This is a genomic window from Streptomyces sp. NPDC044033 (assembly GCF_056434425.1).
In genome coordinates this window covers 116,711-230,387 of record NZ_JBWKFF010000015.1, presented here as the reverse complement: position 1 = coordinate 230,387, position 113,677 = coordinate 116,711, and the positions used below count along the sequence as shown (strand labels likewise).

General features: G+C 71.9%; 96 protein-coding genes, 2 tRNA genes and 3 pseudogenes (1 of these 101 only partly in view). 50 read left to right on the top strand and 51 right to left on the bottom strand.

Annotation, left to right across the window (positions count from 1 at the left end; translation table 11 throughout):
* Window positions 1–580 carry the final stretch of a FadD7 family fatty acid--CoA ligase gene (locus AC07AB_RS25775; protein WP_478571058.1) on the top strand. The gene continues 1,013 nt to the left of window position 1, outside the view, so the window shows 580 of its 1,593 coding nt (coding positions 1,014–1,593); the start codon falls outside the window, past its left edge; it ends in the stop codon at window positions 578–580.
* 55 nt (window positions 581–635) lie between these two features.
* Here the strand turns inward: AC07AB_RS25775 and AC07AB_RS25770 are convergent, their stop codons facing one another.
* From AC07AB_RS25770 to AC07AB_RS25760, 3 genes are all read right to left on the bottom strand, one after another.
* The gene (locus AC07AB_RS25770; RefSeq protein ID WP_478571056.1) at window positions 636–1,568 is read right to left on the bottom strand and encodes a LysR family transcriptional regulator; all 933 of its coding nucleotides are present in this window, start codon (window positions 1,566–1,568) and stop codon (window positions 636–638) included.
* A gap of 148 nt (window positions 1,569–1,716) precedes the next feature.
* On the bottom strand, window positions 1,717–2,229 hold the full coding sequence (locus AC07AB_RS25765; RefSeq protein WP_478571054.1) for a MarR family winged helix-turn-helix transcriptional regulator: 513 nt from the start codon (window positions 2,227–2,229) through the stop codon (window positions 1,717–1,719).
* Window positions 2,230–2,307: 78 nt separating this feature from the next.
* Window positions 2,308–2,463 (bottom strand): hypothetical protein, encoded by a 156-nt coding sequence (locus AC07AB_RS25760; RefSeq protein WP_478571051.1) that lies wholly within the window; start codon window positions 2,461–2,463, stop codon window positions 2,308–2,310.
* Window positions 2,464–2,724: 261 nt separating this feature from the next.
* Here AC07AB_RS25760 and AC07AB_RS25755 point away from each other — a divergent pair, with 261 nt between their 5' ends.
* On the top strand, window positions 2,725–3,243 hold the full coding sequence (locus tag AC07AB_RS25755; RefSeq protein WP_478571049.1) for a tetratricopeptide repeat protein: 519 nt from the start codon (window positions 2,725–2,727) through the stop codon (window positions 3,241–3,243).
* Between the two features lie 258 nt (window positions 3,244–3,501).
* Here the strand turns inward: AC07AB_RS25755 and AC07AB_RS25750 are convergent.
* The 7 genes from AC07AB_RS25750 to galU all read right to left on the bottom strand — a co-directional run bounded on the left by AC07AB_RS25750 (window position 3,502) and on the right by galU (window position 8,914).
* Window positions 3,502–3,575 (bottom strand) — tRNA-Ala (locus AC07AB_RS25750).
* Window positions 3,576–3,664: 89 nt separating this feature from the next.
* A complete protein-coding gene (gene sepX, locus AC07AB_RS25745) occupies window positions 3,665–4,729 on the bottom strand; it encodes a divisome protein SepX/GlpR (RefSeq protein WP_478571046.1) in 1,065 nt (354 codons plus the stop codon).
* Window positions 4,730–4,880: 151 nt separating this feature from the next.
* A complete protein-coding gene (locus AC07AB_RS25740) occupies window positions 4,881–5,477 on the bottom strand; it encodes a GNAT family N-acetyltransferase (protein ID WP_478571044.1) in 597 nt (198 codons plus the stop codon).
* A 23-nt stretch (window positions 5,478–5,500) separates the two neighbouring features.
* A complete protein-coding gene (locus AC07AB_RS25735; RefSeq protein ID WP_478571041.1) occupies window positions 5,501–6,013 on the bottom strand; it encodes a MogA/MoaB family molybdenum cofactor biosynthesis protein in 513 nt (170 codons plus the stop codon).
* Window positions 6,010–6,537: a cyclic pyranopterin monophosphate synthase MoaC gene (moaC, locus tag AC07AB_RS25730; RefSeq protein WP_478571104.1), complete on the bottom strand. Its 528-nt coding sequence runs from the start codon at window positions 6,535–6,537 to the stop codon at window positions 6,010–6,012. The genes AC07AB_RS25735 and moaC overlap by 4 nt, the downstream gene beginning before the upstream one ends.
* Before the next feature lie 75 nt (window positions 6,538–6,612).
* On the bottom strand, window positions 6,613–8,007 hold the full coding sequence (glp, locus tag AC07AB_RS25725) for a molybdotransferase-like divisome protein Glp (protein WP_478571039.1): 1,395 nt from the start codon (window positions 8,005–8,007) through the stop codon (window positions 6,613–6,615).
* Between the two features lie 4 nt (window positions 8,008–8,011).
* Window positions 8,012–8,914, bottom strand: a complete 903-nt coding sequence (galU, locus tag AC07AB_RS25720) for a UTP--glucose-1-phosphate uridylyltransferase GalU (RefSeq protein WP_478571037.1) — start codon at window positions 8,912–8,914, stop codon at window positions 8,012–8,014.
* A 111-nt stretch (window positions 8,915–9,025) separates the two neighbouring features.
* Here galU and AC07AB_RS25715 point away from each other — a divergent pair, with 111 nt between their 5' ends.
* Complete coding sequence (locus AC07AB_RS25715) at window positions 9,026–9,595, top strand: 5-formyltetrahydrofolate cyclo-ligase (protein WP_478571035.1); 570 nt, start codon at window positions 9,026–9,028, stop codon at window positions 9,593–9,595.
* Window positions 9,596–9,655: 60 nt separating this feature from the next.
* Here the strand turns inward: AC07AB_RS25715 and AC07AB_RS25710 are convergent, their stop codons facing one another.
* Window positions 9,656–12,436, bottom strand: a complete 2,781-nt coding sequence (locus AC07AB_RS25710) for a penicillin acylase family protein (RefSeq protein ID WP_478571033.1) — start codon at window positions 12,434–12,436, stop codon at window positions 9,656–9,658.
* A gap of 353 nt (window positions 12,437–12,789) precedes the next feature.
* On the opposite strand from AC07AB_RS25710, the gene AC07AB_RS25705 reads away from it, so the two are divergent.
* The 6 genes from AC07AB_RS25705 (at window position 12,790) to mscL (ending at window position 18,431) form a co-directional block, all read left to right on the top strand.
* The gene (locus AC07AB_RS25705) at window positions 12,790–14,493 is read left to right on the top strand and encodes a potassium/proton antiporter (RefSeq protein ID WP_478571102.1); all 1,704 of its coding nucleotides are present in this window, start codon (window positions 12,790–12,792) and stop codon (window positions 14,491–14,493) included.
* Window positions 14,494–14,672: 179 nt separating this feature from the next.
* Entirely contained in the window at window positions 14,673–15,986 is a 1,314-nt protein-coding gene (locus AC07AB_RS25700; RefSeq protein ID WP_478571031.1) for an MFS transporter, read from the top strand.
* A gap of 66 nt (window positions 15,987–16,052) precedes the next feature.
* Complete coding sequence (locus AC07AB_RS25695; protein ID WP_478571029.1) at window positions 16,053–16,433, top strand: FmdB family zinc ribbon protein; 381 nt, start codon at window positions 16,053–16,055, stop codon at window positions 16,431–16,433.
* An 85-nt stretch (window positions 16,434–16,518) separates the two neighbouring features.
* Window positions 16,519–17,352, top strand: coding sequence for an S-methyl-5'-thioadenosine phosphorylase (locus AC07AB_RS25690; RefSeq protein WP_478571026.1), 834 nt, complete (start codon window positions 16,519–16,521; stop codon window positions 17,350–17,352).
* Window positions 17,353–17,478: 126 nt separating this feature from the next.
* Window positions 17,479–17,718, top strand: coding sequence for a hypothetical protein (locus AC07AB_RS25685; protein ID WP_478571024.1), 240 nt, complete (start codon window positions 17,479–17,481; stop codon window positions 17,716–17,718).
* A 167-nt stretch (window positions 17,719–17,885) separates the two neighbouring features.
* Window positions 17,886–18,431 (top strand): large conductance mechanosensitive channel protein MscL, encoded by a 546-nt coding sequence (gene mscL / locus AC07AB_RS25680; protein WP_478571021.1) that lies wholly within the window; start codon window positions 17,886–17,888, stop codon window positions 18,429–18,431.
* Between the two features lie 104 nt (window positions 18,432–18,535).
* On the opposite strand, the gene AC07AB_RS25675 is transcribed toward mscL, so the two are convergent.
* The gene (locus tag AC07AB_RS25675; RefSeq protein WP_478571019.1) at window positions 18,536–18,721 is read right to left on the bottom strand and encodes a hypothetical protein; all 186 of its coding nucleotides are present in this window, start codon (window positions 18,719–18,721) and stop codon (window positions 18,536–18,538) included.
* 169 nt (window positions 18,722–18,890) lie between these two features.
* Here AC07AB_RS25675 and AC07AB_RS25670 point away from each other — a divergent pair, with 169 nt between their 5' ends.
* Window positions 18,891–20,117 carry a low temperature requirement protein A gene (locus tag AC07AB_RS25670; RefSeq protein WP_478571016.1) on the top strand — a complete coding sequence of 409 codons (1,227 nt, stop codon included), beginning with the start codon at window positions 18,891–18,893 and terminating at the stop codon, window positions 20,115–20,117.
* A 58-nt stretch (window positions 20,118–20,175) separates the two neighbouring features.
* On the top strand, window positions 20,176–21,261 hold the full coding sequence (locus AC07AB_RS25665; protein WP_478571014.1) for a P1 family peptidase: 1,086 nt from the start codon (window positions 20,176–20,178) through the stop codon (window positions 21,259–21,261).
* A gap of 537 nt (window positions 21,262–21,798) precedes the next feature.
* Here AC07AB_RS25665 and AC07AB_RS25660 read toward each other — a convergent pair.
* The 5 genes from AC07AB_RS25660 to AC07AB_RS25640 all read right to left on the bottom strand — a co-directional run bounded on the left by AC07AB_RS25660 (window position 21,799) and on the right by AC07AB_RS25640 (window position 25,524).
* Window positions 21,799–22,560: a class I SAM-dependent methyltransferase gene (locus AC07AB_RS25660; protein ID WP_478571099.1), complete on the bottom strand. Its 762-nt coding sequence runs from the start codon at window positions 22,558–22,560 to the stop codon at window positions 21,799–21,801.
* A gap of 83 nt (window positions 22,561–22,643) precedes the next feature.
* Complete coding sequence (locus AC07AB_RS25655; protein ID WP_478571012.1) at window positions 22,644–23,594, bottom strand: transporter; 951 nt, start codon at window positions 23,592–23,594, stop codon at window positions 22,644–22,646.
* Window positions 23,591–24,517, bottom strand: coding sequence for an ATP-binding cassette domain-containing protein (locus AC07AB_RS25650; RefSeq protein WP_478571009.1), 927 nt, complete (start codon window positions 24,515–24,517; stop codon window positions 23,591–23,593). Before AC07AB_RS25650 ends, AC07AB_RS25655 begins: the two co-directional genes overlap by 4 nt.
* Window positions 24,514–24,981, bottom strand: a complete 468-nt coding sequence (locus AC07AB_RS25645; protein WP_478571007.1) for a GntR family transcriptional regulator — start codon at window positions 24,979–24,981, stop codon at window positions 24,514–24,516. The genes AC07AB_RS25650 and AC07AB_RS25645 overlap by 4 nt, the downstream gene beginning before the upstream one ends.
* Before the next feature lie 270 nt (window positions 24,982–25,251).
* Entirely contained in the window at window positions 25,252–25,524 is a 273-nt protein-coding gene (locus AC07AB_RS25640; protein WP_478571005.1) for a hypothetical protein, read from the bottom strand.
* Window positions 25,525–25,813: 289 nt separating this feature from the next.
* Between AC07AB_RS25640 and AC07AB_RS25635 the strand changes: the two genes are divergently transcribed.
* Both AC07AB_RS25635 and AC07AB_RS25630 read left to right on the top strand, forming a co-directional pair.
* Window positions 25,814–26,614 (top strand): vWA domain-containing protein, encoded by an 801-nt coding sequence (locus AC07AB_RS25635; protein ID WP_478571002.1) that lies wholly within the window; start codon window positions 25,814–25,816, stop codon window positions 26,612–26,614.
* 165 nt (window positions 26,615–26,779) lie between these two features.
* Window positions 26,780–27,796: pseudogene (locus AC07AB_RS25630) on the top strand (helix-turn-helix transcriptional regulator); the annotation flags it as partial.
* Between the two features lie 199 nt (window positions 27,797–27,995).
* On the opposite strand, the gene AC07AB_RS25625 reads toward AC07AB_RS25630, so the two are convergent.
* Window positions 27,996–28,997: a sigma-70 family RNA polymerase sigma factor gene (locus AC07AB_RS25625; protein ID WP_478571000.1), complete on the bottom strand. Its 1,002-nt coding sequence runs from the start codon at window positions 28,995–28,997 to the stop codon at window positions 27,996–27,998.
* A 162-nt stretch (window positions 28,998–29,159) separates the two neighbouring features.
* Here AC07AB_RS25625 and AC07AB_RS25620 point away from each other — a divergent pair, with 162 nt between their 5' ends.
* From AC07AB_RS25620 to AC07AB_RS25610, 3 genes are all read left to right on the top strand, one after another.
* The gene (locus AC07AB_RS25620; protein WP_478570998.1) at window positions 29,160–29,693 is read left to right on the top strand and encodes an N-acetyltransferase family protein; all 534 of its coding nucleotides are present in this window, start codon (window positions 29,160–29,162) and stop codon (window positions 29,691–29,693) included.
* Window positions 29,694–29,874: 181 nt separating this feature from the next.
* The gene (locus AC07AB_RS25615; protein ID WP_478570996.1) at window positions 29,875–30,288 is read left to right on the top strand and encodes a hypothetical protein; all 414 of its coding nucleotides are present in this window, start codon (window positions 29,875–29,877) and stop codon (window positions 30,286–30,288) included.
* 92 nt (window positions 30,289–30,380) lie between these two features.
* Window positions 30,381–31,439 carry a questin oxidase family protein gene (locus AC07AB_RS25610; protein ID WP_478570993.1) on the top strand — a complete coding sequence of 353 codons (1,059 nt, stop codon included), beginning with the start codon at window positions 30,381–30,383 and terminating at the stop codon, window positions 31,437–31,439.
* A gap of 106 nt (window positions 31,440–31,545) precedes the next feature.
* Here the strand turns inward: AC07AB_RS25610 and AC07AB_RS25605 are convergent, their stop codons facing one another.
* Window positions 31,546–32,313, bottom strand: a complete 768-nt coding sequence (locus AC07AB_RS25605) for a dioxygenase family protein (RefSeq protein ID WP_478571096.1) — start codon at window positions 32,311–32,313, stop codon at window positions 31,546–31,548.
* A gap of 171 nt (window positions 32,314–32,484) precedes the next feature.
* Here AC07AB_RS25605 and AC07AB_RS25600 point away from each other — a divergent pair, with 171 nt between their 5' ends.
* A complete protein-coding gene (locus AC07AB_RS25600; protein ID WP_478570991.1) occupies window positions 32,485–32,982 on the top strand; it encodes a MarR family winged helix-turn-helix transcriptional regulator in 498 nt (165 codons plus the stop codon).
* A gap of 303 nt (window positions 32,983–33,285) precedes the next feature.
* Here the strand turns inward: AC07AB_RS25600 and AC07AB_RS25595 are convergent, their stop codons facing one another.
* The 3 genes from AC07AB_RS25595 to AC07AB_RS25585 all read right to left on the bottom strand — a co-directional run bounded on the left by AC07AB_RS25595 (window position 33,286) and on the right by AC07AB_RS25585 (window position 35,781).
* On the bottom strand, window positions 33,286–34,803 hold the full coding sequence (locus tag AC07AB_RS25595) for an MFS transporter (protein ID WP_478570989.1): 1,518 nt from the start codon (window positions 34,801–34,803) through the stop codon (window positions 33,286–33,288).
* Window positions 34,804–34,973: 170 nt separating this feature from the next.
* Window positions 34,974–35,627: a TetR/AcrR family transcriptional regulator gene (locus tag AC07AB_RS25590; protein WP_478570986.1), complete on the bottom strand. Its 654-nt coding sequence runs from the start codon at window positions 35,625–35,627 to the stop codon at window positions 34,974–34,976.
* A gap of 13 nt (window positions 35,628–35,640) precedes the next feature.
* The gene (locus AC07AB_RS25585; protein WP_478570983.1) at window positions 35,641–35,781 is read right to left on the bottom strand and encodes a hypothetical protein; all 141 of its coding nucleotides are present in this window, start codon (window positions 35,779–35,781) and stop codon (window positions 35,641–35,643) included.
* Between the two features lie 363 nt (window positions 35,782–36,144).
* On the opposite strand from AC07AB_RS25585, the gene AC07AB_RS25580 reads away from it, so the two are divergent.
* From AC07AB_RS25580 to AC07AB_RS25570, 3 genes are all read left to right on the top strand, one after another.
* Entirely contained in the window at window positions 36,145–37,428 is a 1,284-nt protein-coding gene (locus tag AC07AB_RS25580) for a M6 family metalloprotease domain-containing protein (RefSeq protein ID WP_478570980.1), read from the top strand.
* A 132-nt stretch (window positions 37,429–37,560) separates the two neighbouring features.
* Window positions 37,561–38,871 carry a M6 family metalloprotease domain-containing protein gene (locus tag AC07AB_RS25575; RefSeq protein WP_478570978.1) on the top strand — a complete coding sequence of 437 codons (1,311 nt, stop codon included), beginning with the start codon at window positions 37,561–37,563 and terminating at the stop codon, window positions 38,869–38,871.
* Between the two features lie 182 nt (window positions 38,872–39,053).
* Window positions 39,054–39,968, top strand: a complete 915-nt coding sequence (locus AC07AB_RS25570; RefSeq protein ID WP_478570975.1) for a universal stress protein — start codon at window positions 39,054–39,056, stop codon at window positions 39,966–39,968.
* Between the two features lie 128 nt (window positions 39,969–40,096).
* Here AC07AB_RS25570 and AC07AB_RS25565 read toward each other — a convergent pair whose 3' ends face one another.
* Entirely contained in the window at window positions 40,097–40,717 is a 621-nt protein-coding gene (locus tag AC07AB_RS25565) for a TetR family transcriptional regulator (RefSeq protein ID WP_478570972.1), read from the bottom strand.
* Window positions 40,718–40,840: 123 nt separating this feature from the next.
* Between AC07AB_RS25565 and AC07AB_RS25560 the strand changes: the two genes are divergently transcribed.
* Together AC07AB_RS25560 and AC07AB_RS25555 are read left to right on the top strand one after the other, a co-directional pair.
* The gene (locus tag AC07AB_RS25560; RefSeq protein WP_478570970.1) at window positions 40,841–40,990 is read left to right on the top strand and encodes a hypothetical protein; all 150 of its coding nucleotides are present in this window, start codon (window positions 40,841–40,843) and stop codon (window positions 40,988–40,990) included.
* Window positions 40,991–40,993: 3 nt separating this feature from the next.
* The gene (locus AC07AB_RS25555) at window positions 40,994–41,338 is read left to right on the top strand and encodes a hypothetical protein (RefSeq protein WP_478570967.1); all 345 of its coding nucleotides are present in this window, start codon (window positions 40,994–40,996) and stop codon (window positions 41,336–41,338) included.
* Window positions 41,339–41,347: 9 nt separating this feature from the next.
* On the opposite strand, the gene lhpI is transcribed toward AC07AB_RS25555, so the two are convergent.
* Both lhpI and AC07AB_RS25545 read right to left on the bottom strand, forming a co-directional pair.
* Window positions 41,348–42,298: a bifunctional Delta(1)-pyrroline-2-carboxylate/Delta(1)-piperideine-2-carboxylate reductase gene (lhpI, locus tag AC07AB_RS25550; protein WP_478570965.1), complete on the bottom strand. Its 951-nt coding sequence runs from the start codon at window positions 42,296–42,298 to the stop codon at window positions 41,348–41,350.
* A gap of 20 nt (window positions 42,299–42,318) precedes the next feature.
* The gene (locus tag AC07AB_RS25545) at window positions 42,319–45,726 is read right to left on the bottom strand and encodes a molybdopterin-dependent oxidoreductase (RefSeq protein ID WP_478570963.1); all 3,408 of its coding nucleotides are present in this window, start codon (window positions 45,724–45,726) and stop codon (window positions 42,319–42,321) included.
* 92 nt (window positions 45,727–45,818) lie between these two features.
* On the opposite strand from AC07AB_RS25545, the gene AC07AB_RS25540 reads away from it, so the two are divergent.
* On the top strand, window positions 45,819–46,532 hold the full coding sequence (locus AC07AB_RS25540) for a GntR family transcriptional regulator (RefSeq protein ID WP_478570960.1): 714 nt from the start codon (window positions 45,819–45,821) through the stop codon (window positions 46,530–46,532).
* A gap of 204 nt (window positions 46,533–46,736) precedes the next feature.
* On the opposite strand, the gene hpaD is transcribed toward AC07AB_RS25540, so the two are convergent.
* From hpaD to AC07AB_RS25520, 4 genes are all read right to left on the bottom strand, one after another.
* Entirely contained in the window at window positions 46,737–47,750 is a 1,014-nt protein-coding gene (gene hpaD, locus AC07AB_RS25535) for a 3,4-dihydroxyphenylacetate 2,3-dioxygenase (protein ID WP_478570957.1), read from the bottom strand.
* A complete protein-coding gene (hpaE, locus tag AC07AB_RS25530) occupies window positions 47,743–49,248 on the bottom strand; it encodes a 5-carboxymethyl-2-hydroxymuconate semialdehyde dehydrogenase (protein WP_478570954.1) in 1,506 nt (501 codons plus the stop codon). Before hpaE ends, hpaD begins: the two co-directional genes overlap by 8 nt.
* A 147-nt stretch (window positions 49,249–49,395) precedes the next feature.
* Window positions 49,396–50,313 carry a 4-hydroxy-tetrahydrodipicolinate synthase gene (dapA, locus tag AC07AB_RS25525; RefSeq protein ID WP_478570952.1) on the bottom strand — a complete coding sequence of 306 codons (918 nt, stop codon included), beginning with the start codon at window positions 50,311–50,313 and terminating at the stop codon, window positions 49,396–49,398.
* Window positions 50,310–51,917, bottom strand: a complete 1,608-nt coding sequence (locus tag AC07AB_RS25520; protein WP_478570949.1) for a fumarylacetoacetate hydrolase family protein — start codon at window positions 51,915–51,917, stop codon at window positions 50,310–50,312. Before AC07AB_RS25520 ends, dapA begins: the two co-directional genes overlap by 4 nt.
* 213 nt (window positions 51,918–52,130) lie before the next feature.
* Between AC07AB_RS25520 and AC07AB_RS25515 the strand changes: the two genes are divergently transcribed.
* The 3 genes from AC07AB_RS25515 (at window position 52,131) to AC07AB_RS25505 (ending at window position 55,229) form a co-directional block, all read left to right on the top strand.
* Window positions 52,131–53,108, top strand: a complete 978-nt coding sequence (locus AC07AB_RS25515) for an AraC-like ligand-binding domain-containing protein (protein WP_478570946.1) — start codon at window positions 52,131–52,133, stop codon at window positions 53,106–53,108.
* Between the two features lie 125 nt (window positions 53,109–53,233).
* Window positions 53,234–54,709, top strand: coding sequence for an aldehyde dehydrogenase family protein (locus tag AC07AB_RS25510; protein WP_478570943.1), 1,476 nt, complete (start codon window positions 53,234–53,236; stop codon window positions 54,707–54,709).
* Window positions 54,710–55,153: 444 nt separating this feature from the next.
* A tRNA-Arg gene (locus AC07AB_RS25505) sits at window positions 55,154–55,229 on the top strand.
* A gap of 44 nt (window positions 55,230–55,273) precedes the next feature.
* On the opposite strand, the gene AC07AB_RS25500 is transcribed toward AC07AB_RS25505, so the two are convergent.
* Complete coding sequence (locus AC07AB_RS25500; RefSeq protein ID WP_478570940.1) at window positions 55,274–55,723, bottom strand: tyrosine-type recombinase/integrase; 450 nt, start codon at window positions 55,721–55,723, stop codon at window positions 55,274–55,276.
* Between the two features lie 199 nt (window positions 55,724–55,922).
* Complete coding sequence (locus AC07AB_RS25495) at window positions 55,923–56,261, bottom strand: MerR family transcriptional regulator (protein ID WP_478570937.1); 339 nt, start codon at window positions 56,259–56,261, stop codon at window positions 55,923–55,925.
* 838 nt (window positions 56,262–57,099) lie between these two features.
* On the opposite strand from AC07AB_RS25495, the gene AC07AB_RS25490 reads away from it, so the two are divergent.
* Window positions 57,100–57,489 (top strand): ATP-binding protein, encoded by a 390-nt coding sequence (locus tag AC07AB_RS25490; protein ID WP_478570934.1) that lies wholly within the window; start codon window positions 57,100–57,102, stop codon window positions 57,487–57,489.
* A 385-nt stretch (window positions 57,490–57,874) separates the two neighbouring features.
* Here AC07AB_RS25490 and AC07AB_RS25485 read toward each other — a convergent pair whose 3' ends face one another.
* On the bottom strand, window positions 57,875–58,837 hold the full coding sequence (locus AC07AB_RS25485) for an Lrp/AsnC family transcriptional regulator (protein WP_478570931.1): 963 nt from the start codon (window positions 58,835–58,837) through the stop codon (window positions 57,875–57,877).
* 129 nt (window positions 58,838–58,966) lie between these two features.
* Here AC07AB_RS25485 and AC07AB_RS25480 point away from each other — a divergent pair.
* From AC07AB_RS25480 to AC07AB_RS25465, 4 genes and pseudogenes are all read left to right on the top strand, one after another.
* A pseudogene (locus AC07AB_RS25480) lies at window positions 58,967–59,866 on the top strand (MFS transporter); the annotation flags it as partial.
* Between the two features lie 99 nt (window positions 59,867–59,965).
* Window positions 59,966–60,457 (top strand): glutathione peroxidase, encoded by a 492-nt coding sequence (locus AC07AB_RS25475; RefSeq protein ID WP_478571093.1) that lies wholly within the window; start codon window positions 59,966–59,968, stop codon window positions 60,455–60,457.
* Between the two features lie 1,037 nt (window positions 60,458–61,494).
* Window positions 61,495–62,973, top strand: a complete 1,479-nt coding sequence (locus AC07AB_RS25470) for an MFS transporter (RefSeq protein WP_478570928.1) — start codon at window positions 61,495–61,497, stop codon at window positions 62,971–62,973.
* A gap of 251 nt (window positions 62,974–63,224) precedes the next feature.
* Window positions 63,225–63,437, top strand: coding sequence for a hypothetical protein (locus AC07AB_RS25465; RefSeq protein WP_478570925.1), 213 nt, complete (start codon window positions 63,225–63,227; stop codon window positions 63,435–63,437).
* Window positions 63,438–64,308: 871 nt separating this feature from the next.
* Here AC07AB_RS25465 and AC07AB_RS25460 read toward each other — a convergent pair.
* From AC07AB_RS25460 to AC07AB_RS25445, 4 genes are read right to left on the bottom strand one after another with little or no spacing between them, the layout of a single operon-like run.
* Window positions 64,309–64,869 (bottom strand): hypothetical protein, encoded by a 561-nt coding sequence (locus AC07AB_RS25460; RefSeq protein WP_478570922.1) that lies wholly within the window; start codon window positions 64,867–64,869, stop codon window positions 64,309–64,311.
* Entirely contained in the window at window positions 64,866–65,378 is a 513-nt protein-coding gene (locus tag AC07AB_RS25455) for a hypothetical protein (protein WP_478570919.1), read from the bottom strand. The genes AC07AB_RS25460 and AC07AB_RS25455 overlap by 4 nt, the downstream gene beginning before the upstream one ends.
* Complete coding sequence (locus AC07AB_RS25450) at window positions 65,375–65,632, bottom strand: hypothetical protein (protein ID WP_478570916.1); 258 nt, start codon at window positions 65,630–65,632, stop codon at window positions 65,375–65,377. Before AC07AB_RS25450 ends, AC07AB_RS25455 begins: the two co-directional genes overlap by 4 nt.
* On the bottom strand, window positions 65,629–66,072 hold the full coding sequence (locus AC07AB_RS25445) for a hypothetical protein (RefSeq protein WP_478570913.1): 444 nt from the start codon (window positions 66,070–66,072) through the stop codon (window positions 65,629–65,631). Before AC07AB_RS25445 ends, AC07AB_RS25450 begins: the two co-directional genes overlap by 4 nt.
* 724 nt (window positions 66,073–66,796) lie before the next feature.
* Between AC07AB_RS25445 and AC07AB_RS25440 the strand changes: the two genes are divergently transcribed.
* The 3 genes from AC07AB_RS25440 to AC07AB_RS25430 all read left to right on the top strand — a co-directional run bounded on the left by AC07AB_RS25440 (window position 66,797) and on the right by AC07AB_RS25430 (window position 68,619).
* Window positions 66,797–67,630 (top strand): Twin-arginine translocation pathway signal, encoded by an 834-nt coding sequence (locus AC07AB_RS25440; protein ID WP_478570910.1) that lies wholly within the window; start codon window positions 66,797–66,799, stop codon window positions 67,628–67,630.
* A 1-nt stretch (window position 67,631) separates the two neighbouring features.
* Window positions 67,632–67,946, top strand: coding sequence for a 4a-hydroxytetrahydrobiopterin dehydratase (locus AC07AB_RS25435; RefSeq protein WP_478570907.1), 315 nt, complete (start codon window positions 67,632–67,634; stop codon window positions 67,944–67,946).
* Window positions 67,947–68,076: 130 nt separating this feature from the next.
* The gene (locus AC07AB_RS25430; protein WP_478570904.1) at window positions 68,077–68,619 is read left to right on the top strand and encodes a hypothetical protein; all 543 of its coding nucleotides are present in this window, start codon (window positions 68,077–68,079) and stop codon (window positions 68,617–68,619) included.
* Between the two features lie 366 nt (window positions 68,620–68,985).
* Here AC07AB_RS25430 and AC07AB_RS25425 read toward each other — a convergent pair whose 3' ends face one another.
* The 7 genes and pseudogenes from AC07AB_RS25425 to AC07AB_RS25395 all read right to left on the bottom strand — a co-directional run bounded on the left by AC07AB_RS25425 (window position 68,986) and on the right by AC07AB_RS25395 (window position 80,644).
* Window positions 68,986–69,195: a hypothetical protein gene (locus AC07AB_RS25425; RefSeq protein ID WP_478570901.1), complete on the bottom strand. Its 210-nt coding sequence runs from the start codon at window positions 69,193–69,195 to the stop codon at window positions 68,986–68,988.
* A gap of 62 nt (window positions 69,196–69,257) precedes the next feature.
* The gene (locus tag AC07AB_RS25420; protein ID WP_478570898.1) at window positions 69,258–70,385 is read right to left on the bottom strand and encodes an SDR family oxidoreductase; all 1,128 of its coding nucleotides are present in this window, start codon (window positions 70,383–70,385) and stop codon (window positions 69,258–69,260) included.
* Between the two features lie 8 nt (window positions 70,386–70,393).
* Window positions 70,394–77,536, bottom strand: a complete 7,143-nt coding sequence (locus AC07AB_RS25415) for a beta-ketoacyl synthase N-terminal-like domain-containing protein (protein ID WP_478570895.1) — start codon at window positions 77,534–77,536, stop codon at window positions 70,394–70,396.
* A gap of 33 nt (window positions 77,537–77,569) precedes the next feature.
* A complete protein-coding gene (locus AC07AB_RS25410) occupies window positions 77,570–77,788 on the bottom strand; it encodes a DUF5988 family protein (RefSeq protein WP_478570892.1) in 219 nt (72 codons plus the stop codon).
* Window positions 77,789–78,530: 742 nt separating this feature from the next.
* A pseudogene (locus AC07AB_RS25405) lies at window positions 78,531–78,687 on the bottom strand (site-specific integrase); the annotation flags it as partial.
* A gap of 53 nt (window positions 78,688–78,740) precedes the next feature.
* Entirely contained in the window at window positions 78,741–79,466 is a 726-nt protein-coding gene (locus tag AC07AB_RS25400; RefSeq protein ID WP_478570889.1) for a 5-formyltetrahydrofolate cyclo-ligase, read from the bottom strand.
* 11 nt (window positions 79,467–79,477) lie between these two features.
* Entirely contained in the window at window positions 79,478–80,644 is a 1,167-nt protein-coding gene (locus tag AC07AB_RS25395) for a helix-turn-helix domain-containing protein (RefSeq protein ID WP_478570888.1), read from the bottom strand.
* Between the two features lie 396 nt (window positions 80,645–81,040).
* Between AC07AB_RS25395 and AC07AB_RS25390 the strand changes: the two genes are divergently transcribed.
* From AC07AB_RS25390 to AC07AB_RS25370, 5 genes are all read left to right on the top strand, one after another.
* Window positions 81,041–81,196, top strand: coding sequence for a hypothetical protein (locus AC07AB_RS25390; RefSeq protein ID WP_478570885.1), 156 nt, complete (start codon window positions 81,041–81,043; stop codon window positions 81,194–81,196).
* A 182-nt stretch (window positions 81,197–81,378) separates the two neighbouring features.
* Complete coding sequence (locus AC07AB_RS25385) at window positions 81,379–83,064, top strand: albusnodin/ikarugamycin family macrolactam cyclase (RefSeq protein WP_478570882.1); 1,686 nt, start codon at window positions 81,379–81,381, stop codon at window positions 83,062–83,064.
* A complete protein-coding gene (locus AC07AB_RS25380) occupies window positions 83,057–83,344 on the top strand; it encodes a PqqD family protein (RefSeq protein ID WP_478570880.1) in 288 nt (95 codons plus the stop codon). Before AC07AB_RS25385 ends, AC07AB_RS25380 begins: the two co-directional genes overlap by 8 nt.
* Complete coding sequence (locus AC07AB_RS25375) at window positions 83,341–83,760, top strand: lasso peptide biosynthesis B2 protein (protein WP_478570877.1); 420 nt, start codon at window positions 83,341–83,343, stop codon at window positions 83,758–83,760. Before AC07AB_RS25380 ends, AC07AB_RS25375 begins: the two co-directional genes overlap by 4 nt.
* 15 nt (window positions 83,761–83,775) lie before the next feature.
* On the top strand, window positions 83,776–84,789 hold the full coding sequence (locus AC07AB_RS25370) for a protein-L-isoaspartate O-methyltransferase family protein (protein WP_478570874.1): 1,014 nt from the start codon (window positions 83,776–83,778) through the stop codon (window positions 84,787–84,789).
* A gap of 97 nt (window positions 84,790–84,886) precedes the next feature.
* On the opposite strand, the gene AC07AB_RS25365 is transcribed toward AC07AB_RS25370, so the two are convergent.
* The 3 genes from AC07AB_RS25365 to AC07AB_RS25355 all read right to left on the bottom strand — a co-directional run bounded on the left by AC07AB_RS25365 (window position 84,887) and on the right by AC07AB_RS25355 (window position 89,343).
* A complete protein-coding gene (locus AC07AB_RS25365; protein WP_478571090.1) occupies window positions 84,887–86,092 on the bottom strand; it encodes a vWA domain-containing protein in 1,206 nt (401 codons plus the stop codon).
* Window positions 86,093–86,223: 131 nt separating this feature from the next.
* Window positions 86,224–87,417 (bottom strand): AAA family ATPase, encoded by a 1,194-nt coding sequence (locus AC07AB_RS25360; RefSeq protein ID WP_478571088.1) that lies wholly within the window; start codon window positions 87,415–87,417, stop codon window positions 86,224–86,226.
* Window positions 87,418–87,798: 381 nt separating this feature from the next.
* Window positions 87,799–89,343, bottom strand: a complete 1,545-nt coding sequence (locus AC07AB_RS25355; protein ID WP_478570871.1) for a hypothetical protein — start codon at window positions 89,341–89,343, stop codon at window positions 87,799–87,801.
* A gap of 488 nt (window positions 89,344–89,831) precedes the next feature.
* Here AC07AB_RS25355 and AC07AB_RS25350 point away from each other — a divergent pair, with 488 nt between their 5' ends.
* Window positions 89,832–92,021: a restriction endonuclease gene (locus AC07AB_RS25350; RefSeq protein WP_478570868.1), complete on the top strand. Its 2,190-nt coding sequence runs from the start codon at window positions 89,832–89,834 to the stop codon at window positions 92,019–92,021.
* Between the two features lie 42 nt (window positions 92,022–92,063).
* On the opposite strand, the gene AC07AB_RS25345 is transcribed toward AC07AB_RS25350, so the two are convergent.
* Together AC07AB_RS25345 and AC07AB_RS25340 are read right to left on the bottom strand one after the other, a co-directional pair.
* Window positions 92,064–92,666 carry a GNAT family N-acetyltransferase gene (locus AC07AB_RS25345; protein WP_478570866.1) on the bottom strand — a complete coding sequence of 201 codons (603 nt, stop codon included), beginning with the start codon at window positions 92,664–92,666 and terminating at the stop codon, window positions 92,064–92,066.
* A 125-nt stretch (window positions 92,667–92,791) separates the two neighbouring features.
* Window positions 92,792–93,172, bottom strand: a complete 381-nt coding sequence (locus tag AC07AB_RS25340) for a hypothetical protein (RefSeq protein ID WP_478570864.1) — start codon at window positions 93,170–93,172, stop codon at window positions 92,792–92,794.
* A gap of 161 nt (window positions 93,173–93,333) precedes the next feature.
* On the opposite strand from AC07AB_RS25340, the gene recQ reads away from it, so the two are divergent.
* Window positions 93,334–95,583 (top strand): DNA helicase RecQ, encoded by a 2,250-nt coding sequence (recQ, locus tag AC07AB_RS25335; RefSeq protein WP_478570861.1) that lies wholly within the window; start codon window positions 93,334–93,336, stop codon window positions 95,581–95,583.
* Between the two features lie 70 nt (window positions 95,584–95,653).
* Here recQ and AC07AB_RS25330 read toward each other — a convergent pair whose 3' ends face one another.
* Window positions 95,654–96,793 (bottom strand): methyltransferase, encoded by a 1,140-nt coding sequence (locus AC07AB_RS25330; protein ID WP_478570859.1) that lies wholly within the window; start codon window positions 96,791–96,793, stop codon window positions 95,654–95,656.
* Window positions 96,794–97,108: 315 nt separating this feature from the next.
* Here AC07AB_RS25330 and AC07AB_RS25325 point away from each other — a divergent pair, with 315 nt between their 5' ends.
* The 6 genes from AC07AB_RS25325 to AC07AB_RS25300 all read left to right on the top strand — a co-directional run bounded on the left by AC07AB_RS25325 (window position 97,109) and on the right by AC07AB_RS25300 (window position 106,016).
* Window positions 97,109–97,747: a C39 family peptidase gene (locus AC07AB_RS25325; protein ID WP_478570856.1), complete on the top strand. Its 639-nt coding sequence runs from the start codon at window positions 97,109–97,111 to the stop codon at window positions 97,745–97,747.
* A 224-nt stretch (window positions 97,748–97,971) separates the two neighbouring features.
* A complete protein-coding gene (locus AC07AB_RS25320) occupies window positions 97,972–99,927 on the top strand; it encodes a S1 family peptidase (RefSeq protein WP_478570854.1) in 1,956 nt (651 codons plus the stop codon).
* Complete coding sequence (locus tag AC07AB_RS25315; protein ID WP_478570851.1) at window positions 99,924–102,377, top strand: serine/threonine-protein kinase; 2,454 nt, start codon at window positions 99,924–99,926, stop codon at window positions 102,375–102,377. Before AC07AB_RS25320 ends, AC07AB_RS25315 begins: the two co-directional genes overlap by 4 nt.
* A 20-nt stretch (window positions 102,378–102,397) precedes the next feature.
* Window positions 102,398–103,816: a VWA domain-containing protein gene (locus AC07AB_RS25310; protein WP_478570848.1), complete on the top strand. Its 1,419-nt coding sequence runs from the start codon at window positions 102,398–102,400 to the stop codon at window positions 103,814–103,816.
* Window positions 103,813–104,745, top strand: coding sequence for a hypothetical protein (locus tag AC07AB_RS25305; protein ID WP_478570845.1), 933 nt, complete (start codon window positions 103,813–103,815; stop codon window positions 104,743–104,745). The genes AC07AB_RS25310 and AC07AB_RS25305 overlap by 4 nt, the downstream gene beginning before the upstream one ends.
* A complete protein-coding gene (locus AC07AB_RS25300) occupies window positions 104,742–106,016 on the top strand; it encodes an ABC transporter substrate-binding protein (RefSeq protein ID WP_478570842.1) in 1,275 nt (424 codons plus the stop codon). Before AC07AB_RS25305 ends, AC07AB_RS25300 begins: the two co-directional genes overlap by 4 nt.
* Before the next feature lie 3 nt (window positions 106,017–106,019).
* On the opposite strand, the gene AC07AB_RS25295 is transcribed toward AC07AB_RS25300, so the two are convergent.
* The gene (locus tag AC07AB_RS25295) at window positions 106,020–107,915 is read right to left on the bottom strand and encodes an MFS transporter (RefSeq protein ID WP_478570839.1); all 1,896 of its coding nucleotides are present in this window, start codon (window positions 107,913–107,915) and stop codon (window positions 106,020–106,022) included.
* A gap of 172 nt (window positions 107,916–108,087) precedes the next feature.
* Window positions 108,088–110,685 carry a D-alanyl-D-alanine carboxypeptidase family protein gene (locus AC07AB_RS25290; RefSeq protein ID WP_478570836.1) on the bottom strand — a complete coding sequence of 866 codons (2,598 nt, stop codon included), beginning with the start codon at window positions 110,683–110,685 and terminating at the stop codon, window positions 108,088–108,090.
* A 267-nt stretch (window positions 110,686–110,952) separates the two neighbouring features.
* On the opposite strand from AC07AB_RS25290, the gene AC07AB_RS25285 reads away from it, so the two are divergent.
* From AC07AB_RS25285 to AC07AB_RS25275, 3 genes are all read left to right on the top strand, one after another.
* Window positions 110,953–111,729 (top strand): GOLPH3/VPS74 family protein, encoded by a 777-nt coding sequence (locus tag AC07AB_RS25285; protein WP_478570833.1) that lies wholly within the window; start codon window positions 110,953–110,955, stop codon window positions 111,727–111,729.
* A 369-nt stretch (window positions 111,730–112,098) separates the two neighbouring features.
* Window positions 112,099–112,962: a helix-turn-helix domain-containing protein gene (locus AC07AB_RS25280; protein ID WP_478570831.1), complete on the top strand. Its 864-nt coding sequence runs from the start codon at window positions 112,099–112,101 to the stop codon at window positions 112,960–112,962.
* Between the two features lie 194 nt (window positions 112,963–113,156).
* The gene (locus tag AC07AB_RS25275) at window positions 113,157–113,363 is read left to right on the top strand and encodes a DUF397 domain-containing protein (RefSeq protein WP_478570828.1); all 207 of its coding nucleotides are present in this window, start codon (window positions 113,157–113,159) and stop codon (window positions 113,361–113,363) included.
* Window positions 113,364–113,677: the final 314 nt, after the last annotated feature.

The window sequence follows — 113,677 nt, the reverse complement described above, 5'->3', positions numbered from 1 at the left end:
GGCGGCCAGCGAACCGCTGCCGGGGCGGGGCCCCTTGAAGCACGGCTCCGTCGGCCGGCCGACCGGGGTGGCCCTTCGGGTCCTCGGCCGCGGCGGGCAGCCGTGTCCGGCGGGCGTCCAGGGCGAGGTCTGGGTGCAAGGCCCCACCGTGGCCCGCGGCTACCTCGCCGATCCGGCCGAGACGGCGCACGGCTTCGCCGACGGGTGGCTGCGCACCGGGGACCTGGGCTCGCTGGACGAGGACGGGTATCTGTTCCTCACCGGCCGCATCAAGAACCTCATCAACCGCGGGGGCGAGAAGATCTCGCCCGAGCACGTCGAGGACGTCCTCGCCGGGTGCCCCGGCGTCGCCGAGGCGGCCGTGTTCGCCGTGCCCGACGCGCATTACGGGCAGCGGGTCGGCGCCGCCGTGGTCGTACGCGGGGGCGAGAGCACCGGCTCCGAGCAGATCCTGCGGTACTGCCGCGACCGGCTGTCCGCCTTCGAGGTGCCGGACCGGCTCGACATCGTCACGGCGCTGCCGCATACGGCGAAGGGCGGTCTCGACCGGTCGGCGGTGGAGTCGCGGTACGCGCGTTGAGGGGAGTTGAGAGGCGGGAGCGGGGCCGTAGAAGGCGTCGGCCCCGCCCCCGCCGTCACCTGACCCGGTGCTCCGTGGGCAGCGGCTGCTCGAAGACCTCGTCCAGGGACAGGCCCGTGGCCGCGTTCATGAACGCCCGGGCGACCACCGACCCGGGGGTCGCGGCGTGTATCGCGACGGAGACCTGCGCGCTGGCGTCCGGGTCGACCAGGCGTACGGCCCTCGTCCGGCCGCTCACCGGCATCGCGCGCATCCACGTGTGCGGCACGATGCTCGCCCACTCGCCGACGCCGACGGTCGCGTAGAGAGAGGCGACGGAGTCCGTCTCCAGCTGCGGGGTCACCACGACCCCGCTGTCCGCGAACACGCCGTCGATGAGCTGCCGGACCCTCATGTCGGGGGTCAGCAGGGCGAGCGGCAGCTGGGCCGCCTCGGCCCACGTCATGGTGTGGGTCTGCGGCGTCAGCTGCTCCTCGGACGCCAGCAGCACGTACCGCTCCTGGTAGAGCGGCAGCACCTGAAGGCCCTCCTGGTCCTCGGGCCCGAAGTGCGCGATGGCGGCGTCCAGCTCGAACTCGCGCAGCTGCCGGTGCAGCTCCTTCGCCGACAGCCGGGAGCTGACCTGCACCTTGGCCAGCGGGTGCGCCGCCCGGAACGCGGCCACGGGCAGCGCCAGGGTCGTCGACGCGGTGGGGTCCGTACCCAGCCGCAGCGTCCCGGTGATGCCCGACTGGACGGCGGCCACCTCGGCCTTGAACGCGTCCTGCTCGGCGAGGATCCGCTTGGCCCACACGACGAGTCGCTCGCCCTCGGGGGTGAGGCCCTCGTAGTTGTGCCCCCGGTTGATCAGGGTGACGTTCAGCTCGCGCTCCAGCTTGGCGATGGCCGCCGACAGCGCGGGCTGCGAGACGAAACAGGCGTCGGCCGCCCGGGCGAAGTGCCGCTCCTTGGCCACCGCCACGAAATACTCCAGCTGCCGGAACAGCATCAGCGGCTCCTTCCTCGTCGGGCACAGAGAATCATCGCCGAATTATCCCCGGAAACGACAAAGGTCCCGTACGCCGATACCCGTACGCCGAACCCGTAGGGCGATCCTCGTCCGGCCGCCGGGCCGACGTGGGGCGAACGGTAAACAGCTATCGGCACTGCCCGCCGTCACCGCCATCGCCGCCATCGCCGCCGTCCGCGTCGAGGAGGCGGGTGAAGAGCCGGGTGAGCTGGTCGAGTTCGTCGCCGGAAAGGGTGCCGACCGCCGGAGGCGGACGCATCAGGATGGCGTCGATGGTCGCGATGGCTTCGTGCCCGGCGGCCGTGAGCGTGACCAGCTTGCGCCGCCGGTCTTCGGGGTGCGGCCGGCGCTCGACCAGATCGTGAGCTTCCAGCTTGTCGACGATGAGCGTCGTGTACGGGGCGTCGAGGCCGTTCACCTGCGCGAGCCGGCTGAGCGTCACCGGCCCGTCGCGGAGCTGGAGAAGGATCTTGCCCCGGCCGCCGCCGAGGCGGAACCCGAGCGCCTCGGCCAGCTCGCCCCGGCGGCTGTGCGCCTCGACGAACCGCTGCATGAGCGCCCACGCCTGCTGGACCGGCTCGGCCGGCCGTCCCGGCGGTGGTCCCGACGATCCCGACGATCCCGACGAGGTGGCTGCCATCGGTCGTCTCCCGTGTCCCTCAGTGCCGCGGCGGCCCAAGGCGCCATGTCGTGTGCCCGGCGCTCCGAAGCGCCGCGCTCACCACGCTACCGTGCGGCCGAGCAAGTCGACGTCGTGCAGTCCGGGCTTGCCCCGCAGGTCGTCGAGGGTCCTGACCACGTTCGGGATGCTGCCGCCGATGCCGTACCGGGCGTCCGGGCCGCCCATGCCGGTACGCACCCAGCCGGGGGCCATGAGGACCAGGGTCCGGCGGCCGCGGGTGTCGGCGAGCCTTGCGGAGCGGTCCGCGCGGATCCCCGAACGGCGGCCACGACGACAAGGCGCGAAACCGCCCCAAAGCTCCGCCCCAACGGGCCCCGGAACGACGAAGATCCCGGCGATCGCCATGCTCGCCATGATCGCCGGGAGTGACGTTTCGCCCCGCTGCTGACGGCGGAGCGACAGAGGCCACATAGGGCCATTCCGGCGGTCGGCTCTACCTGCGAAGCTACGACCATGACCATAAAGATCACGGCGGAGTGGGAACAGCGGTGCGCCGCCCTGTGGGCCGCGTTCGAGGACCACGACGCGGCGGAGTTCCGCTCGAAGATCAAGGAGTTGGCCGGCGAACTGCCGGAGGGCCACGCCGTCGCCGCGTTCGAACTCGCCTCCGCCCACGACGCGACCGACCTGGCCGAGCAGGCCGTTCCCCTCTACCGGAAGGCTCTGGACGACGGCCTGGACGGTGATCGTCGACGGCAGGCGGTCATCCAGCTGGCGAGTACGTTGCGCACCCTCGGCCACCCGGAGACCAGCGCCGACCTGTTGCTCGCGGAGCGCGAGAGGACCTCGGACGGACTCGACGACGCGGTCACCGCGTTCCTCGCCCTTGCGTTCGTCGACCTCGGACGCGAACGGGAAGCAGCAGCGCTCGCGCTCGGCGCGCTCGCCGGCCATCTGCCGTCCTACAACCTCTCACTCACCCGTTACGCCGCGGCCGTGGCCGACCCGATCCCGGACACCCCGAACGGCTGAGACGGGCCGGGCCCGGGTATCCCCTACGGCTCCTCTCCCTGGGCCACGCTGTACGCCGCGTCCCCGGGCCCGGCCGGCGCGGCGCCCCCGACCGTCAACCGCCTCCGCCGCGACCTGCCACACCCCCGTGACGCCGACCACGACGTGCGCACCCAGACTTCCCAACGAGCCCGGAAACGACGAAATCCCGTCCGATCGAAATGATCGGACGGGATTTCGTGAACCGCCTACGAGCTAACCCGTGAACGGCCCTTGCGGTGGACCTGTGGGGATTTGAACCCCAGACCCCCTCGATGCGAACGAGGTGCGCTACCAGACTGCGCCACAGGCCCTTGCAACGAGTGAAACTCTAGCATCCCTATCGGGGTGCTCGGAAATCCGCTCCCCTCCTGGTCAGCGACGGGGCGCCAGGAGGTGGGGCTCACTCGTTGGCGGCGCGGGGGCGGTCCTCGTCGGCGTACTGGTCGAAGAGGGGGGTGCGGCCCCGGTCGCGGGTGCGGCGGCGGGAGCGGGGCTGGCGCTGCGGTTCGGGGGCCGGCTGCTCCTCGGGCTGTTCCGGGGCGGGTTCGGCCGGACTGGAACGGGCCGAGCTCCAGGTGTCCGGGGCGCCGAGGTCCACGCTGCCGCCGGCGCGCGGGGCGACCGGCGCGGTGACGTACGTGGGCAGCGGTACGGGCACGGGCTCCCAGCTCTCGCCCGCTCCGCCCCGGCCGCGCTCGCGCTGCTGGTCCACCCACTCGGCGTGGTCGGTCTGCTCCACGAGGGCGCGCCGCCCCGCCGCGTGCACGGAAGGCGCGGGCGTCGCGGGGGCGTCGGGTTCGGTCCGGGGCTGGGCGGCGGGGTCAGCCGGGGCGTCGGCGATGGTGGGCGACTCCGCCGCCGGCCGAGGGTGTGGGCGGCCCTCTCGGAGCCGCTGGGCGGCGAGTTCGGCGCGGCGCTGGTCCATGGTGAAGGCGAAGCGCCGCTTCTCCTGGACCCGCAGATAGACGATGTACGCGCTGAGCAGCAGGGCCGGGGCGGCCGGGGCCCACAGGAAGGCGAGTCCGCCGACGCCCGCGACGACCGCGCCGACCGTGAAGCAGAGGAAGAGGACCACGGTGGTGCGCCGGCGGCGCGCGAGCACCTTCGAGCGCCGGGCGCGCTCCGCGGCCGTGGGGGTCGGGACGGACGCGGACGCGCCGAAGGACCGGACGTCGACCTTGTCGGTCGCGGCGTCCGGTACGGGCGCGCTCCGCTCGGCGGCGGGAGGCCCGGTCGGGTCCCCCGCGTCGTCGGAGTCGCTTCCCTCCAGGTCCGTCAGGTCCTTCTGGTCCTTGGCGTAACGGCGCTCCATCCCCGCCCGGCCGGACAGCAGCCGGATGGCGGTGGAGAAGCGTTCCGTCGGACGGGCTTCATTCAGCTCGTCCTGCCTACGGAGCCACATCGGCACCAAGTAGGCGGCCCAGGCCCCGACGATGACTGCGTAGATGAGGCCGCTGCTGCTCACGCTTCACACCGTAGAGGGGCATGCGCAAGTGCATCCGCCAATTGGCGCGGTGTGTCGCATGATCTGGCCGATATCTCGAACTTTTTTTGTGATTGTTTGGTTCAGCACCTCACGAATGCGGTCATTTGGCGACTGAATTCGAACATTCATTTTATTTCTGCGAAGCGTTGGGCCGCACGCGATGCCACCGGGTCAGCAGCCCCTCCGGGACCTCCTCGGCCGTCAGCACATAGACCAGATGGTCCCGCCAGCCGCCGTCGATGTGGAGGTAGCGCGGCCGCAGCCCCTCCTCCCGGAAACCGAGCTTCTCCACGACCCGGCGGCTGGGTCCGTTCTCCGGCCGGATGCACACCTCGACGCGGTGCAGCCCGACCGTCCGGAAGCAGTGGTCGACCGCGAGGGCGACGGCCGTCGGCATGACGCCGCGGCCGGCCACGGCCTCGTCCACCCAGTAGCCGACGTGCCCGGAGCACATCGACCCCCAGGTGATCCCCGCCACAGTCAACTGCCCGACCAGCCGCCCCTGGTACTCGATGACGAATGGCAGCATCCGCCCCGCGTGCGCCTCGGCGCGCAGATGGCGCACCATCTGCCGGTACGTCGGCCGGTGGATCAGCGGCCCGCCGGGCGGGGGCGGCGGGATGGTGGCCTCCCAGGGGCGCAGCCACTCGCGGTTGCGCCGGTTGACCTCCCGCCACGCCCGCTGGTCCCGCAGCCTTATGGGCCGCAGGGACGTGTCCCCGTCCACCAGCTCGGCGGGCCAGGGGGCGTTCAGTTGGTGCTCCCCGATGGTCTCGGATGGTCCCCGCCCCGGATCTGGTCGACGGCGTGGACCAGCAGCCGCCCCAGCACGGCCAGGCCGTCCCGGACCCCGCCCGTGGAACCGGGGAGGTTGATGACGAGCGTCGTCCCGGCGACCCCGGCCAGCCCCCGCGAGAGAGCGGCCGTGGGGACCTTCGCGAGCCCTTCCGCCCGGATGGCCTCGGGGATGCCGGGGATCTCGTAGTCCAGGACGCGGCGGGTCGCGTCGGGCGTGCGGTCGGAGGGCGAGATGCCCGTACCGCCGGTGGTCACCACCACGTCGTACGCGGCGGCCACCGCCTCCCGGAGCGCCTCCTCGACGGGGTCCCCGTCGGGCACCACCCGCACCCCGCCGACCTCGAAGCCGAGCGCGGCCAGCCCCTCGGCGAGCAGCGGGCCGCCCCGGTCCGGGTACACGCCGGCGGCCGCCCGGTTCGAGGCGGTGACGACCAGCGCGCGGTACGCCGCCGGGTCCGCGCTCACGCGGCGCCGCCTTCCCCGTCGGCGCGGGTCCAGGTGCCGGACTTGCCGCCGCTCTTCTCCTCGACCCGTACGTCCGTGATGACCGCGCCCTTGTCGACCGCCTTCACCATGTCGATCACGGTCAGCGCGGCGACGGTGACGGCGGTCAGCGCCTCCATCTCGACGCCCGTACGGTCGGTGGTCTTGACGGTGGCGGCGATCTCGACGGCGTCGTCGGCGACCGTCAGGTCGACCCGCACCCCCGAGACCGCCAGCGGGTGGCAGAGGGGGATCAGTTCGGGGGTGCGCTTGGCACCCATGATGCCCGCGATACGGGCCGTGGCGAGGGCGTCGCCCTTGGGGACCCCGGCGCCGCGCAGCAGCTCCACGACGCGTGGTGCGACCAGCACGCGGCCGGTGGCGCGGGCCGTACGGGCGGTGACGTCCTTCGCGGAGACATCGACCATCCGGGCCGCGCCGGCCGCGTCGAGGTGGGTGAGGCGGGGCGGGGTGCCGGGGGCACCGCCGCCCTCGGGGGTGGCCATCGGGTCCTGCGCGCTGCTCATCGTTCTCCCGGTCCGGTCCTTTTGGGCAGATACCGTACCGGCCGGAGCCGTCGGTCAGTCGAGGAGTACCACGTCGACCTCCGCGCCCGGCTCGACGGCGGTGGCGTCCTCGGGGACGACGATCAGGGCGTCGGCGTCGGCCAGCGCCTTGACGAGGTGGGAACTGGAGCCGCCGACGGCGGTCACCGCGCCCGCTTCGGCGTTGTAGCGGCCGCGCAGGAACTGGCGCCTCCCCTTCGGAGAGGATTCCACGCCGTCCACGCACACGGCCCGCACGGTCCGGCGGTCCACCGGTTCGAGGCCCATCAGGGCACGGATCGCGGGTCGCACGAAGAGCTCGAAGGAGACGTACGAGCTGACCGGGTTGCCCGGCAGGGCGAGCAGCGGGGTACGGGCGGACCTTCCGTGGCCGTCGCCGATGAAACCGAAGCCCTGGGGCTTTCCGGGCTGCATGGCGAGCTTGCGGAAGTCGACGCTGCCCTCGGCGCCGCCGAACCCGGAGAGGGTCTCCTTGACGACGTCGTACGCGCCGACGCTGACGCCGCCGCTGGTGACGATGGCGTCGGCGCGGATCAGCTGGTCCTCGATGGTGGAACGGAGGGTCTCGGCGTCGTCGGCCACGGCGCCGACCCGGTAGGCGATGGCCCCGGCGTCGCGGGCGCAGGCGGTGAGCATGAAGCTGTTGGAGTCGTGGATCTGGCCGGGGGCCAACTGCTCGCCCGGCTGGACCAGTTCGCTGCCGGTCGACATGACGACCACCCGGGGGCACGGGCGGACCTTCACGGTGGCCCGGCCGATCGCGGCGAGCAGGCCGATCTGGGCGGGTCCGAGGACCGTGCCGGTCCGCAGGGCGAGGTCGCCCGCCGTGACGTCGCTGCCGCGGGCGCGGACATGGGCGCGGGCCCCGGCCGGGCGGTGCACCCGGACCTCGCCCCACGCGCCGTCGGGGGCGGCGCTGTGCGCGGCCATCGCGTCGGCCGGGCCGCCGCCCGTACCGCCGTCGGTCCACTCGACGGGGACGACGGCCTCGGCGCCGGACGGCAGCGGGGCTCCGGTCATGATGCGGGCGGCCTCGCCGGGGCCGATCTCCGGGAGGTCGCCGCTGCCCGCCGCGATGTCGCCGACCACGGTCAGCACCGCCGGGAACTCCTCGCTCGCCCCCGCGACATCGGCGACCCGCACGGCATAGCCGTCCATCGAGCTGTTGTCGAAGGGCGGCAGGGCGGCGGGGACGGTGACGTCCTCGACGAGCACGCACCCCAGGGCGTCCAGCAGTTGCAGCTCGATCGGCTCCAGCGGGCGGATCCTGGCGAGGATGTCCGCGAGGTGCTCGTCCACCGACCAGACCCGGTCCGAGGCGGCCGGGGCGTCGGCCCCCGCGCGGCCCCCGCCCTGCTCGCTGCCCCGGTCACTGCCCTGCTCGGCGGCCTTGTCGGCGGTGCTGGTCAAAGTGCTACATCTCCTCGGTGACATAACTGCGGAGCCAGGCCCGGAAGTCCGGCCCCAGGTCTTCACGTTCGCATGCCAGTCTGACAATGGCACGCAGATAGTCACCACGGTCCCCGGTGTCATAGCGGCGGCCCTTGAAGACCACGCCGTGCACCGGGCCGCCGAGATCGGGGTAGGCGGCGAGGTCCTGGAGGGCGTCGGTGAGCTGGATCTCGCCGCCGCGGCCCGGCTCGGTCCTGCGGAGCACGTCGAAGACGGCCGGGTCGAGGACGTAGCGGCCGATGACGGCGTAGTTGCTGGGGGCGTCGGCGGCGGTGGGCTTCTCCACCAGGCCGGTGACCTGGACGACGTCCTCTTCGCCGCCCGGCTTCACGGCGGCGCAGCCGTAGAGGTGGATCTGGGCGGGGTCGACCTCCATGAGGGCGATGACGCTGCCGCCGTGCTGTTCGCGCACCTCGATCATCCGGGCGAGCAGCGGGTCGCGGGCGTCGATGAGGTCGTCGCCGAGGAGCACGGCGAAGGGTTCGCTGCCGACGTGCGGCGCGGCGCACAGCACGGCGTGTCCGAGGCCGCGGGGGTCGCCCTGGCGGACGTAGTGCATGGTCGCCAGGTCGCTGGATTCCTGCACCCGGGCGAGCCGCGACTCGTCCCCCTTGCGCCGAAGAGCCTCTTCCAGCTCGTAATTGCGGTCGAAGTGGTCTTCCAGGGGGCGCTTATTGCGCCCGGTCACCATGAGGACATCGGACAGACCGGCGGCGACCGCTTCCTCCACCACGTACTGGATCGCCGGCTTGTCCACGACCGGCAGCATTTCCTTGGGGGTGGCTTTGGTGGCCGGAAGAAAGCGGGTTCCGAGGCCGGCGGCCGGGATGACAGCCTTGGTGATCCTTGAGTGCGAGGAAGTCATGGGCCGAACCATATCGGCTGGCATTGCGGGGAAGATGATGGTCCGGTGAATATGAACTGAGAGAGCGGAATTGTGTGCACAGTGACCAAATATGAAGGTAACAAAGGCGAGTTGCGACAGGCCCTCCTGGCGGTGAGGGCCGGGTTGACGGCCGGTGACGTCGCGGGGGCGGGCGAGGCGCTGGCGCGGCGCGCCCTGGAGCTGCCGGAGCTCGCGGAGGCGCGCACCGTCGCCGCGTATGTGTCGGTGGGACGCGAGCCGGGGACCCGCCCGCTGCTGGACGCGCTGCGCGCGCGGGGCGTACGGGTGCTGCTGCCCGTACTGCTTGCGGACAACGACCTGGACTGGGGGGACTACGCGGGCGCGGAGCGGCTCGTACGGGCCGGCCGGGGGCTACTGGAGCCGTCCGGCGTGCGGCTGGGGCCCGGCGCGGTCGCCGGGGCCGACGCGGTGCTGCTGCCGGGCCTCGCGGTGGACGGGCGCGGCATGCGGCTCGGGCGCGGCGGCGGGTCGTACGACCGGGTGCTCGCCCGGCTGGCGCGGGCGGGCGCCGATCCGGCGCTGGTGGTGCTCCTCTACGACGACGAGGTGGTCGCGCGGGTCCCGGAGGAACCCCACGACCACCTCGTGCACGCGGCGGTGACGCCGTCGGCCGTCCGCCGTTTCACAGCCGCCCTTTAGGGCCGTCCCGGAGGTTTGCGCCCCCGCGGGCCGCTAAAGGCGCGCTGCCGAGCGGCGCCGCTAAGGCTTGAGGACCAGTTCGTCCTTGGTGGCCTTCTTGACGGCGTCGGGGCTGTAGGCCCAGGGGAGCAGTTCGCCCCTGGCCCACATGTCCGTCTGGTCGTAGTAGTGAGCGTTGTAGGCGTGTCCGGAGGCGCCGGTGAGGTTGATCCAGCGGGACTTGTCGAGGTCCGCGAGGTTGACGACCATCCGCATCGACGGCACCCATACGACGTCGTAGCCGCCCGCCGCGTTCCAGCCGCTGGCGTCGACCGCCGCCTCGCCGCCGCCGAGGTTCCAGGGGCCGCGGTTCAGCAGGAACTGGACGAAGCCGGGGCCCTCCTTGCCGAGCGTCTGGTTCTTCAGCGTCAGCTGGTGCAGCCGGCCCCAGCTCCAGGAGTTGACGTCCTTGCCGAGCTTGGAGGTCAGCTCCCAGCGGGCGTCCTTCATGGCGTGGGCCAGCAGGTCGTCGCGGTCGTGGGCGCCCGGGTTGGTGCGGGTGCCGCTGGTCTTCCACCACTCGCTGTCGGGCTTCTTGAGGATGTTGCGGACCACCTCGAACCAGCGGTCGCCGCCGTCGGGCTGCGCCTGGTCGGGGGAGCGCTGGCCGCACTCGGTGACGAGCCGGGCGTTGCCGTTGAGGTCCTCGGCCGGACCGGAGTCGCTGGTGGGCTTCACACGCAGGCACTGGCCCTCGACCCGCAGCTCCTTGGGCAGCTTGTTGCCGAAGGCGAGCTTGAGGGTGTTGCGCCAGACGGCGTTGAAGTACGCGGCGGCCGCCGAGTCGGGCTCCTGGGTGTAGTCCCAGCCCTCAAGGAGCTTCTGCGCGTCGCGGATGTACTGCGTCTCCTTGGCCTTCAGGTGCAGGGAGCCGAGGTCGATGTTGAGCAGATAGGGCGTCAGCAGCTTGGCGATCTCGCTGCTGCTGTCCATCTGCATCTTCTGCATGTCGTCCGTCGAGATCTTCCCGCCGTCCTTGACCTTCGACTGGATGAGGTCGTTGATGCGCTGGCTGCGCGCGCCGTAACCCCAGTCGTCGGTCAGCAGGTACGGGTACTTGTCCTTGTCGACGACCGCCTGGTTGGCGGTGACGATGTAGCCGGACTTGGGGTTCTTCTCCCAGGGCAGCGCGGACTGCGGAATGAACTTCTTCCACTGGTAGGCGGGGTCCCAGCCGGGGGCCGGGTAGCGGCCGTCGCCCTTGTCGCGGTCCGGGATCCGCCCCGGGGCCTGGTAGCCGATGTTGCCCTTGGTGTCGGCGTAGATGAGGTTCTGCGACGGCACCTCGAAGTCGCGGGCGGCCTTGCGGAACGAGTCGAAGTCCTTGGCCCGGTTCAGCTCGAAGACCGCGTCCATGGACTTGCCGGCGTCCAGCGCGGTCCAGCGCAGCGCCACGGCGTAGCCGTCGGCGCGGTCGGGCGCGGGGTCCTTGACGGGCGCGTTCTGGCCGACCTTGCCGAGCTCGGAGTCGCGGTCGGAGACGATCGGCCCGTTGTTGGTCGTACGGACCGTGATGACGCGGTCCGTGCCGCCCGCGACCTTGATGGTCTCCTTGCGGGTGGTGAAGGGCTTCTGCTTGCCGTCGAAGAGGTACGTGTCGGCGGTGACCTTCTCCAGGTAGAGGTCGGAGACGTCCGCGCCCAGGTTGGTCATGCCCCAGGCGATGTCCTGGTTGTGGCCGATGACGACGCCGGGCATGCCGGAGAAGGTGTACCCGGCCACGTCGTACGGGCAGGCCGCGCTGACCTTGTTGCAGTGCAGGCCCATCTGGTACCAGAGCGACGGCATCTGCGGCGCGAGGTGCGGGTCGTTGGCGAGCAGCGGCTTGCCGGTGGTCGTGTACTGGCCGGAGACGACCCAGGAGTTGGAGCCGATGCCGTTGCCGCTGGGGCCGAGCAGCGCCGGGACGGAGCTGATCTTCTGGGAGAGCGTGGAGAGGCTGTTGTGCAGCCCCTGCGTGGCGCCCTTGCCGCTGCCCTGCGCGCCGCCGTTCGTGGAGGTGGGCGTCGCCTTGGGGTCGAACTGCTTGGTGAGGCTGTTGACCGCGCCGCCCTCGACGATCGGCTTGTTGCGCCCGTACGGATACGACGGGTAGAGCTGCTCGATCTGCTTGGCCGAGAGCCGCGTCGAGGCGAGCGAACGGTCGATCTCGTCCTGCATGTTGCCGCGCAGGTCCCAGGCCATGGCCTTGAGCCAGGCCACGGAGTCGACCGGGTCCCACTTCTGGGGCTTGTAGTCGTTCTCGAAGCCCAGAGCGGCGTACTCGGCGGACAGCGCCTTGCCCTGATGGTCCTTGAGGTAGGCGTTGACTCCGTCGGAGTACGCCTGGAGGTTCTTCTTGGCGCTCGCCGAGAGCTTGGTGTCGTACTCCTTCTGCGCCACCTGCCGCCAGCCCATGGTCCGCAGGAAGGTGTCCGTCTTCACCTGACTGGCGCCGAACATCTCCGAGAGCCGGCCGGCCGTCATATGGCGCCGGACGTCCATCTCCCAGAACCGGTCCTGGGCCTGTACGAAGCCCTGCGCCCGGAAGAGGTCGTCGGCGTTGTCGGCGTAGATCTGCGGGATTCCCTTGTCGTCCCGCTTGACCTGTACCTGCCCGGACAGTCCCTTGAGCTGAAGGGTGCCGGAGGTCTTCGGGAAGGAGGCTCGCACCGTGTCGACGCCCCAGTACGCGCCATAGCCGACGCCCGCCACGAGCAGCAGCACGAGGGTGATCACGAGCAGACGGGCGCGGCGGCCCTTTTTCTTGCCGGACTTCGGGCCGGTCTTCTCGGCGGAAGCGCCGGTCTTGTTGGCGGGCATCGCTGTCCTTCGAGGGGCAGGGTGGTCCTGGAGTGCTGGAGCAACCATAGGCGCACCCCCTGTCACGTCCCTACGCGGAGTCGCCGCCAGGCCCCTTCTTCGCTTCTCCGGCGCCCCCGTTTTACCGCGCGCGACGGCCCCCTTTACCGCCCGCGGCACCCCTCTTCCCGCCGCCGCAGCGACAAGCAGGCGTTAAGAACCCGTAAAATGTTAGGTAAGGCAATGAAGTTACCGGTCGTCCGGGGAGAAGTTCCGGCCGATATGGCGTGAAATGCACGAGAAAGGTCCGGCCCCTGACTGTCAACCACCTCAACGAACTCCTGCTGATCTGTTCCCTCGTGCTGCTCTCAGCCGTGGCAGCGGTCCGGGTCTCATCCCGCAGCGGGCTCCCCAGCCTGCTCATATATCTGGGCATCGGCGTCGCGATAGGCCAGGACGGCATCGGTGTCGTCTTCAACGACGTCGGTCTGACCCAGGTCATCGGCTACGCGGCCCTCGTGGTGATCCTCGCCGAGGGCGGCCTCGGCACGAAGTGGAAGCAGATCAAGCCCGCGCTGCCGGCCGCCGCCGTGCTCTCCACCTTCGGCGTCGCGGTCAGCGTGGGCGTCACGGCGACCGCGGCCCACTACCTGGCCGGCATGGAGTGGCGGCAGGCGCTGATCATCGGCGCGGTCGTGTCCTCCACCGATGCGGCGGCCGTCTTCTCCGTCCTGCGCAACGTTCCGCTTCCCTCCCGCCTCACCGGCGTGCTGGAGGCCGAGTCCGGCTTCAATGACGCACCCGTGGTGATCCTGGTCGTGGCGTTCTCCGCCGCGGGGCCGGTCGACCACTGGTATCTGCTGATCGGCGATATCGCCCTGGAGCTGGCCATCGGCGCGGCCATCGGCCTCGCGGTCGGCTGGCTCGGCGCGTACGGGCTACGGCATGTGGCGCTGCCCGCCTCAGGTCTCTATCCGATCGCGGTCATGGCCATCGCGTTCACCGCCTACGCAGGCGGCGCGCTCGCGCACGGCTCCGGCTTCCTCGCCGTCTATCTCGCGGCGCTGGTACTCGGCAACGCCAAACTGCCGCACTCCCCCGCCACCCGCGGCTTCGCCGAGGGGCTCGGGTGGATAGCGCAGATCGGCATGTTCGTCCTGCTCGGCCTGCTGATCACCCCGCACGAACTGGCCGACGACATCCTGCCCGCGGTGGTGGTGGGGCTGGTGCTGACGGTGGTGGCCCGGCCGGTGTCGGTGTTCCTCAGCACGGCGCCGTTCCGTACACCCTGGCAGGAGAAAACACTGCTCTCCTGGGCCGGGCTGCGCGGTGCGGTGCCCATTGTGCTCGCCACCATCCCCATGGTGGCGTCGGTGCCCGACAGCCGCCGGATGTTCAACATCGTCTTCATCCTGGTGATCATCTACACCCTGGTGCAGGGGCCGACGCTGCCCTGGCTCGCCCGGCACCTCAAGCTCCGCGACGACGAGGCCAAGGACCTGGGCATCGAGTCCGCGCCGCTGGAGCGGCTGCGCGGCCATCTGCTGTCGATGACCATCCCGGAGAACTCGCGGATGCACGGCGTCGAGGTCGCCGAGCTGCGGCTGCCCGCCGGGGCCGCGGTCACCCTGGTCGTACGGGACGGCACCAGCTTCGTGCCGCTGCCCTCGACGGTGCTGCGGCGCGCCGACGAACTGCTGGTCGTCGCCACCGACCCGGTGCGCGACAAGGCCGAGCAGCGGCTACGGGCCGTCGGCGAGGGCGGCAAACTGGCGGGCTGGCTCGGCACGACGGGCGGGCCGGACCGGAAACCCGCGGGGAACGCGGCGCGGAAGCCGGCGGGAGCGGTGGGGAAACCGACCGGGACGGCCGGGAAACCGCCGGGGCCGGGAGGCAGGCCGAAGGAACAGGGAGGCAAGCTGCCGGGTTCGGGCGGCAAGGCGACAGCATCAGGAGGCAAGCCGACGGGGTCGGGGGACAAACCGACTGGTTCAGGAGGCAAAGGGGCGGCGGAACCGGGCGTGAAGCCGTCCGGAAAGCCACCGGGGAAAGCCATGGGTAACATGAAACGGCAATAACCAACCCAACTCTGCCTGAAGCAGGGCTGGCGCGACCGCACGGCGGCCGCGGCCGCGCACCACAAGGTGGCCGAACCGGCATCTACCACGGTCCCGCGCGAGAGGACAGCTCTCGGCGCGCTCCGTGGAGGCTCCCTCCGTGCGGCGGCGCGCTACCAGGCGGCAGAAAGGCCCGGACCGTGGCATCCACGGTCACCGACCGCTCCCCGGAGCCGTCTGACGCAGTTCCACCGCCCCGTCCCGGATACGGACAGCTGCTGCGCACCCGCGGCGCCTGGACGTTCCTGCTGCCCGGGTTCCTGGCCCGGCAGCCGTTCGCGATGCTCACCATCGGCATCCTGCTGCTGGTCGAGCACACCAACGGCTCGTACTTCCTCGCGGGCACCGTGTCCGCCACCGCGGGCGTCGCCATGGCCCTGTTCGCCCCGCAGAGCGGCAAACTCGCGGACCGCTTCGGGCAGCGGGCGGTCCTGCTGCCCGGAGTGGTCGTACACACCTCGGCGATCGCCGTGCTGACGGCGCTGGCGCTGCTCGGCGCGCCGCTGTGGGCGCTGTACATCGCCGCCGTGCCGGCCGGTGCGTCCGTACCGCAGATAGGCCCCATGGTGCGGGCCCGGTGGGCGGCGAAGCTGGACGGCTCGCCCCTGATGCCGACGGCCGCGGCCTTCGAGTCGGTCACCGACGAGTTCACATTCGTGATCGGTCCGGTGCTGGCGACGGCGCTGTGCACCGGGCTGCACCCGGCCGCCGGGCTCGTCGTGGAGGCGTCGCTGACGCTGGTCGGCGGGTTGCTCTTCGCCTTCCAGCGGCGCACCCAGCCCACACCGAACCGGCGCGGCTCCGGCGACGCGGAGCACCGCACATCGGCGCTCTCCGTGCCGGGCGTGCGGGTGCTCGTGATCATCTTCCTCGGCATCGGGTCGGTCTTCGGCGGTATGCAGGTCTCGCTGACCGCGTTCACGCAGGAGATCGGGCAGCCGGGCATCAACGGTCTGCTGTACGGGACGTTCGCGGCCGGCAACATGATCGCGGGCGTGGTCTGCGGCGCCATCGCCTGGCGGGTCACCCCGCAGCGGCGGCTGCTGACGGCCTACCCGCTGCTGGTGCTGGCCACCTCCCCGCTGTGGGCGCTGCACTCCGCGCCGCTGCTCGGCGGTTTCGGGCTGCTGGCCGGGCTGTGCATCGCGCCCGCCCTGATCACCGGCTACACCCTGGTGGAATCCCTGGTTCCGGCGACCGCCCGTACCGAGGCGTTCACCTGGCTGACCGGCGCCGTGGCGCTGGGGCAGGCGCTGGCGGCGACGGTCGGCGGCCAGCTCGTGGACGCGGGCGGTTCCAGCGCCGGATTCCTGGTGCCTCTGGGGGGTACGGGACTGGCGGTTCTGGTGTTGTTCGCACTGCGCCGGCACCTCGTACCGAAGGACGGCGGATCGCGCGTGGTCGCCGAGTCGGAACGTGGGGTCGGTCACCGCGAGGCCGTCTCGGTGGACTGAACGGCCGGAATACTGCACTATGGAGCGTCGTTAGCACTCATCGAGTGAGAGTGCCAGGAGGAGCAAGTGCCGACCTATCAGTACCAGTGCACCAAGTGCGGCGAGGGCCTTGAGGCGGTGCAGAAATTCACCGACGACGCCCTTACCGTGTGCCCGAGCTGCGAGGGGCGCCTGAAGAAGGTGTTCTCGGCGGTCGGCATCGTCTTCAAGGGATCCGGCTTCTACCGGAACGACAGCCGCGGCTCGTCGTCCAGCAGCACTCCGGCCAAGGCGGGCTCGTCGTCCGGCTCGGCGGACTCCTCGGGCAAGAGTGACAGCGGTTCCTCCGCTTCGTCTTCTTCGTCCTCGGACTCGTCCTCTTCGTCTTCCTCCTCGTCCTCCTCGTCGGGGGCCTCCACGTCCGCGTCGAAGTCGTCGAGCGGCTCGACGAACAGCTCCGCGGCCTGACGCCCGCGTTCGACTCTCTCCAGGGCCCCGTCGGTTTCCTCCGACGGGGCCCTCGGCGTGCCCCGCTCGGGCTACTGTGATCGCCATGGCGAACGCAGAAATCGGGGTCATCGGCGGGTCGGGCTTCTACTCCTTCCTGGACGACGTGACCGAGATCACGGTCGAAACCCCCTACGGACCGCCGAGCGACTCGCTCTTCCTCGGCGACATCGCGGGCCGCAAGGTCGCCTTCCTGCCACGGCACGGACGCGCGCACCATTTGCCACCGCACCGCATCAACTACCGCGCCAACCTGTGGGCCCTGCGCTCCGTCGGCGCGCGCCAGGTGCTCGGGCCGTGCGCGGTGGGCGGGCTGCGCCCGGAGTACGGGCCGGGGACACTGCTCATACCGGACCAGCTGGTGGACCGTACGCAGGCGCGCTCCCAGACCTTCTACGACGGTGAGCCGCTGGCCGACGGCAGCACGCCGAACGTCGTGCACCTCTCCTTCGCCGACCCGTACTGCCCCGCCGGGCGTCAGGCGGCGATCGGGGCGGCGCGCGGGCGGGGCTGGGAGCCGGTGGACGGCGGGACGCTCTGCGTGATCGAGGGGCCGCGCTTCTCCACCCGGGCCGAGTCGCGCTGGTACGCGGGCCAGGGCTGGTCGGTGGTCGGCATGACCGGGCACCCCGAGGCCGTGCTGGCTCGGGAACTGGAGCTCTGCTACACCTCGCTGACGCTGGTCACCGACCTGGACGCGGGGGCCGAGACCGGCGAGGGCGTCTCGCACGAGGAGGTGCTGCGGGTCTTCGGGAAGAACGTGGGGCGGCTGCGCGAGGTGCTCTTCGACGCGGTGAGCGCGCTGCCCGAGACCAAGGAGCGCGGGTGCCCGTGCGGGGCGGCGCTGGACGGCCTGGAGCCCGGAATTCGGCTGCCGTGACACCCACGCGAGTGGTGAGGTTTTCCACAACCGGTCAGTAGTCCACAGGCCCGAGCGGGATTCGGCGGAACACGTCATCGTGATGTGTGTTCAGGCCAAGCTCCCCCAGGTCAGGCGGTGGTTGCCGTGTCGTTCACCTCGTCGCTCACTTTTCCCTCCACTCCCCCGCCGTGCGCGGTGCCCGCCTTCGCCCCGGTGCGGATGGGGCGCGGCGGCCACCGGCTGCGGCGGGCGATGCGGCGCCGACGGCGGACCGTGGCCGCCGGGCTGGCGGTGGCGGCCGCCGCCGCGCTGGCGGTCACCGGGCTCGACCCGGGCGCCGGGGCGGCGGTCTCCTGCGCGCCGTCCGACGCGGCGGGGCGGTGACGCCATGCCCAGCCATGGCACCGCGCCCGGCGCCGCATACGGCACCGCGTATAGCAGGAACGCCGCGCATATCCGTACGCGCGCGCTGCCGGGTAACCACTTCGAGTTGCCCGACTGGACAGCCCTCCCTCACCCTGGCCTATGTTGCGGAGCGGATTGTTCCGGGAATGACGCGTGCAAAGAGAGGCTGCTCGGTGAGCGAGAACAAGACAGGGGTCCTCGGCGGCTTCAGGGAATTCCTGATGCGCGGCAACGTGATCGAGCTCGCGGTTGCCGTCGTTGTCGGTGCCGCGTTCACCAACATCGTCAATGCCGTGGTCAAGGGCGTTATCAACCCGATCATCGGCGCTTTCGGCACCCAGAATCTGGATCAGTACTCGACCTGCCTCACCACCTGCGTGAAGAAGGGCGGCGAGTACACGGACGGCGTCTACATCCTGTGGGGCTCGGTGATCAGCGCCGCGATCACTTTCCTGATCACGGCGGGCGTCGTCTACTTCCTCATGATCCTTCCGATGAACAAGTGGAAGGCGCGGCAGGACGCCAAGAAGCCGCTGGACGACGCGCCGCTCCCGGCGACCGAGGTCGAACTGCTGACGGAGATCCGGGACGCGCTCGTCGCGCAGCGCAATGGCTCCGCCGCGGATCACATCGCGCTGCAGAAGACGCAGGCGTCGCAGAATTCACAGACGTCGCAGACGTCGCAGAACTAGCGCCGACGCCCGACGGGGCGGGCGCCACGACCTCAGAGGCGGTAACGGCCTCGCGGGCGGCTGCGGGCTCAGAGGCGGTTACGGCCTCGCGGGCGGCTGCGGCCTCAGAGGTGATGAGGCGGCTTCTCGTCGAGGAAGCGGGCCAGGTCGGCGGCGCTGTCGCCGCTGTCGGCCGGAGTCCGCTCGCCCCACCCTTGGTCCGTATCGTCCGAGGACTGCTGCGCCAGCGGGTCGTCGAAGACCAGGGCGGGGCGCGGATCGCGCGGTTCGGGGGCGGGGGCGGTGCTCATGCCTCCAGGGTACGGCGGGGCCTCGGGTACGGCAGCGGGCGTCCGGCGCGAGAAGCGCGCCATGCGCCTGGCCCGGCCGGGTCACGGGATACAGCCGATGTGCATGACAAGCTGACTCCGCGGTACGAGCCGCCCGCCCCCTCCGTACGACCCAAGAGGCCCGCGTCCGATGAACGAACACTCCTCCACGCCCGACGGCCCGCGCACCCCTCCGGCGTCGCCCGTCGGCCGCGTTTCCGGCCTTGTCCGCAGCATGACGGCGCGCAGCCGCGACGAGGAGCACCGCGCCGCCACCAACCTGGAGCTGCTCTTCGACCTCTGCTTCGTGGTCGCGGTGGCCCAGGCGGGGACCCGGCTGGTGCACGCCCTCGCCGAGGGGCACACCGGGACGGGGGTCACGGGGTACCTCTTCGTCTTCTTCGGTATCTGGTGGGCCTGGATGAATTTCTCCTGGTTCGCCTCCGCCTACGACTGCGACGACGTCCCGTACCGGGTGCTGACCCTGGTGCAGATGGCGGGCGTGCAGGTCTATGCCGCCGGGGTGCCGCGCGCCTTCGACGACAACGACTGGACGGTCGCCGTCATCGGCTACATCGCGATGCGGCTCGCGCTCACCTCGCAGTGGCTGCGGGCGGCGCACTCCGAGACCGGAGAGGCGCGGCGCACCGCGCAGCTCTACGCAACGGGGCTGACGATCTGTCAAGTCGGCTGGGTGGCGCTGCTGTTCGCCCCCGACGACGCGAAGAAGTGGCTGTTCCTGGTGCTGGTCGTGGCGGAGCTGGCGGTGCCGGTCGTCGCCGAGCGGCGCCAGCGGACGGCCTGGCACCCGCACCACATCGCCGAGCGGTACGGCCTCTTCACCATCATCGTCCTCGGCGAGACGATCTCGGCCGGGACGGTCGCCGTGCAGTCCGCCGTGGACGAGAACGAAGCGCTCGGGGAACTACTGCCCATCGCGGTCGGTGGACTGCTCATCGTCTTCGCGGCCTGGTGGATCTACTTCGCCGTCCCCATCCACAGCCATCTGAAGTCCAACCGGGACGCGCTCCCCTGGGGCTACGGCCACTACTTCGTCTTCGGGTCGGCGGCGGCGATCGGCGCGGGCATCGAGGTAGCGGTGGAGGAGGCGGTGGGCAAGGCGCACATCTCGACGGCCGCCGCGTCCGCCGCGGTGACGGTGCCCGCCGCGATCTTCATGATCACGGTCTGGCTGCTGCACTCCCGCCACTACAAGGTCACCCTCACCCAGCAGCTCGTGCTGCCCGTAGCGGCGCTGCTGGTCCTCCTGTGCACGTTCGCGGGGGCGGCGGCCGTGCTGCTGGCCGGGGTGGTGTGCGCGCTGACGGTAGCTGTCGGGCTGCTGCTCAACGAGCGGGATCCGGCTCTGGCCGAGTAAGGACGCCCGGCCCTTCGCCCACTACGGCGGGCGGGGCCCGCGTGATACGGATGCTGTCATGACTGACGCTCTGACGGATGCCCTCACCGATGTGCGCGGCCTGCGGGTCGGGCACGCACAGCGGATCGGCGACGGATGGCTGACCGGCAGCACGGTGGTGCTCGCCCCGGAGGGCGGGGCGGTGGCCGCCGTGGATGTGCGCGGCGGCGGGCCGGGGACGCGGGAGACCGACGCGCTCGATCCGCGCAACCTCGTGCAGCGCGTCGAGGCCGTGGTGCTGAGCGGCGGCAGCGCCTTCGGTCTGGACGCCGCGTCCGGAGTGGCCGCCTGGCTGGAGGAGCAGGGTCGCGGCTTCCGGGTCGGCCCGGATCCGGCGCAGGTGGTGCCGGTCGTACCCGCCGCCGCCCTCTTCGACCTGGGGCGCGGCGGCGACTGGCGGGCCCGGCCGGATGCCGGGTTCGGGCGGGAGGCCGTCGTGGCGGCGGCCCGTACGGAGCTGGGCGCGCCCGTCGCCCAGGGCTGCGTCGGCGCGGGCGCGGGCGCGGTGGCCGGCGGGCTCAAGGGCGGTGTCGGGTCGGCGAGCACCGTGCTGCCCTCGGGGGTGACGGTGGCCGCCCTGGCGGTGGTCAACGCGGCCGGTTCGCTGGTCGATCCGCTGACGGGGGTGTTGTACGCGCAGCTCTACGACGGTCATGTCGCCTACCCGCCCGAGGATCGGCTGGCCGCCGCGCACCGGGCGCTGGCCGAGGCGAAGGAGGAGTCCGCGCGACGCTCGGCGGCATCCGTGCACCCGCCGCTCAACACCACCCTCGCCGTCGTCGCCACCGACGCCGCCCTGACCCGCCCCCAGGCCCAGAAGCTCGCGGGCACGGCCCACGACGGGCTGGCGCGCGCGGTGCGGCCCGTACATCTGCTGTCCGACGGGGACACGGTCTTCGCCCTGGCGACGGGCGAGCGGCCGTTGCTGCCGGAGGGCACGGACCCTGCGTTCGGCATCCATCTGGAGGCGGGCGCGGTCAACGACATCCTCGCGGCGGGCGCGGACGTCCTGACACGGTCGGTGGTGAAGGCAGCGCTCTCGGCGGAGGGCGTGGACGGGCCGGGCGGGCTCTTCCCCTCCTACCGGGAGCTGTACGGTCCCTGATCCGGGGTCTTTACAGACCGTGATGGGGAGACTGCACAGGCCGGGGCCCAGGGCTGTATGGGCCCTGCCCGAGGGCTGTATGGGCCCTGCCCGAGGGGCTGCGCGGGGCCTGGCTCGGGGGCTATGCGGGGCCTGGTCCAGGGTCTGTGCAGCGCCTGTCACGGGGTCTGTGTCGTGCATGGCCCCGGGGTCTGTGTCGTGCATGGCCCCGGGCCTGTGCAGCGCCTGCACCGGAGCCTGTGTCGTGCATGTCCCGGGGTCTGTACGGTCCTGACCTGCGGCTTGTACGGTCCTGGCCTGCGGCCGAGCCCGCGGGGAGGTGGTCGGGCCGGTGTGGGCCAGGCCCGACACAGGCCCCGGGCCAGTCCGTACCGGGCAGCGGTCGTCGGCCGGAACGGCGGCTGCCGTTCGCCGGCCGGCAACGGCCGGCCGTCGCGGGCCATCCGCCGCCCGCTCTTCGCCGAGCGTTCGCCACCGTCCGTCAGCCGCCGCCCGTCGACTACCGCCCGTCAATCACCGCTCGTCAATCACCGCCCGTCACTCCGGCTGGTCGACCCGGATCTTCGACTGGCCGTGCTTGCGGGTTTCCCAGTCGTCCATGAAGCGGCCGCGCAGCCCGTGCTTCTCGGCGAGTGCGATGAGCGTTTCGGTGCGGTAGTAGAAGTCCTCGCGCAGTACCTGGTGCTCGGCGCCCTCGGTGCGGTCGAAGGTGAAGTCGAAGAAGCCGCCGGGGGCGAGGATGCGGCCGACGTGGGCGAAGCACTCGTCGATGACGGAGATCGGCGAGTGGGAGAAGACGCTGTGCGCGTGGACGACGTCGAAGTGGCGATCCGGGAGGAAGTCCAGCGTCAGGTTCTGAGTGATGGTCAGATGCGGGAGCTTGTTCTGGAGCCCGTACTGGGTGAGGGTCTGCTTGGCGGATATGAGGATGTCGGGGGAGATGTCGATGCCGTAGTAGTGGCCCGAGTCGAGGAAGTCGATGAAGCGCCAGCCCGCGCGGAGGTTGCCGCAGCCGATGTCGAGCATGCGGTGGCCCGGGGTCAGCCCGTGCTCGCCGAGGTAGTCGAACTGCATCTTGCCGAGCGCCAGCCACCGGTCGTGGGTCTGGCTGCCGACGGCCGCCTCCGGGTTGCGGCCGGTGTCGGAGGCCATGACCGCGCGGTAGTAGTCGACGTGGTCGGGGTGCTTGACGCGGAGCCAGCTGTCGCGGGCGGTGCGCTTGAGGTAGGGGGCGATACGGGCCGGGTTGCTCACCGCGTAACGCACCTTGTGCGTCAGGCTCGTACGGTTTTTGAGCATGGCTTTGGACGACGCCACGGGAGGACCTCCGTAGGGGGACGGTGAAGAACGGGGCAAGGTTCGTTCGGGAGGAGTTCGGCGGGTTACGCGTGCCGGGCGCGGAGCCAGTGGACGGTGAGCGCGGTCAGCGCCACCGCCAGGCTCAGCAGGACGGCCGTCTCGATCCACTGGAGGGGCCAGAAGTCGCTGCTGGGGTGCACCTTGTGGAAGCGGGCCACGTAGCCGTGTTCGGCCATGCACTGCTTCAGTTCGGCTCCGGAGAAGGGGCAGTTCATGACCCCTTCCTCCGCTCCGGAGGGCTTGATGTAGCCGAACTGCCCCGTGGACCAGGCGCTGCCGACCGGAATCTTCGGGACGATGCCCGGGGTGACCCGGGCCGTGGGCGGCAGCCAGTCGGAGCGGACGAAGGTCAGTGCGAGGCGCACCACGGCGACCGAGGCCAGGGCGATCCCCATGGCGGGCAGCATGCGACGCGTCAGCAGCCCGGCCGCGGTGCCGGCGGCGAGGCCGAAGAGGGCGCAGGCGATGGCGGCGGGGCCGGTGGCGTTGAAGATGAAGCCGTCATACCAGTACGGACCGTCGAGCATGTTGGAGATCGGCGACCACCACCATGCGACGAGGGCCGCGAGAACCGTGGAGCCGGTGATCGCGAACAGGACGGCGAGTCCGAAGCGGGCGGCGAACCAGCGGAGGGGGCCGACGCCCTGGGTGAGCGCCAGTCTGAAGGTGCCGTTCTCCAGTTCGCGGCCGATCAGAGGCGCGCCCCAGAAGACGCCGAGGAGCGCCGGAAAGGCGATGCTCAGCGTGGCGAGCGCGCGGATGGGGTCGGTGTTGTCGCGCAGCAGCTGCTCGGTGAACGAGCTGTCGCAGCCACCGTTCCAGCCCTTGCAGAGGGTTATGTGGTGGTCGTCGATGAACGACAGCATCTCCGCGCGCCGGAACCAGACGTACACCGCGCAGGCGAGCAGGGTGAGGAAGCCGACCAGGAGCAGGGTGCGCTGCTGACGCCAGGCGAGCCAGTGGGCTCCCCTCATGCCGCCTCCTCATCCGTTTCGCCGGGGGCGGCCGGGGGCTCGGGCCAGACGGGGGCGCGGAGGTAGCCGAGCAACAGGTCTTCCAGGGAGGGGGTTTCGGTGACCCACCGCCGGTCGACGAGGTCGGGCTGCCGGACCAGGGCCGTCACCTGCCGGCCGGTGAGGGCGCTCTCGACGACCGTGGCCCGGTCCAGTTCGGGCGGCAGCCCGTCGTCCGCGCTGTCGTAGGCCCGCCCGGTGAGCAGGGCGTGCGAGTCGCGCAGATCCTGGGCGTCGCCCGTGAGCCGGACGCCACCGTACTTGAGGACGAGCACGTGGTCGCAGACGTTCTCCAGTTCGGAGAGCACGTGCGAGGACATGACGACGGTGATGCCGCGCTCGGCGGCCTCGGCCATCAGCAGGCCCATGACCTCGTGCCGTACGAGCGGGTCGAGGTCGGCGAGCGGCTCGTCGAGCAGCAGCAGTTCGGGCCTCTTGCCGAGGGCGAGGGCCAGGGCGATGCGGGTGCACTGGCCCTGCGAGAGGGTGCCGACCTGGGTGGGGAGGGCGATGTCCCCGGCGCGCACGATGCGCTCGGCGGTGGCCTGGTCCCAGGTGCGGTTGAACTCGCGGCCGAAGCGGAGCGTGTCGGCGACGGTGAAGCGCGGGTAGAGCGGCTTGTCCTGGGCGAGGAAGGCCGTACGGTCACGGGCCTCGGCGGTGCCGGGGGCCGCGCCGAAGATCCGCAGTTCGCCGGTGGTGGGCCGGAGCAGGTCGGTCGCCAGGTGGAGCAGGGTGCTCTTGCCTGCCCCGTTGGGGCCGACCAGGGCGGTGATCCGCCCTGCGGGCAGCTCGAATTCGCAGTCGCGCAGCGCCCAGCCGCTCCGGAACCTCCGGCCGAGCCGTGTCGCCCGTAGCGCTGTGGGGGCGGTCGGATCGGTCACGTGTCTTCCTCCAGAGACGCCGGGCGCGGGGCGGTTCGCGCGCCGGCCATGAGTAGGGATACGGGCGGGAGCGGGCGCGGGCCGTAGCTCTCGTTCAGGGCGGCCTCGGTCATCGCGGCGATGTCGTCGCGGTCGAGTCCGGCAGCGCGGGCCCGGGAGGCCCAGTCGGTGAGTTCCGTGCGGAGCGGGGCGTCGGCCGCGGCCTCGGGGCGGGAGAGCGAGCGCCTGACGAACGTGCCCCGGCCGGGCCGGGGTTCGACGAGGCCCTCGCGCTCCAGTTCGCGGTACGCCTTGAGCACGGTGTTGGGGTTGATCGCGAGGGCGGCGACCACGTCCTTGGTCGTCGGCAGCCGGTCCCCGGGCTCCAGCACACCCAGCCGCAGCGCCTGCTGTACCTGGTGGACCAGTTGCTGATAAGCGGCGACGCCGCTGTGCCGGTCGATACGGAACGCGATCGTCTGCATATGTCCCTTTCGCCTCTCGTGCCACACCAGGTCAACACCGTTCCACTAACCTGTTAGTGGAATGATGCTGATCTGCTTCGACCTCGTCAAATCCCTCGATCGGCGAGGGCGGCGCGGGGAAACGCGACGAGCCCCGGACCGCCTGTCTGGCAGGCGGTCCGGGACTCGGGGATGGGTGAGCGCCGCGATCAGCGGCGGAAAGCAGTCAACGGCGGACAGCGGTCAGCAGCGGACAGCGGTCAGCAGCGGAAAGCCGTCAGCGGAGAAAGCTCAGCGGCGGAAAGGGGCCTTCCACTGGCGTACGAGCCCGGCGAACGCCTCGCGTTCGGCGGGCGTCAGCTCCACGCTCTCCATCGGATGCGGCGTCGCGGGCGTCGCCGGCTCGGCCGGAGGCGCCTCGGCGGACTGCGGCGGCCCCGCCCAGGGCAGCGGCGACGCGGCGCCCCGCCGCGCGGTACGGACCAGCCCCACCGCCAGGAAGACGATGGCGGCGAGCAGCACGGCCAGGCCGATCTGCTGGGGAAGCGCGGCAGCGGCGAACATATCGTCAGTTAACACCAGCCCCAGGACTTTCGGGAGGGGCCAAGGGGAACGGAATTCACCCTGCCAGGTCCGCCCCCGCGACACGGGCCGCACCGACCGGCCCCGCCCCCACAGCAGGGGACCGCACCGATCGGCCCCGCCCCCCGCGACAGGGGGCCGCAGCGGCCGTACGCGCCCCGCGCCTTGGGATCGCGCCGACCGTACGTACCACCGCGCCCGAACCCCCCGCGAGTTGGACGTACCGTGCCCGAAGCGGTGATTCGTCCGCAGCATGCCCAAGGGGAGTCTCATGACCATCGACTACACCAAGCGCCCCGCCGCGCCCACGATCGACTACACCAGGCGCCGCGCCGCCCCCGCCCCCGCCCCCGCCCCGGCGATCGACCTGACGAAGGTTCAGTCCGCGGCGCCCCGGCTGGTCGACCTGTACAAGTCCGCCCGCGTCTCCCTGGAGAAGGCCGGGATGGCGGGCCGGCGGGCCGCGGTCTATCTGGTCCTGGACCGCTCCGGCAGCATGCGCGGCTACTACAAGGACGGCAGCGTCCAGCACCTCGCCGAACGGGCGCTGGGCCTGTCCGCGAACCTCGACGACGACGGCACCGTGCCGGTGGTGTTCTTCTCCACCGAGGTCGACGGCATCGCCGACCTCGGCCTGAGCGACTACGAAGGGCGCGTCAACGCGCTGCACGACGGTTACGGGCACATGGGCCGCACCAACTACCACCTGGCCATGCAGGCCGTCATCGACCACTACGCCGAATCCGGCGCCACGGACCCCGCCTTCGTCATCTTCCAGACCGACGGCGGCCCCACCTCCCGCGCCGCCGCCGAACACGTCCTGTGCACGGCCGCCCGGCTGCCGATCTTCTGGCAGTTCGTCGCGTTCGGGAACCCCGAGGACAAGCAGTTCGACTTCCTGCGCCGCCTGGACGACCTGCCCGTGCCCGCCAAGCGCGTCATCGACAACGCCGGCTTCTTCCCCGCCGGCGCCGATCCGCGCTCGCTGTCGGACGCCGAGCTGTACCACCGGCTCACGTGGGAGTTCTCTTCCTGGATATCCGCCGCGACAGAAGCCGGCATCATCTCCTGAGCCTGCCGGCCTGAGTCTGCTGGCCTGAGTCTGCTGGCCCGAGCCTGCCGGTCTGAGTCTGCCGACCCGGGGCCTGACGACCCGAGTCCGCCGCCCCCGACTACGGCACCGCTCGTACGGCATCAAGGTCACGCCCTGTCCGCATTGCCGGGCATGCTGGGCGGCATGACCGACACCCCCGGGCGCCTGCTGAACCTGCTCTCGCTGCTCCAGACGCCGCGGGAGTGGCCGGGCAGCGAGCTCGCCGAGCGGCTCCGGGTCAGCGTGCGCACCATCCGCCGCGACATCGACCGGCTGCGTGAGCTGGGCTACCCGGTCCGGGCCACGCTGGGCTCGGTCGGCGGCTACCGCCTGGTCGCCGGGGCCGCCATGCCGCCCCTCGTCCTCGACGACGAGGAGGCGGTGGCCATCGCGGTGGGGCTGCGTACGGGCGCGAACCATGCCGTCGAGGGCGTCGAGGAGGCGTCCGTACGGGCCCTGGCCAAGCTGGAACAGGTGCTGCCCGCCCGGCTGCGTCACCGGGTCGGCACCCTCCAGGCGGCGACCGTCGCGCTCTCCCTCGACAGCGGCACGGCGGTCGATCCGCACGCGCTGACCGTCATGGCCGCCGCCGCGATCAGCCACGAGCGGCTGCGGTTCGGCTACCGGGCGGGCGACGGGGCCGAGACGCGGCGGCACGTCGAGCCGTACCGGCTGGTGTGCACCGGGCACCGCTGGTACCTCGTCGCGTATGACATCGACCGTACGGACTGGCGCACCTTCCGTGTCGACCGGCTGCGGGAGCCGCTGGCGACGGGCGCCCGGTTCGCGCCGCGCGAGTTGCCCGCCGCCGACGCCGCCGCGTTCGTCGCCCGCTCACTGGCCGGTGTGCGCCAGGGCCCCGAGGCCGTGGTGACGCTGCACGAGTCCGCCGAAGCGCTGGCAGGGCGGCTGCCGGAGTCGTTCCGCCTGTCCCCGCTCGACGAGCGCAGCTGTCTGCTGCGGACCGATGACGCCCGTCTCGACTGGCTGGCGGTGCGTCTGACGCTGCTCGGCTGCGATTTCGAGGTGCACGCGCCACAAGAACTGACCGAGCTGCTGCGAGAACTGGGGGGCGCGCATCAACCGCGCGGTGGGCCCGCGCGGCGCCGACCCCGCAACGGCCTGAGCCGGGCCCGGACGGAACCACCGCCGACCCGGGCGGAACCGCAACGGCCTGAGTCGGCCCGGACGGAAACCCGCGCCTCCGACCCGGACAGAACCGCACCATCTGGCCCGGGCCCGGACAGAGCCCGGGAAAGGGAGAGCCCCGGCGCAGGGGGGGTAGCGCCGGGGCTCGTTCGTGGGGCCGGCCCCATGAGGGCCGGCCGGTGGTGGGCTCGCCCGGCAAGCGGGCGGCCGCTCACGCCGCCGCGTCGAAGCCGGTGTCGTGGGCCATCTTCTTCAGCTCCAGCAGCGCGTGCTTCTCGATCTGCCGGATGCGCTCGCGCGTCAGGCCGTGCTGCTTGCCGACCTCGGTCAGCGTACGCTCGCGCCCGTCCTCGATGCCGTACCGCGCCTTGATGATGGAGGCGGTGCGGTGGTCGAGCCGGCCGATGAGGTCTTCCAGCTCCTCGCTGCGCAGCAGCGTCAGCACGGACTGCTCCGGCGAGACCGCGGAGGTGTCCTCCAGCAGATCACCGAACTGCGTCTCGCCCTCGTCGTCCACCGACATGTTCAGGCTGACCGGGTCGCGGGCCCAGTCGAGCACGTCCGAGACGCGCTCCGGCTTGGTGTCGAGCTCCGCGGCGATCTCCGCGTGCTCGGGGTCGCGGCCGTTCTCCCGGTTGAACTCGCGCTGCACGCGACGGATCCGGCCCAGCTCCTCGACGAGGTGCACGGGCAGCCGGATCGTGCGGGACTGATCGGCGATGGACCGCGTGATGGCCTGCCGGATCCACCACGTCGCGTACGTGGAGAACTTGAAGCCCTTCGCGTAGTCGAACTTCTCGACGGCGCGGACCAGGCCGGCGTTGCCCTCCTGGATCAGGTCCAGCAGGGGCAGCCCGCTGCGCGGGTACCGGCGGGCGACGGCGACGACGAGGCGCAGGTTGGACTTGATGAAGACGTCCTTCGCGCGGGCGCCCTCGGCCGCGAGGGCCTCAAGCTCCCCGCGCTTCGCCTTGACGGCGCTGTTCTCTTCGATCTGGCCGTCCAGAATCTGCTGGGCGTAGACGCCCGCCTCGATGGTCTGGGACAGCTCGACTTCCTTGGCGGCGTCGAGCAGGGGCGTACGCGCTATCTCGTCGAGGTACATGCCGACCAGGTCGCGGTCGGCGATCTCCCCGCCTACAGCGCGAACACTGCTTACCCCGTCAGTACCCTTGGCAGCGGTCTGACGACGGGCGACGGCACGGGTTGCCATGCGTGCTCCCTTGCGATGAGTCGGTCGCGGGATGGGGTGCGGAACTCCCTGCCGGGTGCCCCGTCCGTTGGAAAGAACGACTGGAATCCGGACAGAATTCCCAAGCCGCGCTCATATTTTTGTGATCATGCAGTACCCTGTGCCGCCACAGAGGGGAGTCCCGTGGTGTCGGAACTGCAGGAAGTGCAGGTCAGGCCGGGCGTCGCCGGAGACCTCAGCGCTCTCACCGACCTCTACAACCACTACGTCCGTGAGACGCCGATCACGTTCGACACCACTCCGTTCACACCGGAGGGGCGCCGTCCTTGGCTGCTCTCCTACCCAGAAGACGGCCCACATCGCCTTCTGGTTGCGCAGGAGTCGCAGAGCGGCCGGATTCTGGGTTACGCCACCAGCGGTCCGTTCCGCGCGAAGGCCGCCTACGCCACCTCCGTCGAGACCACCGTCTACTGCGCGGCCGAGGCGGGCGGCCACGGCGTCGGGACGCTTCTCTACAAGGCGCTCTTCGAGGCTCTGGCCGAGGAGGACGTGCACCGCGCCTACGCGGGGATCTCCCAGCCGAACGAGCCCTCGCACCGGCTGCACCGGCGCTTCGGCTTCGAGCCGATCGGCACGTACCGCGAGGTGGGCCGGAAATTCGGCCGCTACTGGGACGTGACCTGGTACGAGAAGGACCTGTCCGCGGCCGCACGCTGAACCGGCGCGGAGCCGCTCCCGCCCCGCCTGCGACTGCCCCGCCTGCGACTACCCCGCCTGCGACTGCCCCTCCCCGCCCGGGGCCGGGCCGCTGATCCAGTTGACGGGCTCCCCGGGCAGGTGTGCTCTGGAGATGAGGACACGAGAGAGCACGAGGAGGGGCCTGCGAAAGGAGCCCGCCATGCAGACACCCGCTCACCACCACGGAGCCACCGCGGCCCGCCCGCACCACCACCCGCACGTCTCGGCCGGCGCGGCCCTGCCGGTCACCGCGGCCCTGGTCTACGGCCTGTACGTCCTCTTCCTCGACCACAGCAACGGCGGCTCCTGGGGCCGGGCCGCGCTCCTCGCGCTGGTGGCGGCCGCGGTCACCGGCGCCCTCGGGCTGCTGCTGGTCCGCCGCCGGTCGGCCATGAGGACCGAGGTACGGGCGCTCGCCTTCGGCGCGCTCTTCGGCTGTGCCATGGGGTTCCTCTACAGCCTGACGGGCCCGTCCGTGCTGCGGTCCGTCACGATGGGGCTGGTACTCGGCGGCGCGCTGGCCCTGGTGTCGCTGTACGTCTTCCGCGCCCACGAGCCGGGCGTGACGCGCTGAGCGCGGGACCACGGACCCACCGCCCCGTCCGACCAGGGGTGTAGGGCCTCGGACCGTTACGGGCCCGGTGCCCGCCGACCTAGCCTCGGCGCATGGAGACCACGAACGGGAACGGCACACTCGACGAGGCCCTTGAGCGGCTGCACGCCTCGGGGCCGGAGTTCAACGGACACCTCAGCAACCACGGCCCGATGGCCGTCGAGGCGATGGCCCGGCACGGCCGGTCCGCCGCCGTGCACGGCTGGCTCGACGCGTACGAGACGAAGCTGGACGAGGTTCCGAGCGCCCGGGTCCGGATCACCGACACCGACTGGCGCGAGGCGCTGGGCGACATCGGCCGGGTCGCCGACTGGAGCGCGTACATCGGCGAGCAGCTCGCCGAGCGGCCCTGGCGCGAGGTGCTGGCCGAGTGGTGGCCGCGGCTGCTGCCCGGCATCGCGGGCGCCGCGACCCACCCGGTCATCCGGGTGGGGCACGCGGTACGCACCCTGCTGGAGGAGGGCGAGGACGCGCCGCGCCGCGCGGAGCTGGCGCACGCCATCGGTTACTGGGCCGCCCGCCATCTGACGCTGCCCGTCGCCGTACGCCCCTCGGGCGGCGCGTCGCCCACCGCGGCCCTGGCCGCCCTCCCCCGCGTCGCCGACCAGAAGGCAGGCGTCGCGGGCGGCTACGCGCAGCTCCCGGGCACCTCCGGCTGGCTGGCGACCGTCGATTCGCTGCGCGTACCCGAGGGCCCCGAGGCGGTGCGCGAGCAGCTGACCGCGCTCGTACGGGCCGCGACCCTCAACTACGCCGACTACGGGCACGGCAACGGCGTCATGCTGGTGCACGCCGCGACCGCCCCGAACGCCGTGCTGCGCACCCTGCCCGCCCTCCCCGAGGAGCTGTGGGGCGCGTCGCTCGCCACGGCCTGGGCGGCCACCGCGGCGGTCACCTCCATCTACGCCGCCGACACCCCGCGCCCCGCGCCTGACGCGTCCTCGCTCACGCCCGAGGAGGTCTTCGAGCGGGCGGTCGCGCACGGCGACGAGCACGCGATCAAGTTCGCGGACACCGCGCTGGACGTGGCGGCCGGGGCCGAGGACGGCGACACCCGCGCCCTGTCGGCCGCCCTGAACGCGCTGCGGCTGATCGATCCGGAGGACGGCTGATCAGCCCGCGTGGATCACCCCAGGCAGATCGCCCTGGGCGGATCACCCCGCGCAGATCGCCCCGGGAAAGAAGGCGGCTGACCGCTCCGGCACGGGCGCGGACCGCTCACCCGAACTGAAGCGACCGCTTCGCCAGCCCCATCCAGAAGCCGTCGATGACGCTGCGCGCCCCATCGAGGTCGCCGGCGGCGTCGGCGGCTCCGAGCGTGACGAACAGGGGCGCGAAGTGCTCGGTGCGCGGGTGTGCCAGCCGGCCCGCCGGGGCCTTGCGCTCGAAGTCCAGGAGGGCGTCCACGTCCCCCGCCGCCAGCGCCCGGTGCCCCCAGTCGTCGAACTCGGCCGACCACGCGGGCGGCTTCGGCCCCGCGTGCCGCAGCGCGGCGAGGTTGTGGGTGAAGAAGCCGCTGCCGACGATCAGCACGCCCTCGTCGCGCAGCGGCGCGAGGCGGCGGCCGATGTCCATCAGCCGGCGCGGGTCGAGGGAGGGCATGGAGACCTGGAGCACGGGGATGTCGGCGTCCGGGTACATCTCGGCGAGCGGGACGTACGCGCCGTGGTCCAGCCCCCGGTCGGGGATGTCCTGTACGGGCGTGCCGGCCGCGCGGAGCGTGGCGCGCACCCGGTCCGCGAGCCGCGGCGCACCCGGGGCCGCGTACCGCACCCGGTAGTAGTGCTCGGGGAAGCCCCAGAAGTCGTACACCAGCGGCACGGTCTCGGTGGCGGCGAGGGCGAGCGGCGCCTCCTCCCAGTGCGCTGAGATCATCAGTATCGCGGTGGGCCGGGGCAGTCCGGCGGACCAAGCGGCGAGCTGGCCGGGCCACAGCGCGTCGTCGGCGAGCGGCGGCGCACCGTGCGAGAGATAGAGGGCGGGCATACGCCCGTCGGCCGCGGGCTCGAACGCGCCGGCGGCCTCGGAGACGGGAATGGTGGCGGACACGTGCCTCTCCATGATTCCGGGTACTTGAACTCTCAAGCTAGTACCTGCACCCTAGCCCGAAGTTGTTTAAACTTCAAGAATCCAGCATCGAATGAAACAGTGGACGCCATGACGAACCAACCCGCGGCAGAGACTCGCTGGCTCAGCGACGAGGAGCAGAGCATCTGGCGCGCGTACCACCACGCCTGGACCCTCCTCGAAGACCATCTCGACCGCCAGCTGCAACGCGACGCCGGGATGCCGCACATCTACTACGGCCTGCTCGTCCAGCTCTCCGACGCCCCACGGCGCCGGATGCGCATGACCGATCTCGCCCAGAGCGCCAAGATCACCCGGTCCCGCCTCTCGCACGCCGTCTCCCGGCTGGAGAAGAACGGCTGGGTCCGTCGCGAGAACTCCCCCGACGACAGGCGCGGCCAGCTCGCCGTCCTCACCGATGAGGGGTTCGAGGTCCTCAAGGCGACCGCGCCGGGCCATGTCGCGGCCGTGCGCGCGGCCATCTTCGACCGGCTCACCCCCGAGCAGGCCAAGTCGCTCGGCGAGATCTGCCGGGTGATGGCCGAGGGCCTCCAACCGGAGGGCGCCGACCTGCCCTGGCTGCGCTGACGCGCACGCGCCGCACGCCGGACACCGCGAACGCCGGACCGCGCCGCACGCCGGACACCGAGCGGGATCACGACGCGGTACGGGACCCCGGCGCGGTACGGGACCCCGGCGCCGTACGGAACACCGGCGCCGTACGGGCGTGACACCCCCACATGCCCGTAACGCCGCAGTACGCCCCCACCGCCGGCGTACGCCCGTAGCGCCGCGCGGTACGTCCGCGACGACCGGCGCACGCAGAAGGCCCCTGCACGGCAGGGGCCTTTCACGTGTGTACGAGCGGTCCTCGCCCCCGTACGGATCGGGTCAGTGCGCCATCACCGGAATGGCGTCTTCCAGCGCGACCTCGCCGTCGCTGGAACCGGCCGGAGCGCCGCCCTGGTGACCGGCGTTGACGAACACGAACGCGATCGCCGAGGACAGCAGGAGGATGCCGAACGCCCACCAGATGGCGACCGAGGTGCCGTGCATCATGGCGTCGAGCTTGAGCGCCTGGATGGACGCGGGCGTCCTGGCGGACGCCATGTGCGACGTCGCGTACGCGGTGGTGGCGCTGGCCGCGACGGTGTTCAGGAGCGCGGTGCCGATCGCGCCGCCGACCTGCTGCGAGGTGTTGACCATCGCGGAGGCGATACCGGCGTCGCGCGGCTGCACGCCGTGCGTGGCGAGGCTCATGGCCGGCATGAAGGCCGTGCCCATGCCGAGGCCCATCATGACCAGGCCGGGCAGGATCAGCCACGGGTAGGAGCTGCCCGCGCTGAGCTGGGTCAGGACCAGCAGGCCCATGGAGGCGAGCAGGAAGCCCGGCCCCATCAGCCAGCGCGCCGGAACGCGGGTCATCAGCCGCGCGCCGATCTGCGTCGAGCCGGTGATCATGCCCGCGACCATCGGGAGGAAGGCCAGCCCGGTGGTGACCGGGGTGTAGCCCTTCACGACCTGGAGGTAGTAGGTCAGGAAGAGGAACAGGCCGAACATGCCGATGACGGCGAGCCCGAGCGCGAGGTAGATACCGCCGCGGTTGCGGTCGAGCACGACGCGCAGCGGCAGCAGCGGGCTCTTCACCCGCGACTCGACGGCCACGAAGGTGGCGAGCAGCACGACGGCCGCGACGAACAGGCCGATGGTGGTCCCGGAGCCCCAGCCGTCTGACTCGGCGCGGGTGAAGCCGTAGACCAGCGAGACCAGGCCGAGGCTGGCCAGGAGGACGCCGGGGACGTCGAGCCGGGAGGGGTTCCGGCTGCCGGCGGGCTCACGGATCACGAAGATCGCGCCGGCCGCGGCGATGGCGGCGAAGGGGATGTTCACGAAGAACGTCCAGCGCCAGTCCAGGTACTCGGTGAGCACGCCGCCGAGGAAGAGGCCGATGGCCGCGCCACCGCCGGCGATGGCGCCGAAGATACCGAACGCCTTCGCGCGCTCCTTGGCCTCCGTGAACAGCACCGCGAGCAGCGACAGGGCGGCGGGCGCGAGCAGGGCGCCGAAGATGCCCTGGAGCGCGCGGGCGCCGAGCAGCATCCCGGTGTTGCTCGCGATGCCGCCGAGCGCGGAGGCGACGGCGAAGCCGACGAGGCCGATCAGGAAGGCCCGCTTGCGGCCCCACAGGTCGGCGACGCGCCCGCCGAAGAGCAGCAGCCCGCCGAAGGCGAGGGCGTAAGCCGTGATGACCCACTGCCGGTTGCCGTCCGAGATGCCGAGGTCGGCCTGGGCGGAGGGCAGCGCGATGTTCACGATGGTGGCGTCGAGGACGACCATCAGCTGGGCCAGCGCGATGAATATGAGCGCTTTCCAGCGCCGGGGATCGAGTTGACGGACGGTATCTGGCATGGCGGTAGCCACCTAGCGGTGCGGAGGGTGGAAAAGCGGGACACAGGACACGACGTGCGCCGGGGTGCCGGACGTGACACAGGACGTGCGGCGGGCGACGGGTCCGCTGAGCGCTATGGACGACGGTCGGGACGGGCGGATCGGACTGGGCGAGCGGGAGAGAAGCCGGGTCAATGCGTGCGGCGCAGGTCCTCCAGGGTCGCGGCGGCGCCGGTGAGTTCGGAGCGGGCCGGGGTCATCAGGCCGTCCAGGAACAACTGGAGGTGCCGGTGCACGAATTGGTCGAAGTTCAGACAGCCGCTGCCGGGCAGCGGCCGGGTGAGCTGGGTGAGGGCCACCATCAGATCGCCGACGTCGATGTCGGAGCGGAGCCGGCCCACGTCGCGGGCGGCGGCCATCAGCGCCTCGATCGCCCGGTCCAGGCGCTCGCGCGCCTCGGCGAGATCCGGGTGGTCGTGCTCGACGCCGTTGGCGAGCAGCGGGCACAGGGCCCCGATCCGCTCGTCCGCCGCGGCGTGCACGAAGCGCCTCAGCGCCAGGAAGGCATCGGGCTCCTCAGCTCGTGCGCACTCGGCCTGTTCCGCGATGCGGGACATGACCGAGAGGGCGACATGGTGGATCAGCTCGGACCGATCCGCGAAGTGCCGGTACAGAGTGGCATTGCCGAGCCCGGCCCGTCGAGCGATTTCATCGAGCGGGACCTCGACCCCGTTTTCGACGAGCGTCTCGCGGGCCGCCGCGACGATCCGCTCGCGATTGCGCACGGCGTCGGCGCGCAGCCGGGGGTGTGCGGGCTTCGCGACGGGGTTGGCGGCGGCTGCCATCGGGGCACTCCTTTCACTCCGGATTCATCTGCTGGTTCACCTGCTGATTCACCTGCGGACCTGGCTGCCGGCCGACCTGCGGGTCGGCCGCCGACTCGATCCGCGAGCCGATCTGCATGACGGTCCGCGAGCCGGTCTGCCGGTCGGCCCGCAAGTGGGTCTGCGGGTCGGGCCGCGGGCGCGGCGGTCCGGTTCCGTACGGCGATTTCCGTACGTATCGGTAACTTTGCGCCCCGGAACCGGGGACTGATTCCCCGGTTGTGCGGGACGTATCTGTAAACGGGGAAGGGCTCCCCGGATATTTCGCAGGGCGGGTGTGACCTGTGGCACATCCGACAAATCCGGCACGGGGCGTCGCGCTCACCCCCGAATACCGGGCTCCCGCCTCCCGTGCGCGGCGCGCGCCCGACACCCATCTGCCGTAACCGAGAGAGCGCCCGGACACGCTCCGGAACAGGGTGAACACAGAGAGCGCCCGCGCTCAGGCGGCCGCTCCCGCACCACCGAGGTGATCGGCATGTCCCACATAGCCAGCGTGCTCGTGGCCACGACGGTGACGACCGCGCTCGCCCTCCCGCTCACCGCGCCCTCGCCCGCCGGGGCGACCCCGCCCGGCGCCCGCTCGGCGCCGCCCGCGGCAGTGGCCGCCGACCGCCCGTACGGTCCGTGCGCGCTCACCGGGATCCAGAACCACGTCTCCGAGGTCGCGCGCACACCGTCGGGGTACGCCAGGTCCAGCGGGACGGTGCGGGCCATCACCCTCTTCATCGACTTCCCCGACGCCCCGGCCACCGGCACGGTGAGCGAGCGGTACGGCGAGTTCTTCCCCCGGGCCGCGGACTTCTTCCGTACCGCCTCGTACGGGCGGCTGGACTACCGCACCACGGCGCACGCCCGCTGGATACGGATGTCCCGGCCGTTCACCGCGTACGGCATCGGGCGCGGCACGCCCTTCGACCCCGCCTCCGACAGCGGCTACTACGCGATATCCAAGGAGATACTCGCCGCCGTCGACAACGACGTCGACTTCAGCCGGTACGACGTCATCAACGTCCTGGCCACCCCGAACGCCGGGCCGCCCGCCACCGAGACCGTCCTGTCCGTCACCTTCAGCGGCGGACCGCTGGGGCTCGACACCGATGACGGCGTCCCCTTCACCAACGCCTCCTTCATCTGGAGCCGGCAGACCGGCGACAGCGCCTTCCGGGTCCTCAACCACGAGGTCGGGCACGCCTTCGGCCTCCCCGACCTCTACTACACCGGCGAGACCGCGCACTCTCCGCCCGTCGGGCACTGGGACCCCATGGACGAGGACTGGGGGCCGTCCAACGACTTCCTCGCCTGGCACAAATGGAAGCTGGGCTGGCTGCGCGCAGGGCAGGTGCACTGCGTGCCGCGAGCCGGCACCGGCACCGGCACCGGCACCAGGACCAGCACCCACACGCTGACCCCCACCACGACCGCGGGCGGCACCAAGCTCGTCGCCGTCCCGCTCTCCGACAGCCGCGCCATCACCGTCGAGGCCCGCGCCCGGGGCCCCCTCGACCCGGCCGTCTGCCGCCCCGGCGTGCTCGTCGCCTCGGTCGACGCCGCCGCGGCCACCGGCACCGGCCCGGTCCGCGTCGCGGACGCCACCCCCGGCAGCGCGGGCTGCGGCGCCGAGGACCCGAACGTGGACCCGGAGCTGAGCGACGCCACGTACCGGACGGGCCAGACGTTCGCGGCCGAGGGCGTCACCGTCGAGGTCCTCGGCCAGGACGACGCCGGCCGCTGGCGCGTGCGCGTCACCTCGGAGCGCTGAGCGGGCGCGCCCCGCCGCCCGCCGCACCCGCCGCGCCTCCGCGCCCTCGCGCCTTCGCGGCCTCGCGCCCCCGGCGCCCTCGGCCCTTCGCACCCTCGGACCTCCGCACCTTCGGACCGGAAGGGAACCGCCATGGACCCCAGCCGCCCCCCGATACGCGCGCCGCGCCGCGGCAGCGTCCTCGCCGCGACCGCTCTCCTCACCGCCGTCGCCGTGACCGCCGCCGGCTCCTCCCCCACGGCCCCCGCCCCCGCCGCGCCGGGCGCGTCCGCCACGGGGCACCGGCTGCGGGCCGACCCCCGCCCGGGCACCGCCGACCCGGCGACGGACGGGTCCTGCGCGCTCGCCCCCGGCGCCGGCACGCAGATGTCCGAGGGGCTGCCCACCGCCCCCGGCTATGTGCGCGGCACGGGCACGGTCCGCGCGCTCACCCTCGCGATCGACTTCCCGGACGCCCCCGGGCGCGGCACGGCGCGGCAGCGGTACGCGGAGTTCTTCCCGCAGGTCCGGCAGTGGTTCGCGGCCGCCTCGTACGGGCGGCTCGACTACCGCCCCGCGCTGCCCCTCACGCACTGGCTGCGGATGCCGCACCCCTTCCGCTCGTACGGCATCGAGCGCGGCTCCACCTTCGAACCGGGGTACCGGCGGCTGCTGCGCGACCTCGCCCGCGCCGCCGCCGCGGCCCGCCCGGCCGTGGACTTCGGCCCGTACGACCTGGTGAACGTCCTGGTCGCGCCGGACGCCGGGCCGCCCGCCACCGACACCGTGCTGTCCGTCACCTTCAGCGGCAACGCCGACGCGCCCAGCGCCGGCGGCGTGCCGCTCTCCAACGTGTCGTTCATCTACGGGCGGCAGACCGGCCCGAGCGCCTTCCGCGTCCTGAGCCACGAGAACGGGCACGTCTTCGGCCTCCCCGACCTCTATACGGACGGCGGCGGCGGAAACCTGGCCGGGCACTGGGACCTCATGTCGGAGGACTGGGGGCCGGGCAACGACGTCATGGCCTGGCACAAGTGGAAGTTGGGCTGGCTCACCGCGCGGCAGGTCCGCTGCGTCACCGAGCGCGGCGCGCACACCCACCGGCTCGCCCCGCTGAACGCGCCCGGCGGCGGCGTGCGGCTGGTGTTCGTACCGGTGACCCGCCACGGCGGCTACGCCGTGGAGGTCCGCCGCCGCGAGGGCAACGACGAGTCGGTGTGCCGGCCGGGCGTGCTCGTCTCCTGGGTGGACAGCTCGGTGGACACCGGCGGCGGGCCGGTGACGGTCGTGGACTCCACGCCGCACAGCGGCGGTTGCAGCCGCTCGCCCAATGTCGACGCGGAGCTGTCGGACGCGGCGTTCACCCCCGGGCAGGCGTTCACCGACCGGCGGCACGGGGTCCGGATCGAGGTCTCGGGCGGCGGCGGGGGCCGGGACTACGGGGTGCGGGTCACCCGGCGCTGAGACCGCCACTGGCGCCGCTGGGGCAGCCGAGTCCGCTGGAACCACTGGGACCACCGGGGCCACCGAGCCCGTCAGGACTTTCGCCCCTTTTACCCCTCTCGTCAGCGGGAAGGGGTGCCGAAGACGGAGTGATCGAATCCGGACCCGGATTCCGATCCGAACCGACTGAACTGGAGACGCGGATGAGCACCTTGCCGGTGATCGCGGCGGCGGACGGCTCCCCCGACAGCGACCGGGCCCTGCGCTGGGCCGCGGGAGAGGCCCGGCGGCGGGGAGTGCCGCTGGAGGTCGTGCACATCTGGCCGTATGTCACCAAGATGCAGCCCGTGACGCCGGACGCTGTCGTTCCGGTCACCGTGCCGAAGGAGGGCGAGGACCCGGTCCTGAACTCCGCCCGGCAGCTCCTGGAGTCGCTCCCCGGCGACGACCTGCCGGAACTGCGTCTGCGCACCATCGGCGGCGACCCGGCCCACGGCCTGCCGGAGCTGGGCGAGGAGGCCGCGCTGCTGGTGCTCGGCTCGCGCGGGCGCGGCGGGTTCGCCAGTCTGCTGCTCGGCTCCAACGGTCTGGCCTGCGCGGCGCGCGCGGCGAGCCCGGTGGTGGTCGTGCCGCGGCCGGGCGGCGAGGGGGACGGCGCCGCCGACGCCGACGGACGCTCGTACAGGCGGGTCACGCTCGGCCTCGCGCCCTCCCCCGAGGCGAACGCGGCGACCGGCTTCGCCTTCGAGGCGGCGGCGCGGTCGGGCTCGGTGCTCCAGGTGGTCTCGGGCTACCCGGAGCCGGTGACGCTGGCGAGCGCGTACGAGTTCGTGCTGCCGTACGAGCGGGAGACCGCGGAGTTCGCCGCGTCGCTCAGCCACGAGGTGAGCGTGCACCTCGCCCCGCACCGCGAGCGCCATCCCGATGTCGAGGTGGAGGTGCGCGTCGAACCGGGCGACGCGGCGGGGCAGTTGGTGGACGCGTCACAGGACGCCGACCTCATCGTGGTGGCCCGGCGCCGGCGGCGGCTGGCGATCGGTCACCACCTGGGCTCGGTGGCGCATGCGGTGCTGCTGCACTCGGCGTGCCCGGTCGCGGTCGTGCCCGACTCGGACTGACGGGCGGAGGCGGGCGGGGCGAGTCCGGCTGCCGCCAATGCCGGGTGGGGTTCGGCCTGACTGCCATCTACCGCCAGTCAGGCCGAACCCGGCCGCCGCCCGGGGCCGCCCGGAGCCGGTCGGGCCGCTCAGTCGTCGAGCCAGTGGCGGCGGCCGAGGCTGATCAGCCTCAGCTGCCGCCGCGCCGTGCCCGCGATCCGCTCCGCCTCCTCGGGCTCCGCTTCGAGGAAGGCGGACGCCGTCATCACCAAGTGGTCGACGTAGAGCGCGGCGAGCATGTGCGCGTCCCGCTCGGTCCAGCCCTCCAGCTCCGACTGGGCGCCCAGCGCCTCGGCCACCTCGTCGGCGAACAGCGCCAGTTGCTCGCCTATCGCCTCGCGCACGGCCCGTACGCCGCCGTGCCGTTCGCGTGCGACGAAGCGGACGTGGGCGGGGTGGGCGCGTACGTGCTCGGCGACCACCTCGACGGTGCGGTCGATGCGCTCCTCGGTGGCGACCTGCTCGGCGAGGACCGTACGGATCATCGCGTGCAGACTGCCGAGCGCCTCCTCGACCAGCGCGACGCCGAGGTCGGCCATGTCCCGGAAGTGCCGGTAGAAGGCGGCCGGGGCGACGCCGACGACGCGGGTGACCTCGCGCAGCCCGAGGCTGCTGAGGCTCTGGTCCTCCAGGAGGCGCAGGCCCGCGTCGAGGAGCGCCTGACGGGTCTTCTGCTTCTGGGCCTGCCGGACCCCGGTCGTGTGACTCATATCATTCAGTAAACAACCGTTCTCCGGATTGGGCAACGCTAGACTGAGGAAGTCAGTGAACAGTTGTCATTCCAGTTGTTCACTGACCATCGGATCACGGCCCCCTACCCGGAAAGGCCCGACATGATCTTCCTCGTCGCAGCATTCCTCCTGTTGGGGGTCCTCGTGGGCGCCGCGGCGCACACCCCCCTCCACTTCCTGCTCCCCGCCGCGGCCGCCATCGCCGTATGGCTGCTCGTCTTCACCGTCCGCGAACGTGCAAAGGAGCGCTGACCCATGACCGTCTCCGCACCGGAACGCACCAAGAGCCCGCGCACCACCGAGACCAGCGCGCCGACCGCCCCCGCGCCGACTGCCCCCGCGCCGATCGCCCGCCGCCCGCGGCGCAACGACGCCGACGGCATGGCGGTGGCCTCCTTCGTCCTCGGCCTCGTCGGCCTGCTGGTCTTCAACATCGTCCTCGGCCCCTGCGCCCTGGTTCTCGGAACCCTCGCGCTGGTCCGCTCCACCGGGCGGCGCGGCCGGGCCTGGCTGGGCATCACCCTCGGCGCCGCCGACCTGATCGTCCTCGCGGCGCTGGTCACGGCCGACGGCACCGTCTCATGGAGCATCGGCGGCTGACACGGGCTCTCAGGCCGGCGGAGCGCTCTCCGCCGCCACCCGCTCGTACACGAGCGCCGCCGCGGTCAGATCCGCCACCGCGCCGCCGACGGACTTGAACACCGTGATCTCCCCGGTGTTCTGACGCCCCTTCACCTCGCCCCGGCACAGTTCGGGGAGCGTGCCCGCGATGTCCTCGGCCCGCAGCGCGCCGGAGGCCATCGGCCGCAGCAGATCGCCCGACTCGCGCAGCGCGGTCGGGGTGTCGACGAACACGGTCCCGCGGCGCACGCACTCGTCGTCCGCCTCGCGCATGGAGGGCCGGAAGCTGCCGATGAGGTCGAGGTGGGTGCCGGGCCGCAGCCACTCCCCCTTGATGAGCGGCTCTTCCGCGAGCGTGGCGCAGGTGATGAGGTCGGCCTCGCCGGCCGCCGCCGCGAGGTCGGCGACCGCCCGGGCCGCCATGCCGTCCGCCCGCAGCGCGCCCACGAGCGCCTCGGCCCGCTCCGGCCGCCGGTCGTACACGAGGACCGTCGAGGTGCCGACCGCGCTGCGGTGCGCGGCGGCGGCCAGGCTGCCGATGTGCCCGGTGCCGACGACCAGGTGGACGTCGCTGTCGGGGCGCGCGAGGTAGCCGGCGGCGAGCGCGGAGGTGGCCACGGTGCGCCGCCGGGTGAGTTCGTCGCCGTCGATGAGGGCCAGGTGCTCGCCGGTGACCGCGTCGGCCAGGACGTACGCGGAGGACAGCGCCGGCCGGCCGAGTTCGGAGTTGGTGGGGAAGACGTCGACGAGCTTCACCCCGAGGTATCCGCCCTCGGACCAGGCCGGCATGAGCAGCAGCGTGGCGCCGGGGGCGCCGTCCACGGCGTGGTGGTGGCGGTCGGGCGCGTGCGCGCCGCGGGCGAAGCCGGCACGCAGGGCGGGGATGAGGGCGTCGAACTCCAAGTGCCGCGCGGTCTGTTCGGCGGTGATGTTGAGCATGCGTTCTCCCGGGGGCGCGGTCAGGCGTCCAGTTCGAGGTCGGTGCGGGGAATGGCTTGGCAGGTCAGGCACGTACGCTCGGGCAGGCCGTCGCTGGGCTCGACCCGGTGCGCGACCTCGCCGGAGAGTACGGTCACGGCGCAGCTCTCGCACTGTCCGACACGGCAGCCGCTGGGCAGGGTGAGCCCCTCCCGCTCGGCCACGTCCAGGAGGGTGCCGTCCGTGCCGCGCCAGGTCACCTCCCGGCCCGAGCGGGCGAAGCGCACGGTGTGCCGGGCGTCGTCGGCCACGGCGATCTCGCGCGCGGCGGCGTGGAACTTCTCGGAGAAGATCTCGAAGCGCGGCACGCCCCGCGCCAGCAGGCCGTCGGTCAGGTCCGCGAGCATGTCCTCGGTGCCGCAGAGGTAGAAGCGGGCGCGGCGCCCGATGAGGTCGGCGGCCACGTCGTCGGCGCTCATCCGGCCCGGCCGGTCGTACGTACGGCCCTGGCGGTCGCCGGGCAGCGGGCGGCTGTAGTGGTTGACGACGCGCAGCGCGGGCAGCCGGGCCGCCAGTTCGGCGAGGCGTCCGGCGAAGGCGTGGCCCTCGGAGTTCCGGTTGCCGTAGTGCAGGACGACCTCGGGGACCGTGCCTCCGACGGCGGCCAGCGTCTCCAGATAGCCGAGGAAGGGCGTGATGCCGACGCCGGTGGCCATCAGCACGACGGGGAGTTCGAGGTCGGTGGGGATGGCGAAGTTCCCGTCCGGGCCGGTCGCCGCGACCCGGTCGCCGACGCGCAGCCGCTCGTGCACGAGGCCGGAGAAGCTGCCGCCCGGTACGTGCCGGATCGCGACGCTGTAACCGTCGCGGTCGCCGTCGCTTCTGCGCGCGGGGCCCGTGAGGGAGTAGCTGCGGTCGGCCGCGTCGGGGTGGTGCAGCGTGAGGTGCGCTCCGGCGCGGTGGCCGGGCAGCGGCCGCCCGTCCAGCGGCTCCAGCCGTACGGTCAGCACGTCCGGCGATTCGCGCTCCAGCGCCGCCACCCGGAACTCCCGGCGCCCGCCGTGTCCCGCGCCGTCCTCGTAGGGCCGGATCTCGCAGGAGGCCGACCGCATGGGCACGGAGCCGCTGACGGGGTCGGTGAACTCGTCGTCGATCAGGAGGTTGTAGTTGGCGCTGGGCGCCTCCTCCCCCTCGCCCGCGAGGGCGTCGTACCCGGGCAGCCCGAGGTCGGGCGCGGACTGCCACCAGCCGTATTCGGCGACCGCGACCGAGGGGTGCAGGCTGTCGTCGATACGGGCGCGCATGCGCACGGTGGCGTTGCGGGTCGAGAGCCGCACCCACTGGCCGTCCTGGACGCCGCGCTCGGCGGCGGCCTCCGGCGCCAGGTCGACGGTGGGGTCGGGGGCGCGGCGGCGCAGGGAGGTCAGGGAGCGGTGCTGGCTGTGGCAGTAGTACCCGTTCTTGGCGCAGGTGAGCGTCAGCGGGTAGCGGCCGTCGGGGGCGGCGGGGGGATCGGTGTGGACGGGTACGGGCGGGTAGCCGTGGTCCGCGAGCCGCTGGGAGTACAGCTCGACCCGGCGCGTCGGGGTGTCGAAGCCGGCGACCGTGCCGGAGTCCGTGCGCTCCGCGTACTTGCGGTGCCGGGTGTGCAGCGGCAGCCGGCTGCCGCCGGGGCGTTCGCGCAGTGCGGCGGTGGTGAGCCCGAGGGGGGCCAGCTGGTGGTCCCAGGCCGCCTCGATGTCGCCGCCGAAGAAGTCCTCGCCCATGCCGAGCCGCCCGGCGAGGTCGAAGACGATCTCGTTGTCGGAGCGGGACGCGCCGACGGGGTCCGCCATGCGGGGCCGCATCTGCACCTGTTCCTGGGCGCGTTGACTGGTGCCGAAGCCGACCCTGATCCCTTCGTGCTCCCAGGGGCTGTTCACCGGCAGCACGATGTCGGCCAGTTCGGCGGTCGGGGTGGGGAACAGGTCGAGGTGGACGGCGAACTCCAGGGCGCGCAGGGCCTCGGCGGTCCGCCGCGGGTCGGGCTGGGACATCAGCAGGTTGGCGCCGAAGGCGACCATGGCCCGTACGGGGTAGGGCTCCCCGGTGGTGATGGCCGTGCAGAGGTCGCGGGCGTTCACCCAGCCGTGGGCGGGCGGGCCCAGCGGGTGCTCGCGCAGCCCGAGCGCCTTGGCCCGCTGCTCGGGGGCGAGCTGGCCGAAGTCGGTGGGGGCGTTGACGGGGTGGCTCGGCAGGATGACGTTGCCGCCGGGCGCGTCGAAGCTGCCGGTGAGCGCGTAGAGGGTGGCGATGGCCCGGTCGGTCTGGGTGGCGTTGGTGTGCTGCCCGACGCCGGTCCAGGAGTGGTAGGCGACCGACTCGGCCCGCCCGAGCGCGTCGGCGAACTCGCTGAGCTGATGCTCCGGCACCGTCGTGACCTCGCTGGTGCGCGCGAGGGGCCACCGCGCGGCGGCCTCCGCGTACCGCTCGAAGGCCGGTACGCACTCCACCGGCCCGCTGCGGGTGCCCACCCGGCGCCGGCCGGCCAGCGCGAGCCGTTCGGGGTGCTCGGTCGCGTACGCCGTGTCGCAGACGCGCGGCGCCCGCTCGCTCTCGTCCCAGGCGACGTAGCCGGTGGCGCCCGGCCGGATGTCCTCGGCGCGCAGGAAGCGGCCGGTGTCGGTGCGTACCAGCAGCGGTCCGTTGCTCCACGCGCGCAGAAAGCCGGTGTCGTGCGTGCCGCGCTCCATCAGCAGGTGGGCGAGGCCGAGGGCCAGGGCGGCGTCGGTGCCGGGGAGCACGCGCAGCCAGTGGTCGGCCTGGAGGGCGCTGGTGGAGCGGCGGGGGTCGACCACGGCGAGCTGCTTGCCGCCCGCCCGCGCCCGGCCGAGGGCGGTGGACTGGGCGAGCCAGGTCTTCGCGGGGTTGTGGCCCCACAGGATGGAGAGCTCGGCGGACTCGTAGTCGGCCATGGGCAGGCCGCAGCCGAAGGTGAAGGCGTGCGCGTAGTCCTTGTGCCAGTTGCAGATCTCGGTGGAGTAGCAGATGTTCGGGCTGCCGAAGAGCCGGATGAACCGCTCGATCCAGTCGATGGAGTCGGACAGCGGGGAGCCGCTGGGCGAGGCCACGGCGAAGGCGACCGCCTCGGGGCCGCTCACGGCGCGGATACGGGCAAGCCGCTCGGCGGTCTCGGAGAGCGCCTCCTCCCAGCCGATGGGCCGCCAGCGCGGGTCGGGGTCGGATTTCGGCGTGGTGCGGCGCAGTGGCTCGGTGAGTCTGCGGGGGCTGCGCACGATCTCGGGTGCGGCCCGGCCCTTGGGGCAGAGGGCGGCGCCGGTGGGGTGTTCGGTGTCCGGCTGCACGTCGAGGAGGGCGCCGTCGCGGGTCGTGTACACGGCACCGCACCGGGAGCGGCACAGCGTGCAGTATCCCCGTACCCGCTGGGTGCCCTCGGGCTCCGCGCCCATACATTACCCTCCAGTAGTCGGTTACCGGTGACCGCTTATGGCTCGCAGGTAGGCTGCGACTCCTACAACCGGCTTGTCAAGGGGAGGCGAATGTGGACGTGGGACCGACGACGGGGCCGACGGGGCCGGTTTCGGGACAGCCGGGGACCGAGCGGCTGCGCCACGTCAGCCTGCGCGAACAGTGCCTCGCGGTGATCCGGCAGGCCATGGTGTCCGGCGAGATCCGCTCGGGCGACATCTACTCCGCGGCCGCGCTCGCCGCCAAGCTCGGCGTGTCGAGCAGCCCGGTGCGCGAGGCGATGCTGACCCTGGTCAACCAGGGCCTGCTGGAGCCCGTACGCAACCGCGGGTTCCGTGTCGTCGCCATGAGCGACCACGACCTCGACGAGATCTACGACATGCGCCTCCTGCTGGAGGTGCCCGCCACCGTACGAGCGGCACGCCGCGCCCGGCCCGCGGACCTCGCCGAGCTCTCCGGCCTCGCCACCGAGATCGAGACGGCCGCCCGCGACGGCGACGTGGCCGCCTTCCTCGACGCCGACCGGCGCTTCCACCTGACGCTGCTCGCCCTCGGCGACAACCGCCGCCTCATCGACACCGTGGCCAACCTCCGCGACCAGACCCGCCTCTACGGCCTCGAAAACCTCGCGGAACGCGGCCTGCTCCCCGGCTGGGCGGGCGAACACCGCGAATTGCTGACGGCGGTCTCGGCGGGCGACGAAGCACGCGTCGAAGCGCTCATCCGCCACCATCTGCGGCACGTACGCGGCGAATGGGAGACCGCGGAGCGGCCGGGTCCGCCGTAGCGGCGTCGCCGCCCCGGTCGTCGAAACCTCGGCCGACGCCGTCCGTACGGAGTTCCGGGCCCCGCCCGCCTTGGGTGACGTGGCGTCAGCCCTGCCATCCGCACGGAGCCCCGGGCCCCGCCCTGCCCGCATCGGGTGACGCAGCGTCAGTCCAGCCGTCCGCACGCGGTTCCGGCGCCCCCGCCCGCACCGGGTGACGCGGCGTCAGCCCAGCCCGTCCGCCCCCACCCGCACCGCGGACTCGTCCAGCAGCGTCTCGGCGACCGGCCGCACGCGCCCGTCGAGGTCGAGCACCGGCGACGCCTCCTTGTACCAGGATTCGATCACGGCATTGCCCCAGAAGTCGCGCCGCCGGTCGTCGTGGACGCTCCAGCGGTACGTCTCGTGGTCGGGGTCGCCCGTGTAGTAGTCCGAGGTGTAGATCTCCACGCGGTGGCCGTCGGGGTCGCGGAGGTAGAGGTAGAAGGCGTTCGAGACGCCGTGCCGCCCCGGGCCGCGCTCGATGTGGTGCTCCTCGCGCAGCGCGCCCAGCAGGTCGGCGGTGCGCAGCACCTGGTGGGACTCGTGGGTGGCCATGCCGATGTGATGCAGGCGCGGGCCGGCGCCGCCCGTGAAGGCCACGTCGTGGACGGTCTGCTTGCGGTACATCCAGGCCGCGTACAGCTCGTGCGCGTCGCCCTCGATGGTCTCGGAGCAGCCGAAGCCGAGGGACGTGTAGTGCGCGTACGCCGCCGGGACGTCCGGGGTGCAGATGTTGAAGTGGTCCAGGCGGGCGATCTCGGCGCCACGCCGCAGGTCGTACCGCTGGATGAGCCGTTCGGCGCGGTCGATCTCGTGGAAGAACTCCACGGGGAAGCCGAGCGGATCGAGTACGCGCACGGCGTCGCCCACCCCGCGCGTCCCCTCGCCCTTGGGCACCCGGCGCACGGGGCTGCCGAGCCCGGCGAAGAACGCCTGGGCCCGGTCCACGTCGGCCCCGGTCCGTACCCGGTACGCCAGGTGGCCCAGGGCCGCCGTCCCGCCCGCGCGCAGCACCAGGGAGTGGTGCGTCAGCTCGTCCGTACCGCGCAGGCAGACGCAGTCGTCGTCCTCGTACTGGACGTGGAGGCCCAGCACGTCGACCCAGAACCAGCGGGACCGCGCGAGGTCGGTGACGACCAGTTGGACGTAGCCGGAGCGCACCACGTCCGGCGGGGGCGCGAGGCGGCGGTCAGTCATCGTCGGCGCTCCCGAAACGCGGCACCCGCGTATCGCCGAGGGCGACGGAGACGAGCTGCCGGTCCGTATAGAAGTCGATGCTGCTCTCGCCGCCCTCCTGGCCGACCCCGGACGCCTTGACGCCGCCGAAGGGGGTCCGCAGGTCACGGACGTTGTGGGAGTTGAGCCAGACCATCCCCGCCTCGATCGACTGGGCCACCCGGTGTCCGCGCCCGAGGTCGGAGGTCCATACGTAGCCGGCCAGGCCGTACCGGGTGTCGTTCGCGAGGCGGACGGCGTCGGCCTCGTCCCGGAAGGAGGCGATCGCCGCGACCGGGCCGAAGATCTCCTCGCGCCAGATCCGCATGTCCGGGGTGACGTCGGCGAAGGCGGTGGCGGCCAGGTAGTTGCCTTCCGGCAGGTGGGCGGGGCGCTCGCCACCGGCGACCAGGCGGGCGCCCTGCTCCTTGCCCGCGGCCACGTACCCCAGGACCCGCTCGTAGTGCTCGGGGTGGACGAGCGCGCCGATCTCCGTGGCCGGGTCGTCGGGGCGCCCGACCCGCGTCCGGGCGGCGCGCTCCGCGAACCGGGCGACGAACTCGGGATACACCGACTCCTCCACGATGATCCGCGAACCGGCGGTGCAGCGCTCCCCGTTGAGCGAGTAGACCCCGAACAGCGCGCCGTCCACGGCCGCCCCCAGATCGGCGTCGGCGAAGACCACGCACGGCGACTTGCCGCCCAGCTCCATCGACAGCCCCTTGAGCCCGTCCGCCGCCGCGCGCATGATGGTCCGCCCGGTGGCGGTCTCGCCGGTGAAGGAGATCAGCGGTACGTCCGGGTGTGCGGCCAGGGCCGCGCCCGCCGTCTCGCCGATGCCGTGGACCATGTTGAAGACCCCGTCGGGCAGCCCGGCCTCCGCCATGATCCGCGGCCACATGGAGGCGGACAGCGGGGTGAGCTCGGCGGGCTTGAGCACGACGGCGCAGCCCGCGGCGATGGCGGGGGCGAGCTTCCAGCTCTCCAGCATGAACGGGGTGTTCCAGGGCGTGATCAGGGCGGCGACGCCGATGGGCTTGCGGACGACGTAGCCGACCTGGGCGGACGTGCGGAATGCGGACTCGTGCAGGGTGTTGATCACGTCGGCGAAGTAGCGGAAGTTCTCGGCGGCGCGGCGGGCCTGCCCGCGCGCCTGGGTGATGGGCAGGCCCGTGTCGAAGGACTCCAGCTCGGCCAGCCGGTCCTCGCGGGCCTCGACGGCGTCGGCGATCCGGTGCAGGACCCGGCCGCGCTCACGGGCGCTCATCCGGGGCCAGGGCCCGTGCGCGAACGCCTGCCCGGCGGCGGCCACCGCGGCCTCCACGTCGCGGGGGCCGCCGGCGGCGACCTCGCAGTACGGGCGGTTGGACGCCGGGTCGGCGTTGGGGAAGGTGCGTCCGTCGGCGGACTCGGTGTGGGCGCCGCCGATGTAGTGGCGGATCAGCTTGGGGAGGTGGTCGGCCGGGGTACGAGGGGTCATGGCGGCCTTCGGGGCTCGGGGCGGGGGGCGCGGGGCGGGGTGGGGCTCGGGGCGGTCACTCATGGCGGGGCGGACGGAGGGGGCGCACTCTCACTGCAGGGCGGACGGGGGGCACTCTCACGGCAGGTCGGACGGGGGCGCCGGACGTTAGAAGGAGAGCAGGTCGGCGCCGGCCGCCCGCAGTTCCCGGATGCGGGCGACCCCGGCCTCGGTGGGCTCGATCAGCGGCGTACGGACGTGGGCGGACGCCAGCAGCCCGGCGTCCGCCAGCACCCACTTGGCCGGGGCCGGATTGGTCTCCACGAAGAGCAGGTCGACCAGAGGGTGCAACCGGTAGTGCAGCTCGCGGGCGCCCTCGTGGTCGCCCGCCTCCCACAGCTCGTACATCCGGGCCACGGGCGCGGGGGCGATGTTGGCCAGGGCCGAGACGAACCCCGCGCCGCCGAGCGCGAGCAGCGGCAGGCAGAGCAGCTCGACGCCGGACCACATCAGCAGTTCGCGGCCGCAGGCGTGGTAGGTGCGGGAGAAGTGTTCGAAGTCCTTGGTGGTCTCCTTGACCCCGACGATGTTCTCGAAGTCGCGGAACAGCCGGGCCACGGTCTCCGGCGCGATGTCGACCGCCGTGCGCGAGGGCACGTTGTAGACGATCAGCGGCAGGTCGGGGAACTCCTCGGCGACGGCCGCGTACCAGCGATAGAGGGCCTCCTGCGTCGGACGCGCGTAATAGGGGGTGATCACCAGCGCGGCGTCCGCGCCCAGTTCACGGGCGGCGGCGGTCAGCTCCATGGTCTCGTCGAGCCGCGCCGAACCGGTGCCGGGCAGGAACGGCACCCGATCGGCGACGGCCTCGGCCGCCGCCTCCATGGCCGCGATGCGCTCGGCGGTGCGCTGGGCGCCGGGCTCGCCGGTGGAGCCGCCGAGGGAAATGCCGTGCGAGCCCGAGTCGAGCTGCCAGTTCACCAGGGCGCGCAGGCCGTCGAGGTCGAGCGCGCCGTCCTCGGTGAAGGGGGTGACGACGGGGGCGATAGAGCCCCGGATGCGGCGCGGGTCGCTGCGGAACCTCACTGGGACGCCTCCTGCGGTCGACCGGGGCACCGATTCCGGCGGGACAGCCAACTCCCGTACTCAGCCTGCCAGTTGTCACCCATCGGATACAGCCCCTCGATGGCGGCGCCCGCGGCGACGCGTTCGGTGATGAACTCCTCCTGAAGCTCCTGCTCCCGGGCGTCGGCGATCAGCTCGGTCAGCAGGTGGGGCGGCAGTACGAGCACGCCGTCGGCGTCGCCGACCAGCACGTCGCCCGGTTGCACGAGGGCGTTGCCGCAGGCGATCGGCACATCCGTGTCCCAGGGGAGGTGGCGGCGGCCCAGCGCCGCCGGGTGCACGGAGGCGGAGTAGACCGGAATGTCGAGGGCGGTGACGGCGGCGCTGTCCCGCAGCCCGCCATCGGTGACGATGCCCGCGGCCCCGCGCCGGAGGGCGCGCAGGGCGAGGATGTCGCCCAGCGTGCCCGCGTCCGCCTCGCCCCGGGCGTCCATGACCAGCACCTCGCCGGGCCGTACGGACTCCACGGCGCGCTTCTGGGCGTTCATGCCGCCGTTCCGGGCCGGGGCCAGGTCCTCGCGCAGCGGCAGATAGCGGAGCGTACGGGCGGTGCCGACCAGCTTCAGATCGGGGCGGGTGGGGCGCGCGCCGTCCACGAAGAAGCCGTCGTAGCCGCGTTTGCGCAGTTGGGAGGCGAGGGTGGCGACGGAGATGTCCATCAGAGCCGCGCGCCGGCTGTCGGTCAGGGCGGGCGGGAGGGGGGACCCGTCCGCCGCGATGTCCGCGGGGGCCGTCGTACGCCCGTCCGCAGTGGCGTCTCGGGGCACCGCCGTACGCCCATCCGCCGCGATGTCTGCGGGGACCGCCGTACGCCCGTGCGCAGCGGCCCTGTCCTCCGGCACCGCCGTACGCCCGTACGCAGCGGCCCTGTCCTCCGGCCGCGCACGTGGCATCGCGCCGAAGTCGGCCAGCGGGCCGTCCGCCTCCACGACGCGGTTGGCCAGCCTGCCGGTCGACTGCCCGTCGCCACCGGTGACTTCCACCGCCACCAGGTCGCCCGGCACGACGACGCCCGCTCCGCTCGGAGTGCCGGTGAGGATGACGTCGCCCGGCTCCAGGGTGATGGTGCGGGAGAGGTCGGCGATCAGCTGGGCGAAGGGGAAGAGCAGGTTGTCGCTCGTGTCATCCTGCGCGGGCTCGCCGTTGACCCAGGTGCGCAGGCGGAGCGCGGCCGGGTCCAGGGTGCGGGCGTCGAGCAGCCGGGGCCCGATGGGGGTGAAGCCGTCGGCCCCCTTGGAGCGCAGGTTGGAGCCCGCGTCGGCGTGGCGCAGGTCGTACACGCCCGCGTCGTTGGCGGCGGTCACCCATCGGACGTACGACCACGCCGACTCCAGGGGCGCCTGCCGCACCCGCTCGCCGATCACCAGCGCGATCTCGCCCTCGAAGGCCATGAGTTCGCACCCCTGCGGCCGGATCAGCGGGTCGCCGCCGCCGGCGAGCGAGGTGGAGGGCTTGAGGAAGTAGGAGGGCCGGCCGGGGAGGCGGCCGCGCTCGGCGGCGCGGCCGCGGTAGTTGAGGTGAACGGCGACGATCTTGCCGGGGGCGGACCCGAGCGGGTGGGGCATGGGGGCTCCGGGGTGTCGAGGCACCGAGAGAGAGCGGGAAGGGAGGCGGGGACTCGGCGCGTGGTCCGAGTCTGCGGACACCCGCCGGGGGCTTCTTGTCCGAGAACGCACACCCCTTGACCGGCAGCGAACGCCCTCCGCTCCCCGCCCTTGGCAACGGCGGCGGAGGCCCGGCAGCATGGCCGCTCATGCACGCTCCTTGTGGGAGGCGCCGTGTCCCTGACCCTGCGCACCGCCGGCCTGTCGGCCGCCGAGCGCTTCGACTTCTGGCGCAGCGTCATCTGCGACGCCTTCGTGCCGCTGCGCGCGGACCCGGGCGCGGGCCCCTTCCACGGCGAGCTGCACGGCGTGCGGCTGGGCGAGCTCCAGGTCACCGAGATCGCCGCGACCGCGCACGCGGTGCACCGCACTCCGCGCACCATCGCGGCCTCCACCGAGGACTACTTCAAACTCGGCCTCCAGCTGCGCGGTTACTGCGTGCTGACCCAGGACGGCCGCGAAGCCCCGCTGACGCCGGGCGACTTCGCCGTGTACGACACCACACGCCCGTACAGCCTCGCCTTCGACGACAGCTACCGCCAACTGGTGCTGATGCTCCCCCGCCCGCTGCTGCGCATCCCGCCGCGGGAGGTGGCCCGGATCACGGCCGTACGCGTCTCCGGTCGGCAGGGCACAGGCGCGCTGGTCTCCGCACTGCTGCTGCGGCTGGCCGGACATCTGGAGGAGTACGAGCGCACCGGCGGCGTACGGCTGGCCGACAACATCGTCGACCTGCTGGTCACGCTGATCACGGACCAGCTGGACGGCGCCGATGCCCGCCCCGGGTCCGGGCGGCGGGCGCTGCTGACGCGGATCGCCACGTTCGTCGAACAGCATCTGGGCGAACCGGACCTGGGCCCCGAAATGATCGCCGCCGCGCACTTCGTCTCCACCCGCTATCTGCACAAACTCTTCCGGGCTGAAGGCACGACGGTCTCCTCCTGGATTCGCGCGCGGCGCCTGGAGCACTGCCGCCGCGATCTGCGGGACCCGTTCCAGGCGGACCGGCCGGTGGGCCTGATCGCGTCGCGCTGGGGCTTCGTGGACGCCGCGCATTTCAGCCGAGTCTTCCGCGCGGCGTACGGGGCGAGCCCGCGCGAGTTCCGGCTGACAAGCGACCCGGACGCGGGGTGGAGTCTGCGCGGGGTGTGAGCCGCGTGGGACAAACGCTGTTCGCTCACGGTCAAGTGCCGCGCGCCGCCGCCCGGAAGGCTGGGGGCAAGGGCGCGGGCGCGGGCGCGGGCCGGAGCGCCGTATCCGAATGTGGGAGGAGTCAGATGCGGGCGGAGAACACGACCCCAGGGAAAGAGGTTCAGGGGCGGCTGCTGATAGGCGGCGAGTGGCTGGAGGCGGCCGACGGCGCCGGGTTCACGAGCCACGACCCGGCGAACGGGGCGGCGACCGGGTGGGTGGCGGAGGCGGGCGAGGCGGACGTGGACGCCGCGGTGACGGCGGCGCGTGTGGCGCTCACGGACCCGGCGTGGGCGGGGCTCACGGCTGCGGAACGGGCCCGGCTGCTGTGGCGTACGGCGGAGCTGATCGAGGAGCACGCGCGGGAGTTGGCAGAGCTGGAGACCCGCGACCAGGGCCAGCCGATCGGCGTGGCGCGGGACGTGAGCGTCGCGGGGGCGGCGGAGCACTTCCGCTACTACGCCGGGTGGTGCACCAAGATCGAAGGCACGGTCACGCCCGTGAGCTTCCCCGACACGGTGCACTACACGCGGCGCGAACCGGTGGGCGTCTGCGCGCTCATCACCCCCTGGAACTTCCCCCTGATGATCGCCGCCTGGAAGATCGCACCCGCGCTGGCCTGCGGCAACACGGTGATCGTCAAACCAGCCGAGCAGACGCCGCTGACCACTCTGCGGCTGGTCGAACTGATCGGCCGGGCGGGCGTACCGGCGGGCGTGGTCAACCTCCTCACCGGCGGCCCGGCGCCGGGCCGGGCCCTGGTGGCGCACGCGGGCGTGGACAAGGTCTCGTTCACCGGTTCCACGGCCGTCGGCCGCGACATCGTCCGCGCCTGCGCCGGCAACCTCAAACGCCCCACCCTCGAACTGGGCGGCAAGGCCCCGAGCATCATCGCGGCCGACGCCGACATCGACGCGGCCGTCGCGGGCAACCTGCGGGGCGCGCTGCTCAACTCGGGCCAGGTCTGCGCCGCGTACACCCGCTTCTACGTCGACCGCCGCCGCGTGGACGAGTTCACAGCCAAACTCGCCACCGCCGCGGCCGCCCTCCACCTGGGCCACGGCCTGCACCAGGCCACCGAGATCGGTCCCCTGGTCAGCGCGGAACACCTGGCCGAGGTCGACGCCGGCGTCAGATCGGCCATCGCGGAGGGCGCGGAGGTGGTCACCGGGGGCGCCCGCGCGGACGGCGCCCTGGAGGCCGGCCACTTCTACCGCCCGACCGTCTTCGCGGGCGTCCGGGACGACATGTCGGTCGTACGGGACGAACTCTTCGGCCCGGTCCTGCCCGTACTGGCCTACGACGACCCGGAGGAACTGGGGCCACGCGCCAACGACACCGAGTACGGCCTGGCCGCCGCCGTATGGACCAAGGACCTCACGACCGCCCACCGGATGGCGGCGGACATCAGGGCAGGCGCGGTCTTCGTCAACATGCCGCCGGTGCCGGACAGCGCGGCACCTTGGGGCGGCTTCAAGGCGAGCGGGTGGGGACGGGAGATGGGCAAGTACGCGCTGGACGCGTATACGGAGGTCAAGGGGGTGTGGATGCACCTGGGCTGACCGGCAGGGACGACCGCGCTTCCCGTGCTGGCTCGGGGGATCTACCGGGGGCCGTGGCGGGACAAGCGCGCACCATAGACAACTCACAGAACGCCGCCCGGCCCGCCTGTCGCTCCGGCGGTTCCGCAGAAGGCCGGAGAACAACGCCCGACACGTGGGTGAGCAACCCCATCTCCCGCGCGCCCGGCAACCACGATCCCTGCCCCAAGCCGTCCCGGCCGCGAAGCGGACGCCCGCCAACCGAGCCATCCCACCCCCACTCCACCCCGCCCACCAGCCGCCATCACCCCCGCCCAAGCCGACAGCCTCGCGGCACCACCCGCTACACTGTCCGGGGCGGCGCACCCCTCGCGGACTGCACCGCCGCACCGCAGCCGGGGTCCCAGCTGGACGGATTCATCCACCTTCGGGCGAATCCGAACACACTCCCCGACGCAGATCCCCGCCTCCGTAGCTCAGGGGATAGAGCACCGCTCTCCTAAAGCGGGTGTCGCAGGTTCGAATCCTGCCGGGGGCACCATGCATTGCCGATCTGACCTGGGATTTCGCCCCCAGGGAGGGGAATCACTCGGCCTCGGACTCTTCGTCCGGGGCCGTTTGCGTGAGCGGACGGGCCGCCCGACCTCGTTTTTCCTCCCACGGATCGGCACCATCCGGCACGGGCTCCTCCCCCTCGTCGGGCTCGGGCTCCGCTTCGGGGGCGCCGCTTCCGGAGGCGGGGCGGGCACGCGGCACGAGTCGAGCGGCGGCCTCGGCGATCGCCAGGTCCGCTTCGGGCAGCAGGCTGGTGACGTGTCCGACGTGATGGTGATCGAGGAGTGGCCGAGCATCCCCTGGACGTTCCTTCAGGTCGGCACGGGCCGCGTGGGCCAGGGTCGCGGCACCGTGACGGAGGTCGTGGAGCCGGACCGGAGGGAGGCCGATCTCCTCGTACGGCTCGATGAACCGCCGTGTGACGGTGGCGGGATGGAGCAGCTCGCCGTTCTCACGGGTGAAGGCGCGGCCGGTCTCCACCCACGGCCGTCGTCCGGCTCGGCGTCATCGCTCTCGGTCTTGCCGCCGTACGGCCCGAGGGGCCCGACCTTGGCGATTCGTTCGGGGCTGGCCGCTCTCGGCCCAAGGACCGTCGAAAACGGAGTTGCCCGGAACGCTCTGCGTTCCGGGCAGCGTGCTGGGCGGTGGCAGCGAAGCTCGGGGAGAGGCCCTGGCCGTCTCAGGCCGCGGACGGCGGGTTCGCCGATTCGGTGGTGCGGCGGTATTCGGCGTTGATGCGCAGGGCTTCTTCGAGCTGGTCTTCCAGAATCACGATGCGACAGGCGGCCTCGATGGCGGTGCCCTGGTCGACGAGTTCCCGGGCCCGGGCGGCGATGCGCAGCTGGTAACGGGAGTAGCGGCGGTGGCCGCCCTCGGAGCGGAGCGGGGTGATCAGTCGGGCTTCGCCGATGGCTCGGAGGAAGCCTTGGGTGGTGCCGAGCGCCTCGGCGGCCCGGCCCATGGTGTAGGCGGGGTAGTCGTCGTCATCGAGACGGCCGAACGAGTCGTCTGCTGTCATTGCACCTCTCTGCGGAACGCGTGGAGGGGCCCTGGTGCCATTGGCACCAGGGCCCCGAAGGAACTGTTACACCATCTGCCGGCCCTGGTACTGCGCCGACCTTCTGTGTCCGCCGACCCGACCGAGATGCTGTCGGGGGTGCGGGGATCGCGGTTGCTTGACCGGAGACCACCTCACTATCGATGTCCTGCGGTACCCGGGCCAAGACCTCCGCCCGGGCGATCCTGATGGCGCTCGGCTCCTCCGTTCTTCCCTCTTGATCAACTACTTACCAACTGCGGGTGCTGCGAACTACTCGGTGACCTGGGTAAGCGTCACTCTTCGGCAGCCAGCCCCGTCGCCCGTCCTGCGGCTGCTCTGGCTTAGAACCCCACTGCCGAACCTCCCGGTGCGCGCGTCCCAGCCGACGCCTTCACCGAGGTACTGCTCACTCACTACTGGGTACTGCGAACTGCACTTACCGAACTGCGGTACTGCTCACGGCGGCCCCTGATCACTGCGGGCCACCCGGTCCGGTCGTCAGTCCCGTCACCGTCCTGCAACAACCCTGGCTTCGGAACTCCACCACCGAACCGTCCTGCGAACTGCAACTGCGCTACTGCTGGCCGGCAGTTCGTCTCTGCCCGGCCTCGTTGATCTCGGCTACGAGAGAAACAATAACCACGACACTCTCCAATGTCTACTCCAGTCGACATAGATTTCCGCGCGTTCGGCGGAGAGGTTATCGGTTGAACGATTAACGACAGGCGGGAGCAGGCCGGGTTAGCGGGCCGCGGGCCGGGGCACAAGCCCCGGGCAGACAGAACCGGGCATGACGATCCATAGAACAGGGGGCCTGATGGACACGATGAGCGTCAACGTCGCCGCCGTCCGCAGTGCGACGTCCGTCGCCAGCGCGCGCGAGAGCACCCGGGACTTCCTCGACGGGCGCGCACCGACGGCGGCGGCCGAGGCCGCCGACACGGTGGTCCTGGTCGTCTCGGAGCTCGTCACCAACGCCCTGCGCCATGGCGGCGGCACCTGCACCCTGGAACTGACCGCTCACCCGGACAGCATCGAGGTGGCCGTGCATGACAGCAGTCCGCAGCCGCCGCGCAGGCGCACCCCCGACCTGAACGACGGCACGGGAGGATTCGGCTGGCCCATGGTCAACCGCCTCGCCCGCACCACCGCGGTCACCCCAGGCCCGTCCGGCGGCAAGACCGTCAGCGCCCTCCTCCCCTGGTAGCGCGCCTGACGTGCCAGCTGGCCAAGATCAAAAGCTTGGCGTTACTCGCTGCTCCTCCGGCCCTCGCGGCCGGGGATCACCGGGTGCTTCCTTCGAGCTGGGCGGGGATGCGGGAGTTCCGCAGTTCCTTGAGGTCGGGGATGTGGTCACCCTGATGTCAGCCGACAGCCCGGTAACAGCGGAAATCCGTCCCGCCCCGTTTCGGGTTCCCGCCGGGACCTCGGTGACCAGGGGATAAGCAAGATGCGTGAACGTGACGGCTTGCGGAATCCCAGGAGGTGTTGTCACCGGCACCGGTTCGGGCACAGCCGTCCCAGTCTCTCTTGTCGGCGGGCGGCACAGCGCGCGATGCCCTCTTCTCGTATAGCTCTACGGCAGACGGCGCCTATCCGGCGACGGGGCGGTAAGTGAGGCGTTTGGCTTCGCGGAGGATCGGGGCGGTCTCGATGGATTCCACTCCGGGAAGGGTGCCGATGCGGTGGTCGAGGTACTGGTAGAGCTCGTGGGTGTCGTGGAACATGCCGGTGGCGACCATGTGGGAGGCACCCGTGGTGGCGGCCACGAAAGGGATCTCGGGGTGGTCGGCGAGGGCAGCGCCGACCGTGCCGAGCCGGCCGGGGGCGATGCGCAGCCAGAACCGGACCAGGACGTGGAAGCCGAGGTATTCGGGGGCGTAGTCGACGGCGAGGTGCAGGGCCCGGGTGTCTCTGAGACGTCCCAGGCGCCGGGTGATGCCGGCTGGTGAGCGGCCGGTGGCGTGGGCGAGTTCGGTGAGCGGGGTACGGCCGTCCTTGGCGAGTTCGGCCATGAGCTGCGTGTCCACAGCGTCGGGCATGGGGGCGTCGGCAGTGGCCTCGTCGTGCGTCTCCTGCGGGGTGCCGGGTCCGGGCAGGGGGGCGTACCAGATGTCGGAGGTGCCCGCGAAGGTCTGCAGAATCAGGTGGGCCTGGACGGAGACGACGCGGGGCGTGTGGGGAAGTTTGTCCAGGAGGAGCACGTCGCGTTCGCGGGTGCTGTAGGTGTCGACGGCGCAGTGGAGTTCGGTGCCGCCGGAGGCGATGACGACCCAGCTGGTGTCGTCGCGGCGGGCGAGCGCGTCGCCGATCTTCGTGGCGGCGTCGGGGGCGCAGTGCACGCGCAGCATCCACCGGGTCGGTCCGCTGTGCTGGGATCCGGGGACGCCGATGACGCGCAGGCCCATGTGGTGCAGGCGGCGGTAGCGGCGGGCGACGGTGTGTTCGGAGACGCCGATCGCCTCGGCGATGCGGGCGAAGGACGCACGGGCGTCCCGCAGGAGTTCCTGAACCAGGCGCTGGTCGGTCTCATCGGGGATGCCGCCGGAAACCATCGGTTCTTCCTGCCCGCGTGACGGATTTCTTCAGGTTTCAGCGTACGGCTTCGGGATCTTTCCCTCCTGCTGTGACGGTAGGAGCACGCCCCCTCCTCCTCCGTACTCCGATGCGACAGGAAATCCGCCATGCCCTCTCCCACGCCCGCGCCGGCGGATCCCAGACGCTGGAAAGCACTGTTCTTCATCTGCCGGCCCAGCTGATGGTCGTCCTGGACGTGACCGTCATGAACATCGCACTGCCCTCGGTCCAGTCCGATCTCGACTTCTCCGACGGTTCCCGCCAGTGGGTGATCACCGCCTACTCCCTCACCTTCGGCGGCCTGCTCCTCCTCGGCGGGCGCCTTGCGGACCTGTGGGGGCACAAGCGGACCCTGCTGGCCCGCATCAGCGGCTTCGCCGCCGCCTCCGCGCTCGGCGGCGCGGCCCTGAACACCGGCATGCTGATCGGCGCCCGCGCCCTACAGGGCATCTTCGGCGCGATGCTCGTGCCCGCCGTTCTCTCCCTGGTGTCGGTGATGTTCACCGACACCAGGGAACGCGCCAAGGCATTCGGGGTTTTCGGTGCCCTGTCCGGGGGCGGCGCGGTCATCGGCCTCATGCTCGGCGGCATCCTCACCCAGGCACTGAACTGGCCTGGTCGCGGGCGCAGGGCTGCTGATCCTCACCCAGATCACCCCGCACAGCTCCTACTGGGCGATCGTGCTGCCCGACATGCTCGTCACCGGCCTGGGCCTGGGCACCGCCTTGATGCCCGCCTTCAGCCTGGGCACTCTCGGCGCCCGTCCCGAGGACGCTGGTATCGCCTCCGCTATGGTCAACACCTCCCAGCAGGTCGGCGGCGCGATCGGCACCGCCCTGCTCAACACCCTCGCCCCCACCTCCATCGCCACCTACCTCACCGGCCACGCCGGACAGAAGACCGACGCCCTCGTCCACGGCTGCAGCACCGCCCTGTGGTGGGCCGCAGGCATCCTCACCCTCGCCGCCCTCGCCGCAGCCCTCCTCATCGACCACGCCCCCCGGCCCCGCCCGGACGCCGCGCAGCCGCAGACTCGGACGAGGTCCCCGCCACCCACAACTGACCCCGCCCACAACCCCGCCAAGCACCGCGCAACAAGGAGAGTCATGACCGTCTTCCACACCGAGATCGGTGCCCTCACCGGCGGACCCGCCCGCCTCGACCAGTACCAAGGCAAGGCCGTCCTCATCGTCAACGTCGCCTCCCAGTGTGGCCTCACCCCCCAGTACACCGCCCTGGAAAAGCTCCAGCAGACCTACGCGGCCCGCGGCTTCACCGTCCTGGGCGTGCCCTGCAACCAGTTCATGGGCCAGGAACCCGGCACCCCCGAGGAGATCGCCACGTTCTGCTCCGCCACTTACGGCGCCACCTTCCCCATGACCGAGAAGACCGACGTCCACGGCCCGGCCCGCCACCCCCTCTACGGCAAGCTGATCGACACCCCCGACTCCGAGGGGTACACCGGCGACGTGCGCTGGAACTTCGAAAAGTTCCTCATCGCCCCCGACGGCACCGTCGCCGCCCGCTTCGCCCCCCAGACCGAACCCGACGCCAACGAGGTGACCACGGCGATCGAAACCGTTCTGCCGGTTCAGTAGCGTCGCCGCCTGGCGCTACCGCCCAGGCCCGTTGCCCGGGACGCTGAGGCTGAAGCGTCCCGAGCAACGTCGTTCTCATCCCCGGGCCCCGGAGCGAGGCGAACAACGGTGAGCGACAAGATGACGGAGGACGAGACAAAATCCGACGTCCTCTCTCGCCGGGACGCCGGAGTCGAGCGCCCCGGCGTCCTACCGATCTTGAATGATGTCCAACAGTCCTGGTGTTCCTTGTCAGCTCGGCCGTCGACCGGATGCAGTTCGAGGTGCTGGCCAGGGCCTTCCTCACTCGATCGTCTGGTCCCGGGCCGAATGAGGCATCTTCGGGATTCCTGAAGCTGTTTCATCCCCCTGTGCCGTTGTTCAGCAGTGCTGAAGTGGGGGAGGTTCCGGGTGGCGCTGGCCGTGGTCCGCGGTCTGCGGCAGGTCCCCGAAGCTCCCAGCCCGGAGGGACTGGAGGACTGCGAGACCGACGTACTGGCGGGCTTCGTCCTGGCCCGCGCGTCGGCGGCCTGGCCGACGGGACGATCCAGGGCGACATCGGTCATCTGGAGAAGGTTCGCGACTGGTTCGGTCGGTCGCTGTGGGAGATGGAGCCGCTGGACGCCGACTCGTACTTCGGCAAGATCGTCCGCGACGGGTCGCCGTCGCTGCGGGCCGGTCGTGCGGGCGGATGCGGACCCGACGGGGGCGGGGGATCTCGCCGGTATTCGGTGTGCGGCGGGGGCCCGGGGTGGAGTACCGTGGTCGGGTTCCTGTGCCGAGGTGTCGGTGGCAGTGACCGGATTTCCTGTTCCTTCTGTTTCGATCTTGAGGTGACGACCTATTAACCAGGCCATGTAGTCGTCCGTGTTCCCCGCGTGCTGTTTTGTCGCACGTGTCCGGGGGCGGACGTCGCGCTGGCCTGAGTTGCGTCACCCTTCCCTGCAGTTTTCTTTCCCGGGTGCAGCTCTGCCGTCTGCCCCGGGTTTCGTGTTCTCCGGCCCCCGTACGGCTGTCGGCAGGGCTCCCCGATTCCTTTGGATCAGGAGTCTCCCGTCGTGTCTTCCTCCGCGCTCGACAACGAGCCGCAGCACACCACCCAGCCCCCAACCCACCCAACCCCTGGACTGTCGAAACTGGGCTTGGCTGCCTGGATCGCCCTCCTGGTGCTGCTGGGCGCCGAGCTGATGGACATGCTCGACCAGTCGGTCGTCCTGACCGCGCTGCCGGCGATCCAGGAGTCGACCGGCGCCGGACCGGCCGCGGTGCAGTGGCTGACCACCGGCTATTCACTGCCCATCGCCGTTGGGCTGATCACCGGCGGACGCCTCGGCGACCTCTACGGCCGGCGCAGAATCCTCCTCATCGGCACCGTCGTGTTCACCACGTCCTCGCTGCTGTGCGGCCTCGCCACCGGTCCGGGCATGCTCATCGGCGCCCGCGGGGTCCAGGGCGTGGGAGTGGCCCTGATGATCCCGCAAATCCTGGCCACCCTCCACGTCACCTTCGCGGGGCAGAACCGCAGCAAAGTGTTCGGTCTGTACGGGGCCGTCATGTCGCTCGCCAATGTCCTGGGCCCGGTGATGGGCGGTCTGCTGACCGAGGCGGACCTGTTCGGGCAGTCGTGGCGGCCGATCTTCCTGGTCAACGTGCCCGTCGGCCTCGCCGTGCTCCTCCTGGGACGCAGGTTCATCCCCGAGTCGACCGTGAAGAAGGCCGACCGGCTCGACCTCACCGGCATGCTGCTGTCCGCACTGGCCATCGTCCTGGTCGTCTTCCCGCTCACCGAGGGACACCTCCGTCACTGGCCGCTGTGGTGCTTCGCCCTGCTCGCCGCCGGCCTCCTCGCGCTCGGCGTCTTCCTGCGCCACCAGCAGCGCAAGCAGAACAACGCCCCGCTCGTGGCCCTGGCCCTCTTCCGGAGCCGGCAGTTCTCCGGCGGGATGGCCGCGCAGCTGATGCACGGCCTTCTGTGCGGGCTGTTCTTCATGACCTGGACGCTCTACCTCCAACGCGGCCTGGGCATGAGCCCCTTCCACGCGGCCCTGGCCTTCGTGCTGCTCTCCCTCGGAGAGCTGGCCGGTGCGACGGTCACGGCGAAGAGCGGCGGGCGCTTCGCCCGCCGGCTGCCGCAGGCCGGAGCCCTCATCACGCTCGCCTCGATGGCCGCCTACGGGCTTCAGGCCGACGCAGGTCAGGCGGGCCTGACCCTGCCGGCGATGACCGCTCCGGTGGTACTGATCGGCTTCGGCCTCGGCATGGTCGGCGGCCCGCTCGCCGACATGTCGCTGGCCCGGGTCCCGCACGAGGACGCCGGGTCGGCCTCGGGCCTGTTCAATACCGTCATGCACCTGGGCATCGCCCTCGGTACCGCGCTGACCGCCCTGGTCTTCTTCGCCACCACCGGCGGCTCACCCGACGCCGCACTCAACCGCGAAGCGTTCATCACCGTGCTGTGGTGGGCCGGTAGCCTCCTCGCCCTGATGTGGGCCCTGCTGTTCTGCCTGCCCAAGCAGGCCGACAACCAGGCCGGCTGAGCCACCCCCCAGGTCCCGGCCACGACGTCGGCCGGGACCTGGGCCCTCAGCCTTTCTTGTCCTCGCTGTCTTTGGCGGCAGCGCAGGCCAGGCCCTGGCCGCTGGCGATGCTGTTGAACAGGTGGCGGCCGAGAACGGTCCCTGGGGGGGGAGAGGCGGACGACGTCCTCATCCTTGACCTCGTAGCTCTCGGTGCGGAGCCGGGCCACGGCGGCGTCCAGGTAACGGGTGTCCCCAGCACCACGGCGTCGATGACCAGGCCGAGAGCGGCGAGCTGGTCCTCTTGGCCCTCGCGGCACCCCTGTGACGACGACCGTGATCTGATCGCGCTGCGGTGTACGGACGCGCACCAGCTGGGCACGGCGGTGCAGATCTGCACCGTTCGCGAACGCAGGGTGGTGGCCGGGACGCCGCAGCGTTCGGCGAGCTGGGAGATCCGCCTCGTGCTCGCCCACCGGCGGTAGACCTTCCACCTGACTCCGAGGTCAAGCCGACTCCGGGCTGCCGCATCTCATGTCGGAACCGCTGACATCAGCAGTCATCGGCCCATCTGACGGGCAGGTCGAGTACCGCCTTACCGGAGGCCACGACAAGCGGATCGGACGGAAGCATCACATCAGGGGCCTACATGCGCGTGCGTCGCAAGAGTCTGGACTCCTGACCGGCCTCGTGTGCGTGCGCGATGCGTGAGCGGACAATCCGGCACAGGGATCCACGAGTCGGATGGGACACTACGCCGCAGGGTGCTGATCAGGCAGAACAGCACCCTGCAACAGGGTGGAGCACTGCCCGGCACGGATTCGGTCCCACTCCTAAAGGGGGTGTCGCAGGTTCGAGCCCTGCCGGGGGCACGCAGGTCAGAGCCCCTCTGTTAGTCGAACAGGGGGCTCTGGCGTAGACAGAAGTCCGCATAGAGCCCACATCCCCCAAGTGATCATGACTGGTCGCTGCCTGATGAGGGTGGGCTACTCGCCAATCAGACGTAATGGGATTCGCACGGAGTGGGCAGGCCGTCTCCCCCGCGTGCCTGACGCGCGCCCCTCACAGCCTGTGGATCTCGGTGGGGAGGCCGGGTCCGCAGGAAAGGTCCCCGCCTTCTATGTCAGCGAGGACCTTTGTTGTTCAAGTTGGATCGCCCTGCAACCTGTTGAACGCAGGGCGGGACGCTTCGACTGAGTCGCGGCGTCTGACGGCGCAAACTGGCGGACACGCATTCGCCGTTGCGGCGCTGGACAGCCGCGCACGGGGACCGTCCGGGGGGCCCGTGAGGGCCGACGAGCGGCCGCCGATGAGGGGCAGGGTGCGGTTCCGCCGCTGGACCAGTTCAGTGGGTCCCTACGAGTCGTACTCGATGGCGGGCGCCTGGAGTTGGGCGGCGCGTGCGCATCGCGGGTGGGCGTAGTCGTGGTGAGTACTTGCCCAGTTGGGGATGAGGACTTGTTGGCAGTCGTCGGGCCAGGCGGCTCGCTCGCAGACTGCGCAGCAGTGCGCTGGTGGTCCGAGGGTCAGGGTGGCGGCGTCGAGGGCGGTGTTGAGGGTGAGGGGGTCGGTGAGGTAGCCGCGTGGGCCGCCGCGCCAGTTGTCGGGGTGGGACCAGTGGGGCCCCGGCCCTGTGATCCGGCCCGTGTGGGGCACGGCTATGGCGTCGCCGTAGCCGGTGCGCAGGGTGGCGTAGCGGGAGATGCGGTCCCAGTCCCAGCGGTACCGTTCGGTGCTCCCGGGCGGTACGAGCCACAGCAGGTCGCCGCTGGTGGGGTCGGCGATGTGCGCGGTGTCGACCAGCCCGGCCGACCGCATCCAAGGGCCCACAGCATCCGGCACTTGCACCGCGTCCCACCAGCGGCCGGCGCGCAGTTCGGACAGTCCGTCGCCGCGGGGCGGGAGCCAGACGCTCACGACGCGCCCCCGGGCCGGTCCCGGTAGGTGGCGGGGCGGGAGCGTACGGCCTCGTTGACCGCTGCGTGCAGGGCTTCGGGTGAGGTGAGCCGCAGCCATGGTCGCGGGTCTTGGGGGGTGGCTTCGGGGAGGACCCACAGTCGGTCGCTGCTGTACGTTCTTCCGGGTGCTGGTGCGGTGATCGGGCAGCCGGTGGGGAGTACCTTCACCTGCTCGGCGGCGGCCAGCGTGTGGTTGCCGCCGGTTGTTACGAGCCACCAGGCCGTGCGCTCCGATCCGCAGAGCAGGTACGGGCCGGTGTGTTGGCCGCGGTAGGTGAGGTAGGTCGAGGCCAGACTGGCGAGGCCCAGCGGCGTTTCGACGGTGTCCCAGTAGGAGCCGGTGGTCAGCGTGGCGGTCTGGCCCTGGGCCCACAGTGTGAGGACGGCGCGCGGCTCTGGGGAGGATGCGGCCAGCCAGGTGGCCAGCGACGGGTAGCACGTCCCTGTTGTGTGGCGGGTGGTGTTCATGGGTGGTCCGTGGGGTGCTGGTAGGGGCGGCTCTTGGCGATGCGCACGGCGTCGTCCAACGCCCGGAACGCAGCCGTGATCGGCCTGAGGGCGTCGTCCGGCAGCAGGTGCTGGTGCGTGAAGACGGCGGTGCGGGCTTCGTTGAGGGCTCGGGTGCACATGGCGAGCTGCAACATCTCCATGGCGTGCCCGAGAACGGGGCCGACGTCGAGGGCCTGTTGGACGGTGAGTCCGCCGTTGCCGTAGCGGTTCACGACTCGGCCTCCTCGGCTTCCTCAACTTCGGCGCCTGCTTCGATGAGGGCGCGCACGGCGAACGCGGGACTGAGGGTGTCGCCCGGCGGGATGATCCAGTGGGCCCGGGGGCCTTCGCAGGCGTGGGGTGCGGGCAGGCCGATGTAGCGGGCTTCGCGGTCGGTGGTGGTGATGCACTCGGCCGCCGCGTCCCAGGTGGTGGCGGTGCCGGGCGGGACGAGGACGATGTAGACCTCGCGTTCGAGGAGGACCGGCCCGGTGACGCCGAGGCGGTGGAGCACGGCCCGTACGCGCCCCCGGTCGCCGCCCTGGGCGGCACGGTGCACCAGCGCTGCCGGCAACTTCACCGCGTCCCAGGCCGGCCCGACCAGGAACAGCGCGACACCACGGCGCCACCACTCGACCTCGGCCGCGTGCGCCGCTTCCTGGGTGTGGGTCAAGAACCTTGCTGTGGTGTGGTCCTGCCTCAGTGAAAACATTGATGGAGGGGCGCAGCGTTCGATCATGCCGGGGTCCGTTCGGATCGGTACTGCTTCATGCGCGGGACGATCTGGATGGCCTCGCGATCGATCGCTCCCTCTGCGCCGTTGCTCAACCGGGTACGCGGATGCCCATAGTTGGTGTTCCTTGCTGTCACACGAGGATGATGGGCTTACGCATAACGCGCCGCCTAGGCCGAGCAGCGGCCATTGCACGGCCATTGCGCGGCCAAGTCGGGGAGTACGAGCAATGACGCCTCACACTGACGCAAGCGGAAATACGAGCCTGCGTACGGCTCGACTCAGCCGCGGATGGCGGTCCGGCGAGGCAGCCGCGCGGGCGGTGACAAAGGCAGGCCGGGAGGCACTCAGCGATGCAGGCTTCGAGGTCTCGCCCCGGACATGGCGCCGCTGGGAGTCGAACAAACCCGGCTGGCCCCGGGGGGACTACGCCATTGCCCTGCACACCGCTTTGGGAAAATGGCCGGAGGACCTCGGATTCGAGGTACCTCTCGGGTGGGTGCGGGCTAACCAGCACCAGCACGAAGGGGACGGGGTGAACCGGCGAGCGTTCGTTTCGGTTACGGCCGCCGCTCTAACCCCAGGCCCCATTGCAGAGAGGCACGTCGACCCAGCTCTCATCCAGTACTTTCAGTCCCAACTGGAAGGCCATTACCGAGCGGACATGATGCTCGGCCCCCACGACCTCATCGACACCGTTAGCACACAGTACGAACTGATCGACCGGCTGGTGCGCGGCGCGAAGGGGGAAACACGCCGCGGATTGCTGGGCGCAGCTGCGGCCTACGCTGCTCTCGTGGGCTGGCTCTACCAAGACGCCGGCGATCTCGGCGGCGCATCCTTCTGGCGCGGGATCACACAGGAGATCGCGATGCGCTCCCGTGACCCGCACCTCATTGCCTACTCCCTCGTCAATCAGGCCCAAGTCCGCACCGACCTCGGCGATGGATACGGGGTCATCGACTTGTGCGAGGCGGCGCTGGAGAACTCGGGTGCGCTCGCGCCGAAGGTACGCATCATGGCGCTGCAACAGCAGGCGCACGGAGCCAGCCTCATCGACGACCGGCGCGCGGTCGACCGGCTCACAGACGAGGCAGTCCAGCTCCTCGACCGCGTCGACGACGATCTCCCTTGGGGGAATGCCTGCAGACGGACACCCGGCTACCTCGAAGTGCAGCGCGCCACGTGCTACGGACGACTCGGTCTGGGAACCGAGGCCGGCGGCCTGTGGGCGCAGGTCCTCGATATCGTGCCGACCACGGCGCGCCGTGACAGGGGCGTCTATCTCGCGCGCTACGCGACTGCTGCTGCCGCTGCCCAACAACCAGAGGAAGCCGTCGAGATCGTGCGCGAGGCCGCACAAATCGCGGTGGATACAGGTTCCGTGCGAATGCAGCGTGAACTGAAGAGCCTTCAAAGGGCCATGAGGCCGTGGAACGATGCACCGATCGGTCAGGAACTGGACGATGTCCTGACACCTGTAGTCGAGAGGAGATGACGTGGCCGACCAGCCCGTGCTGCTGACAGAGCCTGAGATCGCCGAACATCTGAGCCAGGTTCCTGGGTGGGCGAGAGAGAGCAATCAGATCACTCGGTCGTACGGCATCCGGTACCACGGTGGCGTGGCGATGATCGTGCATGTTGCGGATGTTGAGCGGCTGATCAGCCACCACGCCGACATTGATCTCCGCTGGGATCATCTTCGCTTCTCCATCACCACGCATGACGCTGGACACCGGCTCACGGCGGCGGACTTCGATCTAGCCGCGCGCATTGATGGCGTCGCCCAGGCGCACGGCGCAACCCCCCTGTAGGCCACGGTCAGCACAGCGGATCTCCCTGCGCAGATAGCTAAGTCACGGCATAGAACCAACACCCCGATACCGCACGGATGTCGGTACTGTGCGCGAGCTCAGTACGTGACACCTGTGGGGGGGGAACCACATGCACCACGCACGCCCAGCCGCAGCCGCCTTACTCGCAGCCACCTTCCTACTCACCGCCTGCTCCTCATCCAGCGACATCAGCAAGGACAAGACCGCGGCCTCACCAACACAGGCAGCCAAACAGCAGGACAAGCAGGAGAAGAAAGCCACGACGCCAACAGCGAAGGAAGTCGGCGTCAAGCTCACCGCGGCGATCCCCTCGCACCAGACCACCCTCGTCTACACCGAGACGTCCGACCCGAACCACCTCCTCGGCAGGCCCGGCGGCTACGCCTCGAAGACCGCGTTCGCCGACTCCCGCATCCCGTCGTCCGAGGCGCAAGGCCGCGCCGACGCCATCGTCCGGGGCGGGAGCGTGGAGGTCTTCACCGACGAAGCCGGAGCCAAAGCGCGGTACGGCCAGGTCGTGGCCTTGGTGAAGGCGACGCCGCTGGTAAAGGAGTACGACTACGTGCGCGGGCCGGTACTGCTGCGGGTGTCGAACGCTCTCGCGCCGACGCAGGCGGAGGAGTACGAGAAAGCCCTCGCCGAGATCGGGTAGCTGTGGGCAGTGGCGATCTGGGGGCCACGAGTCATGGTCGTGGGCCGGCGCGGCGGCGTGTCCCGGCCGGAGCCCCGCACGTGCCGGGACTGTTGCTTCAGGAGGAGCGGGCACGAGCAGATCGGGGGGCCACCCCCGCACGTGCGGGGACCGTTGTGCCACGGTATCGCTTCCACTGGCATGCTGGGGGCCACCCCCGCACGCGCGGGGACTGCGTAGCCACGACCACCTACCTGATCACCCAGCCGGGGCCACCCCCGCACGTGCGGGGACTGCCCTTCGTGACCTGCTGATTCAGGCCAGCAGACCTAGGATTCTACCCACCGACATACAGCACGCACAGACCCCCAACTACAGGCCCAGGGCTCACCGTTGGAACAACGCAAGCAGCCCAACCACAGTACCCACAACACCAGCCAAAACAGCAACCGTCGGAAGCGGCCACCGCCCACGCTCCAGCGCAGAGACCCGCTGCTCCCTATCCGCGATGTGTGTCTCCACAGTCGTCGTGCGCTGCATCGCCACGTCCAACCCCCCGTTCAGCGTGGCGAACCCCGTATCGACGGTCTCGCGCACGATCCCTCTTCCGCGCGCTGCGGTCTGCCTTCAAGTAGCACTGGACGCGCTCGGCAGATCTGTCAGGGAGCGTCCGTGGGTGGGGGCGGGATGGCTTCTGTGATGGTGAGGGCGTGGATGAGCCGGTCGAGGTAGGCGGCGTCCAGGGGCGGTCGGGGAACGCCTGCCTCGGTGAGGGTCTTCCAGGTGCGGTCCGCGTGGACGCGGGGGACCAGACACTCGGGCCCGGTGATCATGGAGTAGCGGGTGAGGTCGCGCAGGACGGCCTGGTCGCGTACCGCCGGGTCGGTGGCGTGATCGTCGACGTGGGACCACCAAGCTTCGGTCTCGATGGTCTCCAGGCGGTATCCGGCCCGCCGCATCGCCTCGAATACGTCGGCCAGCGGCAGGGGGTCCGGGTGGATCAGGTGGTACGTCTGCCCCGCCGCGTCCGGCAGGAGGCACAGTTCGACCAGGGAGCGCGCCACCACATCCACCGCGTCCACAGGGATCATGCCGACGTCCTCCGGCACGAGGCCGAGAGCGGCCGACGCGCTCAGGGTGGGCACCATGAGGTCGGAGGCACCGGTGCGGCCGGTCGTGCTGTGCCCCGTCACCACCCCCGGCCGGAAGAGGGTCGCCGGGACCCCACGGTCCTCGGCGGCGCGCAGGTCCCGTTCCGCCGTGACCTTGGTGCGCGGGTAGCCGAGCTGACCCGCCGTCTCCATGGTGGGGGGTGTGCTCTCGTCCACCTCGTCCAGTCCGGCGGCACGGGCGGCGGAGAGCGTTCCCAGGGTCGAGACGTAACGGATGGGGACGGGACGGCCGGAGAGGCGGGTGGCGCGTTCGGCGAAGGCGATGACATTACGGGTCCCGCCGACGTTGACGGGGGCCAGGCGGTCGTATCCGGCGGCGAGGTCGACCAGGGCCGCGCAGTGCAGAACCTCGTCGACGGACTCGGCGAGCGCGTCGTAGGCGGCGGGGGCCAGGCCCAGGTGCGGCTGTGTGACATCGCCGGGGACGTGGACGACGCGTTCCGCGGGGCGGACGCCGAGCCGGGCCAGCCGGTCCTCGGCGCGCTGTGCGGCGCCCCGTGCGAGGCAGTACACGGTGGCGCGGGTACGGGCCAGCAACTCGGCGCACAGATATCCACCGAGGCTCCCGGTGACACCGGTCAGGAGTACGGCACGGGGGCCGGCCGGGGACCTCATGCCGGCCTTCACCGCTCACCCTCGGTGAGTTCGACGGCCAGATCGTGCAGGCTGCCGGAGCCGAGCAGCCGTGCCACGGGGATGTCGAGGCTGTGGTCACGGCGCATGCGGGTACGCAGGTCGGTGGCCATGAGCGAGTCCATCCCGAGGTGGTCCATCGGCCGGGAGCGGTCGATCCGCGCGGCGTCCGTCCCGAGGACGGCGGCGAGCTGGCCGACGAGGTGCTCCTCGACGGTGGCGGCGTCGCTGCCGGAAGCGGCTGCGTCTGTGTCCCCGGTCTGCGCGGGCCTTGGGGAGTCCCCGGTCTGCGAGGGGCTTGGGGAGTCCCCAGCGGTGCCGGAAGCGTCGCGCTCATCGTGGGCCCGGTCCGGCGGCGGCGCGGACGGTTGCTCCTGGGCGGGCGACGCCGGCGGCTTGTCGTGGCCGCGTGCCGGGGCCCGCGTCCGCGACTCCTCGGAAGAGGCCGGTGCTTCAGGCCGGTTGCGGGGGTGGGAGTCGGTCGCCGAGCGGTGCTCCGGACCGTCGTCGGTGTCACCCGTCTCGGGTTCGTCCGCCGCTCGCGTGGCGCTGGGCGCGGGGTGCTGCTCGTCCGTTCCCGTTCCCGTTCCCTTCGATGTGTGTTGCGCCTCTCCTCCGCCAGGAGACGGCTGCGTCTTCGTCGTGCCGTCTTCGCTGCCGGACGTGCCGGAAGTGTCGGAAGCTTCGGGTGTGTCGGTGGTGTCGGTGGTGTCGGAAGTGTCGGGGGCGTCATGAGTGTCGCGGGCGTCGCGGGCGGCGGAAGCGTCAGGGGCACCGCGGCCCGGCGTGTCCGGAGCTGCTCGCCGCTCGCCTCGGCGTGCGGCCGCGTCGGTACGTACGGCAGTACCTCGCGTACGAGGAGGCGCAGGGGCGGTAGCCGCCGTCGGGGTGCGGTCGGCTTCGGTGTCCGTCGGCGTACCGCCGCTGCCGGTCTCCGGCGCGTACAGCAGGGGGTTGTCCGCATCGGGAGGGTAGGCGGCCAGGTAGCGGTCCCAGTCGACCGGCGGGTACAGCAGTAGCTGTCCTGTCGCCCGCAGCATCAGGGGGAAGAGCGCCGGGGCATCCTCGGGGCGGATGGGGCCCATGCCTTCCGGCCGGACGTCGTGGCCGTTGGACTCGCTGAGGCGGGCGGCGATGCCGACCTCGGCCCAGTACCCCCAGTTGACGACCGTCGCGGGCAGGCCGGCCCCCAGCCGGTGCACGGCCAGCGCGTCGGTGAAGGCGTTGGCCGCGGCGTACGCGCCCAGTTGCCAGCCGACGGCGAGGCCGCCCAGCACCGAGACCGCGGAGGAGAAGAGCACGAAGAAGTCGAGCGGTCGGCCGGCGAAGAGCCGGTGCAGCGCCCAGCCCCCGGCGACCTTGGGGTACAACGTCGCGTCGAGGGCGTCGGCGTCGAGGTCGGCCGCCGGGCTCGGTGTCAGGACCGCCGCCGCGTGGACCACCCCGGCTACCGGCGGCAGCCCCTCAAGGTCGCGCCGGTTCAGCAGTTCGGTCATGGCCTCTTGGTCGGCCACGTCGACGGCCGCGTATTCGACCTCGGCGCCGCCGGCCCGCAGCTCTTCCAGCAGGGCGGGCCTGCGGTCGTCGGACGGCAGTTGCGCGAGGTCGGAACGGCCGGTGAGCAGGAGGTGCGAGGCGCCCTGGTCAACGAGCCAGGCGGCGAACCGTCCACCGACGCCGCTGAGGCCGCCGGTGACGAGGTAGCTCGCGTCGGACCGGATCCCTACCGGTTCTTCGCTCTCCCGGGGCATGGCCAGGACGACCTTGCCGGTGTGGCCGGCCTTGGCCATCAGGTCGAAGGCGTCGGTCGCCCGGGCAGCCGGGAAGACCCGGACAGCGGGCGGCTCCAAGGTGCCGTCGCCGACGAGGTCCGCGACGGTGCGGACCAGATCGCCGAGGCGCTCGGGGCGGTGCCGGTAGAGGTCGATCAGGTTGACCGGCAGGTAGCTGCGGGACTGCGCGAACACGTTCATGGGCAGCGGCCGGCCGGCGGCGATGTCGTTGACGGACAGGTCGACGTAGCGGCCGAAGGGTCGCAGGGCGGCGAAGCTCGCGTCCATGCCCTCGCCCACGACGGCGCCCAGGACGACGTCCACGCCGTCGCCGAACGCGTCGGCGAAACTCGTGGACCGGGAGTCGGCGGTCTTCTCCACACCGAGCCGCTGAAGCAGTTCCCGCTTGGCGGGGGTTCCCGCCGTGGCGTAGACCGTCGCGCCGCACATACGGGCGATGGCGATCGCGGCCTGGCCGACGCCGCCGGTCGCGGAGTGGATCAGGACGCGTTCACCGGGAGCGAGCCGAGCCCGTTCCACCAGGGCGTGGTAGGCGGTGGCGTGCGCGGCGGGCACAGCCGCCGCTTCGGCGGGGCTGAGCCCGGCCGGGGCGTGAGCGGCGAGACAGGCGGGGATGGTGAGGTGGGTGCGCAGCGCAGGATAGGAGAAGGCGATCACCGTGTCGCCGACGGCGAAGTCGCTTACGCCGGGGCCCGTACGGACGACGGTACCGGCGCATTCGCATCCCAGGGGCGGCGGCCCGTCGGCGGCGTCGCCGTCGGCTCCGGCCGCGGCCAGGACATCGTGGTAGTTCAGACCGGCGTGGGTGACGTCGACCTCGATTTCGCCGGGCCCCGGCTCCGTACGCGCGAGGGGGACGAGTTCCAGGCCGTCGAGGCCGCCCTCGGTGACGAGTGCGCGCGGCTGCACGGAACGGTCGTACGGGGCGGAAGCCGACAGCCTGGGCGCGTAGAACTCCCCGTCGCGCAGGGCCACTTGGTTCTCCGGCGTGCGGGAGAGCAGCAGATCGGCCAGCTTCTCGGCGTCGTCGGGCGCCGTGCCGTGCTCGTCCAGGTCGACCAGCAGGGGCGCGAGGTCCGGGTGTTCCTGGCCGGCGACCAGACCGAGGCCCCGCACGGCCGCCTGCCAGGGGGCCGGGCAGTTGTCCGCGGCGCGGACTCGCTGAGCGCCGCGTGTGACGAGCAGCAGCCGGCAGGGCGCTTCCGCCACGGCCTGGAGCGTCGTGGTCAAGGAGGTGCACAGCCGCACCGCCTCGTCCTGGACGTCCTCCGGCGCCTCACCGTCGTACAGGCAGACCACGCCGTCGAGCGGTCCGTCTTCGGCCGCCTCGGCGAGCACCTCGGGCGAATTCGCCGTCAGGGGCGCGGCGGTGACCGTGTGCCCGGCCGCCGTCAGGACCCGGGTCAGCCGCCGGACGAGCCGACCGCCGTCGCCCAGCAGCAGGTAACGGCCTGGCTGGGCGGCGGGGTCGGGTACCCGGGCGGGCTCCCAGCGGAGGGCGTGCGCCCATTCGTCGTGGGGGGCGTCGGAGGCTTCGGGGAGATGGCCCGACTCTTCCGGATGGCCCGACTCTTCCGGATGGCCCGAATCTTCGGGCTGTTCCGGCTCCCCCGGGGTGTGGGCGGTTTCCGGGGTGTGGGCGGTTTCCGGGGTGTGGGCGGTTGCGGAGTCCTGGGGCGTGACGGTTGAGAGCGGTCGGGCCTGGAGGCCGGTGATGTCCACGATGGTGCGTCCTTCGGTGTCGCTCACGGTGATGTCGGCGCTCAGGCCATCCGGCCCGGACCTCGTAAGACGTGCGTGGGACCACAACTCGCCTTCGCCATACGCCTCGTCCGACATCTGGAGCCGGTCCACCGAGGCCAGGACGAAACTGCGGTCGGCGTCCAGCAGCACGGCGACGGGCTGGAGGCAGGCGTCGAGCACGGCCGGGTGCAGGGGGAGGCGGTGGCCGTCGGCGGGGTGGGCGGTGACGCGGGCAAGTGCTTCGTCCGGGCCGTGCCACAGTTCTTCGACGGACCGGAAGAGGCCGTCCCAGCTGTTGCGGGCGCCGGAGTACGTACGGTAGAAGTCTTCGCCGGTCAGGCGGGCGGTGCAGCGACGGCGGATGTCCTCGGGGCGCTCGGCGCCCCGTTCGGCCGTGGCCATCGTGCCAGTTGGGCCGGTTGGGCCGGTTGGGCCGGACGGGGGTTCAGCTGACCGTTCGGCCGTATCGGTCGCCGTCTCGGGGCCTCGGGCGGGAACTCGGGCGGAAACTCGGCCGGAGTCTCGGGCGGGAGCTCGGGCGGGAGCGAGCGCTGTGGCGTGGCGGGTCCACGCCGTGTCGGTGCGGCTCTCGACCACCAGGCGGCGCCCGCCGTTCTCCTCCTCGCTCTCCCCTCCGCCCTCTTGCCCGTTCTCCTCCCCGCTCCTTTCCCCTCCCCTTTCCCCGTTCTCCCCCCCTGCTCCGCTCGCCGTCGCGTCACCACCGTCCTCGGTACGAGCGCGGATCCGCGGCGGATCGGAGGCGTCGAGTACGAGCAGTTTGTGGAAAGCGACATCGGTGAGCTCACCGGCCGGTCCCGCCTCGTCCGCCAGGATGCTGAGAAAACCGGCTCCGGACATCACGGGGACGCCGCTGACCCGGTGATCGAGCAGGAAGCAGTCCCGCTCCAGGTCGATCACGGGCTCCGCCGACGGCTCCTCGCCGATCGGCGGGTAGGGGTAGTCGTCGGCCTGATACCAGTGGCGCTCCCGCTGCCACGGATACGTCGGGAGCGTCAGCCCGCGCCCGCCCTCCGGATACAGCGTGTCCCAGTCGACGTCGGCGCCCGCCTCGTAGAGGCTGCCGAGCGAGGCGAGCAGGGTGCGCGCCTCGGGTTCCCCGCGGTGCAGGGACTCAAGGACGACGGTCTCCTTCGGGGAACTGCCGCGGATCGCCCCGGTCAGCACCGGGTGCGGTGAGACCTGGAGGAAGGCCGTCGGGCGCGGGTCGCTCAGCGCCGCGACGACGGGCTCCAGCAGGACCGTCTCACGCAGGTTGCGCCACCAGTACTCCGCGTCCAGCGCGGCACCGGGGAGTTCACCGCCGTCGACGGTGGACAGGAACGGCACGTCGCCGTCCGCCGGGTCGAGATCCCCGAGGCCGGCCAGCAGCGGCTCGCGGACCGGGTCGATTTGGGCACTGTGCGCGGCGTAGGCCACCGGGATCGGCCGGCACTCCACGTCGCGTTCCGCGCAGGCGGCCACCAGGCGGTCGATCTCCTCAGGTCCCCCGGACAGCACCGTGGAGACGGGGCTCTCGGCGACGGCGACCTGTGCGTCGATGCCCGTCTCGGTCAGCAGATCCGGCACTTCGGCGTGCGGCAGGGCGAGCCAGGCCATCGCTCCGGGCGGCGCCAACTCATCGATGAGGCGGGCCCGTAGACAGCTCAGCCGTCCGGCCTGTTCCAGGGTGAGCACACCGGCACAGTGCGCGGCGGCGATCTCCCCTTGGCTCTGGCCCAGCACGGCGTCCGGAGCGATGCCCCAGGAGCGCCAGTGTTCGGCCAGTGCGACCCCCATGGCCCACAACGCGGGCTGGACGTACGCCGTGCGTTCCTGCCAGGACGCGTCCTGGCCCCGCAGCGCGTTCAGCAGCGACCAGCCGGTCTCCGTCTCGATGACACGCGCGCACCGCTCCAGCGCCGTACGGAACGCCCCGTCGCGCTGCAGCAGTTCACCTCCCATACCCTGCCACTGCGCCCCCTGGCCGGGGAAGACGAAGACGATGCGAGGGGCGGCCGCGGGCCCGGCGTCGGGGTCCTCCCGCCGCGCGACGTCATCGAGCGCATCGGCCATCTCCTCGCGGCTGTCGCCCGTCACGGCCGCGCGCCACTCGTGATGAGTGCGCTGCCGCGCCGCCGCCGCGCACTGCTCGGCGAGCGGCGGGGGCGTCTCGGCCGTCAGCAGTTCACGGTGCGCGACGGCCAGTTCCCGCAGCGCGCCGGGGGCGCGGGCCGACAGCGGCAGGAGGTAGGGCCCGGCTCCGTCGGCTTGCGGGGGTGGGCCGGGGGCGGAGGAGAGTACGACGTGGACGTTGGTGCCAGAGGCGCCCAGGCTGTTGACACCGGCCAGCAGTTCCCCCGTGGCGGGCAGGCTTACGAGGTCCCGTGGGACACGGAAGGGCGCCGCCGCCCAGTCCACTTCGGGGTTGGGCGTGAGCAGGTGCGGGTTTCCGGGCACCTGGCGGTGTTCCAGGGTCAGTACCGACTTGATCAGCCCGGCGATTCCGGCGGCGCTCTCGGTGTGCCCGATATTGGCCTTGCCCGACGCGACCAGAAACGGCTCCCCGCCCCGTCGGTCGCCCATCTCCTCCGCAAGCGCGGTCAGTTCGGTGCTGTCGCCGAGCGGTGTGCCCGTGCCATGGGCCTCGACGAAGGCGACTTCGCCCGGTTCCACGCCGGCGCCCTCGTATGCACGGCGCACGACGTGCCGCTGCCCTTCCCGTTCCGGAGCCGCGACTCCCAATCCGCTGAACCCGTTGTTGTTGGCCGCGCTGCCCCGTATCACCGCGCGGACGCGGTCGCCGTCCGCGAGCGCCTGCCGCAACGGTTTGAGCAGCACCATCCCCACCGCCTCGCTGCGCACGAAGCCGTCCGCCGAGGCGTCGGCGAATTTGCAGCTTCCCTCCGGCGATATTCCGCCGGCCCAGGCAAAGGTGAGTGTCGTGTACGGGGTGAGGATGGCATTGACCCCGCCCGCGAAAGCCGTCTCGCATTCGCCCGTACGCAGGCTCTGGCACGCCAGATGCACGGCTGTCAGCGAGGAGGAACATGCGGTGTCCACCGAAATAGCGGGCCCGCGCAATCCGAAGGCATAGGAGAGCCGCCCGGAGTGCGCGGAGCGACCGCCGCCGCCGAGCTCGGTGTAGATATCGAGTTCGTCGGGTGCGGCGATCTGACGCAACCAGTAGTCGCTGTAACAACTGCCGACGAATACACCCGCCGGCCGCCGTGCGAGGCGTTCGCCGGGAATGCCCGCGTCCTCGATCGTTTCGTGCGCGGTCTCCAACAGGATGCGCAACTGGGGATCGGCGCGGTCCGCTTCGTGCGGCGGCATGTCGAAGAAAGAGGCGTCGAAACGGTCGATGTCCGGGAGGAAGCCTCCACGGCGGGTAGGGAAGCAGCCTGGAGTACGCGGCTGCGGGTCGTAGCGTTCGCGCATCCACGGCCGGTCAGCCGGGGCTGGGCCGACGGCTTCGCGCCTTTCCTCCAGCAGCCGCCAGAAGGCATCGGTGGACGGGGCTCCGGGAAAGCGGCCGCTCATTCCGATGATGGCGATCGGCTCTTGGGCGGGGGCGCGGGCCGGGGTGGGGGTGGGCATGCGGCAGCCCTCCAACGGGCACGTTGGCGGAGGTCACTCCGCGATTTCAGTCCGGTACGACCACTCGTACCGGTACTGGGGGGCGCCGTGGCTGTCCACGCCTTCGTCGGCCGCGTAGACGAAGTGTTCGAAGCCCGCCAGGTAAGGGATGCGGACCTGGTCTTCCGCCTCCTCGGGCGGCAGAGTGAGTTGGCGTTCTTCAGCAGTGATTTCAGCTGGGCCGCCTATGAGGTTCACGTGTATTTGCTGCATGATCTCAACCTCCATAGGAATGGAAGCCGCTCACCGTATGAGGCGGCTGGAGCCGCTGAGCCGTATTCCCCGTCCGGCAACCCCGCCGCCCTGCCGCCTCGCCGCCTCGCCGGACCGAAAAGCCGGCCGACGGCACCGCGGGGCGCGATGACGTATCAGGGCAGGGGAAACTCAGGGCAGTGGGAACGGTCGGATTCGGTAGGGCGCCTGGGTCGCTTGCGGATATCGCGGCCTTCTCCGCCTGGGCGAAACCAGGACGTTCGCGCGGACAGATGAGGGCGCACGAGTGAGAGCAGTCGTACGGGGCCGCCTGCTGCGAAGCCATCAGCCGAAAGCAAGGCGGCATATCCGGCGCACCGGGAGGCCATACGGGCTGTCGGCCCATCCGCCAACTGGCCGAATACCTGCCATTGGGCAGTGCGACATCGATCTCAAAGACTTGCCGTTGAGTTCAGTATGCTCCGGCCCTCCCGGGCCCGCAAAGGGAGAGAGATGGTGTGCCGCCTCGGGCGCGTCCGGCTCCTCAGTGCTGCCGGGCCCCTGGCCGGAGCCCACCGGGAACGGCCGGTCCGACGCGGATTCCCCGAGGGCGCCGCGTGCGCGAGCGGTCGCCGATATGGCGCTGCTGCCCGGCGGATGCACGCGACCAACTTATGGATGGGCACGGGCTCACGGTGCGGTCGTATCCGCACGACACGCTGTCACGCACGACGCGGCCTCCGTCAGCGGTGTGTGCTACCTCCACGCGGGGAGCCGCCCCGGCGGCGGTCAGGATGGTGGCGCAGCCATGCCGGGCGTCGTGGAGCAGGATCACGTGGAGGGCCGGCGGACTCGGCGACTCGGGTGAAGGAGCGGTAGACATCGCACGGCTCGACCTGGTGGCCGGTGCGAGTAGCGACGCCGAGCCCCCGCGGCGTTGGCCGCTCGGGAGCGGGAAGTTCCGAAGGGGCACTCAACGGCGTTGGGACTGCGCCGCCAGCGCGGGAATGGCAGCGATTTGGCCGGGGTCGAGGTCGTCCCAGACGAGGCCGGTGGGGCGGTGGGGCCGGTGGCACGTGATGACGTCGTTGGGTGTGACGATGAGGTCGACGCCGAAGTCGTGCCGGGAGAAGGGAAGAGCCTCATCCAGCACCTGGAGGCTGTGGACGGTGGTGACCACGATGGTCTCCGGATGGATGAGTCCTGCTTCGGTCAGAAAGGCGAACTCCAGGTCCGAGTAGCCGGCTCCCTTGCCGATACGCATGCCCCTGCGGTCCACGGCGACGCTGCCGACCACCACCAGGTCGATGGGGGGCATGGTGTCGACACCGACCTTCGGGGCGAAGCCGGCTGCGGCCTTGCTGGAGGCTGCTTCATCCGGTGGCAGCGTCAGTTCAGCCGGGTCGAGCAGGTAGAACGGGCAAGGGTCAGCGAGTTTGGGCACGGCCATGAATACCGTCTTGCCCTCGGCCAGGGCCCGGGCGCGGACTGGGAGTTGTGCCTTGTCCGGGACGGCCTTGACAGTCCGGGCGGATTGCCAGCCTGACAGCTCCGCGAGGCGTGATGCGGCGTCTTCCGATCCCTTGAAGTTGGGGATGCGGCCATGCACCGAGGCGTCGTGTACCGCGCCCTTGGCGTCGAGGAGGCTCCAGATCCGTTCGCGTACTGCCTGCTTGTCGCGGTCGATCTCCGTGTGCACGCTGCCGCCTTTCACGCCGCTTCCATCAGGGCCATCAGCCGGTCCTGTGCTTCCTGCACCGCCGACTCGCCGCGCCAGGGCCGTAGCTCCCGGGCGGCACGGAAGATGAGGTTCATCCCACCGCCGCCGCGGGTTCCGTGCAGTTCGTCCACGGTCTTCGCAAACGTGTCCAGCGCGGCGTCCAGCTCTCCGGCCCGGATGCGGGAGAGTACGAGGTTGCCCAGGACGATCGCCCGAGATTTGCGGCGCTCCCCCACGAGGGCCGCGGTGTCCTCCAGATGCTGCTGGGCCCTTCGATGGTCGCCTAGGCTGAGGTAGCACGAGCCGGCCATACGCCCGAAGTGCGTCGGTGAGAGCAGCTCGTAGGCGGTATCCGTGCCGTTGGCGTGAGAGAGGTGTCTCTCGGCTCCGGACAGGGCCCGCTCACACTCCCGGCTCTCTCCGAGGAAGGCGTGGGCTTCGGCCGCGTGGAGCATGGCCAACCCGGTGAGTGCGTGACTGGTGTGGCGCACGGTGCGGGCTGTCTCCAGGGCGAGGTCGAGTCCTTCGCGGTAGTCGTCGGCGCCGTAGAGGGCGACGTAGCAGGTGCGCAGGAGGGCGTGGCCCTCCGCCGTACGGTCGCGCAGGTGGCGGCCCACTTCGAGGCTCTGGGTGTAGAAGGAACGAGCGGTGGCGTGGTCACGGCGTTGAGAGGCGTCCCAGACCAGCTGCCCCATGAACAGCGTGCTGTCGGCCTGCAGGACGCGCATCTCGCGTTGTACACGACCGGCGGGTGCTTCACCGGCGAGGAAGCCGATCTGGCTCACGTACTGACCCGCTTGGGCGAGGAGCGTGGCGGACGGCATGCAGTCATAGCGGCCCGTCAGCATCTGCATGTGGCCGCGGAGCTCGGTGACGGCGGCGAGATCGACCCGTGAAGGATGGCGCATCGCGTAGCGCGTGTGCTCAGGACCGCCCGTTTCTTCGCTGTCCGCGGCAGCGAGGAGATCGCTCAGTTCTTGCAGATCGACCTGGAGAGCGTCCGCGAGCCGGGGTCGCATGTACGGCTGGGGAAGGGCCTTCGCGGACTCCCAGCGGGCGACGGTGGAACGCTCCACGTTCAGCGCTTCGGCCAGCCTCTCCTGGGTGAAGCCCACCGCGCGCCGACGGCGGACGAGGCCATGCCGTTTCAGCGCCATGGGCCGATTCTCCCCCCTGGACCAAGGGCGAACTCCGCACGGGTGGATTCGCGCAGGTGATGCCCCGTGGTGCGTCGCGGATGCCTCATCCTCGCTCCAATTCTGCTCTGTTCCACCCCCGTGGTCAGCGGTTTCGTTGAAGTCGACCGCACGGACGAGAACGCTCTTCGGGACGGAGAGGTCATGGCATCGAATCGATGCGTCGCCTGCCGACCACGGTGGAGGCAGCGCGCGTTCACACACGGTCCTCCGCCTGTCCGGGCGGCACGGGAGTTGACGGCCGCCACGCTCGCCTGCCGAGTTCAAGGCTGGTCCCCATTGACGCACCGGGGCTGAGCCCTGATACCACCCAGCCGCATAGCGGTGACACCAACCGATCAGCGAAGGGAAGCACCCATGACCGAGTACCTGATGACCGAGCCCACCCACGAGGGCACCGCGTCCCGCGAGGAGTACAGCGCCCCGCTGCTGATCGAGCTGGATGCCGTGTCAGTGGTGACCCTCGGCAAGTACGCCGAGGACAGCGCCGACAAGGGTCGCTACTTCGAGTGAGCCCAGCCCGTACCGGTGCTGGGCACGATGCCTCGCTGCCGTGCCCAGCACCCCGGTCAGTAAGGACCTCCATGCTCTGTCTCGACGGCCCGGGGCCGCCCCCGGGCAACGGCCTGCGGCTCTGGATCGGATCGCACGCCCCTACGGTCAGCGGCACCGCATGTGGCGAAGGCTGGCGCTCCGTGAGCGACGGCCCGACGCGTCTGGCTGTCATCGGCAGTTGTTATGCCACCGACCGCCAGTTGGAGGAGGGGCTCCAGGCCATTCGTGCCGCACAATGGTCCGCTCTCACGGCATGGCCCGGCAGCTACTGGGTCGTGGCCGACGACGGTCGGCTGACCAGCGTCATCACCGACCTGGCGGGAACACGGCCGGTGTATTTCAGCGCAGCCCGCACGCGCACCGCCTGGTCGACCTCAGCCCGCGCACTCGCCCGCCGGACAGGAGCGGCGATCGACCACGCATCGATCACGGCACGGCTGGTGTGCCCCACCGTCCCCGAGATCACGGAGGAGGGCACCGCATACCGAGGCATCCGCCGGCTCCCCGGTGGCCACGCCCTGGTCATCGACCGCGAAGGACGTCACTCCGTCCATGAGTACGAGTCGGCTCGTACTCTCGGCTTCGCTCAAGCAGCGGCCGAGCTCCGCTCCGCGCTGATCACCGCAGTCGCCAGTCGGGCGAAGGCGGCGCACCGCCTCACCGCGGACTTCTCCGGCGGCCTGGACTCGACATCACTGGTCCTGCTGGCAACAGACACCGCCGGAGCCAACGTATTCGCCGTCACCGACTCCGACGCCACCAGCACCAATGAAGACGTCGCCTACGCCCTTCGGGCAGCGGCAGGCCGCCCGAACCTGCACCACACCCTCATCAACGACGCCGAAGGGCTCTTCTTCACCGAGCTGTTGAACAGCCCGGCCACCGATCAGCCGTTCCCGGACGCGGCCCGCTGGCGTATGCGCCACGCCTACCAACGGCCCTGCACAGAACACGGAAGCGATGTGCACCTATCGGGCTCCGGTGCCGACACGCTCCTCACCGCATCCCCGTCCTACCTCGCCGACCTCGCCCGTTCCCGTGACACCCCGGCCCTTCTGCGGCACTCCCTCGCCCGAGCCCGGCTCCGCCACCTTCCCGCGCACGCAGTCGTCGCCGCGGCCCTACGCCTCTCCCGCACCAGCCACTCCTCCGCTCTCCAACACCTCGCACGGGACTTCGCCACGCCACCGACCCAGGCACGGGCCGAACCGCCGGCACGCCTCCACTGGGTCCACGCTTCCGGTCTCCGCGCGTGGCTCACCCCCGAAGCCCGACGGGTCCTTTCGCTGCGCGCCGCCGCAGCAGCCGAGCGATGCAACATCACTTCGGAGTGCACCAGCCACCATCGCGCCTGGGCAGAGGTACGTGAGTTCGGCGCCTACGAGGCCGAACTACGCAACCAGGCACACGCGCTCGGACTGCCGCACCACGCTCCCTACCTCGACAACAGCGTGGTCCGCGCAGCCATGGCCGTTCCCCCTGCCGCACGCGCCTCCACCACAGTCCAGAAACCGCTCCTCGGCACGGCTCTCCACGGTCTTGTACCCGACTGGCTTCTGCGACGCCGCACCAAGGGCGCCTACGACGGCAACGCCTACACCGGACTACGGCGCCACCGCACGCCCCTCCGCGAACTCCTCACCAACAGCGAACTGGCCGTCGAAGGCTGGATCGATCCCCAGGCGGCGCTGGCCGAACTGGACCGCCTCGCTGCCGGAGTACCTGGCAAACTCGCCGCACTCGAATCCCTCATCACCGCCGAACTCTGGCTCCGCCAACACCGCACCAGCCCCCTCCCTAGCGCACCCGAGGTATCGCATGCATGATCTCCGCCCCGCCCGCACCGTCCATGCCACGATCACCGAGCGCGGCGGCATGCTCCTCGACGTACGCGGCCGAGGCCGCTGGTACGCCCTCAGCGCCTCCGGCGCGCTGTGGTGGCGCCACCTGGCCACCGGCACAGCGTGGGACGAAGCCGCCGATGCCGTGGCAGAGCATTTCCAAGCCGACCCGCAGCGAGTACGGGCCGACATGCGAGCCCTGGCCCAACAGCTGCACAATCACCACCTGTTGACGGTGGCGCGGCGCAGGAAGTGGCACCGTTGAGCATCCCCATGGCCCTACCCGAGCAGGTCGAAACCCCACCGATGCTCGATCGTCTCGTGACCGTCGCCACGCTCGCGGCGGCCACGACGCTGGTGCATACGGCCTCCTTCCGCTTCACACTCGCCCTCGCCCGCGCTGCCAAGCGTTGCGCCTTCCGCTCCGCGACCGCCGAGGAGGCACAAAGGGCGATCGACGCACGGGACTGGGCCAGCCGCTTCTTCCCCGGCCGAGCGGCCTGCCTCGAACTCTCCTTCGCAGCCTTCCTCGCCACAGCGGTCCGCGGCCACGCCGTCGACTGGTGCATAGGCTGCCGCTTCGACCCATGCGAGTCCCACGCCTGGATCGAGGCCGTGAACCGGGCCATCGGGGAGCCGGCCACGCCCGACCGCCCCTTCCACACCACTTTGCGCATCTGACCCGAGGACCCCGCGATGCCCGACACCAGCCAGTCCGCCCTGGACCACGCCATCGCCGCCGTGCCGACCGAGCGGTTCCACGGCGTTGGCGGACGCGCCGTACGTCCCTGCACCCCCGCCGACGTCACCCACCGCCACCTGCGCATGCTCGACGTCCACCCCGGTGCGGACGTCTTGGACATCGGCATCGGCTCGGGCCTCTCCGCAGCACTCCTCGCCCATGTCTCAGGACCGGAAGGGGAGGTCACGGCGATCGACATCGACCCCGCCCTGGCCACACGAGCCGAAAGGCTCTACACCGAACACGGACACCGCGTCACCGTCATCACCGGCGACGGCCTGCTCGGCCACCCGCCCGCCGCTCCGTACGACCGCATCCTCGTAGGCGCCACCCCACCGGCCATCCCCGACGCCTGGCTCCGGCAACTCAAGCCCGGCGGCACCCTGCTGTGCGGAGCCCGCCTCGCCGACCTCCCCGGCGCCTACGGCATCGCCCGCATCACAGTGGACGCACAACACCGGCCCCAAGCCGTTGAAGTCCACCACGGCGGTTACACCCCCATGGTCGGGCCGGCTGCGGCTACGAACGTCACCCGCGCCGTGGACCCGCACCACCCCGAACACTCACTCACCGTCGCCGGCGAGCTGCACCCGAGGGCCGTCGCGGACTTCCTCACCGCCCTGACCAGAGATCCGCACGTCGAAGCCACGCCGGCGCCTGGCACCGACTACTTCCACCTGAAGAACTGGATCCTCGCCACGGCGCCGGTCGGTCTTCTCGAAGCAACCACCAAGCACGGCACCGGAGTGGGCCTCGGCGTCACCAGCCACAGTGGACGGGTCCACGCTGCGCTCCTGACCGACGCCTGCCTCATCTCCGACCAGGCGCAGTCCCCTGCGTTGGAAACCCTCCGCCAGGTCATCAGCCAGTGGCACCAGGCGGGCGCCCCACCCACCGAGGAACTCTCTGGTCAACTGCTCCCCGCAGGAACGAACTGGAATATCCGCCTCGTCAGGGACGGCGGCTGAACGACTGCGGACTACGCGACCGGCAGCCCACCCCCACCAGCCTGTCGAAACCCGGAGGAGCCCCGAACAGCAGCGGAACCGCGACCCCCGCGCCCCCTCAGGTGATGGTGACGACGCGCGCCCAGGGCGGCGGGGTGCCCGGGGTGTAGTCGGGGTTCTCTTCCGGCGCGGCGCGGGCGGGGCGGGGGAAGAGGCCGACGACGGTGCGGCAGGGCGGTTGCGCGGAGGGCCACGGGGTCTGGCCGTCCGTCAGGGCGACGATCACGTCCGGGCGGAGCCGGGAGCGGAGAGCTCGGGCGAAGCCGGAGCGCAGATCCGTGCCCCCGCCGCCGATCAGCTCGATGTTCTCGGCGCGGCAGAGCGGGACGGCGACCCCGGCCGCGGCGTCGCAGGAGATCACCGAGACCAGGTCGCGCCGCCCGCCCACCGCCCGTGAGATCGCCGCCACCTCCAGCAGGGCGCAGCCCAGCTCGGCGTCGCTCACCGACCCGGAGGTGTCGATCACGACGCAGACCCGGGGCGGCGTACGGCGCAGGCTCGGCAGCAGCACTCCGGGGACACTGGCCGAACGCCGGGACGGACGGCCGTAGCTATGGTTCTCGCCCGCCCCCGGCGCACCCGCCGCGGAGCGGATCGCCGCCCCCAGCAGCCGCCGCCACGGCTGCGGCGGGTGGAACGCCTCGTCGGCCCACCGGCGCCATCCCTCCGGGGCGTCGCCCGGCCGGCCCCTGATCCCCTCGGCGACGCGGAAGCGGACCGCGTCCCGCTGCTGCTTGCTGAGCCCGTGTGCCCCGTCGGGCCCCAGCTCCCACGGCCGGTCCTGTCCGTCGGCGCCGCTGCCGCAGTCCAGCCAGGCCAGCTCAGCGGTGTGCCCTGACATCGACGCCGTCCGCAGGTACTCCTCCATCAGCAGCCCGTCGGCCAGCCGCAGCAGTGACGGGAGCACGGCCCCTGCGGGCAGGGGCAGACCGTCACCGTAGATGTCGTCGTTGATCTCGAAGTCGGCGGCGATGTTCCGCCGCAGCCGCGCGCCCTGCCCGTGGTCCTCGTGTTCCCGCGCGTACCGCTCACCTCGCCCGTGGTGGTCCCGGAGCAGGTGGGAGACCTCGTGCACCCAGACGCCCGCCAGCTCCTCCACCGGGGTACGCGCCACGAAGCCGGGGGAGGCGTAGCAGCGCCAGTGCGCGTCCACCGCCATCGTCGGTACCGACCGGTCCTCCACGACGTGCAGCGCGAAGAGCGCACTCGCCAGGTAGGGGCGGACCTTCACCGCGTGCAACCGCGCGGCCAGCAGTTTCTCCATGTCCAACGGGAGCCCGGGCGGACCGTACGGGCCGGAGCCGGCCGGCGGCGACGACGGATCGGCGGTCCGTACCGGGCGCGGCGGCGCGGGCCGGGCCATCGGGCGCGGCAGCGGGTGCTTCGCGGCCGCTGTCATCGGCGCTCCCCTGGCGCATGCCCGGCGCCGGCCGCCGCCGCGCGCTCCACCGACCGGTCCGCCCGCCGGGCGAGGCCGATCACCCCGGCCAGCCGCTCCACCGACTCCGGCACGTCCCAGTCGTCGCGCCGCAACGCGGCAAGCGCCGTCGCCGGGGCGACCAGCAGGTCCGGTGCGCCGGTCTCCAGCGCCCGGACCAGTACGGCCCAGCCCGCATCCCACCGCGCCCGCTCCGGCCGCGCCCCAACAGCGGCCACTACCGCCTCCAGCGCGGCCTGACGCAGATCGCCCCGTACCGGCAGTTCGGCGGAGGCCGGATCGGCGAGCAGCGACTCCGGGTCCGGCAGGTCCATCCGGTCCAGGTAGGCGAGGAGTTCGTGCCCCGGCCCGTCCCCCACCGTGCCCCGCACCAGCAGTGCCAGCACCTCCCGGGAGACGGCGGCCGCCGTGCCGAAGGCCAGCAGGGCCAACGCGGCCTCCCAGCTCCGGGGCGAGGGCCAGGCGCCGCCACGCCGTGTCTCGGTGCTCGGCAGCCGGTGGATCAGCGTCGGCCGGGCTTCCAGGAACCCGCAGACCGCGCGCCGGGCGAAAGCAACCGCCTCCGGCAACCGCTCCGGCACCAGCCGGGGCACCTCCGCCCGGGGCCAGACCCCGCCCAGCCCGCGCACCACCACCTCCCGGTCGTGCACCCAGTACAGGTGCACGAACCGGTTGGCCAGCGGCGGGCTCAGCTCCCACCCGTCCGCCGCCGACGCGCTCGGGTTGGCCGCGGCCACGATCCGTACGTCCGGGGGCAGTTGCAGCGCACCGACCCTCCGCTCCAGGACGACCCGGAGCAGCGCGGCCTGAACGGCCGGGGTGGCGGTGGAGAGTTCGTCCAGGAAGAGCAGCCCCCGTCCGGCGCGCACCAGTTCCACGGCCCACTCCGGCGGCGCCATCGGCACCCCCTGCACCGCCGGGTCGTCACCGACGATGGGCAGCCCCGAGAAGTCGGTCGGCTCGTGCACGCTGGCGATCACGGTCGTCAGCGGCAAGTCGAGGGACGCGGCGAGCCGCGTCAGGGCCGCGGTCTTGCCGATGCCCGGCTCGCCCCACAGCAGTACGGGCAGGTCGGCCGCGACGGCCAGGGTGAGGGCTTCGAGCTGCTCGTCGGGGCGCGGCTCGGTGGTGGTCGTGCGCAGGAGGGCCAGGAGGTCGTCCGCTACGGCGAGTTGGGCCCCGTTTCCGGGCGCGTCGGCAAGGACGGAGGCAGGCGCACCGGCGGTCTGGGCGAAGGCGGGCGCACCGACGGGCTGGACCGAGGCAGGCGCACCGGCGGCCTGGGCGGAGGCGGGCGCACCGACGGGCTGGACCGAGGCAGGCGCACCGGCGGCCTGGGCGGAGGCGGGCGCACCAGCCGTCTGGGCCGAGGCAGGCGCACCAGCCGTCTGGGCCGAGGCAGGCAAGAGGGTACGGGAGGTCATGGGCATCACCTTGAGTGGAATAGGGGAACGGGACGGACCGTCCCGGATGTCATGGGTGCGCAGCGGCGTACGCACAGTGCGAGCGCGAGGCTCAGGTAATGCAGCCGGTCAGCTGGTAATCGGGCTCAGGCCGGTACGGGGCCGGGCCCGGCTGCCCTGCTTGAGGCGCATCGAGGGAGGCGTACGGCGGTCGAGTCGGGGGCGGTGGCCCGCCTCCGCGTGCCTCACGCCCGAGGTGTTTCCGCCCGCTGCCGAACCGGCAGCGGGGTGCGCGGCGACCAGCCCCGCGCGGAACAGCCCGTGGTCGATACGGCGGGTCGCAGCCGACTCCAGCTCCTCCCGCAGCGGCCCGTCGCGCAGGACCGCACCGGGACCAAGCAGCCCCTCGACCACGGCCAGCGCCCCAGTGACGTCACCATGGCCCAGCCGCTCCCGGACCGCCGGCAGCGCCTCCGGGTCACGGTGCACCTCGTCGATGGCGCGCAGGCAGGGCAGCGCGCGCCCGCCGAGCGCCACCAGCAGCCCCTCCCGGCGCAGTTGTGCCGGGTCGTGGTCGACCGCCGTGAGCGTCCCGTCCCGCAGCGCTATCCGGTGGACCTCGCCCCGGCACTCCACTCGGTGCGGATCACCGGACTGGAGGGCAGGGCCGGTCCCCGGCACCCGGCCAAAGGACGCGAGTGCCGCGCCGACGAGCAGATGCAGCCGGTCGGCCGCGACCAGCCCGGCCCGCAGCAGCTCCACATCCGGAAGGACCCGGGCCGCCGCCTCCGGCAGCACCGGAAGCGCCGCGACCTCCTGTGGCGGCAGCGTTTCCCGCAGCGGCCGGATCGTCGGAGCATGGCTTTCGTCGGGGGCGACGAGTTCGAGCACGGCGCGGCTGCGCGTACCGAGCCGAACGACGAAGGCCCCGCGACAACGCCCCTCGGCCCGCAACAGCAACTCCGCCTCGGCAGCCCAATTCCCCGACGCCCACGCGCCGTCGTGGACGGCGGGCCGATCCGGCGCGTCCAGCCGATCCGGCGATTCCGGCGCGTCCGGCCGAACGGGTGCGTGAGGCCGGTCGGGCGGCACCAGGGGTGGCACCTCGCCCGCCCCGCACCGCCACGCCAGTTCGCCGCTCCGCTCGGAGTCCCAGAGATGCCGGTGCAGGTCGAGCCGGAATCGCCGGTTGGGATGCGGATGCGGATGCGGATGTGGTGGATGTGGATGCGGTAGGCGCCCCGGGCCGTTCCCGGGCCCCTCCCACAGGGACAAGGACATCCGCTGTCCGGCGTCCGCCCAGAGCGGCGGTGTCCGCACCACCAGTTGAAGCGGCGTCTCGCCCGAACTCCGGTAACGCACAAGGGAGATGGTGAGGCCGGGGCGGAGCCGCCCGTCGGGGGCGATCCGGGGCATGTGCCAGCGGAGCAGGTCAGGAGCCAGGCGGCGCAGATCCGCGCGGAGGCGGGTGACGAAATCGGTGCCGTGGCGGTCACGCACGGCGTGCAGATCGAGATCGATGTCGACCCGGGCGGCGGCGCACGCCCCGGCCCAGTCGCCGACCGCACGCCGTGCGGTCGCGGTCTCGATCATGGACAGTGGAATGGCGTACTCGCGTACGCGCTGCCACATCAACAGGTGGGACGGAATCCGATTCGCGAAGTGATGTGACATCAGCACTCACCTTGCGCGAATGATTCCCCCGATCCATACGAGGAGTAGTTCTTCATCCCCGGCATCATAAGCAGCACGATGAGGATTTGTCAGTTCCCGTCGACTGCTCATCGGCCGCCCCTCGACCGCTCCTCGGCTGCCCCTCTGCTGCCCCGAAACCGCTCCGCGACCGGGCCGTCCGTAACGCGGGCCGGTTGCGCGGTGTTCGGTCTGTGCCGTTGCCGACCGCGAGGCTTCGCGCATGCACGACCCGTTCACCGCGGACGAAGCGGAGCCAGCGGAAGAAGCGGAGAACGGCAACTTCGTACAGCGGAAGTCGGTTCCGTACGCGCGAACGTCGACGCGGTTCCGCGCCTGATCTCGAACCGGCGGACCCGGCGTCGGCAAGCGGCGCGCAGCGGTGTGGTTCTGTGCGTCACCGCTGGTTGTGGCATAGGGACTGGCAGGCGGAGACTGGGGGTCTAGGTCCAGGGGAAGGCCTGTAGAGCATGAGTCGACGGTCCAGCGGGTTGGTCGGTATATGGGCTGAGGCGCAGCGTCAGCAGCAGCGCCGGGTCGAGGCGCAAGCCCGGTTCGAGCGGGATCGGGAGCGGCGGCAGCGCGCCCAGCAGCGGGATGTGGCGCGCGGGTACCGTGAGCAGCGGGTGGCTTATCGGCAGCAGCGTGAGGCGGATGCCTGGCGGCGGACCGAGGAGTTGGAGGCTCGGGTCGCGGTGTTGCGGGGGCTGCTGGCCGCGGGGTGTCTGGCGCCGGCGTTCAGCGCCCGTTTTCTGACCCGGACCGAGCGAGTCGAGGACTTCTCCCCCGGGTCGCTCGCTCACCCCGTTCCGATGCCGGATCGCGATCAGTACCCGTCGGCCGGTGGCTGGACGTCTTCCCGGCGCGCTCAGGCCCAGGCGGAGGCGCAGGCCCGGTACGAGCGTGATCTGCGGGCCGCGCAGGACGCGGAAGCCCAGCGGCAGCGGCAGTTGGCCGCCTACCGGCTCCAGTACGACCTGCGGGCGCGCGCCCAGTCGGAGGAGGTCCGTCGGCACAACGCCGACATCGCCGAGATGACGGCGGCCCTTCGCAACGGCGATTCCGAGGCCGCGGTGGAGTACTTCTCCGCCGCCCTGTACGCGTCGACGGGGTGGCCGGAGGATTTGCCGCGTCAGGTGACCGCGGCGTACGACTCCAATGCCCGGCAATTGGTGCTGAATTGGGAACTGCCCAAACTCGACGTCGTCCCGGCGGCGAAGTCGGTGCGCTACATGATCAATGCCGATCAGGACAAGGAAGTCGCTCGGTCCGCGACCCAGCGGCGTGCGCTGTACCGGGACGTTCTCGCGCAATGTCTGCTGCTGGTTCTGCACGATCTTTTCGCGGCGGATGAGGCGGATGGCCTCGGCGCCCTGGAATCGATCGCCTTGAATGGGTTCGTGGACGACCATGACCCGGCGACCGGCCGGCAGGCGCGGATCTTCCTCGCGACGGTCATGGTCACGCGTTCGGCCTTCGCCGAGCTGCGGCTGGAACAGGTGCAGGCCGTCGATTGCCTGGTGGACGGCCTCCGGGGCCAGCTCTCGGCCCGCCCCGACCAGGGGGCGGCGGTGCGGCCCGGCCGGGTGCCCGAGGATTTCGCCGACGGCTTCGTCACCCACGGCGGGGACGAGGAACCGGATCTGTTCGAGATGGACCCCATCGCCTTCGAGTCCCTCGTCGCGGATCTGTTCCGGGCCATGGGAATGCGGGCCGTGATGACCCAGCGTTCCAATGACGGCGGCGTGGATGTCGACGCGCTGGACCCGGCCCCGATTCGCGGCGGGAAAATCGTCGTCCAAGTCAAGCGCTACCGCAATACCGTGCCCCCGACCGCCGTCCGGGATCTGTACGGCACCGTCCAGGACGCCGGCGCCAACAAGGGTGTGCTGGTCACGACTTCCGGGTTCGGGCCCGGCTCGCACACCTTCGCCAACGGAAAGCCCCTGGAATTGGTGTCGGGCCCCGAATTGGTCGATCTGCTGCACCGCCACGGGCTGCGCGGACGGCTGGGCGGCGACGTACGCGCGGTGCCCGCCCAGCGGCCGGTGCCTGATACCGAGAACGGACGGGGCGAGAACGAACGAGGCGAGAACGGGCCGGACGAAAGCGGACGGGACGAGAACGAGCCGGATGAGAACGGGCCGGACGGGAACGAGCACAACATCCTGGGCATGTACTGGTCGGGCGGCGTCGCCCTGGACGTGTGCGCGCTCGTCTGCCACGGCGGCCGCGTTCTGGACGACGACCACTTCGTCTTCTTCAACAACCCCCGCACACCCGACGGCACGGTCCACGCGCTCACCCCCGTCGCACCGGACAGGGCCGCCATCCGCGTCTCCTTCGACGCCCTGCCCGAGCGGGCCGACCGCCTCGTCATCGTCGCCGCGGTCGACCCCGTGGCCAACCCCGCGGCCGGCCTGTCCGGCTTCACCGCGGCCGGCATCCGGCTGCTGGACTCCGCCGGAGCCCCGCTGGACCAGCTGGAGGTCTCCGACGGCCGTCCCGGCGAGACCGCACTCGTACTGGGCTCCTTCCGCCGCCGCGCCGGCGGCGACTGGAGCTTCGTCATCGGCGGTAAGGGGTACGAGGGCGGCCTGGAGCAACTGGTCCAGGAGTACGGCATCGAGGTGGCCCAGGACGAGCCCGCACGACCGTAACGGCGCCGCCCGTCCCTACGCCGACCGTCGTCCCTATCCCCCCTATCCCCGCGCCTCCCACCGCATGCACCACGTCCGCGGGCCCCCATCAGGCAGCCGCACATCCGCCGTGACCGCAAAGCCGAGCCGTTCGTAGAACTTCACGTTCCGCTCGCTCGACGTCTCCAGGAAGGCGGGGTGACCGGCCTCCCCGGCGGCTTCCAGGCCGGGCCGGAGCACCGCGCTGCCCAGCCCCCGGCCCTGTGTCTGCGGGTCCACCCCCACCGTGGCGAGGAACCACGCCGGCTCGCTGGGGCGGTACGGATCCAGCGCGTGCTCGACCGCCTCGAACGCCGCCGCGCGGTCCCCCGCCAGTTCGCCTATCAGCGGGCCGACCTCCGCGAATCCCGGGCTCGGGTCCTGGTCCGGAGTGGTCCACACGGCCACGGCGCGGCCCTCGTCGGCTACCCAGACCCGGCCGTACGCCATCCCGACGCGGGTCAGGAAGAGCTCCTGGAAGCGCCCCACCCGGCCCTCGTGGTCGTCGGCCGCGACCACGTGGCGGGTAAAGGGGTAGTCGGCGAAGGCGCGGGTCAGCGTCCGTACGGCGGCGGGCACATCCTCGTCCGTCGCCGGGCGTACGCGCACGTCATCGATGGGGGGCATGGGCAGGCCATCCGTTCTGTTCTTCTCGGCTCGGCTCGACTCGGTCGGTCGGGGCCGGTCACGTCGGTACGGTCCGGGCCGGTCACATCAGCCCGGCCGGTATCCACCCGGCCACCTGACAACGATCAAGACCACCGCCTCGTGCCCGCCGCCGCCTCAGGCCCCTTCGGCTCAGTGCCCGAATCCGTTGCCGAATCGGTTGCCGAGTCCGTTCCCTCGTCACCGCCCCGCCCGGCCGACGGAGCCCCCGCGCCGCCCCCCGCCCGTACCGCCTCCACCGCCGCCTGGTGCAGCGCGCGGCTGGACTCCTCATCGGGTACGGCCACCGGGCCGCCGGCCATGGTGTACCAGTCCAGCGCCATGCTGTGCTGCACGGCCAGGTACGCCAGGCCGTCCCGCCAGGTCGTGTGCACCGTGATGTCCCCGGTCAGCGTGCCCGCCTCGTCCGTCGAGACGCCGCCGGGGCCCGCGATGACGTTCGTCGTGGTCCACGTCGTCCAGTCCATCGCACATACCTTTCAGACATAACACCGCATAGCTGCACTAGCAGCGCTTATCACTCTATTTTCCAGCATTCGAGCGTAAAGCGCTGGTGGCGACGGACGATCCTGCCCCGGCACCCCGTTCGGCCACCTGAGTGTCAGCGGTCTCTCCTACGATGGCCTGTATGACCGCCCTGGAAATCGGCACCGAAGCCCCCGACGCGCCCGAGAACAGCGATGCCCTGCGGGTGCTGCACCGCGTCTTCGGCTATGACTCGTTCCGGGGCAGTCAGCAAGAGATCATCGAGCATGTGGCCGGCGGCGGTGACGCGCTCGTGCTCATGCCGACCGGCGGCGGAAAGTCGCTCTGCTACCAGATCCCCGCGCTCGTGCGGAAGGGCGTCGGCATCGTCGTGTCGCCGCTCATCGCGCTCATGCAGGACCAGGTCGACGCGTTGCGCGCGCTCGGCGTACGGGCCGGGTTCCTGAACTCCACGCAGGACCTCGACGAGCGGCGGCTCGTGGAGGCCGAGTTCCTCGCCGGTGAGATCGACCTGCTCTACCTCGCCCCCGAGCGGCTGCGCGTCGAGTCGACGCTCCGGCTCCTCGAACGGGGCACGATCTCGCTCTTCGCCATCGACGAGGCGCACTGCGTCGCCCAGTGGGGCCACGACTTCCGGCCCGACTACCTCGCCCTGTCCGCGCTGCACGAGCGCTGGCCCGAGGTGCCGCGCATCGCGCTGACCGCCACCGCCACCGAGGCGACCCACCAGGAAATCGCCTCCCGGCTGAAGCTGGACGACGCCCGCCACTTCGTGGCCAGCTTCGACCGGCCCAACATCCAGTACCGCGTCGCCCCGAAGAACGCCCCCAAGCGCCAGCTGCTCGACCTCCTGCGCACCGAGCACCCCGGCGACGCGGGCATCGTCTACTGCCTGTCGCGGTCCTCGGTGGAGAAGACCGCCGCCTTCCTCGCCGAGGAGGGCATCCTGGCCCTGCCGTACCACGCGGGGCTCGACTCCCGCGTCCGCGCCGAGAACCAGGCCCGCTTCCTGCGCGAGGACGGCGTGGTCATGGTCGCCACGATCGCCTTCGGCATGGGCATCGACAAGCCGGACGTACGGTTCGTCGCCCACCTCGACCTGCCCAAATCCGTCGAGGGCTACTACCAGGAGACCGGCCGCGCCGGGCGCGACGGCATGCCCTCCACCGCCTGGCTCGCCTACGGGCTCCAGGACGTCGTGCAGCAGCGCCGGATGATCGACACCTCCGAGGGCGACCAGGCCCACCGGCGCCGGCTCGGCACCCACCTCGACGCCATGCTCGCGCTCTGCGAGACGGTCGAGTGCCGCCGCGTCCAGCTGCTGGCCTATTTCGGGCAGCAGAGCACCGCGTGCGGCAACTGCGACACCTGCCTGTCCCCGCCCGAGTCCTGGGACGGCACGGTGCCCGCCCAGAAGGTGCTCTCCACGGTGGTCCGGCTGGACCGCGAGCGCCGCCAGAAGTTCGGGGCGGGCCACATCGTGGACATCCTGACCGGCAAGAAGACCGCCAAGATCATCCAGCACGACCACGACGCGCTGTCGGTCTTCGGCATCGGCTCGGAGCTCGGCGGGCCCGAGTGGCACAGCGTGGTCCGCCAGGTGCTGGCGCAGGGGCTGCTCACCGTCGAGGGCGACTACGGCACCCTCGTGCTCACCGCCGCCAGCGCCGAGGTCCTCGGGGGCCGGCGTCAGGTGATGCTGCGGCGCGAGCCCAAACCCGCGGCGCGTCCCGGCAAGGCCGCGAAGGGCTCGGGGTCCGCCAAGCGCGCCGCCCCCGTCGACCTGCCGGAGGCCGCCGTACCGGTCTTCGAGGCGCTACGGGCCTGGCGCGGCGCCACCGCGAAGGAGCAGGGCGTCCCCGCGTACGTGATCTTCCACGACGCCACGCTCCGCGAGATCGCGACCGCCACCCCGACATCGCTGGCCGATCTCGGCTCGGTGAACGGCGTCGGCGAGAACAAGCTCGCCAAGTACGGGCAGCAGATCTTGGACCTGCTCACCGGGTCGGAAGGGGCGGAAGGGGTAGACGGAGCGGCGGGGGCGCCAGGGACGGCTGACACGTCCGGCGCCACTGCGGCTGCGGATGCGGCTGCCGCCCCCGGCTCGGCGTCTTCGACCGGCTCGGCGTCTTCGACCGGCTCGGCGTCTTCGACCGGATCGGCGTCTTCGACCGGATCGGCCAGCGATGTCGGGGTGGCGGCTTCGGCCGGTCCTCGGTCCGGCACGCCCGCCCGGCCGCGTACCGCTTCCAGCCGGCCTGCCCGATCCGCGCCGCCCGCCTCGCCCAGCCAGCCCGTACCGTCCCCCAGGACCGCCCAGTCCGCCGAGCCGGGCTGGCCCACCGACGCCGACGAACCGGACTTCGACGAGCCCGACGACCCGGGTTTCTGAGCCTTCCGCGGCGGCTCACGGCCACAGAAATCTGCCCCCAGAAGTCCCTGGGGGCAGGCTCCCGCCGGTCTCAGGCGGCCTTCGCCGCCAGCCGCCACAGGGACGTGACCTCCGCCGCGCGCGCCGCGTGCAGTGGGTCGTCGGGGTCGGCCGCGCGGCTGTGGCGGGGGGCGACCCCCGTGCGGTCGACCACGCGCAGGCCCGCCCCCTCGATGGCGGTCAGCAGCTCCTCACGCGTCCGCAGCCCGAGGTGTTCGGCCAGGTCGGACAGGATCAGCCAGCCCTCACCGCCCGGCGCGAGATGGGCGGCGAGGCCGTCGAGGAAGCCCCGGAGCATACGGCTGTCGGGGTCGTACACCGCGTGCTCCACGGGCGAGGTGGGGCGGGCCGGAACCCAGGGCGGGTTGCAGACGATCAGCTGGGCCGGGCCCGGCGGGAACAAGTCGGCGCGTACCACCTCGACGCGGTCCGCCACGCGCAGCCGCTCGATGTTCTCGCGCGCGCACGCCAGCGCTCGCGGGTCGAGGTCGGTCGCCACCACCCGCCGCACGCCCCGGCGGGCCAGCAGCGCGGAGAGCACGCCCGTACCGGTGCCGATGTCGTACGCGAGGGTGGTGCCCGCGGGCAGCGCGGCCTCGGCCACCAGATCGATGTACTCGCCCCTGACCGGCGAGAACACCCCGTAGTGCGGATGGATGCGGTCGCCGCCCAGCGCCTGTACGGGCACGCCGCCGCGCCGCCATTCGTACGCGCCGATCAGCCCCAGCACCTCCCGCAGCGAGGCCACGCTGGGGCCGTCGGGCGGACCGTACGCCTGCGCGCACGCCTCCCGTACGTCCGGAGCGCGCCGGAGCGCGATGGTGTGGTCGGCGTCGATCGGCACGAGCAGCATGGACAGGACGCGGGCGCGCCGGTTCTGCGCCTGGCGGTGCCGGTGGAACGTCTCGGCCGGCGAGGCGGCGGGCGGGCGCGCCGAACGACTGCGGCGCGGGCCGCGGTCGACGCGCCGCGCCATCGCGCCCAGCAGTTGCCGGGCCCCCTGGAAGTCGCCGTTCCACAGCAGGGCGGTGCCTTCGCAGGCGAGCCGGTAAGCCTCGTCGGCCGTCATACGGTCGTCCGCGAGCCGTACCCGGGCGGGCGGCTCCGCGGCGCTCTCGGAGCGCCAGCGGGCCGAGAGCGGCGTCTGGTCCTGGTCGGTCCAGCGAATCATCTGGTGCGTACTCAGCGGAGGGCCTCTCGTGGGTGCGCCGCACTCCCAGGGGACAGCCCCCGAGCCCCGGAGCGGCCGGCCGGGCCGACACTGCGAGTCAGAGTCCGGCAGAGCACTACATTCTGGCCGATCGCGGAAGGTGTGACGACCACTTTCTTGGGGTGGAGGGGGCGGGGCGCCCTCGGCCGGTCGGCCATGGCCGCTCCCGGCCGCCGCGACAGCCGCCCCCGCCGGTCAAGTCGGTCGAGACGGTCGAGACGGTCGAGACGGTCGAGACCAGCGTCGGTGAGACTGGCGTCGGTGAGACTGGCGTCCATGACAGCGCTCCACGAGCCCCGCTCGATACGCCACCCCGTCCCCTACTACGCCCAGTGGGAGACCCCCGCCCTCGTGCCCGCGATCATCGCGGGCGACGTCCGGGCCGCCGACGACCCGCTGTGGCAGAAGTCCGGCGCGGCCACGGCCGAGGAGTACGGCTTCTGGTCGTGGCGGGTGTGCGGGATGGCCTGTCTGCGGATGGCGCTCGACCACTGGCGCGGTAGCGCGCCGCCGACCGTCACGCTCGCGGAGGAATGCCAGGAGGCCGGTGCGTACGTGCGGCACGCGGACCGGGTGGACGGACTGATCTACGCGCCGTTCGCCGCGTACGCGCGGCGGCGCTGGGGGCTGTTCGCCGAGTCGCGCCCGGAGTTGACCGCGGCGGCGGTCCGCGACGAGCTGTCGGCGGGGCGGCTCGTCATGCTGTCCGTGCATCCCTCGATCCGGACCCCGGACGCGCGGCCGACGGCGCGCGGCGGTCACCTGGTCCTCGCGGTGGGGGCGGCGGACGGGCAGCTGCTCATCCACAACCCGTCCGGATTCCCGGGAGATTCCCAGGAGTTCGCCCGCGTTCCGTGGAGCGAGCTCGACCACTTCTACGCCGGCCGAGGGGTCGTGCTCGGCCCGTACGCCTGAGCCCCGCGCCGGCCCCCGGACCTGCCCCTGCACCAGCCCTCGCCACGTCCGCACGGACCCACCTCCACACGGACCCACGTCCACACGTACCCACGTCCGCACAGACCCACGTACGCACGGACCCGCCCCCACGCGACGCGCCACCAGTCCCCCGGCGACCCTGTCAAGTGCCTCATGAGTCGGGCCGCGCCACTGGGACACAGGCGCGCGTATGCTGTCGTCGCATGGGGGCGGACTTGGAACTCCCCGCCAACCGGCTTCCACACAGCGGGCTTTGGCGGGTACGCATCCGTAGCCGAGCATCGCGCGCCATCCTGGGCGCGGGAATTCTGCTGGACACCGACACCGTGCTGACCTGCGCTCACGTCATCGCCGACCAGCAGGGCGACCCGGACCCGGACGCCGAGGTGCTCGTCGATCTGGCGGGGGTGCGCGACGCGCGACTGGTGCCCGCCCGGGTGGCCGAGGGCTGCTGGAGGCCGCAGCAGGCCGATCACTGCGCGGATGTGGCATTGCTGAAGCTCAGCGTCCCGCAGCCGCCCGAATACGCCACGTCGCTGCACCGGTTGCCGCCGACCTGGGGGCGGCCCGTCAACATGTACGGCTTCCCTAGCTCGAACGAGTACGGAATGCTGTTCCGGGCCACGATCGACGGGCGGGCGGGGCCGCAGTCCGAGTGGGTGCAGATGACCCCGCACAGCGCCTCGCACACGGTCCGGCTGGGGTTCAGCGGCTCGGCCGTGGAGGTGAGCGACACCGGGCACGTCATCGGCATGGTCGTGAGCCGCTACGACGACCCGGTCGACGCCGTGCCCACCGGGCAGCGCCAGTCCCTCTCGTACATGATCCCCACCGAGACGATCCTCTACCACCTCCCGGTCGTCGCCCAGTGGGTGCACGGCAGGCAGGGCATAGACCGGCGCCTGGTCTCCATGCTGACCGACGGCGAGCAGGACATGCGGCTCGCCCGCCGCCTCACCCGCTGGCTGCGGCGCGACAGCCTCGGCCTGCCCAGCAGGGGCACACCCCTCCCGATCGGCGCGCACGCCGGTAACGCCGGTGCGGGCGGTCGCGGTATCGGCGGCGACGGCCTCAAAGACGTCGAGACTCTCGTCATCACCGACGAGGAGAGCGGCAAGTACGAGGCGCTCCGCCGCGCGGTGACCCTCGCCAGCCGCGAGCTGTCCGGGGGCCATTCGCTGCCGCGCGTGACCGGCCGTCCGCGCGGCACCGTGCCGCCGGTCGGCAGCGTCGACCTGGCCGTCGTCGCGCCGGACTGGACCGCCCCCGACCTCGCCCGGCTGGTCGCCGACCGCATGGGGCTCAGGACGCACAACGGCACCTCGCCCGCCGACCTCATCCGTACCGGCACGGTCCCCCTCACCATCGTGGCCGTCGGCGTCGACCGGGCCCCGGACCCGGACGCGTTGCTGCGTCTCCTGAGCCTCCTCGCTTCCCGCGGCGCCAAACTGCTGATCGTCTTCCGCGACCCCCGGGCCCCCGGGCTGGCGCTCGCCGAGGAGCTGTTCCGGCCCGATCCGGAGCGCGTCGACGCCTGGCTGGCGCGGCTGGCCGAGGAGGTCGAACGGGCGCGGTCGGCCGGCGAGGAGGCCCAGCGGTACGTGGGCGATCTGCACATCACCCGGAGCCTGCTGCGCGTCGACCCCGATCTGCGCAGCTACCGCGTGCTGCCGAAGCTCGCCGCCTTCGAGCACGCCGTGGCCTCGGTGCTGGCGCGGGCCGAGGCGGGACGGCCGGCCGAAGCGGAGCGGGTACGGGCCGCGGAGGAGCTGGAGCGTGCGCGCGGCGATCTGGAGGGGCTGCTCAGCGCCGCCGTCGCGAAGCTGGGGGCGCTGGGGCCCGCGGAGCGGGAGGACATGGTGCGGCTGCGGCGTGCGGCACGGCAGGCGCTCGACGCCAAGCCGTTCGGCCTGGAGGCCGCCGAGGGTGCCGTGTACGCGTTCGCGCGGGCCGTCAGCCGCGCCGAGCACGGAGGGCCACCGGAACCGGACGGTCCGGCGGGCCCCGCCGCCCCGGCCGATTCCGGTCCCCCACCCGACCCCGCCGCCCCAGCCGATTCCGGCCCCCCACCCGACCCCGTCACCCCGGCCGATTCCAGTCCCCCACCCGGCCCCGCCGCCCCGGACGCCCCCCGGAACCCCCAAGCAGACCCCTCATGACGGCCGCCCCCTCCACCACCCCCTGCGACCGCCCGCCCTGCCCGGGCCGCATCAAATCCAACGGCTTCTGCTCCAACTGCGGACGGCAGCCCCTCAGTCGCCCCGCCCCGCCGCCCCCCTCGCAATCGCCCCCGCCCCCGCCCCCGCCCGCCAACAGCCCCACGGCCGACCTCATCGAGTCCACCACCACCCGTACCGCCGCGCGGGACCGGCAGCGTACGGCGCGGCTCTTCGAGGTCAGGGACGCGGGCGAGGGCCTGCTGGAGCTGCCGTACGTCGATCTCCTCTCCCGCGACAGCCTCGTCCTGGACGACCCGCAGCCGTCCCGCAAAGGCCGGCTCTGCGCCCAAGAGGACTGCGGTTTCACAGTCGGCGCGCCCTATGCCGGGCAGCCCGCGCTGGCCTCGGGGTACTGCCGCAACTGCCGCCGCCCCTTCGACTTCACCCCGCAGCTGAGCGCCGGCGATCTGCTGGGCGACCAGTACCGCGTGGTCGGCTGCGTCGCGTTCGGCGGCATGGGCTGGGTCTATCTCGCCGAGGACACCAAACTCGACGACCAGCCCGTGGCGATCAAGGGGCTGATCAATACGGAGGACCGGGCGTCGCTGGAGACGGCGTTGGACGAGCGCCGCTATCTGACGGTGCTCGACCACCCCAACATCGTCCGGATCATCAACTACGTCACGCACCCCACCCGCAACGGCCGGCAGTTGACGGGCTACATCGTCATGGAGTTCGTGGGCGGCACCACGCTCGCCCAGATCAAGGAGTTCATCGCCCACGCCCAGCCCCCGTACGACGGGCCCCGGCTCTACGAGCACATCCTCACCTACGGCTGCCTCATCCTCGACGCCCTCGCATACCTGCACGGCGAACGGCTCGTGTATTGCGACATGAAGCCGAGCAACGTCATGCACCACGAGGGGAAGATCAAGATCATCGATCTGGGGGCGACGCACCGGCTCGGCCGGGTGAAGAAGGACGGCCGCCCCGTCATCACCCCCTATTACGCACCGGCCGAGGTCAAGCGGCACGGCTTCGCGGGCCTCAGCGTGCGCTCCGACATCTACAGCGTCGGCCGGACCCTCCAGGACCTCTCGCTGCGGGCCGAGCGGCCCGAGCAGCAGCCTCCCGGCCTCGCCGCGACCTCCTACGAGCACGCGATCGCCCGCGCCACCGCCCACGACCCGCGGCGGCGCTTCGCCTCCGCCCACGAGATGGCGGAGCAACTGCGCGGCATCCTGCGGGAGACCCGTTCGCTGCGCCTGACGGAGGAGCACCCCGAGCCGTCCACCCTCTTCGCCCCCACGGCGGCGCTCCTCGACGCCTCGCTGGGCCGCATCCCGCCGCTGGAGCAGTGGCTCGGCGACGGCCCCGCCGGGCCCGAGCCGCGACCGCTGGGCCACGGGCTGCCCGGCCCCGACCGGGTGCCGCCCGGCCTGCCCGTGCCGTTCCCCGATCCGAAGGACCCCGGCACCCCGCTGCTGATCACCCCGACCGACGCCGGCCCGCGCCGCCTCATCGAGCAGCTGAACGCCTCCCGGTACGAGCCCGAGTCCCCGGAGATCCAGTTCCGGCAGTGCCGCGCGCACCTGGAGCTCGGCCGACTGCCCATGGCGGCCCGGCGACTGGCGAAGGCGCGCCGCATCATCGGCGACGGCAACGCCCCGTACGACTGGCGGCTGAGCTGGCACCGCGCCCTGATGCTGCTGGCCCGCGGCCAAGTCGCGGTCGCCGCACGGCAGTTCGCGAACGTCTACCGGGTGCTGCCGGGCGAGTACGCGCCGAAGCTCGCGCTCGGCTACTGCTCCGAGCGGCTGGGCGACCCGGCCTCCGCCGAGTGGTTCTACCAGGCGGTGTGGCAGCGCAACCGCTCGCAGGGCAGCGCCGCCTTCGGGCTGGCCCGGCTGCGGCTCGCGGCCGGCGACCGGGACGCCGCCGTCCAGGTGCTGGACGGGGTGCCGATGGTCTCGCGGCACTACGACGCCGCGCAGATCGCCGCGGTGCGCGTCCGCGCCGGGCGGCTCGGCCCGGCCCCGTTCCGGCTGCCGTCCGTCGACGACTTCAAGGACGCGGTGCGCCGACTGCCGCGCCTCGACCTCGACGACGGGCAGCGCTCCGGCGAGGCCCGCGACCGGCTCAACGCCGAAGTGCTCCAGGTCGCGCTCGACTGGTCCCGTACGCACTCCGCCGACGAGGTGCGGGCCGCCGCCCGCGCCTTCACCGCGCCGCTGTTCGCCGCGCCCCACTTCGCGCCGCCGGACCCCGGGCGGCGTCCCCGCCCCGGCCGCCGCCGCACCGGGGACGCCCGCCCCGGCCCCGAGGCGGCGCTGCGCCTCCTGCTCGAAGCCTCGCTGCGGCGCATCGCCCAGCGTCAGGCCCGTACCGCCGACGAGCACGGGGCCCTCGTGGACCGCGCCAATTCCATCCGCCCGCTGACGAGGGCCTGACCTGACCACACGGGGACCAGATGAGCGAGATCACGGTGCGCGTGCACCAGAACAAGTACCTGCCGGCCGCGGCGGGGCGCGGTGAGATGCACGCCATCGTGACGGTCGCCGCCCGGGGGCTGGGGCCCGCGGCGGCGCACACCGACGCCAGCGAGGTCATCGTCATCGACTGCTCCAGCTCGATGAGCTGGCCCCCCACGAAGATCGCCGCCGCCCGGCGGGCCACCGCGGCCGCCGTCCGGCTCCTGCGCGACGGCACCCGCTTCGCCATCGTGGAGGGCACCGAACACGCCCGCGTCGCCTACCCGGACGGCGACGGACTCGCCGTCGCCGGGCCCGAGTCCAAGGAGCAGGCGGTCCGGGCCGCGTACCGGCTCGACGCCATCGGCGGCACCGCGATCGCCACCTGGCTGGAGCGGGCGGGCGAGCTCCACGCCGCGCACCGCGTCCCGATCCGGCACACCCTGCTGCTGACCGACGGCAAGAACGAGCACGATCCGCCCGGCCGGCTGGACCAGGTGCTGGCCGACTGCGCCGAGCGGTACATCTGCGACGCGCGCGGCATCGGCGAGGACTGGGACCAGGCCGAGCTGCGGCGGATCGCCGCCGGTCTGCACGGCCGGGCCGACTCGGTGCGCGACGACTCCGACCTGGAGGCGGAGTTCCGGACGCTGGTGCGCAGCGCGATGGCCAAGTCCCTCGCGGAGGTGCGGCTGGTCATCCGGCACCGGGCGGGCAGCGAACTGCGGTTCGTCAGACAGGTCCACCCCACCCGCGCGGACCTCACCGATCAGGGCGCGTACGCCGACGGGCGGACCTGGTCGTACCGCGCCGCCGCCTGGGGCGACGAAGTGCGCGAGTACCACGTGTGCGTAACGGCGGACCCGGACGGCGACCCGGTGGACCAGGACGTGGAACTCGCCTCCGTCGAGCTGGAGCTGTCCGGCGACGCCGCGCCCCCGGCGCCCGGGGCGGCCTCCGTCCTGGTGCGCTGGACCAAGGACCCGCCGCCCTTCCTCTCCGCGGACCCCAGCATCGCGCACTACGACGCCCAGGCCGAGCTCGCCGAGGCGGTCGCGGAGGGCTGCGAGGCGTACGACCGGGACGACCGCGAGGAGGCCCTGCGGCGGTGGAGCCGGGCGGCCGAACTCGCCCACGCCACCGGCGACCGAAGGGTGCTGGACCGCCTGGCCCGGCTCGTACGGATCATCGACGCGGCCGCCGGCCAGGTGGAGTTGCTCGACGAGATCCAGGGCATCGACCTCAATTCCATCCTCGTCATCAACGACGAGAGCCGCCGCCCGCCCGTCGCGGACGGGCCCCTTCCGGCGGCGCCCCTGCCGGACATCACCTGCGCCTGGTGCAGGCGCGTCAACCCCGGGGACGCCGCGTTCTGCGAGCAGTGCGACAACTCGCTGCGCGCTGAGCCCCCGTCATGAGCGGCACCCGCGCCTTCCTCGTCCGCCGCCTGACCGCCCTGCTGGTGCTGACCGCGGTCTCCTTCGCCGCGCTGCTCGCCGCGTACTACGGCGTCAGCCGCAACTCCGGGGCCGTCACCGGCGGCACGGCCCCCGCCATCGTCCAGATCGCGGCCGTACGGAACGCCCTCGCCCAGTCCTACGACAGCGCCCGGCAGGGGCTCGGCCACGGCACCGCCGACATCGAAGGGCCCGGCGAGGACTACCGCAGCGCGCTGTCCACCGCCGACCAGAACCTCGCGCAGGCCATCAAGGGCACCGTCGCCGGCGACTCCGGCCGCCAGAACCTGCGCACCACCACCGGCCTGGTCTCCTCCTACGCCGACCTCATCCAGCAGGCGTACGTGAACCGCGACAACCCCACCCTGCGCGACGCCTACCTCGGCTACGCCCGCGACATGCTGCGGTGGGGCGGCAGCGGCATCCTGGACCGCCTCGACACCCTCCAGAAGCGGCAGTTGGGCGTGCTGGACCGGCAGGCGTCCTTCGGCTGGCTGCTGTGGCTGGCCTGGACGCTGGCCTGCGCGCTCTTCGCCGCCCTCGGCTGGCTGCTCGTGGACACCCAGCGCCGTCTGCGCCGGCGCTTCCGGCGGCTGGTCAACCCCTTCCTCGCCGTCGCCACCGCGCTCCTGATCGTCCTGTTCCCGCTGGCGCTGTTCACCGGCCAGACCCAGGACCGGCTGGAGTCGGCCCGTACGCTCCTGGTCCCCGGCACACCGAGCGCCCCGACCACCCCCAGAGTCCTCCCGGAGGTGCTCAACACCATGCAGGACACCCACTGGCGCGCGGGCCTCGTCGGCCTGATCCCGCTGGGCGGCACGGTGCTGGCGGCGCTGGTGCTCGCCGGGCTCCAGCCCCGCATCGACGAGTACCGGTTCCAGCCCCGATGACCACCGCGACCCGTCCCCGCAACGTCACCGCCGCCATGCTCGCCCTGTGGCTGCTGATCGTGTGCGCCGTCGGCACGGGCGACGCGCGCTCCCGCGCCGCGGGCAGCGTCACCGTCCTCGCCACCTGGACCGGCGAAGAGGGCGCGGCGTTCAAGAAGGTGCTGGCCGGCTTCACCGCCGAGAGCGGCATCAGCGTCGATTACCAGGGCACCACCGCCCTGCGCGAAGTGCTGCTCTCCGAGGTCAACGCGGGCACGCCACCCGACGTCGCGATCCTGCCGAGCCCCGGCGAAGTCGCCGACTACGCCGTGCGGAAGAAGGCGCTCAAGCGCCTCGACGACGTTCTCGGCCGCGCGCAGTGGGACTCCTTCGACGCGCTGTGGACCCCCAGGTTCGGCGGTCACGCCTACGCCTTCCCGGTGAAGGCCGACCTCAAGAGCATCGTCTGGTACGACACCGCGCGCCACGATCCGGGCGGCCTGGCCGCCCTGGCCGCCGACGGCGGCCAGTGGTGCGCGGGCATGGGCGACGGCGCGGCGTCCGGCTGGCCCGGCACCGACTGGATCGAGGACATCCTGCTCCAGCAGCGCGGCCGGGGCGTGTACGAGAAGTGGGCGGCCGGCGAGCTGCCGTGGACCTCGCCCGAACTGGCCGGGGCCTGGAAGACGTTCCGCGGCGTCTTTGGGGCCGCGTCCGCCGAGGACGCGCTGGGGCTCGACTTCCGCACGGCGGGAGAGGGCATGTCCGCGGCCTCGCCGAAGTGCGCCATGGAGCACCAGGGGACCTTCATCCGCGGCTCCTACCCCAGCGGCCTGGCCACGGACTTCACCGACTCCGCCCGCGTCCTGCCGGGCGCGGACCGCGGCTCCACCGCGCACGAGGTCTCCGCCGACTTCGCCGCGATGTTCCACGCCACCCCGCAGGCCGAACGGCTGATGCGCTACCTCGCGTCCGACCGGGCCCGTACGACATGGGCGGCGGACCCGCCGAAGGGCACCTACCCCCCGTTCTTCGCCGACAACGCGCTGCCGCGGGCCGTGCGCTACCCCGACGCGACCTCCCGGCGCGCCGCCGCCGAACTGAGCACCCCCGGCGCCCGCTGCCTGGACGCCTCCGACTCCATGCCGCCGCCGCTGCGCACCGCCTTCCAGCGGGCGGTCCTCACATTCCTCAGCGGCCCCGGCCAGGACCTGAACGCCCTGCTGCGCGAGCTCGACCGGGTGCGGCAGCGGGTGCGGGACGCGCCCTGGCTGCCGCACGTCTGCGGGTGAGCGCTACGGCAGCGCCATGCCCTCCGGGCACATCGTGCCGCGCGGGAACTTGTACGGAGCGGCGATGCGGTACGTGCCGGCGTGCGGCGCGTGCAGCACCGTCCACGCGTCCTCCGGCTCGCGCTCGTCCTTGGGGATCTGGACCTGCTTCGTCAGACAGCCGTCGACGTTGACGGGCGGCTCGTGGCGCTTGCCCTCCTTCGGCGGCTCGACCGACTTGCCGTCCTTGTCGACGAGGCCCAGCCACGGCGAGTACGGAATGCGGATGCGCACCGGTCCCGCGGTCTTCACCGTGATCGTCAGTTCGCCCGCGTCCGCGCGCCGCACGACCGCCGGCGGATCGGCGATCGGAGTCGGCGCGCTCACCTCGTACAGCCTCCAGTTGGCGTCCGACCACACCTCCCGCAGATACGGCTGGCCCGCGGCGACGAGCTTCGCCTCGGCCTTGGCCGCGTTGTCCGGGTCGCCGGTCGGCAGCACCACGTAGTGCACCGCCCAGCGGCCCAGCCACTCGTGATAGCTGGCCGGGGTCAGCATGCCCTCCTCGTAGAAGAGGGGGTTGCGTCCCATATCCGCCTGCCGGTTCCAGCCGCGCGCCAGGTTCACGTACGGGGCCAGCGCGGACGCCTCCCGGTGGCTGCGCGCGGGCACGACCTCGACCCGGCCGCGCTCGGCGTCGACCCGCTGCAACCGGTCCACCAGCGGCGCCAGCTCCCGCGCCCAGGACGCGGCGGGCGTCGTGTTGACGGCGTCGCCGATCGAGTTGGCCAGCTGCCAGGCCGTCATCGTCACCAGGGCCAGGATCATCGCCGTCCACTTGCGGCCCCGGCCCGTCCGCAGCAGCTCGCGGCGGGGCGGCCGCTCGGTCCCGGTCCACACGGCGACCAGCAGCACCCCGCTGAAGATCATCCCGAGCCGGGAGATATTGGTGCCGATCTGCGAGGGGATCAGCCAGACCAGCAGCACCCCGAGGACGTACAGGGCCGAGGCCATCCGGACCGTGCGCCACCGCTTCGGCGCGAAGACGAACCCGAAGACGCCGCTCAGCAGCGGCAGGATCGCCGAGGGGAACGCCATCGGCTGCTGACCGGAGAACGGGAACAGCCACGCGGACAGCGCGACCACCAGCACCGGGGGCAGCCCCAGCGCGTACGCCGCCGGACGGCGCTTGCCGACCCACAGCGCGGCCGCCACGAATCCCACGTACAGCCCGGCCACCGGGCTCGACGCCGTGGCCAGCGCCGCCAGCAGGCCCGCGAGCACGGCCCGCGCCCACTTGTGCTCCCACCGCACGGAGCGCCACCGCACCGGCCACGCGAAGATCACCGCGACCGCCGCCAGCCCGAACGCCACGCCGAGCCCGTACGTCACCCGGCCCGAGACCGCGTTGCAGGTCAGCGCGAACGCCCCGTACAGGCCGGGCCACAGCGGCCGGCGCACGGCGCGGCTGCGCACCAGCAGCAGCGCCAGCAGCCCGGCCGAGAGCGTGCCCGCGATTATCATCGTGGTGCGCACGCCGAGCATGTGCATCAGATACGGCGAGATCACGCTGTACGAGACGGGGTGCATGCCGCCGTACCAGGCGAGGTTGTACGCCGACGCCGGATGCCGGCCGACGAACTCCGCCCAGGCGTCCTGCGCCGCGAGGTCCCCGCCGCTGTTCGCGAACAGCCACACCCAGAGCAGGTGCAGCACCCCGGCGGCGATCAGGGAGGCGGGGACGGGGCGCACCAGGAACCGGCCCGCGGCGGCCCAGCGGCCGGGCTTCCGCGGCGCGTCAAGGAGTTCCGGCCTCGGCCGCTCCGCCGGGCCCGGCTCTTCTGCCCGGCCCGGCTGTTCCTGCGGGTCGTCTTCCGGATCGCCGGTACTGTCCGGCCGCGTCGGCCCCACGGTGGTCACTGCGGCTCTCCCCGTCTCCCCCGAGGTCTCCCCCATCTTCACGCTGCCCCAGTCGTCAGCGGTAGTAGGCGGCACGGCGGGTTGGGCCGTACAACCGACGCGACGCTACAGGACGGCGGCCCCGCTCCCAGGAGCAGGGCCGCCGCCACGCCGCTTCGTCAAACCCCCTCGATCAGGAGAACCGCGTCAGCTTCGAACCGAACGACGGCTCCGCCAGATCCTTCTGGAGCGCCACGGGCACCTTCTGCTGGCTGGGGCCCGTACCGACCGTCAGCTCACCGACGACCGTCCCGGCCTTCGCCGAGTGCGGCACGGTCTTGCCGCCGCCGCCGATCGCGAGCTTGGCGTCGAGACCGGGCCAGCCGATCCCCTTCAGGTCCTTGGTGGCGACGACGGGCGTCTTGCCGCCGAGACCGTCGTCCACGTTGCCGACGACGTCGCCCTTCTTGACCATCACGGCGGAGGTCAGCGCCTCCTGGACCGCCTTGATCATCGGCTTGGTGTTGGTCTGGGCGAGGTCGAGGCTGTTCTGGAGATCGCCGGACGCGTGCTGGTCCATCGTGGCCCCGACGATCAGCCGCTCCTTGCCGTCTATCGTCCGCTTGGCCGCCCACATCAGCGCACCGCCGGCCGGCGAGCTGGAGCCGGTCTTGATGCCGAGCGTGCCGTAGTTGACCAGCAGATTGTTGTTGTTGTAGAGCTTCCGCGGCAGGTGGGAGTCGTTCTGGACATTGGGCGTGCCCACGATCTCCCGGAAGATCGGCGCCTTCATCGACTCCTCGGCCAGCTTCGTCTGGTCGACCGCGGTGCTCTTGGTCGACGCGTTGAAGCCGCTCGGGTCGGTGTACGTCGTGTTCGTCATGCCGAGGCGCTTGGACTCCTCGTTCATCTTCTTGACGAACGCGTCCTCCGACCCGGCGTCCCAGCGGGCCAGCTTGCGGGCGACGTTGTTGGCCGAGGGGATCAGCAGCATTTCGAGCATCTGGTACTCGGTGTACTGCTCGCCCTCCTTCACCGGCTCCACGGACTCGTCCTGGGACTTGCCCTCCTTCTCCGCCTGCGCGTCGATCGTGATCTTCGGGCCCTTCGCGCCCTTCTTGAGCGGGTGGTCCCGGAGGATCAGATGCGCCGTCATGACCTTGGCGACGCTCGCGGTCGGCACCGGCTTCTGCGGGCCGGACGTGCCGACGTCGCCCACGCCCACCACCTTCGCGGCGGCCTGGCCCTGGTCGGGCCAGGGCATCTGGAACTTCTCGCCGCCGAAGGTGTACGCCTTCTTCGTCCCGAGGGCCAGGGTCGCGTCCGGCAGCGGCCGGACCTCCTGGACCACGCAGAAGACGATCAGCAGCAGGATGACCAGCGGGGTCCAGATCTTGAACCGGCGCACGACGGTGCGCGTCGGAGTCTCCGGCGGAGGCGGTGTGTTGGTCAGCTGCGCCAGCAGGTCCAGCGGCATCTTCTGGCCGCCGCCCTGCGCCTCGCCGGAGGGCAGCGGCTGCTGCGTCGTCCGCTCGGACGGCGGCATCGCCTGCGGCGCGGCGGCCGGAGCCGCCGCGGCCTCCGGCTGGGCCTGGGCTTTCGGAGCCGCGGTGGGCGGCGCCGGTACGGGCATCGGCTGCGCGGGCTTGGCCGGGGCGGGCTTGGGCTTCGCGGGCGCGGCGTCCGTGGACCTCAGCGGTACGAACTGGCTCGTACGCTCGGCATCGGGCTCGGCCCCCGGGGCGGCGCCGCCCGCCTTGGCGCTGTCCTTATTGTCTTTAGAGCCGCCTTTAGAGCTGTCTTCAGAGCTGTCTTGAGAGCCGCCGCTGCCTTCGGGGCCGTCGTCGCCTTCGGATGAGCCGCCCTTCGCACCGCTCTCGGCGGCCGTGGACCCGAGCGTCTTGAGCGTGGTCGTCGGCCGGTCGACGGGCCTCTTGAGCGTCGTCGTCGGCCGGTCCTTGGGCGTCTCCTCGGAGTCCTTCGACTCGGAGGACTCCTCGGGCTCGGAGCCGCCGGGCTCCTCCGGCTTTTCCGGCTTTTCCGTCTCCTTGGACCGCAGGGTGTTGAACACCGCCGTCGGCCGGTCGACCGGCCGGCCGCCGCCCTCTCCCCGGGTCTCCGGCTTCTCCTCCGCCGCCTTCTCCTCAGGAGCGGAAGAACCTTCCTCTTCCTTCTTCTTTCCCGCTGCGCCCTCAGCGCCCTCAGGACTCACAGGGCTCTCAGGGCCGTCAGCACCCTCGGCGCCCTCTTCGCCGTCGGTGCCCGCGCTGGCGACCCAGGCCGCGACGGCGGCGCGCAGCCGCGCGTCACGGGGAGGAGCGCCCTCGCCCTCGTCGGGCTCCTCGTCGGGCTCCTTGCCGGACCCCTGGTCGGACCCCGCCTCGGAAGACTCGCCCGACGCCTTGCCGGACGGAGCGTCCGACGCCGTGGACTTTGCATCCGTAACGCCCTTGGCCCCCTCGGAGTCCGGCTCGCCGCCATCGCCCGAGCCCGCCGCCGTGCTCGCCGCCGCGTCCGTCGCGGCTTCGTCCTGCCTGGTCGCCGGGCGTGCCTCGCCCGGCTCCTCGGGAGCCGTCTCGTGCTCCTCGTCCGCGCCTGCCTCGCCCGGGTCCTGGGCCGGCACGCTCGCCTGCCGGTCCGTGGATTCCGCCTTCGAACCCGACTCCGAACCCGCTCCTGAACCCGACTCGGAGTCCGACCGGAAGACCGCGACCCTCGGGTCGCGTTCGCCCCGATCGGTCTCCCCCGACGACTTCCGCTGCTCCGACCTGTCGGGGGACTCGCCCGCCACCGATGCCTCCTCGAAATACATCGCGATATGCCTCGCGGGACGCCCGACGCCCGATCGCGTCCACGTCCCGCGGGCCAACCGTGTTGAATGTCTACCAGTGTCCTGTGTCGCCGCCGCACCTTCGCGCAGCCGCACCGCCAGAGGGCGTCGCCCACCCGCTAGACGAGAACGACATACCTACCGGTTCCCTCCCGAAGCAACCACGCGCTCTCGACAGATGAATGTGAGAGGGGTCACCCTGTCATTCATCCACGCGGGGAGGCATGGATGGGCAGGAGCCGCAGAACAATTCCGGAGGAGCTTCTGCTGCTCGCCTTGGACCCGGCCACGGGTACCACGGCGCAGCCGCAGTCGCTCGACCTCGGCCTTGCCGGGGCCCAGCTAGTAGAGCTGGCTCTGGCAGGACGGATAGCCCCAGACGGGGATCGTATCGCCGTGGTGATGCCACGGCCGACAGGAGATCCGACGTTGGACTCCGCGCTCGAATTGCTGCGCCGACGCGGCAGTCCGGTGCGCGCGGTCCACTGGATCGGCGGGCCCAGGCTGGGGCTCCGCCAGACGTATCTCACGCATCTGGAGCGGTGCGGCATGGTCCATGCCGTCGCGGGCCAGATGTGCGGAGTGCTGCCGACGACGCGCTACCAAGCGACGGAGACGGCCATCAGCCGGGAAATCAGGTCCCGGCTGGACAGTGCGATCCGCACCGGCGTACCGCCGGACCCGCGGACCGCGGCGCTCGCCGCCCTGGCCCACGCGGTCGGTCTCGGTAAGCACCTCTACCCCGGGAACGAGGGGCGTTCATCGCGCTCCCGGCTCCGGGACCTCATCAGGCACGACCCGATGGGCGGGCTCGTGGCGCACGCCGTCATGGACGTGCAGAACGGGGTCGCCGCCCAGCCGCGGCGCGCGCCGACCACGAACGGCGTGGGCAGCGCACCCGGCGTCACCGGACGGCAGCCCGCCGCTCGGGCCACGGCGGAGCCCGCCGGAGTCGGCCTCCAGGCGGCGCACTACGGGGCCATGGCCCGCGTCGGGGCCCGCTGACACCCCACGAGGCCGCATCAGCCGTACCGGCGACCCCTGACGGTACTGGCGGCCTCAGCAGTACCGGCAGCACTCGCAGCACCTGGAAGTACCGGCAGCACCCAGCAGTATCCGTTCCACCGACCGCACCGCAGTCCCCATGACCCGGTTCGGGCGCCGCATCCAGTGCGCGGGGTGGTGGGCCGGCCGCCCCGGACGACGGCCGCCCCGCCACCCCGCACGCATGCCCGGGTGTGTACGCGCGGATACCGCACCCGGACTCTGTGTGGCCATTTCCCAGCGCGGCGGCGGACAGTGGTGGCAGGCTGCCGAGCAGGAGATGACAGCAAGCAGGAGACATCAGCAGTACGGAGCCGGAGGTGCGTCCCCGTGGCGTCCAGTGTCAATCCCACCGTCCGCCGACGCCGGTTGGGCCAGGAGCTGCGCAGGCTCCGCGAGGAGAAGGGCATGACGGCGGAGGAAGTCGCCGACCGCCTGCTGGTCTCCCAGTCGAAGATCAGCCGCCTGGAGAACGGCCGCCGCAGCATCAGCCAGCGCGATGTGCGGGACCTGTGCGGGGTCTATGAGGTCCAGGATCAGCATTTGGTTGAATCGCTGATGCAAATGGCCAAGGAGTCCCGGCAGCAGGGCTGGTGGCACGCCTTCGGCACCCTCTCCCCCACCTACAGCGTCTACATCGGGCTGGAGGCGGACGCGATCTCGGTCCGCAACTACGAGTCGCTCATCGTCCCCGGCCTGCTCCAGACCCCGCAGTACGCGGAGTCGGTGATCCGCGGCATGTGGCCCGAGGCGTCGATGGACGACGTCGAGAACCGGGTCGGCGTGCGGCTGCGCCGCCAGGACCGGCTGCACGCGCCCGACCGGCCGCTGCGCTTCTGGGCCGTGCTGGACGAGTCGGCCCTGCGGCGGGTCGTCGGCGACCGGCAGACGATGCGCGAACAGCTGGAGCGGCTGATCGAGTTGAGCCACATGCCGCATGTGACGCTCCAGATCCTCCCGTACTCCGTCGGCTCGCACCCCGGCATGACGGGCACGTTCTCCGTCCTCGAATTCGACGATCCCTCGGACTCGACGACCGTCTACATCGAGGGCGTGACCAGCGATCTCTATCTGGAGAAGCACTCGGACGTGCAGAAGTACGGGGTCATGTACGAGCACCTGCGGGCGCAGGCGCTGAACGCGGACGAGACGCGGAAGTTCATCCAGGACGTGACCAAGGAATACGCGCTCTGAGGGGCCGCCGGAGGGCCCCGGCGCGCCGTGGGGGCGGTACCGTACACCCTGGCCTCCGCGGCATGGAAGGCTCCACTGACATATGCCATCCGGTCGGGTGAACTCCTCTGCACTCCAGCGATGTTGCGGCGTAGCGTCGTCAGCACGTCGAGAAGCGACAGCTTCTCACCGAACTGCAATTTCGCGGAGTGAACATGAAGCAGTCGAACAGCGCCCAGTCCACCTGGCGGAAGTCGTCGTACTCCGGCGTGAACGGCAACTGCGTGGAGGTGGCGACCCCCCTGATCCGGTCCATCGACGTCCGCGACTCGAAGGACCCGCAGGGCCCCGTCCTCACCTTCACCTCCGAGGCATGGTCCGCCTTCCTCGGCACCGTCAACGAAGGTGCGTACGACCTCTGATCACCGGTTCCGTCCTCCGGCAACACCGCAGCACACCGTAGAACAGCACCACAGCGATTCCGCACAACAACAATCCGCAGCATCGCATGGAGCCCTCTCGACTGGCCCGCCGTCCCGGCCGAGGGGGCTCGGCCCTGTGCGGAGCCGTGCTCGTGGACGTACGGCCGCGGCCTCGGCGCCGGGGGGGGGGAGGGGGGGGGGGGGGGGGGGCCGCGGGGGGGGGGGGGGGGGGCGTGTCCTCCCCCTCTCTCGAGGGGTGCAAGCGACGGTGGTCGACGGACCAAAAGCGGGAACAAACCCCACACCAACAAAAA

Bases quoted from the DNA above. Each gene is read 5' to 3' on its own strand.
- AC07AB_RS25645 (WP_478571007.1), bottom strand. From the start codon at position 24,981: ATGCAGACGATCGCGTTCCGTATCGACCGGCACAGCGGCGTCGCCGCT.
- AC07AB_RS25595 (WP_478570989.1), bottom strand. From the start codon at position 34,803: ATGCCAGATACCGTCCGTCAACTCGATCCCCGGCGCTGGAAAGCGCTC.
- AC07AB_RS25490 (WP_478570934.1), top strand. From the start codon at position 57,100: ATGGACACGATGAGCGTCAACGTCGCCGCCGTCCGCAGTGCGACGTCC.
- moaC (WP_478571104.1), bottom strand. From the start codon at position 6,537: ATGGCCACCCCCGAGGGCGGCGGTGCCCCCGGCACCCCGCCCCGCCTC.
- AC07AB_RS25390 (WP_478570885.1), top strand. From the start codon at position 81,041: ATGACCGAGTACCTGATGACCGAGCCCACCCACGAGGGCACCGCGTCC.
- AC07AB_RS25350 (WP_478570868.1), top strand. From the start codon at position 89,832: ATGAGTCGACGGTCCAGCGGGTTGGTCGGTATATGGGCTGAGGCGCAG.
- AC07AB_RS25570 (WP_478570975.1), top strand. From the start codon at position 39,054: ATGAGCACCTTGCCGGTGATCGCGGCGGCGGACGGCTCCCCCGACAGC.
- AC07AB_RS25670 (WP_478571016.1), top strand. From the start codon at position 18,891: ATGAACGAACACTCCTCCACGCCCGACGGCCCGCGCACCCCTCCGGCG.
- AC07AB_RS25325 (WP_478570856.1), top strand. From the start codon at position 97,109: ATGACAGCGCTCCACGAGCCCCGCTCGATACGCCACCCCGTCCCCTAC.
- AC07AB_RS25610 (WP_478570993.1), top strand. From the start codon at position 30,381: ATGGAGACCACGAACGGGAACGGCACACTCGACGAGGCCCTTGAGCGG.
- AC07AB_RS25455 (WP_478570919.1), bottom strand. From the start codon at position 65,378: ATGAACACCACCCGCCACACAACAGGGACGTGCTACCCGTCGCTGGCC.
- AC07AB_RS25440 (WP_478570910.1), top strand. From the start codon at position 66,797: ATGATGCTCGGCCCCCACGACCTCATCGACACCGTTAGCACACAGTAC.
- AC07AB_RS25345 (WP_478570866.1), bottom strand. From the start codon at position 92,666: ATGCCCCCCATCGATGACGTGCGCGTACGCCCGGCGACGGACGAGGAT.
- AC07AB_RS25710 (WP_478571033.1), bottom strand. From the start codon at position 12,436: ATGCCCGCCAACAAGACCGGCGCTTCCGCCGAGAAGACCGGCCCGAAG.
- AC07AB_RS25665 (WP_478571014.1), top strand. From the start codon at position 20,176: ATGACTGACGCTCTGACGGATGCCCTCACCGATGTGCGCGGCCTGCGG.
- AC07AB_RS25765 (WP_478571054.1), bottom strand. From the start codon at position 2,229: ATGGCAGCCACCTCGTCGGGATCGTCGGGATCGTCGGGACCACCGCCG.
- hpaD (WP_478570957.1), bottom strand. From the start codon at position 47,750: ATGACTGACCGCCGCCTCGCGCCCCCGCCGGACGTGGTGCGCTCCGGC.
- AC07AB_RS25305 (WP_478570845.1), top strand. From the start codon at position 103,813: ATGAGCGGCACCCGCGCCTTCCTCGTCCGCCGCCTGACCGCCCTGCTG.
- AC07AB_RS25520 (WP_478570949.1), bottom strand. From the start codon at position 51,917: ATGCCCCACCCGCTCGGGTCCGCCCCCGGCAAGATCGTCGCCGTTCAC.
- AC07AB_RS25615 (WP_478570996.1), top strand. From the start codon at position 29,875: ATGCAGACACCCGCTCACCACCACGGAGCCACCGCGGCCCGCCCGCAC.
- hpaE (WP_478570954.1), bottom strand. From the start codon at position 49,248: ATGACCCCTCGTACCCCGGCCGACCACCTCCCCAAGCTGATCCGCCAC.
- AC07AB_RS25310 (WP_478570848.1), top strand. From the start codon at position 102,398: ATGAGCGAGATCACGGTGCGCGTGCACCAGAACAAGTACCTGCCGGCC.
- recQ (WP_478570861.1), top strand. From the start codon at position 93,334: ATGACCGCCCTGGAAATCGGCACCGAAGCCCCCGACGCGCCCGAGAAC.
- AC07AB_RS25575 (WP_478570978.1), top strand. From the start codon at position 37,561: ATGGACCCCAGCCGCCCCCCGATACGCGCGCCGCGCCGCGGCAGCGTC.
- AC07AB_RS25415 (WP_478570895.1), bottom strand. From the start codon at position 77,536: ATGCCCACCCCCACCCCGGCCCGCGCCCCCGCCCAAGAGCCGATCGCC.
- mscL (WP_478571021.1), top strand. From the start codon at position 17,886: ATGACGCGTGCAAAGAGAGGCTGCTCGGTGAGCGAGAACAAGACAGGG.
- AC07AB_RS25560 (WP_478570970.1), top strand. From the start codon at position 40,841: ATGATCTTCCTCGTCGCAGCATTCCTCCTGTTGGGGGTCCTCGTGGGC.
- AC07AB_RS25760 (WP_478571051.1), bottom strand. From the start codon at position 2,463: ATGGCCCCCGGCTGGGTGCGTACCGGCATGGGCGGCCCGGACGCCCGG.
- AC07AB_RS25755 (WP_478571049.1), top strand. From the start codon at position 2,725: ATGACCATAAAGATCACGGCGGAGTGGGAACAGCGGTGCGCCGCCCTG.
- AC07AB_RS25770 (WP_478571056.1), bottom strand. From the start codon at position 1,568: ATGCTGTTCCGGCAGCTGGAGTATTTCGTGGCGGTGGCCAAGGAGCGG.
- AC07AB_RS25285 (WP_478570833.1), top strand. From the start codon at position 110,953: ATGGGCAGGAGCCGCAGAACAATTCCGGAGGAGCTTCTGCTGCTCGCC.
- AC07AB_RS25625 (WP_478571000.1), bottom strand. From the start codon at position 28,997: ATGGCAACCCGTGCCGTCGCCCGTCGTCAGACCGCTGCCAAGGGTACT.
- AC07AB_RS25275 (WP_478570828.1), top strand. From the start codon at position 113,157: ATGAAGCAGTCGAACAGCGCCCAGTCCACCTGGCGGAAGTCGTCGTAC.
- AC07AB_RS25320 (WP_478570854.1), top strand. From the start codon at position 97,972: ATGGGGGCGGACTTGGAACTCCCCGCCAACCGGCTTCCACACAGCGGG.
- AC07AB_RS25300 (WP_478570842.1), top strand. From the start codon at position 104,742: ATGACCACCGCGACCCGTCCCCGCAACGTCACCGCCGCCATGCTCGCC.
- AC07AB_RS25475 (WP_478571093.1), top strand. From the start codon at position 59,966: ATGACCGTCTTCCACACCGAGATCGGTGCCCTCACCGGCGGACCCGCC.
- AC07AB_RS25565 (WP_478570972.1), bottom strand. From the start codon at position 40,717: ATGAGTCACACGACCGGGGTCCGGCAGGCCCAGAAGCAGAAGACCCGT.
- AC07AB_RS25545 (WP_478570963.1), bottom strand. From the start codon at position 45,726: ATGGGCGCGGAGCCCGAGGGCACCCAGCGGGTACGGGGATACTGCACG.
- AC07AB_RS25430 (WP_478570904.1), top strand. From the start codon at position 68,077: ATGCACCACGCACGCCCAGCCGCAGCCGCCTTACTCGCAGCCACCTTC.
- lhpI (WP_478570965.1), bottom strand. From the start codon at position 42,298: ATGCTCAACATCACCGCCGAACAGACCGCGCGGCACTTGGAGTTCGAC.
- AC07AB_RS25495 (WP_478570937.1), bottom strand. From the start codon at position 56,261: ATGACAGCAGACGACTCGTTCGGCCGTCTCGATGACGACGACTACCCC.
- AC07AB_RS25420 (WP_478570898.1), bottom strand. From the start codon at position 70,385: ATGAGGTCCCCGGCCGGCCCCCGTGCCGTACTCCTGACCGGTGTCACC.
- AC07AB_RS25330 (WP_478570859.1), bottom strand. From the start codon at position 96,793: ATGATTCGCTGGACCGACCAGGACCAGACGCCGCTCTCGGCCCGCTGG.
- AC07AB_RS25395 (WP_478570888.1), bottom strand. From the start codon at position 80,644: ATGGCGCTGAAACGGCATGGCCTCGTCCGCCGTCGGCGCGCGGTGGGC.
- AC07AB_RS25660 (WP_478571099.1), bottom strand. From the start codon at position 22,560: ATGCTCAAAAACCGTACGAGCCTGACGCACAAGGTGCGTTACGCGGTG.
- AC07AB_RS25690 (WP_478571026.1), top strand. From the start codon at position 16,519: ATGGCGAACGCAGAAATCGGGGTCATCGGCGGGTCGGGCTTCTACTCC.
- AC07AB_RS25605 (WP_478571096.1), bottom strand. From the start codon at position 32,313: ATGCCCGCCCTCTATCTCTCGCACGGTGCGCCGCCGCTCGCCGACGAC.
- AC07AB_RS25555 (WP_478570967.1), top strand. From the start codon at position 40,994: ATGACCGTCTCCGCACCGGAACGCACCAAGAGCCCGCGCACCACCGAG.
- AC07AB_RS25600 (WP_478570991.1), top strand. From the start codon at position 32,485: ATGACGAACCAACCCGCGGCAGAGACTCGCTGGCTCAGCGACGAGGAG.
- AC07AB_RS25510 (WP_478570943.1), top strand. From the start codon at position 53,234: ATGCGGGCGGAGAACACGACCCCAGGGAAAGAGGTTCAGGGGCGGCTG.
- AC07AB_RS25410 (WP_478570892.1), bottom strand. From the start codon at position 77,788: ATGCAGCAAATACACGTGAACCTCATAGGCGGCCCAGCTGAAATCACT.
- AC07AB_RS25370 (WP_478570874.1), top strand. From the start codon at position 83,776: ATGCCCGACACCAGCCAGTCCGCCCTGGACCACGCCATCGCCGCCGTG.
- AC07AB_RS25580 (WP_478570980.1), top strand. From the start codon at position 36,145: ATGTCCCACATAGCCAGCGTGCTCGTGGCCACGACGGTGACGACCGCG.
- AC07AB_RS25675 (WP_478571019.1), bottom strand. From the start codon at position 18,721: ATGAGCACCGCCCCCGCCCCCGAACCGCGCGATCCGCGCCCCGCCCTG.
- AC07AB_RS25590 (WP_478570986.1), bottom strand. From the start codon at position 35,627: ATGGCAGCCGCCGCCAACCCCGTCGCGAAGCCCGCACACCCCCGGCTG.
- galU (WP_478571037.1), bottom strand. From the start codon at position 8,914: ATGACTTCCTCGCACTCAAGGATCACCAAGGCTGTCATCCCGGCCGCC.
- AC07AB_RS25655 (WP_478571012.1), bottom strand. From the start codon at position 23,594: ATGAGGGGAGCCCACTGGCTCGCCTGGCGTCAGCAGCGCACCCTGCTC.
- AC07AB_RS25380 (WP_478570880.1), top strand. From the start codon at position 83,057: ATGCATGATCTCCGCCCCGCCCGCACCGTCCATGCCACGATCACCGAG.
- AC07AB_RS25355 (WP_478570871.1), bottom strand. From the start codon at position 89,343: ATGTCACATCACTTCGCGAATCGGATTCCGTCCCACCTGTTGATGTGG.
- AC07AB_RS25635 (WP_478571002.1), top strand. From the start codon at position 25,814: ATGACCATCGACTACACCAAGCGCCCCGCCGCGCCCACGATCGACTAC.
- AC07AB_RS25315 (WP_478570851.1), top strand. From the start codon at position 99,924: ATGACGGCCGCCCCCTCCACCACCCCCTGCGACCGCCCGCCCTGCCCG.
- AC07AB_RS25365 (WP_478571090.1), bottom strand. From the start codon at position 86,092: ATGGAGAAACTGCTGGCCGCGCGGTTGCACGCGGTGAAGGTCCGCCCC.
- AC07AB_RS25485 (WP_478570931.1), bottom strand. From the start codon at position 58,837: ATGGTTTCCGGCGGCATCCCCGATGAGACCGACCAGCGCCTGGTTCAG.
- AC07AB_RS25640 (WP_478571005.1), bottom strand. From the start codon at position 25,524: ATGTTCGCCGCTGCCGCGCTTCCCCAGCAGATCGGCCTGGCCGTGCTG.
- AC07AB_RS25340 (WP_478570864.1), bottom strand. From the start codon at position 93,172: ATGGACTGGACGACGTGGACCACGACGAACGTCATCGCGGGCCCCGGC.
- AC07AB_RS25465 (WP_478570925.1), top strand. From the start codon at position 63,225: ATGACCAGGCCGAGAGCGGCGAGCTGGTCCTCTTGGCCCTCGCGGCAC.